A 115,343-nucleotide genomic window follows, 5' to 3' on the forward strand; every position below is an offset into this window, starting at 1 on the left:
GTGCCGCCGCTCGCGATGACGAAGGCGCTCCATGCCGGCATGACCGTCAAGCGGGTGCGGCATATCGACGTGGGCATGCTGAACAGGCCGCGGACGAAGCGCGAGCGTACAGGATCGCTCGAGCCGCTTATTATCGGGGATCATCTCGAGGCGATCGGCTGGTGGCTGAAGAGCGACGGAACCGCCGGGCAGCCGCCGCAAGAAACGACCCCGCGCGGAGGTGACGGCGCATGAGGAGAAGAACCGCTTTGAGAGGCGCCAGGCCCGCGCGAAAAAGAGTCTACCGACGTATAACCGCTGCGCGCGGACGTTTCTATAAAGGAGTCACCAAAGGAGTTGCCAAAGGAGTCACCAAAGGAGTTGCCAAAAGATTTCTCAAAAGAGTCGCCAAAAGAGTTGTCAAAAGAGGCGTCGCTTCCGCGGATATGACGGGCAAGGACGCCATGCACTGGCGGCACGAAGGCGCAGTCGACGGCGCCGCGTGGCGCTCGGCCCATCCGGACGGCACACTCGAGGCGCTAAGCGATTACGCGCAGCGAACATGGGCGGAAAAAGCGAACCGACATGCGGAGGCAGGAGCTGCGGGGCGAATGCGGTTCTATCGATACGGCCCGGCTTATGCCGCCGGCATCCGTCAGGGCACCGGCATGGCGATGCAGCGCGAGCTGCTGCCTCTGCAGGGTTCGGCTTCCGCCGTCTTATATGCCAATGGCAGGGCGGCGCCGCTGCAGGCGGTGCTGGCCGAGCTTGAACGGCTGCCGCTCCAAGAGATTGTTGTCGTGCTGGGAGCGGATGCCGAGCCGGTGCTGGAGACGCTGCTGTCGCATCCCCGTATCGTCGTGGTCCATTCGCCGGCGGGGTATGAAAGTCCGCATGCGGCCCGCGCGGCCGGCGCGAGGCTGACGGGCGCGGACACCGTGCTGTTCGCGGACGGCGCGAAACTCTGCCCGGCGAGACTGCTTGGCGCGCTGCTCGTGCGGACGGACGCAGGCACGGATGCGGCGCTCAGCGACAGAACGTCGCACGAGGGATCTTTCGACCGCAGAGGCGAAGCCTCCTGGCTGCGGGAGTTCCTCAACGTTTCTCTTGGCAGACCGGATCTTCGCGCCGACGCCATCGGCGGCGTACCCTTCGCCTTGTCGCGGCGGGCGATCGACGCGATCGGAACGGAAGCGCTCGGGATTCCCGCGAGAGCGCAGGCGGCCGCGCTTGTCCTGGGATTGCGCGTATCGGTGTGCGACGGCGTTCCCTTCTCGGGAGAGCGGGATGTGCCGGTGTCCGCCGGAAGCGATCATACGGCGGCTTGGCGGGACTGCTTGTCGATGCGGGGCGCGAGACTGGGCTTCCCGGATCATAAGCGCAACCGCCAGGCGATCGGAGGGGGAGGCCTTGTTACGGACGACAGTGGTTATCCCCAGCTTTAACCGTTCCGAGCGTCTGGCGGCGTGCATTCGTGCCGTCCGGCAGCATGCCGTGCGCGCGGTGGATATGATCGTGGTCGCTGTGGGACGTTCGCCGGAAACGGCAGCCTGGTGCGTAAGAAGCGGCATCGCTTATATTGCGCTGCCCGGCGCAATCGGGTTGGCCGAAGCCTGCAACAGAGGGCTGCGGCTCGCGGCGACGGACCGTATTGTTCTGCTCGCGGAAGATTGGATCGTCCTTCCCGGCTGGCTGTCTGCGGTCGAGGAGGCGCTCGGCGCAGGAGGTCGCGGAGGGGTAGCTATACTTCCGGGCTCGCCCGAGGATGCCTTTAACGGGACGAGCGCCCTCGAGGCGTACAACGGCGGGGCTTGCCTTGCGATGCGCAGGCAGGCAATGGAGCAGATCGGGCTGCTGGATACCCGGTTTCGCAGCGGGGCTTGGGCATTCGCGGATTATGCGCTGCGCGCAAGGCTGAACGGATGCGATCCGCAGCCTGTAAGCGGGCAGATCGTCCGCCGCTCCGACGGAGCCGATCACGGCGAAGGGGACGATTTTATCGGGGCTATGGCGCTGGACAGGCGGGCGTTTGCCGAGAAATGGAGTCTGGATTCGCTCGCGAAAATCTGAAGGAGGGGTGGCCTTGAAAGCCGTAATATTGGCAGGCGGCTCAGGAACGCGGCTGAAGCCGCTCACGTATTGGACGAACAAGCATTTGCTGCCCGTCGGCAGGTATCCGATGATCTGCTACGGCATCGCGCGGCTGCGCGAGGCCGGGGTCAGGGATATCGTGCTCGTGACGGGGCGCAGCTCGCTCGGCGGCTTCGTCGAGGTGCTGGGCAGCGGTCGGGACTGGGGCGTTTCGATCGTATACCGGGTGCAGGAGGAGGCGGGCGGCATCGCGCAAGCGCTGGAGCTGGCGCGCCCGATGCTGCATCCGGGCGAGAAGTTCGCGGTGCTGCTCGGGGACAATTTATTCTCTGAGTCGGTCGCGCCGTACTTCGACGATTTCCAGCGCCAGGCGGAAGGTGCGATGGTCCTTCTTTACCCGGTGGACGATCCGCGCCGCTACGGCGTTCCCGAGATGGATGAAGCGGGAGGCAAGATCCTGCACATTGAAGAAAAGCCGGAGCATCCCGCCTCCTCTTACTGCGTGACGGGCCTTTACATGTATCACAGTGACGTGTTCGACATCATCGACGGGATCAAGCCCTCGCAGCGCGGCGAGCTGGAGATCACGGACGTGAACAACGCCTACGCCCATGCGGGCAAGCTGACGTTCCGCGAGCTGTCGGGCTGGTGGAACGACGCGGGAACCTTCGAATCGCTCGAGGAAGCGAGCGGGAAGCTGAAGGGCGTCTTGCCTTGAAAAGGATCGCCCGCGGGCGCGGCGGAGCGGCCTTGAGGCGATCTAAAGCGGTATCCCGCAGGGGCAAATGGAGCGGCAGGCGAGGCGTAGGCGGTCCCGGGCGCAAGGGGCGGATGCGGCGCAGGAAGCTGCGGCCCTCGGTCCGAGCCGCTAACGAAACGCAGCAGCGGGAGTCCCCCGGCTATGACGAAGGCTACCGGGAGGGTCTTTACGATGGCGGCGAGCGCTTGCTCGAGGCCGCCTTGCCGGGCGACCGGATCGTGCCCGACATCTCGGTGGCCGAGGTTCTCGCAGCGGGAATTCCTCACGTGCTGACGCGAAGCATTCGATTGCTCGGTCCGCAGGAGCTATGCAACGAGCTGGAAGACGCACTCGCGAGCGGTCGGCCGTACAGTGTCGTCCGGCTGGGAGACGGGGAACTGCTCACGCTGGCCCAGGATACGTTAAAGCCGGCGGCGGAGATCGCTCGGGAAAGTCCTTTTCTCTCGTATGCAGGGGTAGCTGCGCCGGACAGCGCAGCCAGAGACGTACTCGCGGCAGCCATTCGCAGAGCGACGGTCGTCGGCGTGCCGCTGTCGCGCAGACCGAACTACCAGCCGCTGCTGTTCGAGGCGCTCCGGCGCAACGGCGTACCGCCGGAGTCGCTGCGCCTAACGAGTTCTATGGTCAATTATGCGCTGCACGAGTCGGGCCTTTTGATGAGGCTAGCCGCCGGCAAGCGGATCGTCATCGTCGGCAACAGCGCGGAGGCGCTGGCGCGCGCGCTGCGCGGCGCCGGTCTCGAGGTCGTCCATACGGTCGTGCCGGTGGACGGCGTCGCGGATTATGCCAGCGCCGTGGAACGGGCGGCCGCCGTGCCGTTCGATCTGGCGCTCGTGTCCGCGGGCGTCGCGGCGGTCCCGATCTGCGTCTTGCTGGCCGAGCGGACCGGCAAAGCCGCCTTCGACTTCGGCCATATGGCAGACAGGCTGGGCGGGACGGCAACGCCCGCGGGAGAATAGCGTCGGGACGACGCTTCAGTCTTCAGGAAAGGAGGCAGGCGCAGATGGTTAAAAATCGGGTCTCTCGCGGAGGCAGGCGCGCCATTCGGCCGCGATCCCGGCGCAGCGCAGCACGCGTCCGGGCCACTCCGGGCTATCAGGACGGTTACGGCAACGGATATCGCGAAGGCGTACAGGCGGGACTTGCGAGCTTCGACACGCTTTTCGACGGCACGAGTATTATCATTCCTACCTATAATCAACGGGAGCTGCTCGCGAAGTGCATGAACAGCATCGTGCGGCATACGGAGCCTTCCTACGAAATCATCGTCATCGACAACGGCTCGACCGACGGGACTGCCGAATATTTGGCGAGACTCGGCGGGGCCGTGCGGTACCGGGTTATGGAACGTAATTTGGGCTTTGCCGGCGCCTGCAATATCGGACTCATGATGGCAAAGGGACGGACGTTGATGCTGCTGAACAACGACACCCTCGTCACTGAAAACTGGCTGGATCAATTGCTCGCATGTCTGAACAGCGATCCTGGGATCGGCATGGTGGGGCCGGTGACGAACTTCATTAGCGGCGAACAACAGATTCCGGTTCCGTATACGGATATCGACGACATGCAGTCGTTCGCGTCAAACTTCAACCGTCTCGACCCCACTCGTTGGCAGGATACGGACCGGCTCGTCGGCTTCTGCGTGCTGATGCGGCGGGAGACGTTTCTGAAAATCGGCTATCTGGACGAAGGCTTCGAGCTCGGCAACTTCGAGGACGACGACTGGGACATTCGCGTGCGGCTGCTCGGCCAACGTCTCGTGATCGCGGGCGACACGTTCATCCACCACTTCGGAAGCGTCAGCATCCGGGCGCTGGGCGACGGGTTCCTCCGCATTCATACGGCAAACGAGCGCTACTATCTAGATAAATGGCGGGGCTGGCAGCAGTACGCGGGCATCGTCGCTTCCACGTCTGCAGCGGATGAGCGCGCGGAGGCGCTGGGGATCAGCGAGCTGTTTCCAAATGGCGTCGCCGTTCGGGCTGCGGATGCCGACGTCTATTGGGTGGAAGGCGGCTTGCGCAGGCTCGTCACGGGCGTACTGCCGTTCGAGGCCGTCAAGCTCTCGCGCATCGATATGCGCCGATGGCCCGTCGGGGACCCGATCGAAGCGGCGGAGGCGGCTTTCCGCTGGCACGGCAAGGACGCCGAGCCGGTAGACGGACGGGCGTGCGCCGTCGCGCTGCTGCCGGACGGGACCGCCTATCATCTGGAGGGCGATATGGCCCGGCGCGTGCTCGGTCCCGCCGCGCTCAAGAGCTGGAATCTTCACCTTAAGCCGATGGCGGAGGTATCGGAGGGCGCGCTTGCCGGATGGCGCAGAGGCGCGCCGATCATCGCGCTGCCGAAGCTGCTTCAAGCGTTGTAAACGACTGTGCGGATGAGTGCGTGCGGGAAGGTGACAGGGCGATTAAGCGCGCGTGGGAAAGTGACGGCGCGGATAAACGCGTACGGGAAAGTGGCGGGACGCATAAGCGCGTGCGGGAAGTGAAGGTGCGGATGAGCGCGTGCGGAAAGTGACGGTGCGGATGAGCGTGTGCGCAAAGTGACGGTGCGGATGAGCGTGTGCGCAAAGTGACGGTGCGGATGAGCGCGTGCGCAAAGTGACGGTGCGGATAAGCGATATGGCGGAATGCGAGGCGAGCCGAGGCGATCGGCTCGCTTTTTGGCTTTTAAGGCCTTATATGCGCTTGAAGATGGAAGTTTCGCCATGTCGCCTAGACTCCATTTTCCCATAAGCGAGAGGTCTTCGTGTGGCAAACGGGCAAGCGCCGCATAAGATGTTGGAGGCATGAAACAACGCCGAACGGCACGAATACGATGGGCACGTACACGATGGCAATGAGCGGAGGCGGGGAGGCGGAACCATGCAAGATTTGTTGACCGAAGTGGCGGTTCACCTGTCCCATTCCCACCAGCATATGGCACGCATTATGGATGCGAAACGTCAGGTCGCGGTCCGGATGTCGCAGATGGTCACGGCTATACCGGATATGCACCCCGAATTAAGCGGATTGGACGGACTGCTGGAGGGTTCGGCCGACGTCACCAAAAATATTATCGCTTATGTGGTCGGACTGGCCGATATGCACGACGCGCTGGCGGACAGCCTCGAGCAGATCGTGAAGGCGGCGAACATTCCCGACGAGGAATAACGGGCGGACTTCGCAGGGAGGAGATCGGCGATGACGAGAGAGGAAGCCTATTACAATACATTAAACGCGATCGCCAAAATGCAGTGGAACATGGCGATGATCCTGGAAGCGAAGGCCTTCGAGGCGGAGAAGGTGCGCAACTGGCTGTGCATGCACGTCACGACGGACTCGATCCCGGATCATGCGTCCAACCTGTCTACCTCTCTGAAAATTCACGAGCAGAACGTGGAGCTGCTTGAGAGTCTGACCAAGCTGTGCCAGGGCATGAACCGCAGCATGAAAACGATCCTCACGCCCGCCGGCGACGAAGAGGAAGGCGGTCTGACCGGACTGCTCGACGGCTTCGGAGGCAGCAACTCGGAAGGATGAGCCGGCTGAACGCGGAGTGGGAAGCCAAGCTCGCCATGCTGAAGGCGATCGCGAGGAGCCAGGAAGCGATGGCGCGCATGCTGGAGAGCGCGGCCGACATCAGCGCGGCGGGCATGCCGTCAGCCGCTGCGCTTCGCGAGCATGTGCGCGTGCTGACGGGTCTGCAGGCCGAGATGGCGAGAAGCGTGGCGGGCATTTCCTGGAAGCCGCCCAAGCAGGGGAGGCCGGCAGGTCCTTGGTTGAAGAAGGCGGCGGCCGTTCGGCTGACCGTTGTGCGAGATCGCTGAGGCGACGGCAGCCGGGCGGGCGCTAGTGCGCTCGCGATGCTGGCGGCAGACCGGGGGGAGACATTGAGTCTCTTCGGCAGGGAGGCAAGGTTGGTGCGTTTGGCGTTGGCATCGGCGTTGGCAAATAAGAGCTTAATCCGATCTTGGAGGGGAAGCGGCTATGGAGACGCTGGGGGTACACGCGCTGCGTAAAAAGAGTCGGGCGAAACCGGGACGAAGAGTCCGTCCGCTGCGGCGTAAAGCCGGTTTGGTCAAGCGAAGAAGCGGTCTGAAGAAACGCGCTGGCGCGGCCGTCGGCAAACGGCGGATCAGCCGTGTAAGAAGCCGGAGACGGAAAACGACGAACCCGGGTGCCAGCTTCAACCAGGCGTACAACGAAGGGTACAACGCCGGTTTTGCCAAAGGCTTCGAAGACGGACATCAGCTGGCGTACGATCAGCAGGTTTAAATGAACTATTGACGAAATTTGCCGATTGATTATATACTATCCAAAAATAGGATAAACAAATGCGAGGAAGCACCCGCAGAGAAGCCAGATATCTCTCGTGCTTCCTTTTTTATGCTTATTTAAGGGTCGCCGCATCGTCGCTATCCCGCCTCCATGTGCGATAAGTGTTAAAAGGCAGCTAATTTAACGTTCATGGTGGGAGGGCGACGAATAGTTGTCAAAAAGCATTTAATAGTTCCGAATAGGGTGCGGGAGGCGCGATATCCGGTAAATAGATGCCTTTTAACAACTGTCGGACCAGTTGCAGGGGGTTCGAGCAGGAATAGATGTCTTCTAACAACTAATTAGATTTTGCAAATCATCAATCATGAGAAACGGGGGATTCGTAATGTTGGGTATGGAACAATTCGAACGGATGAAGAAAAAGGGGCGCGCCTTGCGACTCATATTTATTTCCTTTATGTTGACGGCGGTACTCATGCACACGGCTGACGCATACGGCGCTTCGACGGCAAACCATCTGGCAGCTGGAATAACGTCTAATGGATCCGTACCGTTGAACGACATCGGCGGCCACTGGGCCAAGCAAGCGATCGAGACCGCAGTTAGCAAAGGCTACATTAAGGGATACCCGGATGGCACATTTAAGCCGAACAAAGAAGTTACGCGCGCGGAATTTGTGAAAATGGTCTCGGATTCGCTGCACCTTCCAGTTAAGCCCGCCGCTACAGGCGCGAAGTGGTACACGCCGTACGTATCGGCGCTGAAAGCAGCTGCGCTTTTGCAGGATAGTGACCTGGGCACGGCCTGGGACGGTCAGATGAACCGCACGGAAATGTCCAAGCTGCTTGTTCGCGGCACAGATGATTCCGTTCGCGGTAAGAAGGTAACGGATGGCGAAGCATTATTTAAATCGGCTTCGGCCGGGCTGATCGGCGGGATCGCGGACGGTACATTGAACGAGAAAGGAACGACGACACGGGCGGAGGCCGTGGCCGTGATCGAACGGCTTTCGACGGTTCGGGCGGGGGGCAAGTTGACGGCGGACAAGAATGCCGTGCAGAACGCGGCCATCATCTATAAAGGAACTAACCTGGAAGAAATTTGGGGCACAAAACCAGTCACCTTGCCGTACAAGTTAGATATCAAAACAAAAGTAGAAGTAACGCTCAATAAAATGATCATTGTAGATTTGGATGATCCTAAGTCGCCGTTGCGGAATAAATTCAAAAAACTTGTACGTTATCCGGACGTTAAAATCATCCAAAGCAAAGCTTACGTCGTGGCTTTGCATATTACGATAAAAAACCCTGCGGTGCAGGGGCATAATCTTTATTCTTTTAATACCGACAGCGTCATCCCTAATCAAAGCTGGGGATACCATCTTGTTTATGAGGACGAAAATATTAATGCCTTTCCTATCTTGAACGCTATGTGGTTGGACAAAATCGCTACACAAAGCGGATGGTACATGATGGTCATTGACAAATCTGTTATTGATCAACACCCAGAGAAGAAGGTTCCAATGCTAATTACTTTCAACGGATACAGATTGATGTTTGGAGAAACTGAGGTCCAGCAGTAATATGAGAAAACTTCTTTCATACATCCTTCTCATCTGTATAATTTCTTCTATTTGGACATTCAATCCGCTATTATCGGATGCTGCATCTACAGATACACAAACGCTAACTCTGAAATTCGGCGCAGCCGAAAATCAAATTATTGATGACATAGCTTATCTACCTACCACTACCGTCGACTCAAAGGTACCGACATATTCTGGACGGACCATCAAGAGCTATACCTTGACCGTTAACGGAACATCGAAAGTTGTTAACAGCCCCAATTCAACAATTATGAACGGGTATATTCAGCTAACTGGCGTGGCCGGAAAGGCAACCCCCCTCACAGGAATCGGATTATCAAACCCAGCTTTTACTGCTGATAGAACATCGGATGGGAAAAGGTGGAGAGCCGGCGCAACAAGACCAGGGTCAACTTCTGCCACTAAAATTGAATGGACGCCACAATCCGGATCAGGGTGTATGTCAGGCAGCATTTCATCGTGCCCAGGGACAATTCCATCGAGTGTAACCTATCTCGATGGAACCACAGGCCCAATAGATCATATGCGGTACTCTAACGGCGAGGCCGTAAGCAACTCGCCAAATGTTCCGCCAATCGATAGTATGACTTTATCATCTGGGAAAACCATTCCATGGTCCTCAATTGAAAAATGTAGCTTGGAAATAACTGGTGCTACCGCAGTAAGCAAAGGAGTATCTCTCATTAGTTTCGGAAAAGGCGCGACTTGCGGAACTGGAACTCTTGTAGGAAAGAGATCTTTAAACTATAGCGATGACAGAGCTGCCAGAGATTATACGGTTACAAGCACAGGATCTGGCCTGGCTGAACAAAGACAATGGAAGTATGTTTTTGATACCACATGGAAAGCCACAACCTACGCCTACAAAGGTAGCATCACAATTAACTACGAACCAAAAACGCAACCAACCAACGGCTTTGAAGGCGACTTCGATATCCTTCCAGACAGCACGCTTACATACGGAGACACCTTCAGACTGCATCCGAAAGATATCAAAATGATCGGCAGCTGCACTTTCCAATCGATCAAATTCCGAATTGAACGAAACAGCCAGGTCTATACCGGAAATGCGATAAACAGCATGACGACTGACGATGTATACGCGCTCGCCAAGTACCCTTATGTTATACTCGCCGGCGTATCGCACGACGTGTATATGCAGATCAATACGAGCTGCGGCAGCGATTGGGTCGGACCGAAGGAGCTCTACCTGATGGATCCGAATCCTGGCGGAGGAGGGCCTACACCGATACCAACGCCTAAGCCAGGCGAAAATCATCCGCCGGTAGCAACGATCTCCTGGGTAAAAGCTGGCACGACGACGCCGACCGGCATCGTTGCCCAAGGATCGAAGATCGATCTTATCATCACGAGCATGTCGGATCCGGACTATCCCGATGATTGGGTCGAAGTACAATCCTGGAACTTTACGGATAGCACTGATTGGCTCAAGACGGTACCGGACCAGTTTGGCGGAAATATCAAGCAGAACAGCTACAACAACATCACGGCCGCCGAGCTTGGGGCGCACAAGGTAGCGATGACGGTTGTCGACCTAAAGGGAGCAACCTACACCGCCTATGCGACGTTAAATGTCGCCGATTCGAAGCCGGTCGCCATTATAACGGCTCCGCTAAACGTCAAGGAAGGGCGGGCGCTGCCGTCCCCAATCCACGGTAATATGTCCTATAGCCCGATCGGTCTGCAGCTGGTCGAGTACGTTTGGACGAACAAACTGGACAAGTACATGACGCCCGGCGTGGAGACGGTAACGCTGAAGGTACGAGACGAGGAGAATCACTGGTCGGACTTGGCGACGAAGAACATTAACGTGCTGCCCGATAATCCACCGATCGATACACTCTCTGTACCGGAAGAAAGCACACGTCTGAATTCAGTCACGATTCTGAGCAATGCTTACAGCCCGGACTATGACACGATCATTTCGCACAAGATGGAAATGAAGTATGACGCAGCGAATGACGGTTTTGCAAATGATGCTTGGCAAACGGTCGTCAACGGGAACGGCGATGCCGACAGTTTCACTTTCACGCCTAGTCGGGTCGGCAAATATTTGTTCCAGGAGACGGTCTGCGAGGACTACGGGAAATGCGGTAACACGGACGGACAAGCTGTCGCCGAACGTACCTTGAACGTCGTGAACATTGCGCCGATCGCGGACGTCAAAGCAAATTCCGATCTTTCTGACCCACCTGAGTCTACACCGATATTGATGAGCGACTTGTTCAATACTGGCCGGTTTTTCAACCTCAACAACAGTGTTGTAGGCGATAAGTCCAGCTGGGAGATTCAGAACGGCATCCTGAAAACCAAAGTGCGCACGCCGCTGGGGAATATCTCTGAGGCTCACACGCCTATCATGCAGAAATATGAAGACAATGGCTCTCGAACTGGGATTTACTTCACAACAACGATGAATAACGGTAATATGTACGGCGTATTTGCCGGCACCACGTTTGGATTCGATAATCCAAACGCCATCCCGTTCCAGAGCGCTCAAAGCTCGTTAAGCACTTCTAAACTTGAAATGGGGCTGCCGGGCCGCATTATAAGCTGGACCGAGGATGAGAAGTATACGTATGTTCAGACCACGTTAAACTATGATCCGCAATGGGGAACGCCTATTGACTCTATGTTGTATGCGTACAATAAAGACTTCACCGTAAAGTGGTCAAAAAATATAGTCGGCACACCGTCTATGCACCTCACGAGTAATTATCAGGGTCATAATCATCCAGGCCAGGATAGTCGGATCTTAAGTCATCACGGCAGACTTTACTTCTGGACGAATAGTACGACTTCAGGGATGAATCCCAAACTTATCGCCTTGGATCGAGAAACGGGTACTCAGGCTGCTTCAGTTGATATTGCGAGCAGCGATGTCGCCTATTGGTCTGACATCGTTGCCGGTGTTTCCGATGGGATAATTGTTGGATTTAAAAAATATGATTTTGATTTAAATCCAAAAGGGGTCTGGTTTAATGCGAACATGAACTTAGATTACCACCCCGTCGCGTTCTCTCAGCGCGCAGGTACGGCGGTAATCGCATCCAACGGGAATACGAATGAGGGTTTAAGAGTTGTCAGAACGACCGACGGAGCTCTTGTTGGCGGACCTTATTCCGGCACTAGCTATGACACTCCACGTGGCGTCTTTGGATTTGACAACGCAGGAAATGTTTATAGTTCGGACTGGGGCAATCAAAACATTTGGCATTTCTATAAAATCTCTCTTAATGGCATCTCGACGCGGAGCCAGGACGTCAACGAGTATGCAAATCCGTTCCTGGGGATGGATTTGAAAAATCGGATATGGACCGGCGGCTTGAATTCCACAACTGACGTCTATACGAACAATTACGTAGTCAAGGTATTTAGTGCGGACGGCACTCTCGTAAAAAAGTTCGATCTAGACGTTAACACCTACAACATTTACGACTATATGTTTGTCGGCACAGATGGTCTCGTCACTTTATGGGGAATCGTTAGAAGAACAGACGGTTATCACGGTATTTATGCCGTCATCGATCCAGATACGTTTAGCACCGTAACAAAGGGAGAAACGGCTCTCATCCATAGGTACTACGTTCCAACGTATATCCACCCTCACGGTAACCAAAGCTTTGTCATTGAAGTTCGGGATGGATATTCCAACGAGAACGCGCAATTTCTTGTAAGCACAAACGGTGCCATGACAAAGCCAATGCTGCTGGAAGTCGGCGATTCAACGCCTGACCTCAATAGCGGACCGTCTGTAGCAGCCACCCAGACACTAAAAGCAAGCCTAAAAGCAGCTGCGCCGGATGGGAAAGGAACGGGCATTGCTTTCCGGATCCGCGACGATCGGAACTACTATAGTGTTGAGTGGGAAGCGAGCGAGCTGCGCGTCAAGAAGACGGTGAACAGCACCGCGAGCATCGTTTGGAGCAAAGCGTTTCCGATGGTTGCCAATCAGGTGTACGACGTTAAAATCGTACCAGGCAGCAACACATTCGATGTTTATGTGAACCGGCTCTTTCAAGCGACAATCAACGAATCCGTCTGGAAGGACGGCAAGTTCGGGATTATCAATCGATCTCAGCAGGACGTTTCGTTCCTTGGCGCATCCACCGAGACGACACCGGCCGGCTACGGACAGATCGACGGCATCGCGCTCGTCAGCCAACAGGTGAACTACACCTTGTCCTACGCCGACGAAGAAAGCGATCCGCAACTGACGGCAAGCAGCACATGGGTGTACACGCATAATCCGAACGCGCTGCTGCAGCCGCTGGGAACGGCATCCTTTAGCGGCCAGACGTTGAATGCGCCGGTTACGAGCTTCCCGTACCCAGGTGACTATACATTCACGTATAAAACAAAGGACGATCCGCATCCGTCGCATCGCTATCCGGACACTGCATTCAGCACCTATCGCCAGGAGTCCAACACGGTAACGGGCAAAATCCGGGTGCATCGCAGGCCGATCGCGGACTTTACGGCGACCTGGAATTCAAACGGTACGATCGCCTATGCCGACGCTTCCTACGACCCGGATCGTTACAATCCGGCGAATGGCTCGTTCTCCACGGAAAACACCGGCATCAACTACCAGGCGACGCGCGGCGTGCTCGAGTATCGGTACCGGTACCGCGCAGCCGGCAGCACGACCTATATCGAGCTGAAGCCGGCCAAGCTGTTCGGCGGCACATACATAATTGAACTGTCCGTCCGCGACGAATACAATGCCTGGTCCGATTGGGCCACGCAGACGATCGTCGCCGGCGGCTCCACGCCGCTGCCGCCGAATCCGGGCTTTACGATCGCGCCGACGACGCAGTATCGGTTCACGGCCGTGACGTTCAATTCGACGGCCAGCGATCCGCAGGACGGGGCCCGGGAAAACGTGGAGCATGCTTACTATATAAAGAATGTGACGACAGGCGGGCCGGAATCGCTGCAGAGCGACGTCAGAACAAGCTGGATGAAGGAATTCAGCTCGCTCGGCGTTTTTCAGGTGCGTCAGATCGTCATCAACAGCTTCGGTCTTTACGCCGAGGCTACGCGGAATGTATCGATCGTAAACCGCAAGCCTGCCGCCGATCTAACGGAACCGGCCAGCACGAACGCGGCCTCGCCGACGATATACGAGACGCTCCGGCCGGCGTTCAAATGGACGTACAGCGACGGGGACGGCGATCCGCAGACGCAGTATCAGCTTCATTTTTATAAGGCCGACGGTACGTTCTACCGGGATTCCGGAACGATCGGCGGGTCTGATCTCGCTTGGACGCCAGCGGCGGACTTCGCGGACAATGCGACCTATTATGCATACGTGCGCGTCATGGACGGCATGGATTGGTCGAACTGGAGCGCGCCGCACTACTTCCGGATTGCGACGAACAAGCCGCCGACGGCGGACTTGACCTGGACGCCGTCTCCCGTCTGGGAGGGCGATACGGTCAAGCTGCTGCCGACTCTGTCGGATCCGGACGGCGACCGGCTCGACGTGGTTTATGAGATCGAGTCGCCGTCCGGCGTGAAGCGCACGGTGAACGAACAGCGGATGCCGCCTTACGGCGGCGCGGGACCTACGTTCGTCGCGATAACGCCGGGCAACTGGAAGGTGCGGCTGACGGTCAGCGACGGCAAGGCGCCTGCGGTCGCAGTCGTCAAGACGATCCTGGTCGCGCCGCTGGGCGTAACGGGTCAGGTGCTGCATACTGCGGCGTGGGAGGACAATCGTCAGCGCTACAATGCGGACCATCCGGGCAAGGAGCGGCCGGCCCATTGGTTCTGGGCAGGCGAGCAATTCGTGCTGGAAGCGGCGACGACGGACACCGGCGCTTCGTCGACGAAGGCCGCGACCGTCACGGCCGAAGCGGGACCAAGGCTGAAGGCGGCGCTGCAAGCCGTCATACCGGGTAAGCCCATAGCATGGAAGGGCGAGCTCGGCAGCGAGCAATTCGGAGGGCCGCTCAAGGAACTGCCGGAAGGCGACTACGCGTTCGAATTCACGGCGGTGTACACGAACGGCGTCGTCAAAAAATCGTCGGTCGTCGTCCGCGTGACCGGCACGGTGGACGGCTTCGTGAACGTGCATCGCGTTCAATAAAAACAGTGAAAAACAGCTTCGGGAAGGGATAGCGCCTTTCCGGGGCTGTTTTTGCTTGCGCACGGACAATCGTCACGGGAAACAGGCGACTTGTCCGGGGCCGATCGCCCCGAATTGGCGCTTGCGGATGGATATGCGTCCACGTCCTGTCCGAGAGAGGCGCATATATTGTATCCGGGTGATGAACATGCCGTACAAGCGCGGACACAGAGGAAGACGCCTTCGCAGGCGCATACGGTCCGGTCAGCAAGCCGCGGCCGGGCGCAGGCAAGGTTGGCTGGAAGGCTGGAGACTGGGCGCCTGCCGTCGGATCGCGGACGAGACGCCGCCCCCCGCCGCGCCTCGCAGGCCTTGGCGCGTTATGTACGTGCCCCAAGGCTTCGACGCGATCGATCAAGGCGTCGTCGCCGCGCTTGGCGCGACGACGAACCTCATCGTCGCGCCGCAGGCGGAGATGCTGTCGTACGCGGAGATCTACCGGCCCGACGCGGTGCTGGTAATGAACGGCCTTCATACGTTTCCCGCCAATCAACGGGAGCAGGTCGAAGGAATCCGGCGTCTTGGCATCAAGACGGCGATCTGGTTCGTGGACGATCCGTACGTATCGGCCGATTCGGCCGAGATCGCACCCAGCTACGACTATGTGTTCACGCACGAGCGAAGCTGCGTGGCGCGGTACGCGGAGCTCGGATGCGCGCAGGCGTATCATTTGCCGCTCGCGGCCGATCAGGAGCTGTTCAAGCCGATGGCCGTCGAAGAGGCATACAGGACGGATATTTGTTTTATCGGCGTTGCCTTTCACAATCGCGTCGAGCTGTTCGACAGCATCGCAGATTTTCTGAAAGACAAGAAGGTGCTCATCGCGGGCAGCCATTGGGACCGGATGCGCCATTACGGCCAGCTGTCGAAGTTCGTCCGCAGCGGCTGGATCGAGGTGCCGGAGACGGTCAAGTACTACAACGGCGCCAAGATCGTCATCAACATGCATCGGACGACGGAGCCGCTGAGCGACAACAAAAACACGCGTCACTGGGAAGGGCACTCCATTAATCCCCGAACGTTCGAGATCGCGTCCTGCGGCACGCTGCAGCTGACGGACCTGCGTCCCGAGCTTCCCGAGTACTATCGGGTGGGGCAGGAGATGGCGTCCTTTTCCAATCCGCAAGAACTGAAGGAAATCATCGATTATTACTTGCGCAATGAAGAGGAGCGGCTGAAGGTAGCGGCCCGGGGCTATCGGCGGACGCGCGCCGAGCACACGTTCGTCGGCCGGGTGACGCGGCTGCTCGATACGATCGGGCTTGCTGATCCCGCGAAGCCGCCCGCAGGGGAGGGATGGACGGTTGGCTAAGATCGTCGGAGTACGCAGAAAAAAAGCGATCGCGGCGTCGAGAAAGAGACGCAGCCGCGCTACGGCCGGCGTCGACGCATTCGGCTTGGGCTGGCAGCACGGGTATTGGTACGGCCAATGCGAGTCGATCGTCCAGCGTACGATCGTGCCTTCCTATATCCGGGAGCTACACGTGCTCTTCATTACCTCGGGCAAAGGCTTCCCGTACAGTCCGCTGGACGAAGCGGTCGGACAGACGCTCATGCAGCTCGTGTCCCGGCTGTCCGTGCTGTCGCCGAAGGACGATATCGTCGGCTACGCTTCCCGCGAGATGCCGGCGCTGGCCATCGTGCTGGACGGACTGGATTTTCCCGTTTCCACGATCGACACGCTCCGCTCCCTGGGCATTCGCACCGCGATCTGGTTCACGGACGATCCTTACTACACCGAGGTGACGGCGGATCTGGCGCCGCACTACGACTTCGTGTTCACGCTGGAGCGCAATTGCGTGCCGTTCTACGAGCAGCGAGGCTGCGCCCGCGTTCACTACCTGCCGCTCGGCGTCCACACGTCCGACTTCAGGCCGCGCAATCCGCGGCACGAGATCCGCGGCGACATCTGCTTCATCGGCAGCGCCTACTGGAATCGGATCCGGCTGTTCGAGGAGCTGCTCCCGCGCATGGCGAGACGCAGCTTCAAGCTGTCCGGGCTATGGTGGGATCGGCTGTCGGACTACCCGCGCTGGCGGGATCGGATCGACCTCGGCAAATGGATGGGCCCGCTCGAGACCGCCGAGCAATACAATGCGCACAAGATCGTCATCAACGTCCACCGGGCGCACGACGACAGCACGTTTAACCGCAATCTCTACAATATCCCGGCGGTCTCGCCGAACCCGCGAACCTTCGAGATCGCCGCCTGCGGCACGCTGCTCATGAGCGACAACCGCGAAGACCTGGCCCAGTTTTATACGCCGGGCGTCGAGATCGTCACCTACGACTCGGCGCAGGACATGGCCGACAAGATGGATTATTACCTCGCGCACGAAGAAGAGCGTCGGCAGATCGCCCTTCGCGGACTGTACCGGACGCTGCGGGACCACACGTACGTGTCCCGTCTGTCGCAGCTGCTGGACTTGGCCACGATCCCGCTGGCGTAACATTTTTCCAAAGGAGATGAGGGGCTGTGGGCGGAAAGCCGAAGCTGCTTCTATTCTCCCATCTAAGCGGCGTCGACGTGATGACCGGAGCGGAAAAGCTCTTCCTGCTCTTCATCCGGGAGCTCGCGTCGCACTTCGAATGCAGGCTGGTCGTGCCGCAGGAGGGGGTGCTGGCCGCGCAGGCGCGCGCCGCCGGGATCGGGACGCTTGCCATGGAGCTGCCGCTTAGCCTGGCGCTGTTCAGCGCGCTGCCCCAGGTCGACGCCGAGGTCGGCGCGCTGCCGTCGCACCCGGCATGGGAGCCGCTCGTTTTCCTGCTGCTCCGCGAGTGTCCGGATTACGTCTGGACCAACACGACCGTGCACCCGATGCCGGCGATGGCCGCGACTTCCCTCGGCATTCCGACGATCTGGTCGGTGATGGAGACGATGCGGGCCACGCCGAACCGGCCGCAGGCGGCGGCGATCGTCAGCCTCTACAGCCAGCTGATCGTCGGCATCTCCGACAGCGTGCTGGAGCCGTACGTCGAGTCGGGCGCATCAGGCAAAACGGCCGTGCTGCGTCCCTACGTCGAGCCGGCGGCGCACGCCCCGGAGCGTTGGCCGGAGATCCGCGCGCGGCAGCGCGGCAGGCTCGGCTTCCGCGAAGAAGACTTCGTGGCCGGGTTTGTCGCCGCGACGATCTACCCGAACAAGGGGCTGCTCGAATTCGTGCATGCGATGATCCCGCTGATGAAGCAGCATCCGGGCGTACGCGCGATGATCGTCGGCAAATCGGTCGACGAACCGTACGTCCATCTGTGCAGGGATTTGATCTGGCGTCAGGACCTCAGCAGCCGCTTCGCCTGGATGGAGTTTCGCGAGCGGATCGAGGAGATTTACGCTCCAATGGACGCAGTGGTCGTTCCGAGCCTGGTGCCGGAGGGCTTCGGCATGACCGCGCTCGAGGGGATGATGTTCGGCAAGCCGGTCGTCGCCTTCGCGGCGGGCGGGCTGCGCGAGATTCTCGAGCAAGCGGAGGCCGGTGCCTGGCTTGTGCCGACAGGGCATGCGCAAGGGCTGACGGAGCGGCTGCACATGCTGATGCACAATCCGGCGCTGCGGCAGTCGCTTGGCGCGCACAACGCCAGCGTCGCTGCGGAGCGCTTCGGCGTCCGGCAATTCCGCGAGGCGCTGGGCGCCTGGCTGGTCCGACTGCCGCCGCCGGCGTCGCAGCAGCCGGAAGCTCCGCCGCCCGAGATTCCGCAGCACGGCCTCGTGCGCGGCGCGGGCAGCGGCACGGTCTACTTGATTCAGCACGGGCGCAAGCGTCCCTTCGCCTCTCCGAAGGCGCTGCGGGATCACGGCTTCCGCTTCGAGGACGTACGCAACGTCCCGGATCTGGTCCTTGACTTTATCCCGGACGGCGAGCCGCTGCTCGAAGCGCATGCGGGAAGGCGCCGGCCGCGGCGGGGGCGAGGCCGGGGACGCCGCAGGCTGAAAAAGCGCGGCCGTTCGCGGGTTCGCGGGACGCGCGTCCGCGCGTCCAGGCGAGGGGGGCGCAGCCGCAGGCGTGTCGCCGCGCGAAGCGCCGGACGCAAGAGAAGAAGATCCGCATCAGCGAGGAAAAGGAAAGGAAGATGATGGCATGCGAGTCGTCACGATCCTGGGCACGCGGCCGGAGGTTATCCGGCTCAGCCTGCTCACGCGCCTTCTGGACGATCTCTCAGGTCGTCACGTCATCGTGCATACCGGGCAAAATTTCTCGCCGCGGCTGAACGATATTTTCTACGAGGAAATGGAGCTCCGTCAGCCGGACGTTCAAATTACCGCACGCAAAGAAACGGTGGGCGCGCAGCTCTCCGCCACGTTCGCCGCGGTCGAAGAGGTGCTGCTGCGCGAGCGGCCGGACCGCGTGCTGCTGCTCGGCGATACGAACAGCGCGCTGTGCGCGGTGCTCGCAGAACGGCTCGGCTATCCGGTCGTGCATATGGAAGCGGGCAACCGCTGCTTCGACCTGGCCGTGCCGGAGGAGAAAAACCGCCGCATCATCGACGCTGTATCGACCGCCAACCTACCTTACACGGAGAACAGCAAGCAAAATCTGCTGCGCGAGGGCTTCCCCGTCGCGCGAATCTTCAAGACGGGCAATCCGATCTTCGAGGTGCTCGAGCACTACAAAGCGAAAATCGACGCAAGCGACGTGCTGGAACGGCTGAAGCTGCAGCCCGGCGGCTACCTGCTGGCTACGATCCACCGCGCGGAAAACGTCGACGATCCCTCGAGGCTGCGGGAGATCGTGACCGGTCTCGGCATGGTGGCGGAGCAGCAGGGGATGCGGCTTATCTGCAGCCTGCATCCGCGGACGCGCTCGCGCCTGACGACCGACATGGCGGAGCTGATCCACCCGCTGCTCGAGTTTCACGAACCGTTCGGCTTTTTCGATTTTGTCCAGCTCGAGCGCAGCACGCGCTGCGCGCTGACCGACAGCGGCACGGTGCAGGAGGAATGCTGCATCTTCCAGGTGCCGGCCGTCACGGTGCGGCGGACGACGGAGCGGCCGGAGACGGTCGATTGCGGGAGCAATATCGTGTCGGGCGTCGAGGCGCGCGCGATCGCGAGGTCCGCGGACGCGATGATCCGTCTCGGCACGGGCTGGCAGCTGCCGGAGGGCTATGGAGACCGTCAAGTATCTGCAAAGGTGGCCAAATACGTGCTTGGAGGGATTATGGATGTATGAAGGCAAACGCATCCTCGTAACCGGGGGAACCGGCTCATGGGGGCATGAGCTGGTTCGTCAGCTTTTGACGCTCGGACCGAAGGAAATCATCGTCTATTCGCGGAGCGAATCGAGCCAGGTGGCGATGAGCCGCGAATTCGAGGACGCGAGGCTGACCTTTTTCATCGGAGACGTGCGGGACCGCGAGGCGCTCTCCAAAGCTTGCCAGGGCGTGGATATTCTGTTCCACCTGGCGGCGCTGAAGCACGTGCCCGTATGCGAGATCCAGCCATACGAAGCGCTTAAGACGAACGTGCTCGGGACGCAAAACGTCATCGAGGCGGCAATCGAAAATAAAGTGGACCGCGTCATCAACATTTCGACCGACAAGGCGGCGAATCCGTCCAACTTTTACGGCATGACCAAGGCGATCGGCGAAAAACTCATCGTGTACGCGAACCTGCTGAAGTCCGACACGAAGTTCGTCTGCGTCCGCGGCGGCAACGTGCTGGGAACGAACGGCAGCGTCATTCACCTGTTCATGGACCATATCAAAAACCGCGGCCAGGTCAACCTGACGCACCGGGACATGACGCGCTTCTTCCTCACGCTGCAGGACGCGATCACGCTGTTGTTCAAGGCGGTGGAAGTCAGCGTCGGGGGCGAGATTTTCGTGATGAAAATGCCGACCTGCCGGATCATCGACCTCGCCGAAGTGCTGATGGACGCGATGGGCAAGTCTGCGGAAGTCGTGGAGACGGGCGTGCGTCCCGGCGAAAAGCTCGACGAAATTCTGCTCACCGAGTACGAAAGCCAGAGCACCATCGAGTACGACGATCAATACTTGGTCATCTTGCCGACGCTGGAGCTCGAAGGCCTGCAAGCCCATTACGATGCCTACCCGCGCGCGGAGCTCCACAGCTACAGCTCGGGGACGGGACTCATGAATCATGAAGAAATCCGCAGCATGCTGGTGCGTGGGGGGTTCCTTCAATGAAGGTGCTAGTGCTTGGCGGTAGCGGAATGGCGGGGCATGTCATCGCGGCTCATCTGCTGAAGCGCAGCGGGTACGAGGTGACGGTCACGGTGCGGACGGAGGGGGATATCCCGGTCGTGCGGAATGCCTGCGGCCTTGCGGCAAGCGCGGCGCCGACCGGGCCCGAGGACGAAGGCGTCGGAACGGCGCTGGCCGTCCGCGTACTGGACGTCCGGCGCTTCGAGCAGGTCGCGGATCTGGTCGCGGAGACGCGGCCGGATCTCATCGTCAATGCGGTCGGCGTGCTGAACCGGCAGGCCGAGGACCATCCGCTGGACGCCTACCTCGTGAACGGCCTCCTGCCGCATTGGCTGCGCCATCTGTGCAAACGCGGAGGCGGCAGGCTGATTCATATCAGCTCGGACTGCGTGTTTCTCGGAGACCGGGGCGGCTATACGGAAGAAGAGCGGCCGGACGGCGAGACGGTATACGCGCGCAGCAAGGCGCTCGGCGAGATTACGGACCCCGCATGCCTGACGATTCGCACTTCGATTATCGGGCCTGAGCTTCGCAGTCACGGAATCGGTCTGCTCAAGTGGTTTCTCGGCAGCTCGGGCAGCGTGTCGGGTTATGTCAACGTCCAATGGAACGGCGTGACGACGCTCGAGCTCGCCAAGGCGGTGGAGTGGGCGATGGAGCACCCGGACGTCGGCGGTCTCGTGCATCTGACGGCGCCGGAGGCGGTCAACAAGCATGATCTGCTCGGCCTGTTCGCCGAGACGTTCGGACGGACGGACGTGAAAATCGTGCCGGAAGCGGAGCCCTCGATCGACCGCACGCTGGCGCCGACGAAAAGCGGCTTCGACTACCGGCCTCCGGGGTACGCGCAGATGCTGGCGGAGCTGCGGCAGTGGATGGAGGGCGAGGCGGATTGATGCGGGTGCTGGTCACTGGCGCCGCGGGCTTCAGCGGCCGGCACGCGTGCGAACGGCTGGCGCGGGAGGGCATGGAGGTGACGGCCGTCGTGTCTCCGCGGTCTTCGGCGGCCGGCACGCGCCCGCCCGTATCGGGCGCGGCGGCCGAGCTCGCCTGCGATCTGACGGACCGCGCGTCCGTCCGGTCGCTGCTCGAGCAGGTACGGCCCGATGCCGTGCTCCATCTGGCCGGTCGCAACGCGGTGGACGAATCGTGGCGGTCGCCGGACGTCGTGCTGTCAGCCAACCTGCTGTCCACGGTCTACGTGCTGGAGGGCGTCCGCGCGCTTTCGGACTGCCGGACGCTTGTCGTCGGCTCGATGCTGAGCCCGCGGCCGGACGAAGATCTGACGCGCACGCTGCATCCGTACGGCTTCAGCAAGGCGCTGCAGGTCACGGCTGCATTGGCCTGGCACCACTGGTACGGCCAGCAGGTGATCGTCGCCGAGCCGTGCAACCTCATCGGGCCCGGCGGCAGCGCCGGCATCTGCGGCAAGATCGCGCGCTGGGCCGCGGCCTGCGAACGGGACGCGGGCGAGGGGCGCGAGACGGAGGCGTTCCGGTTGTCCTCGCTGGAGGAGCGCCGCGACTTCCTCGACGTGCGCGATGCCGCCGCGGCATACGCCGTGCTGCTGCAGGCCGGAACGCCCGGCATCCGCTACGCGCTGGAGTCGGGCACGCTGCGCAGCCTGGGCGAAGTGAAGGCGGCATTCGATCAGGCGAGCCGCGTGCCGCTGCGCTGGGAGATCGGATCGGCAGGCGGCCCTTCGCCGCTGGCGCGGCGCGCGGACGCCATCCGCGGGCTCGGCTGGCAGCCGTCCGTGCCGTTCGAGCGTTCGATCGCGGATACGCTGCAATCGGAGCGGGAACGACTGGCCGGACCGACTTGAGCGGCTTGAACGGCTTGAACGACTTGAACGACTTGAACGACTTGAACGACTTGAACGACTTGACGGCTTAAACGACTTGAACGGTTTGAATGCTTGAACGATCATTGACCGGACGCATCAGTCTCACCGGGGAGGGGGAACCGCGCATGAGCGGCACAGGTGCGGGCAAGAGCGGCAGCCCGGGCGGCGGTCAGGACGCCGCGCGGCCGAAGGTGACTGCCGTCATCCCCTTTTATAACGATCCGTATATCGGGGAAGCCGTCGAGAGCGTGCTGGCGCAGCGCTTCGAAGGGCTCGAGGTGATCGTCGTGGACGACGGCTCCACGCGCGAAGCGTGGCGGCTCGACCGGTATGCGGGCCGCGTCCACGTCCTCGGCAAAGCCAACGGCGGCACGGCGAGCGCGCTTAACCACGGCTTCCGCATGGCGCGGGGCGAGTACGTCGCCTGGCTCAGCTCGGACGACCGCTGGCTGCCGGGCAAGCTGGCGCGCCAGGTCGAGCATATGGAGCGGACCGGGTCGGCGCTCAGCCACACGGCCTTCCGCACGATCGACGCCGCCGGCGTGCCGAGTCCAAAGCCGGTGCGGCTCGCCTTTGAGAGCCGGTACGACTTCTACCGGTCGCTGCTGCGCTCGAACGCGATTAACGGCTGCACGGTCATGCTGCGCAAAGCGCTGTTCGAACAGTTGGGCGGATTCGACGAAAACGCGGTTTTTACGCACGATTACGATTTATGGGTCCGTGCGGTACTGGCCGGATATCCGCCGACCTACCTGAACGAGCCGTTGACGGAATATCGCAAGCACGCCGGGATGGGAACGGTTCTCCACAAAGGCGAAGCGGAGGCGGAATTCATGGCGACGGCGGCCAAGTACAGGGGAAGCCTGAGCCGGCTGCTCATCGCGCTGCGGCCGCCGGTAGGCAGGTAGAGATAAGGAAGGCTCGCGCAAATTTGAAACCGTTCAGCCGGGAAAGTACGGCTGGACGGCTTTTGCGTGCGGCGGGTGCGGCTCATTTTTAAGCGCAACATCAAAAAGACGCCCGGCTTTTGTCGCCGCGGCGTCTCTTTATCGCGCAATCATCCGCCCACGCGGGCGATCAGCCCGTTCAGGCTGTGAACGTACCAGTTGTGAACCATGGCGAACTCTGCATTGACCTGGTCCAGATGGCGGGAGGTGCCCGAGTTGGCATGCCACCGGTAGGCGGTGAGCGGCGAGTTGACGAAGTGAAAGTCGAAGCCCGTCAAAATCACCCGCATCCAATAGTCGTAATCCTGGGTGTAGCGCAGCGCCTCGTTAAACCACCCGATGCGGTCGACGACGCTGCGATGCATCATGACGGTGCAGCCGTTGATCGGACAAAAGGTGTGAAGTCCGCGCAAAAAAGCCCCGGCGCTCGCGAACTTCACGGCCAGCTGCGGCTTGAGCAGCTCGCCGCCGGCGCCGATCAGGTCGAAGTCCGTGCTGCTGATCAGCGCACCACGGGTCATCATATGGCCAAGCTGACCCGCTACCTTGTGCGGATAAAAGATATCGTCGGAGCTGAGCCATGCGATATATTCGCCATTGGACATGCGGATGCCGTGGTTCAGAGCGCTCGCCGTGCCGCCGTTCGCCTTGCCCAGGTAGTGAATCCGGGACCGGTACGGATCGAGCAGGTGCTGGTTCGCGGTCGATCCGTCGTCCACGACGATAATCTCGATATGCGGATAGGTCTGCGCCAGCGCGCTGGCGACCGCCTGATTGACGTAGCCGTCGTTATAAAAAGGGATGATAATGCTAACCAAGGGGCTCGACATCGCATGCCCTCCTTTCCCCGCCTCTTCTACATAACAGTCTATGTCCAAGAGGGAAAGGAAGGCACGACGCTTGACCGGGGGCAAGCGTCACGGATGGCCGATTGTTGGCGACAGGCTGCGGTTAAATCAGAATGCCCAGCGAAGCAGCAGGCCCGCCTGCGTCAGACCGCTGCCGAATCCATACAGCGCGACCGTCTGCCCCGCAGCGAGGCGGCCGTCTTTTACGGCGAGATCCAACGCCAGCGGGATCGACGCCGCCGACGTGTTGCCGTACTCTGCGGCGCTCGTCAGCGCGCGCTCGTAAGGCATATTGAGCCGTTCGCAGATCGCCTCGATCATGCGCAGGTTCGCGCTGTGAGGCACGACCCAGTCCAGCGCCTCAGCGGATAGTCCGCTGTCCTGCAGCAGGCTGCGCACGCCGTCCGGCACGGTGGAGAGCGCCCACTTGTATACCTCGCGGCCATTTTGAACGATGCGCCCGTCGCCGGCGAGCGGCTGGCCGTTCCAATCGCTCGACAGGCCCGAAGCGTACACGTGGATGCCGCCGCTGCCGTCCGTCATGGCGTGCGACGCCAGGAACTGCCCTTCCTCCGCGCGCTCGACGAGCACGGCGCCGGCGCCGTCGCCGAACAGGATGCAGGTGGACCGATCCGTGTAATCCGTGATCTTGCTCAGCGTCTCGGCGCCGATGACGAGGATCTTGCGATACATGCCGGTCAGGATCAAGCCGTTCGCCGTCTGAAGCGCGGAGACGAAGCCCGCGCACGCGGCGTTCAGGTCGAACGCCAGCGCGGCCTTGAAGCCGAACGCCTCCTGCACGCGCGATGCGACCGACGGGAACGGATTGTCGGGCGTCGTGGTGGCGACGAGGACGCCGTCGATGTCGTCGGTCGAGGTCGGGTATCTGCTTAGCAGATCGCGCACGGCGGCAATCGCGAGATGGCTCGTGAACTCGTCTTCGGCAGCGATGCGACGCTCGCTGATTCCCGTGCGGCGGACGATCCACTCGTCGTTCGTATCGACCATGTCGGACAGCTCTTCGTTGTTCAGAACGCGCTGCGGCACATGGCTGCCGATCGCGGTAATGGCGGAACGGGATTGGAGCGGCATGGCAGATTCCTCCTTAGGTTGGCGCCAGGTATTAGTACCAGGTTTTAATTTTATTTTACGCCTTTGAAAAGAAAGAGTCAATTGTGTGAAATTCCGTTATTAATTAGAATTGTTCCACATTAACCTAGAGTACTTATTCCTCAATAAAATAGAATGCACAGTTATACGACTAAATGAATAGAAAGTGGGTCAGACTCCATACAAGCTGGAGAGATCCTGCGAATAAGCGAGCATTCGTGAAAAAACTACATTTTAAAATACACTGCAAAATAAATGTGGTTTGAATCACACAAGGTATAAGCGGTTACTGTGCTTCATTTTGATTACTGAAGCAAGCGAAATTGTTAAAAACTGTTTGACAATTTAAATAGTATTTTGATGAATTTGGGACATCATACGTTCATCAAACAATGAGGAGGTAAGAGCATTGGCTTGTAGCATTGCAAAACCTGGTGATTGCTTGCCTAAAATTGGTGGCTCTCTTGGAGAATGGGCAGAAGATGCGAAAAACAGCTTAAGAAAATTAGAAATCAAGGACTTGAATGATTTTTTTAACAAAATTGGATCAGATATAACTCATTTTCCGAAAGATGTGCAAAAGGCAATTGATGATACCAATGCAGAGCTCAAGCGCTTCAATATTAATATAAATGATTTTTTAGATAACACGATGGATGCACTAAAGGATGCAACGAAATCATTTGCGACTCCTGAAACAATGGCTAAGAAAGCGGCAATTGGATTAGCCAATGCATTCAAATCAAATAACAACACGGCCACCATTGCAGCTTGTTCTGTTGCAATTGGCGGAGGATTGGTAGCGATTGGAACCTCTATTCAGGTTGCCTCTGCAGGGGTTCCAAATCCTTATGCTGATTATCTTATTGCCTACGGGCCAGCCGTGTCTACTTGGGCTTGCACTGAAGCATACAAACAATAATAAAGGAGCGAATTAATAATGGGCGGTTTGGGTAGTATTGGCAATATCGGACATATTAGAATTGGTGGAACACTTGGAGATTTGGGAAACCAAATGAAGAGAATGGCGGAAGATCCAAAAAAATATATGGAGGACCTCGGGGAAAAATTCAAGGCTCTCCCAGTAGAATTTGATCAAGCCAGAATTGCCGTAATGACAGGACTTGCGCCTAATGCACTTGTTAAATTGTACGAAAAAATGACTGAATCATCAAATAAAATCAGTATTGGTATGCAATATGAAGAGCAACTTCGAATTTTTATTCACGATACAACCATTGAATATAGGACAGTAAGCGGCGGGACAAATCCTGAATCATGTCCGACATTGGTTAGTTCCTTTGTCATGACGAAATTGGCTGGAGGATTGCCTCCTGACGATCCGTTTTTAGCTTATGTAAAGGACAATGCGAAGCGTATTGCTCAAGATGAATGTTCTAAAAATTACGTGCAATAAAAATGAAGAAAGCCGCACAGATCGCTTGTGCGGTTTTCAAAATAAAAGGAGTTAAATTAACATGTCAATTAATAATCCTGTAAGTCGCTGGGTAAGAGATCATAGCACTTTTCCTTATCCTCCTCAACATCCTCATTTTAAAAAACACCCTGATTTTAATGAGGACCCAGTAGCACATATGGAAAGTGTCGGAAAAGTATTCTCATCACTTCCTCCTGAATTTGCTAAGGCAAAGGATGATTTGCTACGACGCTTTTCTGCTGAAACGATTAAGGCAGTCCTTCGAAGGTTAGATGAGAGTTCGATAACTGGGAACCACCTAGAAGACGATATACGAAAATTGATATTAACAATACTACCAGAGTATCGAAAAGATCCAGCTTATAACTCCACATCATGTCCCATTGAAGTCAGTAATTGGATTCTCTTCTATATAGGGAAAATGAATACCATAGTGGTCGAAGACAAAGTAGTGGTTGAGAATCCAATTCTGTCATCGGTTCGTCAGCTTGCTGTTAAGCTTGCGCAAGAGGAGTGTGCGAAGTCATCTTAATTCAAGGTAGCAAGTATGAGGATTGATTGGTTCTTACATCCTGGACACGCTGTGGCAACTTTCGCGTGATCTGTATATGGGTGGGGCAACACTCGCAACAGGTGCAATTAAGACCGCTCGCACGAATGTAGTCGGAACGGGTATGTTGGTCACCATTAGCCCAATATTTCTTCGAGAAATTGGCTGGAACAGCCTTTAATTTTGATAGCATAATGGTTGATATGGTAGCTGAAAAGTTGAGAGTTTTACGGAACCAGTACTAAACATATCGCGTTGAACGTCACTCCTTGGAGTGGCGTTTTTGTGTTAAAATGTGGATTTTTATCCTTGTGAATGAGGTGTGTCTTTGAAAAACTTAATCGGAACAATTATATTCTTACTACCAGGACTGTTGCTTTATTTTTGGGTTCAGTACTTTGGTGTAAATCCAGTGGTGAAGCATACACCGGCTGAATTTTCCGCAATTACAGGACTGCTGTGGTTTCCCGTATCAACTTTAAGTATATATGTATTGAACTGGATATAGATGGAATCAATATCAGCATTTTTCCGATATAATTGAGAGAAACTTTACCGAAAGAAATATGGACTCTAAGACAGCTGCAAGCGGCCGCACAATATGTCCTATTATACGCTGCAAGGAACCAAAGGCTGTTACGAAGCGCCGCGCGGACTTGGCGATACGCACAAAATTTGGATAGAAGGGGAGCCACTGGGGCGGAGATTATTTAATCGTCGAAGATTTCGTCAATGCCGTAAGAGGGGCTAGCAAACCAGCTATTGACGTCTACGATGCCTGCGAGTGGACGGCGGTCGCCCTTCTGTCGTAGCTGTCGGCGATGAACGGCGGCAGAGCCATGGACATGCCGGACTTTCGCAACGCATCTACGGTCGCGGAGCAGGGCATCAAATTTTAGAAAATGAGCGACGGTTTGCGCAGCTTTGAATGAGATGGCGGGACATTTACTTTGCATTGTCAAAATCGTGCAACTGAAGAAGACGAATCGACGGCACGACAAGAAAAAATAAGCCTTCGAAATCGGTGAAAAAGTCCAAGACCTGCAAAGACGCCCATTCGTAAATGCAGTACGATACAACTAAGCAAAAGCAATCATGTATAGAAAACGGAGGGAATACGATGGGCGGTATTGGTGTATCCGGTATCATATTGCTTGTGTTGATCGCGTTGCTGTTATTCGGACCGAACAAGCTCCCTGAACTTGGCAAAGCATTCGGTCGTACGTTGCGCGAATTCAAGAAGGGCGCTAACGATTTATTAATCGATACGAAACCTGCAAGCAGTGTCGACATTTACCCGGAACAGCCTGAGCTGCTGAAAGCGGAACGGCGACTGCCGGAATAAGGCGATTGTGTAACGAACAAATTCCATGGGGCCGGCTTCTCGATGCGAAACGACTTTTCGCTATAGGGGCGGCCTCATTGTCGCGGGGGCGAAAAGTAATATATGGCCGATAACCAAAGCGCACAACGCAGTGACGAATGGATGCCGCTCACGGATCATCTGGGCGAATTGCGCAAACGGATTATTTTTTGCTTAACCGTATTCGTTATCGGCCTTATCGGGGGCCTGTTCGGTTCTCAGCCTGTATTCGATTATTTGGTGGAAGCGGCTCCGGTGAAGAACTTGAATCTGCACGCGTTTTCACCTTGGGATGCCATCGGGCTTTATATGAAATTTGCTTTTTTAATCTCATTCGTCGCGGCGATTCCATTCGCAATGTTCCAGCTGTGGTTATTTGCGAAACCGGCGTTAGGAGAAAAAGAGCAGAAGGCAACGCTCGTATACGTGCCTTGGGCGCTTGTCATGTTTCTCGTCGGCTTGGCATTCTCTTATTTTGTCGTTTTTCCGATGGCATTCTTGTTCACAGAGAAGGTTACTATAAATTTGGGGCTTGAGGAGACATACGGGGTGTCGCAATATTTTTCGTTCTTGATCAACATATTGCTGCCGATCTCTCTGCTGTTCGAACTTCCGCTCGTCATTTTGTTCCTGAGCCGTATCGGTATTCTAAGCCCTGCACTGCTTGTGAGAATAAGGAAAATTGCTTGGCTTATTTTGATCGCGATCGGCGTAATGGTTACGCCACCGGACGTTGTATCGGATTTACTTGTCGCACTACCGCTCGTGCTATTATATGAAGTCAGCGTAATCTTGTCCAAGCTTGCCTTTGGAAGAAGACAACGGACATTGGAGCGCCAAGAGGCGTTGCAAGAAGCGTAATCCGTTTTTTGTCGAATGACCATGATCCTATAACGCCGTAATGGAGAAGGTTTTGAACTTCAATGCAATGTTGAAGTTCAAGGCTTTTTTTTTAATATCAATTAGCCGTTCAGTCGATGGAGCCCGGGCGGAAGTCAGTTTTGTGCAAACGACATGTCGCAAACGCCGTCCGGATGCCTGAAGAAAGCCCTGCCATACGCGGCATAAACAACAAACTCTGCAAAGACGTGGCCGTGTTTTCACAGTAGGATAAGACTAATCGAAAGGCTATTCATCGAAATGGAAGCAGGGAGGAACAGCAATGAAAGCGTTGCAAATCGTCGGTGCCGGGCAATTCCGAATCGTGGATGAAGAAATGCCCGATCTTCAGGATCATCAGGTGCTGGTAGAAATCCAAATGGTGTCGACTTGCCCGCGCTGGGACATGAACATGATGGCCGGGCGAGATATGTTCAATTATGACGAAGCTCCGGAATATCCGCTGCCGATCGGTTTTCCGGGGCATGAGATGGCGGGCGTCGTCAAAGCCGTGGGGCCTGGCGTATACCGCTTCGCCGTTGGAGATCGCGTCGCGGCCCTGGAGCATATCGTCCCCAAAGGAGCCTATGCACAGTTCGCCGCTTACCGCGAAGAAGAGCTGATCAAGCTTCCCGATAGCATAACGCTTAAGCAAGCGGTGTCGTTCGAGCTGTTGAAGTGCGTGGTCATCGGGTTAATGCAGCTCGGCGATCTCAGAGGAAAGTCGCTGCTGGTGTCGGGTCTCGGACCTGCCGGCATTCTGGCGGTACAGGTGGCTCGCCTGTGGGGAGCTTCCCGGGTCGTCGGTATCGATCTAAGCGAGAGCAGGATTCAATACGTTCGAAATCTGGGCATTGGTACGGTCATGCACGCGAACGAATTGCAGGATCTGCGATTTGAGCTCGGGTACGACTGCGTAGGCGCAGCCTCTTCGATTCAAAATGTACTCTCTCATGTGAACGAGCATGTCGTCATCTTCGGGGTGCTGCGCGGAGACATTACTTATCATGAAAACTTGTGGGCGCGGGGTACCAAGCTGGAATCGTATAAATACAGGCCCGTAGGTCCGCGGGATCATCAACTTCTAATCGATCTTGTCGTGAACAAGGGGCTAAACACCGAATGCCTCCAAACCCATCACGCGTCATTCGCGGATTATGGCCAAGCCGTTGAGCTGTTGAACCGGCAGGAAGCGATAAAAGTGTTCTTCTGTCCGCAGACCGATTTTCTATCGGCTGGCGATCATCCAGGACAATCCGCCGCGGCTGCCGCCAAGGAAGATCCAGCATGAAGGGCAAGGGCGTAGTCTTTACCGGCAGATTAAAGGTCTCTTATCAGGATGTGGACATTCCCGAACCGCTAGCCGATGAAGTCGTTATCGATGTCGAGCATTCCTGGATCAGTATCGGCACGGAATCGTCCTTTCTCCGGTGCGACCGAATCGCGGGTGAGACTCCCTACAGGGAAGGCGACCCTGAGCCTTTTCCCCAGATTAACGGCTATCAAAAGGTCGGCGTCATCGTCGCTGCAGGCGCTCAGGTGCAGGAATTCAAACCGGGCGATCGGGTATTCGCGACCATGGGCCGCGTGAACGGCATGGCATTTCCGAGCGGCGGCCATGTCTCTCCGGCGGTTACCCACGTCAGCCAGGTATGGAAGCTTCCCCAAAACGTCAATGCGGAAGCGTACTCCGGGATGGTATTGGCTCAAGTCGGATATAACTGCGGATCGAGACCGGACATTGGTGCCGGAGATTGCGCAGTCGTAATCGGGGACGGACTTGTCGGGCAATGGGCAGCCCATACGCTGCTTCATAGAGGCGCGCGGGTGACGGTGCTTGGCAGGCACGATGAACGGTTGAACCTGCTGCCGGATCAGGTTGCCAAGGTCAATACTCGCAGAACGCGAGCCGCCGACGCGCTTCATGAGGACAGCGGAGCAATTGCCGTCGTTGTAGATACGGTTGGCTCACTGGATTCGGTTAAGGAGCTTCAACCGCTGATGAAGCATAACAGTCACCTTGTATCTGCAGGCTTCCTGGGCAATGAAGGGATGATTGATATCCAATCGCTGCGTGCCCAAGAGATTACGCTGCATAGTCCTTCCGGCTGGGACCGGGAACGAATGGATGCCACGCTGCAGGGCATTACGGAAGGCTGGCTTCCGACAGAGCCGCTTATTACGCACCGGTACCCGGTGGAACGTGCCGAAGAAGCCTGGGCGCTTATTCTCGATCAGAGACAATTCTGTCTTGGCGTAGTGCTGAATTGGAAGTCGTAACTACGCCGCCGCACAGGAAAAGGGCTGGAACCATCCGAGTTGCGAGGAGGAAGCATAGGTTGAGCAAGAAGGCGAATCATGCGCATTTTCGTTCAGCCAGACCCATTTGGCCGAAGGATAGAGAGCTGGACAGAAATCTGACCGCCGGGTTCAGGGGCGTGGCAGCCAAACGCAAGAACGACAGATTAACGCTCCACATTGCCGCATCGACCCTGTATCGCTGCTATTTGAACGGCCAGTTCGTGGGGCACGGTCCCGCCCGCGGTCCACATGGACATTACCGGGTCGATGTCTGGGACCTGAGCGAACATGCGAACGAGGGCGACAACATCGTGGCGATAGAAGTCGCGGGCTACAATATCAACAGCTATTATGTACTCGATCAGCCTTCTTTTGTGCAAGCGGAAGTTCGGGCCGGCACGGAAGTCCTTCTCGCTACGACGGCCGAGAGCGGATTTGAGGCGGCTCTGTTAAAGGAACGCATACAGAAGGTGCAGCGATTCAGCTTTCAGCGAACTTTTGTCGAGGCATACGCGCTCCAATCGGGTTTTGACCGCTGGCGCTCGGACATGAGCGCGCCATTCGATAGCGTCATCTGCGCGGAGACAAACGAAAAGCTGCTTATTTCAAGGGATGTACCCTTGGCTGCGTTCACCGTGCGCCATCCGATTGCGCTATACGCAAGAGGTGAGGTTGCCCGCCGCAAATCGCAAGGCGTATATTGGCGCGACCGATCTCTCACAGATATAGGACCTCTCCTCGGAGGTTATGAAATGGAACAACTGGCCTTCATTCTATCGGATGAGTTGACCGACCTGCCGGCTCATAGCCTTCGTGTCATTCGGCAGCCGCTTTCGCAAGGCAGCTCGCTGAAGCTCAATCCCAACGAGTTCGGGATTGTGGATATGGGGATTAACAGGACCGGGTTCATCGGCGGTACTGTTCGATGCCGCACTCGTACATTGCTGTACATTACGTTCGACGAGGTGCTGCGAGAGGACGACGTTGATTTTTTGCGGTTCGGTTGCGTTAATGCCTTGCGATATGAGCTTGAGCCGGGAATCTACAGGCTGGAATCGTTCGAGCCGTATACGCTGCGTTATATGAAGTGGATCGCAGCCGAAGGGGCGTGCGAGGTATCCGAGGTTTACATGAGGGAGTACGCCAACGCTGCTGCCGGGAAAGCGCAGTTTGAATCCGACGACGAACGGCTCAATAAAATCTTCGAAGCAGGAAGGGAAACTTTCCGCCAGAACGTTGTCGATCTGTTCATGGATTGCCCTTCAAGGGAACGTGCCGGATGGCTCTGCGACAGCTACTTCATGGGACGGGCGGCGTTCAGCCTGACAGGTCAGACGAAGGTGGAGCGAGCCTTCTTCGAGAATTACCTCTTGCCCGATCGCTTTCCGCATTTACCTGAAGGCATGCTCCCGATGTGCTACCCCGCGGACCATTATGATGGCAATTTTATTCCGAATTGGTCGCTATGGTTCGTGATCCAGCTGGAGGAATATCTGGAACGGAGCGGAGACCGGCAGTTGATCGAAGCGATGCGGGCGAGAGTCCTTGAATTATTCGATTACTTCGAACGTTTCAAGAACGAAGACAAACTGCTGGAGCGCCTTGAAGGCTGGGTATTCCTGGAGTGGTCCAAGGCGAACGAATTCGTGCAGGACGTCAATTATCCTAGCAATATGCTTTATGCCGCTTCGCTTGCCGCCGCTGGACGACTCTATCATTTGCCGCATCTCCTGCAAGAGGCCGAGCGGGTAAATCAGGCTATTCGTGAGCAGTCCTTCAACGGAAGCTTTTTCATAGACCATGCAGTAAGAGAGGATGGCCGGTTAGTCCAAACTCAAAATAAGAGCGAGATTTGTCAGTATTATGCGTTCTATTTCGGCACAGCCGATCCCGAGAGAGATCCCGAGCTGTGGCATACGCTGCTCACCCGGTTTGGGCCATCCAGGAAGCGGACGAATGCCTATCCGGATGTTCATGAAGCGAATGCTTTTATCGGGAATTACTTACGCCTCGAATTGCTGGCTCGCTACGGATACGTACAGCAGTCGCTGGATGAATCTGCGGATTACCTGCTGTATATGGCGGAACGAACCGGGACGCTCTGGGAGAATGACGGGGATTACGCCAGCTGCAATCACGGTTTCGCTTCGCATGTCGTACACAGCCTGATACGCGATGTGCTAGGCGTCTATCAAATTGACCCGATCGCCAGAAGCATTACGCTGAGATTGAGCGATCTGGAGAATTCATGCTGTAAGGGGGTGCTGCCGTTAGAGGGCGGAGCGATCCGCGTAGCGTGGACCAAGGCAAGCGGGCGCGTGGAATATCGGATTGACGCTCCTCCGGGCTACAAGGTGAAAGTCGAGAATCGGACCGGTTTATCGCTGCATAGCAGGATGGATGAGACAAGCTGAATCTATACATCCAAGGAGGAATGATTAAATGTCGAATAACGACCGGCCTTCTGTTGATGAATTGAATAGCGCTTCGGAGCCGCTTAGCAGATTAGACAAAGCGCTCATGTCGCCCATCAGCCGCAGGAAAATGATGACGGTTCTAGGATTGACCGGGCTCTCCTTGATGACAGGCGCCAAGCTTTCTTACGCTAGCTCTACAGCGCTTACAACGAACATGAAGCTCAAGAAGACTGACCCGCTGGACGTCACCGATGTCAACGCTAACTTCGACCTCATTGATCAGGAATTTAGCCGCCGTGCCGTTACGCCCGATTTCTACAAGGTCGATACCGACCCCGACGACACCTTGGCTGTTCAAGCCGCTTTCGACTCCGGTCTTACGGTCGTCTTTACGCGGAACTACTATGTCAAGTCGGTAGAGATGAAAGGCGATACACAGACGATTAACTTTAACGGGTATTGGCTGATCGGAGTCACGGGAAGCGGAGACTCCGCGGCAGACAAGGATGCGATACTGAAAATTACAGGCATCTACCTGGAGCTGTACGATATCAAAATCAATGGACAATTCAACCGCAATTACCGTGCAGCGATTCATTGGTATTCGCGTCCCAATTTCCCCCAAGCCGGCTTTATTAATATTTACGGCATGTACATCAGAGATATCCTCGTAGGCATTCAATACGGGGCATGGCTGGATGATCCGAGTCCCCACGATGCGCCGCAGAGCGAGAATTACTTGTACGGCTTTCGCTGCCGGAGCCTGCAGAACTGCATTATTAGCAATCAGCCGAACGGATTCCTCAAGATATCCGGAAGCACGATCGATTGTCATCAGAGGGAATGGGTATTTCAAGCGGGCAACCCGTTCAGCATTCCGGATTCAACCCTCATTACTTGCAAGATCGGCCAGATCTCCGTTGAAGACAGCGAACTGTTGAAAGTTGAATACTTGGAGGGATGCGGGCTTCTGGGCCGCAATCTCGTCGTATCGAACTGCGTCATGGAGATGCCCTGCACATGGGTAAAAGCCGAGGGAGACGTGACGCTTGATGTCGTTCACGGCGGATTTATGGGCGGCAACTCCGGATTGCCCATGTTCCAGGTTGTGTCGGGATCGACGGGCTCTCTACGAATTCAGAATGTTCGGATGTCTCGCAGCGCCGGAGTCGGAGACTACTTGACGAATTACATCATATCCGGACTGGGGAACGCTCCGAACTACCATGTCAGCATAGCGCGCTGCGATCTAGGCGAATGGGCGCCTTACTACATTGCTTTATCAAAGGAAAGAAGCCGCGTATTCGTTCAGGATACCCACTTCACCTATACGGCGGGAGGCTCCATGCAGAGCCAAACGATCCACGACAAAAAAGATTATGTCAATTTGATTGCCTCTGTCGATACGACCGGCGAGAATATGGCGACAAGCGCCAACACGGCGAATAAATCCGGCTGGGTATGGACGAATGTGTATGGCGCGGGAGCCGTCTATTTCCGTAAAACCACCTCTAATATTCCGTCGGGCTATGCGAGCGCCATTGAGATCGTTGCGACAGGCGAATCGTTTATTACTTCTCAGCCGTTCACGGTAACCCCGAATGCGCTGGCCGTATTCCGGATGAAGGCCAAAAGGATTGGCGGCGGCGGTCATGCCGGGATTAAGCTTCTCTGGTTCAAGGCGAACGGCACGGCTTCGGCTACGACTGAAACCTATTTATTCGGGACTGTGGACATCGACGTCAATTGGACGGATTTAATGGTGACGGCGGCCATTCCGGGCGATGCCGCTTACGCCAAAATCAAGTTGACCGCCGAGGTCGGCTCCCTCTTCGCAACCGGTATGGCGTTCAGCACGGTGGTCGACAGCAATTATCATAACTCTTTCATTAATGAGTTGAATCGGTCGCTGGACGTGGCTGGCGAGGGCTTTATTCTGAAGGCGCCGAACGGCACGCGCTATAAAGTCACGGTAGATAATAGCGGAACGCTTGCGGCAGCCCCTTATTAGCCATTTCAACAGAAAAACGGGAGGGTCTAACGATGAACAAAAGAACGGCTGGTATTTCGTTGTTACTGTGTACGGCACTCATGGCTGCAGGATGCTCCAATACCGCCAATACGAAGGAAACGCAGCATGCAAGCAACGCTTCCGGCTCACAGGCTCCGGCAGCGAGCGGGCAGGCATCCGAGGAAGCGGCCAACTATGAGAACGGACTCCCAAAAAACGAAAAAGTGACGTTAAAGGTCGGCTTGCTCGAATCCGGCTATGGAAGAGAGTGGTTCGACCTTGCCGTCAAGCGCTTCACGGAAAAATATCCGAACGTGCAATTCGATATTACGGCTTCGCCGAAAATCGGCGATCTCATTTCGACCAAGGCTTCGGCCGGCAACGATAACGATATGTTCGATTTTTTCTACGGAGCCACCTGGACGGAATATGTAAACGCCAACAAGCTGGAGCCCGTAACGGATATTTTCGAGATGTCGCCTGACGACGCGCCGGGCCGGAAGCTGAACGATTTAATTGTCCCGGGCTTCAACGATCCCGAGAAGTATTATAAAGACAATGCGTGGGTGTTCCCGATCGCAAACTATGTAGGCGGCATGTTCTTCGATCAGAAGCTGTTCGACGAGAACGGCTGGAACAAGAATCCCAAGACCTATGACGAGTTTATCCAGCTTTGCGAAGCGATCAAGAGCAAGGGCATCGACCCGATCGTATATGCGGGCTTATACAATTACGCGCAGTTCGCCTTTGATACGAAGATATTCGAGATTGCCGATGAGCGAGGCAATAAACAATTTCGCAACGATTTCGAGTATTATAACGGTCCGCAGTATACGTCGCCGGAGAGCATCGAAGTATACAAGCGGCTGCACGATATGGGGAAGAAGGGGTATATCAGCAAGAAAAGCGTTGGCATGAATCATACGCAGTCGCAAATGCTCGTCCTTCAGCATAAAGCGGCAATGGTGCCTTCAGGCGACTGGATCGAGAACGAGATGAAGGAAACCGCTCCCGACGGCTTCCAATGGGGTTATATGGCGGTTCCTTTCACTAACAATCCGAACGGTCCCATCTATGTGACGAACGGATTGAGCTATTCCTTTGAGATATGGGCAGCCAAGCCCGACTTGAACAAGAAATGGGCAAAACAGTTCCTCCTCTCGCTCATGTCGAATGAGATCCAGCAGGTACTGGTCGAGAAGGGCGGCGCGCTTCCTCTCCGCAAGGATTACCTGGATGTCCAGACGCGGGCGGATCATATGAAGCCGCTGCAGAAATCGATCGCCACGTACCTGAAGGATAATCCGGTCGTACTCGAACTGAAGAATCGCAAGATCGAACTCACGGATCCCGATAATATGGCGTCGCTCAAGGTCATCGTGGACAACATGGCGCTCGTGTTGACGGGACAGGAAGATCCGGAACCGATCTTGGAGGACGCGGAGAAGCTGCTGCAGAACGCCATTACCAAAGACAAAAAGGCCCAGAACAAAGAGTAAGCGGATTACTTAGCGGTCGAGAGGCAGTCATCCGGACTGCCTTTCAATCGTGATATTCGGGGGAGAAAACCACTATGCATATGTTAAAAAACGCACGGCTTCAAAAAGCGATTTTTCTCTTCATTGTCGTAGCTCCAGCGTTTGCGGCCTATGTCTTATTCACGCTCTATCCGAATGCCCTCTCGATCTACTATTCCTTCTTGGAATGGGACGGCATAGGCGCCAAGACATTCGTAGGATGGGACAATTATGTCCGGCTGTTTCACGATCCTTTCATCTTGCGGGCCTTAGGGCACAATCTGATTTTGCTCGTTACGGTCATTCCTATTACGCTTGTCATCTCGTTGGTATTGGCCGATCTTCTCATAAACCGGGCATTTAAGGAGAATTCGTTCTACAAGGTACTCTATTTTTTTCCGAACGTTTTGTCTCTGGTCGTCATTGCGCTCGTCTGGTCATTTATTTATGACGGCACATTCGGCTTGCTGAACGGAATTCTTCGCGTGCTCGGCCTGGGGGGAGAACATAATTGGCTTGGCAGCAAAGGAACGGCGTTGCTCTCCATGATTCCGCTATACGTGTGGTGTTATGCAGGGTTCTACGTCGTCATATTCATGAACGCCATGCGAGGCATCCCGAAGTCTCTGTATGAATCCGCCACTTTGGACGGTATCACGCATATGCAGCGTTTTTCGAAGATTACGCTTCCTTTGTTATCCGGCGTCATTCGCGTCGGGGTTATTTTCCTGATGCTGTCCGTGATCAAAGGCTTTGAATATATGTTTATTATGACGCAAGGCGGTCCGGGCGGCGCGACGGATGTCATCTCCCTGTATATGTTCAACTTTGCCTTTGGCAGCCTGAATCTCGGCCAGCATATATACGGTTATGCATCCACGATCGGTATGATGATCTTTGTCTTGCTCGTCGGTTTAAAGCTGATATTAGACAAATTCTTCGCCAAAGACAGCATCGAATACTGAAAGGAGGGGTTCCATGAGAACCGGGATTTCTTCATGGTTATGGCGCATGGTGCTGTTCCTCTGGGCGCTTACCATCCTGCTGCCGCTGTTCTGGATATTCTACCAATCTCTCAAAACGAATCAAGCGTTTTTCGCCGATATATGGGCCTTCCCCGAGCATCTGGAGTGGAGCAATTACGAGAAGGCTTGGACAAGTCTCGGTATCGGTCAATCGGTGGTCAACACGCTATACTATGTCGGCCTGAGCCTGCTGATCAGTTTGTTTGTTTCCACGGTGAATGCCTACGCCTTTACGCGGATTGAGTGGAGACTGCGATCTTTGCTGTGGAGCATCATCATGCTTTCTTTGTTCCTGCCGGGCATCAACATCCTCGTATCCCAGTACACGTTGATGCGCGCACTGAATCTGACTGACAGCCTGAACGGACTCGTCCTGCTTGCGAGTCTGCCGGTCGGCGCCTTCGAACTGCTCTTGCTCGGGAGCTTCATGCGCAGCTTGCCGAAGGAACTGGACGAAAGCGCGTTTATTGACGGAGCCACGTTATTTCAGGTTTTTCGCAAAATCATCCTGCCTCTATCTATGCCAGGCATCGTCACGATCGGCATCTTCAAGTTCGTGGGCCTGTACAACGATTTCCTGGGTCCCTTTATTCTTATCAGCGATCCGGCCAAGTACCCGATTAGCGTGAACATGTATAATGCCAATGCCATGATGGAATACAAGGCGGACTGGGTGACGCTGCTCGCAGGTCTTGTCATCACGATCATACCTACCGTTATCGTTTACGTGTTGTTTCAGAGAAGGATCATAGAAGGCGCCACCATGGGTGGGGTCAAAGGCTAAATGGAGAATCGGGAGGGAAACGCATGATCAAAGTAGGGGTTATCGGGTACGGTCATCAAGTGAAAAGACTGCTGGGCATGATGCAGGAGATGGATCGCAGTTGCCGAATTACAGCGATCGCCGACGTTCGCCACGATGAAATCCGGGAGCGGATGAAGGCGGACGGTGGCGACCCTTCGGCGATTTCATTTTACGGGGACGCGGATGACATGCTGAACAACGAGGAGCTGGACGGCGTATTCGTCGGAACGCGCTGCTCCCTTCATACCCCCATGGCCTTAAAAGTGTTGCCCAGACAGATTCCGCTTTATTTGGAGAAACCGGTTGCGACAACGATGGAAGACCTGGTAAAGCTGCGGGATGCGGATGCCTTATACGGCAGCAAGACGGTCGTGTCGTTCCCGCTGCGGGTTACGCATCATGTGCAGCTGGTCAAGGAAATTATCGATTCAGGAAAAATCGGAACAGTGGAGCATGTACAGGCCGTAAATAACGTGAATTACGGCAATATTTATTATCATGGTTGGTTCCGCGACGAGACGGAGACGCAAGGTCTGTTCGTACAAAAAGCGACGCATGATTTTGATTATATTAATCATATTCTGGGGCTGAAGCCCGTGACTGTATGCGCGATGACGTCGAAACAAATCTTCAAGGGGAACAAGCGGGCAGGGCTGCAATGCAAGGACTGCGAAGAGACGAGCACGTGTCCGGAAAGCCCGGATAATCTTCGGAAACTTGCATTCGAGGAACCGTTGGGCCCGTATTGCTGCTTCGCGGAGGATACCGGCAACGAGGATTCGGGCAGTGCATTAGTCGCTTATGAATCGGGCATGCACGTATCCTATTCGCAAAACTTTTTTGTCAGAAAAAAAGCGGCCGCAAGAGGCGCACGGTTTCTCGGGTACAAAGGGACGGTCGAATTCGATTGGGCGACGAACCGCATTCAAGTATTTATGCACCACACGCCTCGAGTCGAATCGTACGAGATCGATGACGCAGCCACGGCAGTCGGCCATGCAGGGGGCGACTCTACGCTGCTCGACAATTTTATCTCGCTCATGCAGGGGAAGACGCAAACATCCGTGTCTACGCTGAAGGATGGCTTGAACAGCACGTTATTGTGCCTGAAAGCCAAGGAGTCCGCGGAGACCGGCACCTTCCGCGATGTTAGGTGGCCAGACTGAAATTCGGCCGATCGGGGGAGTGGTTAGTCCGAGACCGAAGTCGTCTTCTTATGCTCGCTCCTCCAATGAGCGGGGCTTTTGCCGTATTTCTGCTTGAACAGGCGGCTGAAATAATGGATGGACTGAAAACCCGTGGCGTGCGCGATATCCTGAACGCTCATCATGCTTTCCAGCAAGTACTTCTCGGCAGCGCTCATTCGAAGGTTATTAAGAAATTGCAAGGGGGAAACGCCTTTGGAGGCTTTGAAGGTGCGGATCATGTAGGAGGGATTCAAATGGGCATATTCGCACAGCTTCTCCAAGGTGAAATTCTCCCAGTAGCTGGATTCCATCCAACGGACAAGAATCTCGATGGTTTCCATCGTTGAAGCAATCCGATTGTCCGGCAGTTGACTCGACTTTCCGTAGCGCTTCGTATCCGGCTTGGCCACAGAACGAATAATAGCCAGGATGGCTTGGATGTCGGAATAACTGATTTGCCGCGCCAGATCGGGTTGGTTGCGCATCCACTCTGCGATCAGGACCTGGTGAAGCGCGTGAATACGTTCATAGACCAATCGAACGGCAGGCAAGCTTCCGTCCGGCTCAGCCTGAAGGCGGTTCCATGCCTCGCAGTCAGCAGGGACAGGAAAGGATTCGTAAGCGTCGTCTTGCAGTTCCCAGTAGGCATAACGATACTTCAGGGAAAGGAATTGCAAATGGTGGGAGGTATTCAAAGGGATAAGGAGGACGGCGGGACCCGTCATCCGATAGGTTACGTTGTTAATCGTAATTTTCAGGGTTCCTTCGATAATATAGAGTAATTCATGATGCTGAGGGTGAAGACCGCCGATTCTCGACTCCAAAGGGAAGAGAGAAAGGTTCTCATGTACAGGCTTAGACGTGTCAAGAGAATTATCGTAACCGAAGGCGCGAATCTGCATGCGATTCTCTCCCTTGCGTCAAGATGATGGGCTGATCTGGCAGGCTCATTTTAACATGTGAAAAGGATTATAGTAAACGGATACATGCGAACAAAATCAGGAGAGGCAAGGAGAAATGACGTGGACGATAACAAATTCGAACGCTTGCGCAACCGGTTGAAGGAGAAGGCGGACGATCCTAAGGCACGTGCCGTAACTTTCGTTGCCTTGGGCGATAGTGTCACCCAGGGGTGTATGGGTTATGGCGTCGTCGAATACGAATCCGTCTTCCATCAAGCGCTGAAAAGAAGAATGGAGCGAAGATTTCCGGGCACGGTGGTGAACGCGATCAATTCGGGGGTTGAGGGAGACAGCGCTGACGAATCGCGAGTTAGATGGGATCGAGATGTGTTCCTGTATCAACCCGATCTGGTCACGATCGGTTTTGGTCTAAATGACGCGCATGCCGGCCCTGCAGGCTTGGAAAGGTTCATACGCGCGATTCGCGATCTGGTTGTGCGCTTGCGAACGGAGACGGATGCCGATCTCTTGCTATTCATCCCCGGCATGATGATGAAGCGGGATAACGAGCGCATTCATCAAGCGCATCGGGCTGCCGTTCCAGGATTCATCCAGGCAGAGGAAGCGGGTTATCTCACCTTGTACATTGATGCGCTAAGAAAACTGGTTCTGGAAATGGATCTGCCTTGTGTGGATTCCTATCGTATCTGGGAGCAGATGGAGAATGACGGGGTCGATATCCACACGCGCCTGGCCAATGGTATTAATCATCCAGATCCGGCTTTCCACGAAGAGCTGGCCTTACACTTTGAGAATATTATTTTTGGAGAGTAGATCACTTCTAATGGAACGCAATCATATTCAATCAGATACACATTCTATCGCTGGCAGCAATGATGTCAGGGTTCGGTCCTCCTTGGCTCCACCAAATGCAAACTTCAGACACGCCGATGAGGCGTGTTTTTTTCACTAATAAGCCGGCGGGCAGCAACGTTGAAATATATGTTACTATTTTATTGACCATGGAACTAAGGGAATGAGCCTTCATATAAAGGAGAGGCGTATGACGATGAATTGTAACGAAGCGAGAAACATGATTAAAAGTTATATTGAAGCATACAATTCATTCGAAATTGAAAAAATGGTCGAATTGTTACATAAAGACATTGTATTCAGAAATATTTCCAACGGAGAAACCACCGCGGAGACCAGCGGAATACAAGCATTTAAAGAGCTGGCCGAACAGTCGTCAACGATGTTCTCCAGCAGAAGCCAAACAATTACAGAATACCGCATTATAGACGACAAGGTAGAAGTTGATATCGATTACGAAGGAATTGTTGCCGCCGATTTTCCGAATGGCTTAAAGCGCAGGGATAAGCTGCAATTAAAAGGAAAGTCGACATTCAAGATGAAGGAAGGAAAAATCTCGTTAATCGAAGATTACAGTTGAGTACGCTGCGTTTATTTGTGCCTACGGGAAACGGATCGTTCGAACAGCGACAGTCTAGGACTTGATTCCACCGTCCTTGGCTGTTGTTTTCTATTTTCAGGCAGCATCTATCGCTACCAAAGCTTCTTAAAACGGATGATTCCTATCCATCATGTCATCGGTCTCTCTTTGTCTGTCTCACCCGTCGAAAATGAGGGCTTGCCCGCGACGGTCCGGGACAGCAGATTACCGGCCTCGAGCGGCTGGCGGACGGAAGCGACAGCTCCCCATTAGGCAGACAGGCTCAACTATAAGAGCCGGTTGCCTCGTGGGGGCTTTTTTGTCCTTCGCGCACCTTTTCGTATGTGAGAGACGTTCTGCGATCATGTTTAGATTAAGTTTAGTGGAACGTGATAGGATGCGATAAATAGGAAAAAGAACAGCGATGCGGAGGGAAAGGCGATTATGTTGAAATTTATTCAAACGAACAAGAAGACTAAGGCCTTGTTCATGGCATTGGTCATGCTAGCGACGTTGTTCGTGCCTGTCGGCACGATCGGAAAGGCAAAAGCCGCGACGGATAATAGCAAGGTGGTGATTAGCCAGGTGTTCGGGGGAGGAGGCCAAGGCGGTAGCAGCGCAGTATATAATAGCGATTTCGTAGAATTGTATAATCCGACAGCAAATCCGATTGACATGAGCGGGTGGACGATTCGGTATGCCTCTGCTACAGGGACTACTTTTTCATCATCGGTGACACTAAACCTAAACGCGACCATTCCTGCTCATAGTTATTTTTTAGTCAAAGCAAACGGCTCCTTGATGTATGGGGCTGCTCTCCCTGATCCCGATGCGATTGCAAGCTTTGATATAAGTTCTAGCCCTACCGCTGGCGGGAGAGTGATTCTGGTCTCCAATTCAGATCCTGTGTCACCTAGCAGTGTTGCCACTAACCCTAGTGTTGTAGATTTTGTTGGCTGGGGTACCGCTGCTAGTTGGGAGGGCACTGGGGCGGCCCCTTCGGTTTCTAACGTTCTGGCACTTGTCCGCAAAGATGGGATCAACGGCGTATTTTCCACTTACGCTTCAAGCCTGGATACCGATAACAATTCAACGGACTTTGTGGCGATTACGCCATCTCCTCGTAATTCATCGACTTCGCAGCTGCCATATGCGCCGCCGAGCTACACGATCTCTCCGTTGTCGGATGTAACGCCGGCCGAGCTGACAGCAGGCTACATATCAGGAACGCAGGAGACCAAGACAGTAACGGTGACGCGCACGGGAACCGGGAATCTGGCCAACTTGACGACCGCGCTAAGCGGAACGGACGCGAGCAGCTTTACGATTACGCAGCCGGTGTTGACGACGCTTAATACCGGAACGCCGTCGACGTCCTTCACGGTAAAAGCAAAAGACGGACTCACCGCAGGTACTTATGCGGCCACGGTAACGGTGACGGCTGACAACATGGCACCGGTAACTTTTACGGTCACGCAGGTGGTGAAGGCCCCGCTGACGTACACGATCTCCGCGTTATCGGATGAAACACCGGCCGAGCTGACATCAGGCTACATATCAGGAACGCAGGAGACCAAGATAGTAACGGTGACGCGCACGGGAACCGGGGACCTGGCGAGCTTGACGACCGCACTGAGCGGAGCGAACGCAAGCAGCTTTACGATTACGCAGCCGGTGTTGACGACGCTTAATACCGGAGCGCCATCGACGACCTTTACAGTAAAAGCGAAAGACGGACTCGTAGCAGGAACCTATACGGCGACGGTAACGGTGACGGCGGACAATATGTCGCCGGTGACCTTTACGGTCACACAGGTGGTGAATGCCCCGCTGACGTACACTATTTCCGCGTTGTCGGATGTAACGCCAACTGCGCTGACGGCGGGCTATGCATCGGACACGCAGGAAACGAAGACGGTAACGGTGACGCGAACGGGAACTGGGGACCTGGCGAACTTGACGACCGCACTAAGCGGAACGAACGCCAGCAGCTTTACGATTACGCAGCCGGTGTTGACGACGCTTAATACCGGAGCGCCATCGACGACCTTTACATTAAAAGCGAAAGACGGACTCGCAGCAGGAACCTATACGGCGACGGTAACGGTAACGGCGGACAACCTGACGCCGGTAACCTTTACGGTTACGCAAGTGGTGAACGTCCCGCTGACGTACACAATTTCCGCGTTGTCGGATATAACGCCAGCTGCGCTAACAGCGGGCTATGCATCGGGTACGCAGGAAACGAAGACGGTCACGGTAACGCGCACGGGAACCGGCGACCTGACGAACATGGCGACAGGGCTGAGCGGAACGAACGCGAGCAGCTTCACGATAACGCAACCAGCGGTGACGACGCTTAATACCGGAGCGCCATCGACGACCTTTACAGTAAAAGCGAAAGACGGACTCGTAGCAGGAACCTATACGGCGACGGTAACGGTAACGGCGGACAACCTGACGCCGGTAACCTTTACGGTTACGCAAGTGGTGAATGCCCCGCTGACATACACAATCTCCCCGTTGTCGGATGTAACGCCAACTGCGCTGACGGCGGGCTATGCATCGGGCACTCAGGAAACGAAGACGGTCACGGTAACGCGAACGGGAACCGGCGACCTGACGAACATGGCGACAGGGCTGAGCGGAACGAACGCCAGCAGCTTTACGATAACGCAGCCGGTGTTGACGACGCTTAATACCGGAGCGCCATCGACGACCTTTACAGTAAAAGCGAAAGACGGACTCGTAGCAGGAACCTATACGGCGACGGTAACGGTGACGGCGGACAACATGTCGCCGGTGACCTTTACGGTCACACAGGTGGTGAATGCCCCGCTGACGTACACTATTTCCGCGTTGTCGGATGTAACGCCAGCTGCGCTGACGGCGGGCTATGCATCGGACACGCAGGAAACGAAGACGGTCACGGTAACGCGAACGGGAACCGGCGACCTGACGAACATGGCGACAGGGCTGAGCGGAACGAACGCGAGCAGCTTCACGATAACGCAACCAGCGGTGACGACGCTTAACAGCGGGACGTCGTCGACGACCTTCACGGTGAAAGCGAAAGATGGACTCGCCGCAGGAACTTATACGGCCACGGTGACGGTGTCAGCGGTCAACATGACACCGGTGACTTTTACGGTCACGCAAGTGGTGAACGTTCCGCTGACGTACAAGATCTCCTCGCTGTCGGATGTAACGCCAGCTGCGCTGACGGCGGGCTATGCATCGGGTACGCAGGAAACGAAGACGGTGACGGTGACGCGCACGGGAACTGGGGACCTGGCAAACTTGACGACCGCACTGAGTGGAACGAATGCGAGCAGCTTTACGCTTACGCAGCCAACGGTGACGACGCTTAATAACGGAATCCCATCGACGACCTTCACGGTGAAGGCCAAAGACGGACTTGCCGCAGGAACCTATACGGCGACGGTAACGGTGACGGCGGACAACATGTCGCCTGTAACCTTTACGGTCACGCAAGTGGTGAACGTCCCGCTGACGTACACAATTTCCGCGTTGTCGGATATAACGCCAGCTGCGCTGACAGCGGGCTATGCATCGGGTACGCAGGAAACGAAGACGGTAACGGTAACGCGCACGGGAACCGGCGACCTGACGAACATGGCGACAGGGCTGAGCGGAACGAACGCGAGCAGCTTCACGATAACGCAACCAGCGGTGACGACGCTTAACAGCGGGACGCCATCGACGACTTTTACGGTAAAAGCGAAAGACGGACTCGTAGCAGGAACCTATACGGCGACGGTAACGGTGACGGCGGACAACATGTCGCCAGTGACCTTTACAGTCACGCAAGTGGTGAACGTCCCGCTGACGTATACGATCTCCCCGTTGTCGGATGTAACGCCGGCCGAGTTGACGGCAGGTTATTCATCGGGCACGCAGGAGACGAAGACGGTAACGGTGACGCGAACGGGAACTGGGGACCTGGCGAGCTTGACGACCGCACTGAGCGGAACGAACGCCAGCAGCTTTACGATAACGCAGCCAGCGTTGACGACGCTTAATACCGGAGCGCCATCGACGACCTTTACATTAAAAGCGAAAGACGGACTCGCCGCAGGAACCTATACGGCGACGGTAACGGTGACGGCGGACAACATGTCGCCAGTGACCTTTACGGTCACGCAAGTGGTGAACGTCCCGCTGACGTACACAATTTCCGCGTTGTCGGATATAACGCCAGCTGCGCTGACAGCGGGCTATGCATCGGGCACGCAGGAAACGAAGACGGTAACGGTAACGCGCACGGGAACCGGCGACCTGACGAACATGGCGACAGGGCTGAGCGGAACGAACGCGAGCAGCTTCACGATAACGCAACCAGCGGTGACGACGCTTAACAGCGGGACGCCATCGACGACTTTTACGGTAAAAGCGAAAGACGGACTCGTAGCAGGAACCTATACGGCGACGGTAACGGTGACGGCGGACAACATGTCGCCAGTGACCTTTACAGTCACGCAAGTGGTGAACGTCCCGCTGACGTACACAATTTCCGCGTTGTCGGATGTAACGCCAGTTGCGCTGACGGCGGGTTATGCGTCGGGAACGCAGGAGACGAAGACGGTAACGGTGACGCGAACGGGAACCGGCGACTTGATGGGATTGACGACAGCACTGAGCGGAGCGAACGCAAGCAGCTTTACGATTACGCAGCCGGTGTTGACGACGCTTAACAGCGGGACGCCATCGACGACCTTTACAGTAAAAGCGAAAGAGGGACTCGCCGCAGGAACCTATACGGCGACGGTAACGGTGACGGCGGACAACCTGACGCCGGTAACCTTTACGGTCACGCAGGTGGTGAACGTCCCGCTGACGTACACAATTTCCGCGTTGTCCGATATAACGCCAGCAGCGCTGACGACGGGCTATGCATCGGACACGCAGGAGACGAAGACGGTAACGGTAACGCGCACGGGAACCGGCGATATGACGAACATGGCGACAGGGCTGAGCGGAACGAACGCGAGCAGCTTCACGATAACGCAACCAGCGGTGACGACGCTTAATAACGAAACGTCGTCGACGACCTTTACAGTAAAAGCGAAAGACGGACTCGCCGCAGGAACTTATACGGCCACGGTAACAGTGACGGCCGACAACATGGCGCCGGTGACCTTTACAGTCACACAGGTGGTGAACGCCTTAATGTCGTATGAAGTGCCGTCGTCACCTACACCTACGCCTGCACAGGATCCGGTTCAACCTCCTGTGGCTCCATCGGATACGCATCCTGTTTTGAAGTCGAGATTGGTTCCTAACCAGGTTGATTTCGTGGAAAGGATCAGTCAAACAATGACGAACGTTTCTCCGATTAGCTTTCCGGACGTTAATCCTACAAGTTGGGGTGCGTATTATATATCCCTTGCATCGCAACTCAGTATTGTTACGGGCAATCCGGACGGCAACTTCCGCGGGACTTCGAACGTAACGCGCTCAGAATTCGCGGCAATGGTCGTAAGAGCGCTGCATCTCGATACTTCCGACTCATCGGGGAGCGGTACGTTCTTGGATACGAAAGGTCATTGGGCAGAGGACGCGATCATTACGCTGGAAAAGGCAGGCGTAATAATGGGGACGGGCAACGGTTATTTCAAACCTGACAAACCGATTTCCCGCGCCGAGATTTCCGCGATTCTTGCTCGGATAATGGATATGAGTACCGCAACGACGAACTATTTCTCGGATACGACTAACTATTGGGCACAGCAATACATCGAGCAGCTGCACAATGCGGGCATCGTTTATGGCAAGAGCGGCAACATGTTCGGCCCTAAAGAAAATGCAAGCCGCGAAGAGTCAGTCGCAATGATTATTCGAATGTTAAATGTAACGCTTGATCTTGGATTGGATGTATAAAACTGCGCATGCCGTCCTGCGGAGCCGGGAGACGCTGCGGTCGTCGGGGCGGAGGATGGGGCTGGCGGCGAATTTCGCTGTATCGCGCTGGCGACGAGCCGCGCGCTCGGCGACGGACGCCCATGAGCGGCAGCGCGGAGTGATCGAAAAGCGGACAGAGTTCGAAATGAATATGCGGCCGGCGCCACGTGCGCCGGCCGCTTTTTTAGTATAGCGACGATGCAAGTTCCGCTCGTCCGATACAGGTCAAAATAATGCACATAAAGGAGTCGCAAGGCTGTACCGTATTCCCCGAAGCCTCTTGCTACAATGAATTCATCTTAGAATGTCAGGCGACGCCAAGTACGATGACCGCCTGGAAAGAGAGGCTAACATGGATATGTATACGTTGGAGGTAAACGCGAATGAATGATCAGATGATTGCCGGAGATTCGGTCGCGGGTGCCAATCAAAAAACATATTGGACGCGTAAAAGACGAGAGCAATGGGCCGGATGGATCTTTATCGCGCCGGAAGTCGTCGGTCTGATCGTACTCTCTCTATTTCCGTTGATCTCGAGCCTCGTGCTCAGCTTTACGGAGTGGAACCTGGTAGGCGGGTTGTCGGCGATCCGGTTTATCGGACTGGACAACTTCGTACAGTTGTTCAAGGACGATCATTTTATCCTTGCTTTGAAGAACAATGTTTGGTTTACGGTCGGCACAGTACCGCTCACGATGTTGATCGGCATCGTGCTGGCTGCGCTCATTCATAAAAAGCTGTATGCGAAGACGTATTTTAAAGTGGCCTTCTTTATTCCGTATATTTGCTCGACCGTCGCGATTGCCGCCGTATGGCAGGCGCTTTATCACCCGTCCAAGGGACCGCTCAATCAAATGCTGATGGATATGGGGATGTCTAACCCGCCGCGTTGGCTGGTCGATACGAGCTTCTCGCTGATCGCGATTATGGTCATATATATCTGGCAGGTTCTCGGCTATCAGATCATTATTTTTCTGGCCGGGATGTCTAACATCCCGGAGGAATTGTACGAAGCCGCCAGAATCGACGGCGCGACCGGCATTCAGCAGTTCAGGCGCATTACCGTTCCGCTGCTGGGGCCGACGATTTTTTTTCTGGCGATTACGAGCACCATTTCATCCTTTAAGGTGTTTGATCTGATCAAGTTTTTGACGAACGGGGGCCCGAACTACGCGAGCACGGTCATTGTGTACCAGATTTACGAGGAAGGGTTCGAGCGCTTTAAGATGGGTTATGCTTCAGCCATGTCGTGGGCGCTGTTTCTGATGATTCTGCTCGTAACGTCGATTACCTGGATCTCGCAAAACCGGAAAGTCCATTACTAGTGCCATAAGATCCATTAATAGCGCCACATGAAAGGAAACCCATGCGATGATACTGACTAGGATAAAGACAAGCAAGCTGATTTTGACCGTTTTCTTCGCGGCATTATCCGTATTCTTCTTGCTGCCGCTGTTCTGGATGCTGTCCGCCGCCGCTAAGACGGAACGGGATGTATGGACGTTCCCGATTCAATGGATTCCGAAAGAATGGAATTTGGTTGAAAACTTCAAAGCCGTATGGCTGGGCGACGTCTCCTTCGGCTTGTTCTACATGAACTCGATCAAGATTGCGGCGATCTCCACGCTGGCGACGATTCTGATCTCATCCATGGCCGGATACGCGCTATCCAAGCTGGAATTCAAAGGCCGTGGATTCGTGTTCAGCCTGATGCTCGCGTTCATGATGATCCCGGAGCAGGCTACTTTAGTTCCTCGTTATATTATGATTAAGGAAATCGGGCTGTACGACACGCACACCGCACTGATTTTGATGGGGATATTCTCCAGCTATATCTCATTCCTTCTGCGCCAATTCATGGCGGGCATCCATAACGATTTGCTCGAAGCGGCGGAATTGGACGGCGCGGGATTCTTCCGCGTATTCTGGAACGTCATGCTCCCCTTAAGCAAGCCGATATTGGCGACGGTGGGCATCATCAAATTCATCTGGACCTGGAACGATTATCAAGGGCCGCTTATCATGCTGAATTCGACGAAGCTATTCACGATTCCGCTGGGCATGCAATTTTTTCAGGAGGAGTTCGGCACGCGAATCGCGGTGATGATGATGGCTTCCGTTGCGGCGATCGTACCGCTCATCGTGCTGTTCCTCCTGCTGCAAAAACAGGTCATAAACGGAATTGCGATCGGCGGGGTCAAAGGATGATCGGCACTTGGTAGGTCAAAAATGTATACGCAAACAACTCAATTCTGTAGACGGTATAGGCAGTGGCAGGGGCTGTATAATGAGCTTGCAGCATCCACTAAAGGGGGAAATGATTTTGAAGAAAACAGCATTGTGGGCAACGAGTCTGCTCGTGGTTCTCTCCATGGCCGCATGCGGAAGCAACAACGGCAATAACGCTTCCGGGACGAAGGCATCCGGGACAAATGCATCCGGGACGAATGCATCCACGGCAAGCGGGCAGGCGGCCGGCAAAGAACAGATCAAATTTTACACGTTTAAAGCGAACAATCCGGATGAGCCGACGTACAAGGCCGTTCAGGCGTACAATGAATCGCAGGACAAGGTGGAAGTGGAATACGTCTCCCTCGTACAAAACAGCAACAGTACGGATTTTGTGAAGAAATTGGACATTATGATCGGAAGCGGCGAAGTCATTGACGTGTTCATGACCGGCAACGAAGACGAAGTGCTTGAACGGGCTTCGAGGGGCGTCGTGGAGCCGCTGAACGCGTATTTTGACAAAGAAAATGTGAAGCCGGAAGACGAATATACCAAGCTGGTTAAGTTCGACAATCAAATTTACGGTCTCTTGACGAGCTCGACACAATGGCTCACCGTATTCAATCGCGAGCATCTGGACAAGGCGGGTCTAAAGCTTCCCGAGATGGGATGGACGTGGGACGACTTCCGCGAGTATGCCAAGAAGCTGACGGTGGACGGACATTACGGGACGTACTTCCACACTTGGGGCGAATACGCCAATGTCATCGCTTATACCGAACGCCCGAATCCGCAGCTGGATGCCGACTTGAACCCGATCTTCGACGATCCTTCCTTCAAGTACTTCTTCGAACTGCGTCGCGACATGGAAGAGAAGGACAAGAGCGTGGAGCCGTATGCGGATGTGCTGGCCTCCAACTACCATGTCCTGCAGCAGTTTTTTGCCGGCAATGCCAGCATGCTGGCGGTGCCTAGCTATGTCGTACGAGCAGGTCTGAACCTGCAGAAGTTCCCGCACGACTTCCAGATGGTATACGCGCCGATTCCGCGCTCCATCGATTCGCAAGAAGTCGGCATGACCAATATTTCCGGCGCTCCGCTTGCGATCGGCGCAAAATCGAAGCATAAGGAAGCGGCCTACGACTTCGTGAGATGGATGTCGAAGGAATCTTCCAAGTACACGAACGAAGTTCCCGCCTACAAAGGTGCCGACGGAGCCGCGCTGATCAAAGATTTTTACAAAGACAATCAAAATCTGATCGACACCGAATCGTTGACCAAGACGCTGTTCGATCCGCGCATCAAAGTGCCGAATGCGTTCAGCGTGCCTTATGGATCAGAATTGAAAACGATCGTGGAGAACGGCTTCTCCAGCTATATGCTGAACCACCTCGGCTTCGATGAGGTGAAGACGACGATGACAAATGAAGTGAAAAAAGTGGTTGATGCGAACAAATAAAGCGGTTAACGGACGGAGAGCCGGCACGGGATAAGCTATAATAAAGCGTATTATGGGATTTCGGGTGGTCGATCGATATCATGGAATGGTTAAGCCGATTTTCGTTTCACCGCAAAATGCAGTTCTCGTTCCTGATGCTTATCCTCTTGCCGTTTATCGCCGTAACCTTTTGGGCCTATTCTTCGGTCAAGCAGAACGTAAGCGACAAACTCGCTCGTTCCAACGAAGAAACGCTGACGGTCATTGCGAACCAACTGGATAAGACGATCGACAGCATCTCCTTCGCATCGGTTTATTTTTCCCAAACGTACAATCCGGATATTTTGGAGAGCTTTCGGCATCTGAAGGATGCCGAAAGCTTTGCCGATTTCGCGACTTTTCAATCTTACACGCGGCTCGATTCCGTAGCCGATCTGTTGTTGATGCAATCGGCGGATGCTAACTTGAAGATGATGATTGTAAATAAGAAAAATCGATTGATCCTGGGCGATAAATCCGTTCCCTTATTTTCTGCGCTGCCGCCATCCTTTTTGCGGGAGAGCAGTCGACTGGATGAGAAGGAAACGACTTCCCTGCAATGGTTTGCTTCCGGCGAGGCTGACGTCGCTCCGGACTACTATTATGCAGCCCGCCTCATCGTCGATCCGCGCAATCGCGAGAAGCTGGCGACCATGTTCGTCGGGATCCCCCAATCGTATTTCCACAGCTTGCTGGACACCGGCAATCCCGACATGAGCTTCACGCTCGCCGACCGGTCGGGCGAGACCATTGCTGTTAAAGGCAAGCCTGTGCCCGCGGATTCCGGCGGCATGCTGACGACAAGGGTTTCCATACCGAAGACGGGCTGGGAACTCACCAGCATGATGCCTCGAACGTTTATCGACAGCCAGATTAACCGGGAGTTTTTGGTGTCCCTATCGCTCGTGGGCTTGTTTTTCTTCGCGTTCCTCATCCTGTCCCTGTTCTGGGCGGGTCATATCAACAGACCGATCAGCATGCTGCGTCTCAGTGTCAAGCAGTACGTTGGGGGCAAGCGCGATGTCCGTATTCCCGTGAAAGGCAAAGACGAGGTGGCCGTTCTGTCCGCCGCGTTTAACCAGATGCTGGACGACATTAACGGACTGCTGTTAAAGGTGGAAAGCGAGCAGGAGGAGAAAAGCCTGCTGGAGCTTAAAGCGTTGGCCGCGCAGATTCGTCCGCATTTTCTCCTGAACACGCTCAATTCGATCAAAGTCAGCTTGCTGCTGAGCGGCGACGAGCCGCACGGAACGATGATGGACGCCTTGATGAAGCTGCTGCGGGCCTACGTTCATATCGACGAACCGCTTAAGCTGGCCGAAGAGTGCAAGGTGCTGGGAAGTTATGTGCAGGTCATGCAAATTCGCAACCGGATGCGCATTGCGTTCGATTACGAGCTGGGAGAAGGAACAGAGTCGATCGAGCTGCCGAGGCTGCTACTGCAGCCGATCGTCGAGAACGCGATCCAACACGGGTTGTCTGCCAGGCCGGAAAATCCGACCATCGATCTGAGCGCCGCGATTCATGACCGCATGCTGGTGATTGCGATCGGAGACAACGGCAAGGGGCTCAGCGAGGAGAACCTCGCCCGTTTGAACCGACGGATGCTCGGGATGGCGGACGAGCTGCCGTCGCAGCCAGAGAAAGGCGTAGGCCTGGTCAACACGGCACGCCGACTGCAAGTGCTGTACGGGGATCAGGCGCGGCTGAAGGCAGCGGCTCGCGAAGGCGGCGGTACGATCTTTACCTTTTACATCCCGATCGCGATCGGAAAGGAGACGGACAATGATGATGAAGGTCATGCTGATCGATGACGATGTCCCGATGCTGGAGTATGTGGCGTATTTGCTGGAATCTCTCGATATCGAGCTGAAGCTCGTGGCTTCGGCTTCCAGCAGCGACCGGGCGCTGGAGGATTTTCATGAGACGCTGCCGGATGTCGTCATCGTCGACATCGGTCTGCCGGGCATGGACGGATTCGAGCTCGCCGAAGCGTTCCGGATGGCCAAGCCGGAGGTCCGGCTCGTATTCCTGACCTGTTATGAAGACTTCCAATATTCCAAACGAGCGTTCCAGCTCGAAGCCGACGATTATTTGATCAAGGATGAGTTATCGATCGAGCAGCTCAAGACAAGTCTGCGTAAAGCGGAAAATCGACTTCGCAACAGAGAGGAGCTGCTGGAACAATATTCGCTCCGGCAGACGGTCGAACGCAACAAAGAGGTGCTGCTGCAAAGCTTGCTGGCGCAATTGCTGTCACCGGGCATCGACGCCGCGCAGACGCTCGCATTAGGCGAACGCCTTGGCATCTCATGGAGGCTTCCGTACTTCCGCCAAGGCTTCCTTCATGTCGACGCCGCTTCCTTGATCGAGCGCTACGGCTACGCGGATGTACGCCTCATTCATTTCGCTGTGAACAATATTGCCATGGAATTATCCGCAGCGCACGGGGCGATTACGCCGATTTTAACGCAGGAATCGGGACTTTATCTCGTTTGGAATGTGACGGGCCCTGATGATTCCTATCAACCGTTGATCGATTTTATGGAATCGGTTCGCGCAAAAGTCGCGTACTATTTGAAAATCAGGGTCAGAGGGTTTTATGCGGAGCAGACCGTGCCGCTGCAGAAATTCGATACCGGTTATAAATCGCTGAGCGAACGCCGGGACAACCTTTTCTACGATAGCAATCCGGAAACCACGGCCATCACCGCCGTGGGACAATCCGGAGGATTCCGGCAAATGCCGGAGCGGGGCTGGGAAAAAGAACGGAGCATGCTGTCGCTGGCGCTCGAGGAAGGCAATGCCGCATGGATCGATATGGCCATTAATCCCTGGATTCAGCAGGTCGTCGCCGAGAGGCTCCTGCCACGGGTCGTCAAAGAAATTTGCGGCGATCTCGTCCGTCACATGGTGTTCGAATCGAAGGGCATCGCCGAGAGCCGCTTTTTCATTCTGCTGGGTCAGGCCGTACACGTCGAGGAAGCCGCGCAATTAACCAAGCGGGAACTGCGGAATCTGTGGAGACAGCATACGCTGGCGCCGGTATCCGGTCAGGAAAAAGAGATTCGACTGCAGGAGATCGACCGGTTCCTCGACGAACATATCGACCGTATGGTCTCCTCTTTGGAAATGGCGAATCACCTGCATCTGAATGCCAGCTATTTCTCGCGCTATTTTAAAAAGATGACAGGCGTCAATTTTACCGATTACGTCAACCAATACAAGATGCATATGGCCATTACGATGCTCAGCCAGCCGAACGAAACGGTGGAAAACGTGGCGTACACCCTCGGTTTCTCCAATCGCGCCTATTTTTCCAAAGTATTCAAAAAATACAGCGGCAATAGCCCAAGCGAATATAAGTTCCAGAATCATAGCAGCAGAGAGCAGGAGGAATAAAGTCAAAACTTTGCACCTGAACAGGCAATGAGATTGTACGCGCTCGTCAAGCGTTTCCATTTATGATGAAGCTACGGGAGGTGGACTAAACACACCCGTAAAAAGGAGGAACGATGGCGAATGGTGAGACGAAGAAAAGCGGTACTGCCTTTGCTCGTGTTGGTTAGTCTGCTGCTGGCAAGTCTGATGCCGGCTGCATCGCCGGTAGCCATGGCGGCGGGCACGACGTATTACGTGGACGCCGCGCAGGGGGACGACAACGCTTCGGGAACGAGCGCAACGTCGGCGTGGAAGACGCTCGCCAAGGTGAACGCGGTAACTTTCGCACCGGGAGACCGCATTTTGCTTAAAGCCGGAGGCGTGTGGAGCAATCAATATTTAGACTTGAAGGGCTCGGGAGTCAGCGGAAGTCCCATTGTCGTGGACCGTTATGGAAGCGGTTCCAAACCGATGATCCATTTCGGCAATACGAGCGTAAACGGAGAAGGATTCGGCGTTCGCCTGCGCAACGTATCCTACTGGGAGATCAATAATCTGGAGATCACGAGCGGAGAGCAGCCGACCGACATGAGGCGAAGCGGCGTTCTTGTCGTAGGAGAGGGGACCGGAGCCGGGAGTTTCAAACATATTTACATCAGGAACATCGACATTCATGACGTGTTTGGCACAGATCGCCGTACGGGAGGCATCAACTTCCATGCAAGAGGAACGAATACGTCGGTCGAGAGCACGTGGGACGACATCCTGATCGAGAATAATACGGTCGTCAACGTGGCGGATACGGGCATTCAGACGATGACGGATGCGTTCTCGAACAGCGGTTGGGCGCATAAGTACGACGCCTTCAAAAATGTTGTCATCCGCGGCAACTATGTGGAGAAAATTCACCGTGACGGTATTCTCGTTCGGGCTGCCGTGGCGCCCCTCATTGAGTACAATACAACCAATGCAATCGGCAACGCTTGCAACGTGAACACCGGCATCGTGAACTATTTAGACCACATTGCCGTAGTCGCGGCACAGTGGGCGTATTATACGACGGGAGCGGTGTTTCAGTACAACGAGGCATTCGATACCCGCAAGCTGGAAGGCGACGGTCAACCGTGGGATTTTGACATTCAGGTAACGGGAAGCGTATACCAATACAACTACAGCCACAACAATCAGGGCGGCACGCTGCTCGTGATGAACAATACGAACGACAACACGTTCCGCTACAACATCAGCCAGAATGACCTCGACGGCAACGGCGCATTTAACCTGGTTAACGGCGGAGGCAATCTTTACGTTTACAACAACGTTATTTATCGCTCCGGAACGCAGAACCGAGCGCTGACGCATGCCAGCGACACCGGGATGGCTTATTATACGAACAATATTTTCTATAACGGAGCAAGCGGACAATATACCAACAGCCCGAGAATGACCTACGATCATAACAGCTTCTACGGCTTGAACGCCAGCGTGCCAAGCGATCCGAACAAAATCGTTGGCAATCCGCAATTCGTAAGTCCGAATACCGCGACTGGCCGCGCCACGGCGGACGGGTACAAGCTTCTGTCGACGTCTCCTCTGATCAATGCGGGAGCGGCGGTTGCCAATAACGGCGGCAAGGACTTTTATGGAAACGCCCTGTACAATGGAGCACCTGACATTGGGGCATTTGAATACGCTGGTTCGATTACGCCGCCGGTGACGCTTTTGTCCGACGACTTTGAAGACAATGATATCAGCGATTGGACGGTCTCAGGCGGCTCCTGGGGGACGGCGACGGATGGAAGTGTGACGCTATCGCAAAATACGTCCGCCGGTGAAGCGGTGGCTTATAAGGGCAATGGGATCTGGAGCGATTATACGTATTCGGCGCGAGTCAAGCTGCTTACGTCTTTCGGCAACGCTGGGCTGCTATTCCGGTACGCAGACAATGCCAATTACTATTTGTTCCGCTTGAACGATAGTGGGGACAAGGCTGAGCTGTACAAGAAAAGCGGAGGCACCATGACGCTCGTGAGCAGTGCCGGCTGCACGGTCAACCCCGGCCAATGGGCGGCGATGAAGGTGAAAGTCGTCGGTTCTTCCATAACCGGCTACGTAGATGGCGTTCAGCTTGTCCAATGGACGGATTCATCGGCGCTGGCGGCCGGCAAAATCGGCATTCGGATGGTGTCCAGTACAGCCCGAATCGACGACGTAAACGTCGTACAGTAAGGCGAATGCAAGGAGGGGAAGCGGCGATGGTCAGGACCGATCGGAAAAGACGTTATGGATTTCTGATAGCGGGATTAATCGCAGCGCTCGCGCTGGCGTGCTTGGCTTCAGGGGCATTCGGATCGTTCGGACCGTTCGGATCATTCGGATTGTTCGGATCGTTGCCCGCTTCCTCTCCAAACAGGACCGCAGGGCATGCTGAGCCAACGAATGGCGATGAGGTGGTGACGCTGGTGAACGGCGATGCCGTGACGCTGAAGGAGTTTAAAGCCCGGATGCCGAGGCTGCGCGGGGAGATCATGATGTACTGCCAGCAGAACTACGGCCTGGATCCCAACGAATCGACATTTTGGAGCGCATCCTGCGGCGGGAAATCATCGCTTGAGAGGCTGAAGGAAGCGACGCTGCGTCTCCTGGAGGAAGATCGGATTCGCGAACAAGCAGCCGTTAAGGCGGGACTTCATGCTGCAATCGGTTATGACGCCTTTCTCCAAGGGTGGGAGACGGAGAACCGGGAACGCGCCAGGCGGGTTGCCGCCGGCCAGGTCATCTTCGGTCCTCGCGAATTCAGCGAATCGGCTTATTACCAATATGTCGTCGCCAACACGGTTCTCGCCCTCAAGCAGTGGCTGCAGGAGCAAAAGGGCGAAACGAATTATGAGAGATGGATCGACGAGCAGCTTGAGCAGGCAACGATAGAGCTGAACCGGCAGCTGTATGAGAAAATCGCGCTGTGAAGGCCGGCTTGCACGATCTCATTCGGCAGGAGCCTCCAACACCGTCGACCCTCTGTGGAATCCCCCTTGGAGCCGGATATGCTCATACGGAAGATTCGGATTGGACAGTCTCCACAGCATGCGATCCGCGCCGCGAACGCCAACTTCCTTGATGGGCAGCTCAGGCCTGGTCAAATCGGGCAGGTGCGCATTCGGCGCATGCTCCAGACCGATCAGGGAATAGTCGCTTGGAATGTGGCGGCCCAGCAGGCTGCATCCGTAATACACCCAGGCCAGATCCTGCTCCAGGCCGGAGAGAATGGCGGTCGGCTTTTCTCGTATGAGCAGATCCGACAGCATGGCGGTATACCATTCCTTCGATCCGGCCCGGGTCAGATGGCGGTCTTCCTCCGCAGACAATCCGGCCGAATTCATCGCTTCCTGAAATGCCTGCCAACGCAGGCGAAAGCCTCGATGCAAACGGATGTCTCCGATATACAGAATCCGCCGGTGTCCCCGATCCAGCAGGTACCGCACGGATTGATGAACGGCGGAGGAGACGTCCCAGATCAAGCTGTCCACTTGGGCGGCGGGCGGCGGATAGTTGAGCAATATTTTGGTTACAGGCAAGCGCAGCAATTGTTCTTCGATTTTTGCGGCGATCATCGGGGTCAGAAAAAGACCGTCTGTATAATGCAGGCCATTTGTATCCGCCCAATCATCGAATGCCGCCTCGGATCCTTGGTCCGGCGGCGCAAACAGCATCTCGAGCTTATGACCGAACGCCGCCAGCCTCGATTGGACCCCTTCATATAACTTTTGATGAATAACGACAAGTCCCTCATGCGGGACGATAAACGCGAATCTCCGCGGCTTCGAGGAATAAATCGGAATTCGCTCCACCGCCATGCCCCGCTCTTGTTCCTTCGTCCGGTATCCCAACCGGCCGGCCAGTCCGATCACTTCGCTGCGCGTCTCTTCGGACATGCCCGGCAAGCCGCGAAGCGCCTTGGATACGGTATGGACGGTCAGTCCCAATTGATCGGCTATCGTTTGCAGCGTGATCTTCTTCTTATTCGGCATGATGAATTCCTCGCATTCGCATCTTCTGTTTACATTATAGGGAAAAGTGAAACAAAAATAAAACTAAAAATGAAGCTTTGATGGCGGTACAATGAAAACAAATTGTTGGAGGTGTTCTCATTGACCGATCCCGTACAAACGCTGCTCTTGCCGGCGCGCGAACTATCCGTCTACGCGAATGTGGATGTCGTCGTGGCCGGAGGGGGTCCGGCCGGCGTCGGCGCCGCGCTCGCCGCTGCCAGGAACGGAGCATCCGTGCTGCTCATCGAGCAAAGAGGGTATCTGGGCGGCATGGCGACGGTGTCGCAGGTTCCCGCCTTTTGCCCGTACACCGATCATGTCAAACCGGTGATCCGAGGCATAGGCCTTGAGATCCTCGACGATATGAAGCAGAAGATGGAGGCTTCGTTCCAGGAGGAGTGGCGGGATGAGCTCGATTGGGTGCCGATTGACGCGGAAGTGTTAAAACGCTTGCTGGACCATAAAGTGGCGGAGGCCGGCGTCAAAGTGCTGTACCATACGTTCGTCGGACACGTTGTTCAACAAGGCGGCACGATCGAGGCCGTCGTCATTCACAACAAATCCGGGACGCAGGCGGTGAAGGCTGCGCTCTTCATCGACGCGACGAGCGATGCCGACCTTACGCATCTGGCCGGAGGGCGGTTGGTCAAAGGCGGGGACGACGGCGAGCTCCAGCCGGGCACGATGTGCTTCGTCCTCAACAATCTGGACCGGCAAAAGTTTCTCGCCGGCGCCGACACCCACGGCAGCGACCTGAAGCATGCGATCAACAAGGCGAAAAGCGAAGGGCGGCTGCGCGTCGCCAGAGATTGGGCCGGCATCTCATGGCTGAACGATCATACGGCGGGCTTTAACTTCGGGCACGTCTTCGGAATCGACGGCTCGAACGCGGACGACCTCACGCGCGGCGCGATTGAAGGCCGCGCGCTCGTAGAGCACATCACGGCATGGCTCCGGGAATCGATTCCGGGCTTCGAGCATGCCTTCCTTGCGCTGACGGGAGAGCAGATCGGCATCCGGGAGACCCGCCGGATCGTCGGCGATTATATCGTCACGGCAGACGATTTTCTCAAATGTCGTTCATTCCCGGACGATATCGCGCGCAACGCCTACTTCATCGATATTCATATGGCGAAGCCGACGAGCGGCATGACGATGGTCCATCTGCCGCCGGGAGAATCGCACGGCATCCCTTATCGTGCGCTGCTGCCCGTCGGCATCGACAATGTCATCGTAGCGGGCAGGGCGATCTCGACCGACCGGGCGACGCAAGGCTCCACACGGGTCATGCCGAATTGCTTCGCTATGGGCGAAGCCGCCGGCACTGCAGCGGCGATTCTGGCCGAACAAGGCTTGCGCGAGACGCGCGCCGTCGATATCGAGACCTTGCAGCGCAGGCTTGTCCGTCAGGGAGCCTGGCTGGGAGATGCGATCAACGAACGCTACGGCTGAAGATAGGCGATGAATGCCGTTCTGTACTGAAATTCGATTATAACGGAGGTATCTTCATTTGGTGGCGATTCAGAAATTGGAGCCTGACATTTTAGTAGCCGGGGGAGGAATCTCGGGCGTGTCGGCAGCGGTCGCAGCCGCCCGCAACGGCGCAAAGGTCGTGCTCTGCCAAGATCGGCCTGTGCTGGGGGGGAACGCTTCTTCCGAAATACGGATGCATATCGTCGGGGCGGCTAACTCCAAACGGAGAAAGGAGCTGGAAACGGAAGCGCGCGAAGGCGGAATGATTGAGGAAATTCTGCTGGAAAACGCTGTTCGCAATCCCCAGCGGAGCGCCTCGATGTTCGACTTGATCCTTTACGAGAAATGCAGGGCCGAGCCGAATCTGACGTTATTGCTGAACACAACGGTGATTGAAGCGGATGTGAAGGAGGGAAGGATTGCATCCGTTCTGGCGGTTAGAGAGAGCACGGAGCATCGGTTCCGGATCCATGCTAAATTGTATATGGATTGCACAGGGGACGGACGGCTTGGCATGGAAGCGGGCGCTTTATATAAGACAGGGCGCGAGGCGGCCAGCGAGTATGGGGAGACACTCGCGAGCGAGAACGGGGACCCGTATCGACAGGGATCGTCGCTGTTGTTCACGACCCGGGATACCGGGAGGCCTATGCGTTTCATACCGCCCGCTTGGGCGCGCAAATTTTCGGAAGACGATCTGAAGTTTCGAAGCCACGATACCTGGGAATACGGCTATTGGTGGGTCGAATTCGGGGGCATGATGGACACGATCGCCGAAAACGAGACGATTCGGGACGAACTGCTGGCGATTATGCTGGGCGTCTGGGATCATATCAAAAATAGCGGCAATCATCCGGAATCGGAAAATTGGGCGCTGGATTGGTTCGGATTTGTGCCGGGAAAAAGGGAGTCGCGCCGTTTTATCGGAAAATACTTGCTTACGCAGGCCGATCTGGAACAAGCGCGTCACTTTGACGATGTCATCGCATACGGCGGATGGCCGATGGACACGCATCCGCCGGAAGGCATCGATGCGACCGAGCTGAATCCGGCCCATCAACCGTTCAGCCCGTATGTGTACGGCATCCCGCTCAGAGCGCTCATCAGCGCCAACGTGGAAAACCTCATGTTCGCCGGACGAAACATCTCGGCAACGCATATCGCTTTCTCCAGTACGCGTGTGATGGGGACCTGCGCCGCGATGGGACAAGGCGCGGGCACGGCTGCCGCTTTAATCGTTCAATCCGGGATAACGCTGAACGATGCGCTTTCCGACATGGCGTTCATTCAGAACGTTCAACGGCAGCTTTTGAGGCAGGATGTCTATCTACCCGGTATCGCGCCGGCAAAGGATAACTTGGCGTCAAGTGCGGTCATTCGCGCTTCTTCCGAACAGCCGGAAGGCCAAGCTGCCAACGTAACCGACGGCTATACCCGATCGATGCATGGACCGGGCGGCGCCAGACCGGAATTGACCGTCCCCGGAACGCATCGCTGGATGTCGCAGCCCGGCGATCCGGCGCCCTGGATCGAACTGGAGTGGCCGGCGCCAGTGTCGATCAGCGAGATCGTGTTCGTCTTCGACACAGGCATGCATCGCAGACTGACCCTGACCCATTCCGATGAAGTATTGAACACGATGGAATGGGGGCCGCAGCCGGAGACGATCAAGGACTTCCGTGTGACGGTAGGGTACGCCGACCCGGAATCTCAAGATCAGCTGTTGTTTTCAGTCCAGAATAACTACCTCCGGCAAATCGTCCGAAAAGTGAACGAGGAGAATGTAAAAAAACTGCGTGTAGATATCGACGGCACGAATGGGCTGGACCATGCCCGATTATTCGAAATTCGCTGTTATGAATAAAGAAGGGCATAAAATCAATGGATAAATTTATAAATTGTCGTTTTGCGGTATAATGGGGCTATCTTACATACGGGAGGCTCACAATGACGATCCGCATCGGCAATTTGACGGACAACGCCAACGTGGTGATCCGGGAGCAACTGGGCTGTTTTAGCGTGCTCGAGTACAAAGAGGATTTGAGCTGCACGTCGGTGTCGGAGGCCGAGGCGAACTATTATATGAGAGAGAGCAACGTTCGGAAAAGGCAGGTCAAGATCGATTTGCAAGGCAACGAGGTGTCGATGAGCGCGGGCGCCATGCAGTACATGGCCGGCAATGTCGAGATGACGACTGGAATCAAAGGTGTCGGCGGACTGTTCCGCAACATGGTATCGGGCGCCGTATCCGGCGAAAGCGCGATCAAGCCGTTGTACAAAGGGTTCGGCACGGTTGTGCTCGAGCCGACGTACAAATTCATCTGGCTGATCGACGTCGACAACGATCATATTTCGATCGACGACGGCATGTTCCTGGCGTGCGACACGTCGTTGGAGCTTAAAGTGGTCTCGCGTAAATCGCTGTCGTCCGCCGCGCTCGGCGGAGAGGGACTGTTCAATCTGAGCGCCCGGGGCAAAGGGGTGTTGGCGCTGGAAGCGCCGATTCCGACGGAAGAAGCGGTCGTTGTCGAACTGGAGAACGATGTGCTTAAGGTGGACGGCAATTTCGCACTCATGTGGTCGCACTCGCTCGATTTTACCGTTGAACGGTCGAGCAAGACGCTGATCGGTTCCGCCGCCTCGGGCGAAGGGCTGGTCAACGTCTACCGCGGCACCGGAACCGTCTGGCTGGCGCCGCTGATGAACTATCGCCCGGGGATCGGAGCCGTGTGATTGAAGATTGCCGCGCGCCGTTCAGTCAGCCCTTCAGTTGTAAAGGTGCGGGCACGACCTTCAGCGCCGACCGAAACTGTCACGACATAAAAAACTGCCAATCTCCAGCTACTAAAATCAGGAGAATTGGCGATTTTTTTTAGGCAACACGTTTCCGTCCCGTTACCGAACGTTTCTCAATTATACGTGATAACAGGATCCCATTCCGTAGAGTCGTAAGAAACGGTGTTGTTGGCATTGACGATAAACAAAATGGTATCGCTCGCCGTCAACCGGGGTACTGATATTTACGCTGTAGCCGGTTGTGTCGTTATAAGCAATGCTTCTCCTGCCGCTGGCCGGCCAGATTTGAGTGCCGTTTTTCATGATTTTTACGTTGACGCCATCCGCCGGACGTATCCTTTTTCTTGACGGTGCCGGTAATCGTGATGCTGCCCGTCAACGGCGCCGGCATCCGAATGCTGCTGTCGGTCTGGCGGCTCGATAGCCCGGAAAGCGATCAGGAGCTGCCGCTGGGCCATTATTTGCAGGCAAGCAGGCGGAGGTGCGGCAGCTGTATCCAAGCGACGATTCGGATGCAAGATTTTATTACGAATCCTCCAGCGGCACACTGACCGTTCATCTGCCAAAGCGGTATCAAGCGCGGTATTTTGAAGTTACCGCCTAGCCAAAGCCAGTATTTCATCCGCAACGAGATCTGGGCGATATTGATGAATATAATGCTCGGAATCCTGGATCACAATTTGCTTCGCTTGCGAGGACCAGGAGGTAAATTCTTTTTCGTATCGCGCCCATACGTCATCGGTAACGCCCGAATAATCGGATGTCAGCACGGTGAGCGCAAGGTGGCGGTCAGATCGATCCGCTTCAGCTCGTCCGGTACGAACTTCAAGCCGTTGTGGCTTGCGCGAGAGCTGTCAATGACAGCTTGCGAGTGAAAAAGCAGCCGAATGACGCCGGTTTTGATGAGCAGCTTATTCAAAAAGCCGCCTGCGGAATCGATCGTATCGTTGTAGTAAAATTCCGGACTGCCGGCATCGAGCATCACGATGCCCTTCACTTCGTTCGGGTATTTCTGCGCAAACCGGAGCGTCTCCAGCGAGCCCAGCGAATGCGCGGCCAACACGTAAGGGGGCTTTTGGCCGGCTGCCTGCAGCGCTTCGTGTATTTCTTCCGTTACCGTATCGATGTCGCGCTTCTGGTCCGTCGTTTCACTGTATCCATAGCCGAACCGGTCGTATACCGCGAATTTGACATGCGGCGCCAGCTTCTCGTACAGGGGGGGGGGGAATCGACATACGGATTGGCCGTGCCCCAGCCGGAAGCCAATACAACCGTTACATCCCCTTGACCGCCCGCATACACATGCATATTTTCTCCGTGAACTTTGTATAGCTTGCCGCTTGGGGTATACGTTTTTAAATCCTTCCGGACGCTCGCTTGTTCATATATCGCACCAGATCCCAATATCGCCGCAACAACCAAAACGCCGACAGTTGCTGCGGGTTCAGACCGTTCTCCCAATGGATTCGAATGGATTTTCCTTGAAATAGGTTTGGGCTATCGGACACTTGGAAGTGCAGATGCGCTTCGCTGGAGTTGCCGGAATTTCCGCAAAGGCCGAGCAACTCGCCTCTCTTCACAGCGTCGCCGACGCCGACCACGACAGAGCCTTTTTTCAAATGGGCCAGAAAGCTGTACTCCCGCCGCCGTGGTCCAGGACGACGACATTGCCGATCGGTTGATCCGCATTCATCGTGCCGACCGGTTCGTTATCCGCGATGTCATTTACGACTTGCACAATGGTGCCGTCTCTCGGTGCTATCATTGCTTGACCGAACTCTAGTAACTTTCGTTTTCGGCCGGGTTCCCGCTATAGGAGCGGCCTTCCTTAGCTTGAATGAAATCGTAGGCATAACGCTGTACCTCGTAATCGTAGTGGTAGTTCGTCAGCGCATGTTCTCCTCCCCAGAATACGAACTACTCGTTTGCGAACGGCAGCGTATATTTCTGCTTCGTTTTGACAGCGTCCGTGTCAGGGAACCTTTCCAGTTGAACGATCTGGAGCAGAACAATCTCATGATCGGGCAAGCTGCCCAGCTTTAAGCCGACGCTGCCGGACTGATTCATCCAGGTGTTGTACTTGAAATCATTCAAATTCATCGTGGAGGTCCCCGTCCAAGCCGTCACATCCTTCAACAGCTCGCTCCCGGTGCCCATCATGGGCGTCATCTTCAGGCGTTTGCTCAGAACTTTTATTTTATTTATTGAGCTGCAATTTGTCGTATACTGTATTACAAAAAAAAGGAGGACGGATCAACTTTGAGGGGGACAATGCGAAGGATCTATAACATTCCGATTTTTCCAAAGCTTATTATTACTTTTTTGATTATTACGATGCCCTTATTTACGTTAAGCCTTGTTATGAATGAACTTGGCAAGCAAGAGGTGAAAAGTCAAATATCCAATTCGATTACGATGAATATCCATTATTATTTCATTTCGCTCGAGAAGGAACTGGAGCGTATTATTCGAACGCAGCAACAATTCATTAACGACGAAGATCTTTTGCAATTGAGTAACTCTTTATCGATAATGACGGATTACCAACGTGCGAAAGCGATCAACGATCTGAAGAATAAATTGACTACATTAAAAGATTCCAGCGCTTATATTAAAGACATCAGCTTATTCGTGACTTCGCTTAACGACACGATTTCGACCTCTAGCGGGGGAGAAGCGCCACGCTCCTTGGAAGAGGCGGAGCAAATAGCGAAGGCGACGTATTCGAGCGGAATACCGATCACCTTCTGGCAGGGGCGTCTTTTTTTGAATTTAACCTATCCGAACAACCAGATGAAGCAAGATAAGTCTCCGTTATTTATTCAAAATATCGAATTCTCTATGGAAGCGCTAACAAACGCGCTGAATTCGTTCCCTCAAGATGGAGGAGCTATTTTTTTCAACGACAACTGGGTTATTGCCAATAATAAATATCCCGAGCGGCTAGCCGACATCCGAGCAAAAATAGTAGAGCCCACGCAGCAATCGGCGTTATTTACGAAGCAAGTCTCCGTCGGCAAAGAAAATTACATGGTCATTTACGAAAAATCAATGTTTTTGCAAGCATCGCTTCTCTTTTATTTTCCGGAGAACATCATTATAGGTCAGTTAAAAACATATGGCGTTTGGTTCCGGATGCTTGTCATCAGTTCGTTTATCATCGTTATTCTTTTCTCCTACGGGATTTACTTATTGATTCATCGCCCCCTTCAGTCACTGGTAAGAAGATTCAGAAGCGTTGAAGGAGGCAATCTTGCAACGGTTCTTACATCGAATCGGGGAGATGAGTTCGGATATATCATTAATCGGTTCGAAAGAACCGTATTGAGCCTGAAGACGCTGATCGACGAGCTTTACGTACAGAAGATCAGGCTGCAGCAGTCGGAATTAAAGCAGCTGCAGATGCAAATTACCCCCCATTTCCTCTACAATAGTTTCTTTATTCTTCACCGCCTCATTAAGCATGGCGAGAATGAAACAGCGGAGTTGGTATCTAAAAATCTTGGGGATTATTTTCACTATATTACGAGAAACGGACTGGAGGAGGTTCCTTTCGAACATGAAGTAAACCATGTCCGGTCGTATGTTGAAATTCAAAATATCCGGTTTTCCAATCGAATCATCGTGGAGTTTGAACCGTTTCCCGAGAGCTTTCGGGGGATTATGATTCCACGCTTGATTTTGCAGCCTTTAGTCGAAAACGCGTACGAGCATGGACTCAGCGATATCATGTCGGAAGGAAGGCTGCAAATTCGATTCGCAACGGATTCGGATCGGTACTATTTTTCGGTTGAGGATAGCGGCGCGAGTTTGACGGAAGAGCGAATGGCGGAAATGATCGCAAAGCTAAGTTTGGAAAATGAAATAGAGACGACGGGGCTTATTAACATACATCGCCGCCTAAAGCTGAAATATGGCGAACGCGGTGGGCTTGAAATGATGCATAGCGCTTTGGGAGGCTTGTTGGTTCGGATATATATTCCAAATGAAAAGGAGAATTCAGATGTATCGCCTATTAATCGTCGATGATGAACCTCTTATCGTTAACAGCATGGATCTTATGATTCGTGAAGCTACGCATCTGGAACTTGAGACTTATCGCGCGTACAACGTCAACGAAGCGCTGGATTTTCTAAAGAAAGTTCGAATCGATATTGTGCTTTCGGATATTCGCATGCCGGGAATGAGCGGGATTGAGCTACATAAGCAAATCATTAAAAGCTGGCCAAGGTGTAAAATAATTTTTCTTACCGGATACAACGACTTCGAATACGCTCGTCATGCCATACGCACAGGCGGCGTAGTAGATTATGTGCTGAAAAACGAAGATGACAACGTCATTCTGGCGGCCGTGGAAAAAGCGCTCGCGGAAGTGGATCAGGTAGAAAACGGTGCCGACTATATCCTGAGCGCCAGAAAGAAGCTTCAGCTGGCTATTCCCGCGTTGCAACGAAATACGCTATTCGACCTGATGCGCGATTCCTCGATTTCTCCCAAGGATATCGAAAAAAGGTTTGAGGAGTCGGAAATCCCCTTGTTATCAAGCTCACGGGTGTTTCTTGTGACGGGCAGAGTAGACGGGGGGAAGGAGGAGGCCAGCGAAACCGACCGTATGCTGGTTCTCAATGCCTGTCAGAACATAGCGGAGGAATATTTAGCCCCGACGATCGTTCTTGTATCCGTTGCGTTCGAATCGAATAAGTTGATTTGGTTTCTGCAGCCCAGGGAATTTCTAACGAGAGACAGTTGGGATAAGGATCAGGAACAACGGGCATGGGAACAGATGAAAACAAGAGTATACAGCATTTTGGAGGCTGTGCAACAGACTTGCAAAAAGTTGCTGAAAATATCGCTCTCTCTCGTCATCGGTCGGGATCCTGTCGAATGGCTCGGCCTCGGTGCTCAATTTTACTATTTGAAGACTTTGCTCGGCCATGACGCCAATAACGGGCAAGAGTTGCTAATCCAAGACCGTGAACAGTTCGGACTGAATATGGATCAGGAGAGGCGCAGTTACTTCCCTGAGTCTCAACATATTAAAAACCAGTTAGAGTTGCTTGAGCAATACTTAGCTCGTGGAGAAAAAGAGAAGTTCAGCAAACTTTATGATGAGCTGATGAGCTTAGATGAATTGTCCGGATATAAATTTCAGCTGGAGATGTTTTACAGGGTATCTCTCAGCTTCATTTCCTATGCGATCCGGCTTGATTTGTTCGATGAGCTATTCAGCAAGGTGGATCTTGGGAAAACTACGCAGTATGATGCGCACGGATCATGGAGCGACGCCGTTTCATATTTAGCCATGGTTGCCGAATATCTGCTCGAACGATACGAATCCATTCCCGAGGAACAAAACCAAAGGCTGATTACCTCTATCCATCAATATGTCCAAGTCCATCTCGGGGGAGATCTATCCCTAACCAAGTTATCTACGTTAGTTCATCGCAGTCCGACGTATTTATCCCGTTTGTACAAGCGGATGACGGGCAAAATGCTATCGGACTATATCACCGAAGAAAGGATGAAGAATGCGCAAACGCAGCTGGCACATTCGACTATGAAAATTCAAGAAATAGCGCTTCGCGCAGGTTACGAGGCAGCGCCTCAATTTAACCGCTCGTTCAAAAAAATGTTCAAAATGACTCCACAGGAATATAGGGATCAGTTTCATGCAACAAACGAGTAGTACCGTACGGCGCAAAAGATGCCAAGGTAAAAGCAAGATTGGCAAATAGCTTCGGCTTTTTTAGTATTTTATACTTACGATGCAGGTACAAAGAAGGGGGATACGACATGAATCGTAAGTCGGCAAAATGGATTGCGTTCACGGTATTGGCGTGTTCGTTAGCGCTCACGTCTGCTTGCACCAACAACAACGGAAATAACGCAAGTTCTTCCGGTTCGCCAAAAGCAAGTTCGCAGGAAAGCGCCGCTAATAGCGGAAGCGAGTCTGCGCCGGATCCGATGGGGAAAATTGATCCGCCTATTGAGGTTACCGCGATCCGCACCTTGGATTCGACGACGAAATTTGAAAATGGAGAAACCATTGAGAATAATGCTTGGACTAAATTATACGAGAACGAATTCGGAATTAAATTGAAGTACTTATGGATTTCCGATCCGACGCAATACGAGCAAAAGTTCAATGTTGCCATGGCATCCGGACAATTAGCGGATATTATGCCCGTCAATGGCATTCAATTTAACCAACTGGTCGAATCTAATCAATTAGCTGATTTAACGGAGGTGCTTGAAAAGTACGGTACGCCTCTCGCCAAAGAGATGCTAAAGAAGGATGGCGGAGTTGGTCTTGAGTCCGCAACCTTTAACGGGAAATTGTTGGGGTTGCCGGTAAACCCGGGTTCATTCGATTTCGCTTCTCTGCTCTGGATCCGTACAGATTGGTTGGAAAAGCTGAATCTGCCCGAGCCGAAAACGATGGAGGATGTATTTAAGATCGCGGAAGCTTTCGTCAATCAAGATCCGGATGGAAACAATAAGAAGGATACGCAGGGATTGGGAGCGACTAAAGATTTCTACGGTTTGGAGCCGGGCCTGGATGGATTGTTTAACGGATATCATGCTTATCCGAAGAGCTGGGTCGAGGATGCTTCAGGGAATCTGGTGTACGGAAGCATTCAACCAGAGATGAAGCAAGCACTTGAAAAACTCCAGCAGTTATATAAAGACGGGTACATTGATCGCGAGTTCGCAGTCAAAGACAAGGAAAAATTCATACAAACTGTTAATGCCGGTAAACTGGGCATGTTCTATGGCGCCGATTGGTCGCCGCTGCTGTTCTTGGACGGCAAAGCACTGGATGAAAAGATGGAATGGAAGCCGTTCCAATTACCCTCGATTGATGACAACAAGGCTAAACCGCAAACCCCTTATAACGTAAATCAATTTTTCGTCGTTCGCAAAGGGATGGCGCATCCCGAGGCAGTCGTGAAGATGCTGAATGCCGCAAGTTACCAATGGGACAGAACGAAGTACCCCCTGACGGACATGAATCAGAATGGGGATGTCGCCAAATGGCAATATGCGTTAGTCCAAGCTTCCAATCCAATTCAGAATGTCGAACTGTACGAAGATGTGAAGAAGGCGCTGGAGAAGCAGGACGAATCTCTATTGAACATTGCCAGCAACCCGGGGCAAGCCAACTTCTATAAAGGCATTAATGATTTTAAGAACGGCAATATGTCCGGCTGGGGGTATACCCGCTTTTATGACGCGATCTCATTGTTGTACGACTATCATACGAACGACGGATTTAAAATGACGGAATTTATCTCGGGCCCTACGCCAACGATGGTGGAGAAACAATCAACGCTGCTTAAGATGGAGCTAGAAACATTCACCAAAATCGTGATGGGCGAGTCTTCGATCGATGCCTTCGATGAATTCGTGAGCAATTGGAAAAAGCTTGGCGGAGATACCATTACGAAAGAAGTAGCGGATTGGAAAGCTAGCAAATAATTCTTAAAGACATCGGAAGCCCATATTTCTCTAAGCTATAAAGCATATGCGGCTTCCGGTCGTACTTGAAAGGAATAGACACAAGCAAGCGGGAGGCGACAGCAATGTCCGTTATGACCGTAACGGGAAAGGTACGATCCGATAGTCTGGGCTGGGTATTGCCCCACGAGCATGCCTTTATCGATTTGCGCAGGCTGGTGCCTGCCGTTAGTGAAATCTCGCGGAAAAGGTTGGCGCAGGAGCAGGTCAGCCTCGCGAATTTCGGAAAGCTCATGCGTAATCCCTACGCGGTTCTGGACAATGCAGTCATCGATGACGAAAAAATTGTAAGAGATGAGTTGCTGAAATTTAAGAAAGCCGGAGGAACGACCTTCGTCGATCTGACGTTGCGCGACATCGGCAGGGACCCTGCGCTGCTAGCCGGATTGTCGAGAGAGTTGGATATTAAGATCGTAGCAGGCTGCGGTTACTATATTAACAAATCCCATCCTGGCGACATGAACCGCAAAACAGTAGAAAATATTGCAGAAGAACTTTTGAATGAAATCCGTCATGGCATGGATGGTACGGACATAAAAGCAGGCGTCATAGGCGAGATTGGAACAAGCGAGATCATCTATCCGAATGAAAAAAAGACGCTAATCGCATCGGCGATCGTTCAAAAGGAAACCGGCTTAGGGTTGCACGTGCATACGGACCTTTATGCGACGAACGGCTACGAAGTCATTTCTATTCTGACCGAGCACGGTGCGGCAGCTGAAAAAATATGCATCAATCACATCGATGTCGACCTCAAAATGGATTATATCAAGGACCTTCTTAACCTGGGAGCCTATGTGGAATTCGATAACTTCGGCAAGGAATTTTATGCCGACAGGCGGGATCGAAGCGTTTTAAGAGGACCCTTTTGCAGAGACATCGAGCGAGTGAGAGCCATCAAGCAGCTCATCGATTGGGGCTTCCTTTCAAAAATATTATTGTCCAACGATGTCTGCCTGAAAACTTGCTTGCACAGCTATGGCGGTTGGGGCTATGACCACGTTCTAACGAATATTATTCCGATGATGAAGGACGAAGGAATAACCGCCGAGCAGATTCAAACGATCATGTGCAGCAATCCTGCCGAATTTCTCGACGATGGAAAAGATTGAAGCTTTGCATCTCGTGAGGCCGCTCGCGACAAAGGAACGACAACAGCCTCGCCATAATTATTTGAAAATTCAGATAAATATTAAAGTACAGGGAGATAACCGCTCATGATCAAAATACCAAAAGCAGAATTCGCCGCAAGGATCGAAAAGCTAAAAGCGTTGATGAGAGAAAACGACATGCAAGCTTGCTTGATCTACGGGGACGAATATCGGAAAGAAAACCTCCGTTATATGAGCAACTATTGGCCCTTATTCGAAAGGGGAGCCGTCATGGTTTCGATGACAGGCGAGCCTTTTGTCATTGCAGCGCCGGAAGGCGAGATGTTTTGCCGCGAGATGAGCGCATGGCCGGACGTTCGGCTGCTTCCGGAATTCGCATGCGTGACGGTACCCGATAAAATCGAATATCCTCAGGCGCATTATACGAGCCTGACGGAGATTTGCAAAGGGCTGCAAGAAAGCGGACCGTTGCAAAGATTAGGCATTGTAGGCATCGATGCGATGCCCGAACCGTTAATGAAAATCATCGGCGACAGCTTCGCTGGCATTGAACTCGTCGATGCGGGCGAATTATTATTCCAACTTCGAATGACCAAAACGGCTAACGAAGTCGCCTGTCTGCAAGAAGCGGCAAGGATCGCCGACGCGGGATACAAGTTAATGATCGAACAAGTCAAGCCTGGCATGACGGAGCTTGAACTGGCCTCTTTAGCCTACGGGGAATGCATCAGGCAAGGCGCGGAAAATGTTCCGTTCTGCCTCTTAACGAGCGGAGATAGGGTCAATACGATCATCGGCAGAGCTTCCGGAAAAGTGATCGAGGACGGGGATATGATTATGGCCGCCATTGCCGTTCAAGTCGAGGGTTACGTGGCTACGCTCAATTTCCCATTCGTCGCCGGCCAAATGCGCGAGGAACAGAAAAAGTTTATCGATATTCTCGTCGAAGCGGAGGACGCCGCTTTAAGCCGGATCAAGGCGGGCGCGGGCCAGAGCGAAGTCGTACGCGCGGTTAAAGCGTGCTTCAAGGATAGGAACGTCACCGAATATGACCTTTATCCCCCGCTTCACGGCTGTGGGTTGGCGGAAGCCGAATCTCCTTACCCGGACGAGAATACCGAAGCGAAATTCGTGGCGGGAATGACTGTGAATACGGATGTTAGTTTATTCGGTCACCCGCACGGTTCAAATCGGATCGAGGAAAGCTTGCTCGTCACCGAAGACGGTTACGAATCGATGTCAAAGCTCGTTAGGCATTTGAGCAGGACTTGGAAAGAAACGGCGACGATATCGGTCGATTAAGGAGGACATCGCGTGAGCAAAGAGGGAGCAAAAAACTGGTATATCGTCGACGGTTATTTACCGTACAAGGGCAAAGTCGAAGGAGAAATTTTCGAAGGCCATGAAGCCGTGATGATATTGAATTGCCAGGACGAGGATGCGGAGATCTTCATGGACATCTACTACGAAGATCGAGACCCGGATGAGAACATCCGAGTGTTGGCCAAGGCGAAGCGCGTCAAATGTATCCGCATGGATCGTCCCGACGATATCGGCGGCATCCGGCTAGATCGCCAGCTCCAATATTCGTTGAGGTTCAGAAGCAATATCGAAGTCATTATTCAGTACGGCAGAATGGACATTGCCCAACCCAATCTGGCCTATATCGGTATGATGGGATACTCGGAATAAGGGAATGAACGGAATGAATATAAAAAAGACCAAGCGCGAGATGCCGTTACATCTGATGCTGGTGCCCGGCGTAGTCATACTGTTGATCTACTGCTACTATCCGATGTTAGGATTCGCAATCGCCTTTCAGAAGTTTATTCCGATCAACGGATTGTTCGGCTCGAATTGGATCGGACTCGGCAATTTCCGGTACGTGCTGCAGATGCCGGACATATGGAAGGTGCTTGGCAATACCGTATTCATCGCCACCATGAAAATTCTGTTCGGGCTGATCGTTCCGATCGTCGTTGCGATTCTTATCAATGAATTGAAGGTCATGCTGATTAAACGGGGCGTCCAGACGCTCATTTATTTACCGCATTTTCTGTCCTGGGTTATTCTTGGCGGCGTGCTCGTCGATATTTTATCGCCTTCGGAAGGCATCGTTAACCAGCTGTTAAATGCGGTCGGTTTGGATTCCGTATTTTTTCTGGGCAGCAATCATTGGTTTCCGTCCGTGCTCATCTTCTCGGATGTGTGGAAGGAATTCGGCTTCAGCACCATCGTGTTTCTGGCTGCGATTACGGGAATCAATCCTGCCTTGTACGAGGCGGCGATCGTGGATGGGGCCAGTCACACGAGACAGATGTGGCATATTACATTGCCGGGCATGGTACCGATTATCGTGTTGATGGCGACATTGAGTTTGGGCAATGTGCTTAATGCCGGTTTTGATCAAGTATTTAACTTATACAGTCCGAGCGTATATGAAAGCGGGGATATTCTGGATACGTTGATCTATCGGATCGGCCTGCTGGATGCGCAATTCGGCGTAGCGACGGCGATCGGGCTGTTCAAGTCCATCGTTTCCTTCGTACTCATTGCCGTCTCCTACTTCATGGCTTATCGGTTGGTCAATTATCGCATTTTTTAAGGAAAGGAATGTTTCACGTGCAGCACCGGGCGTCCTTAAGCCGAAGAGCTTTCGTTGTAGGCAACTATACGTTTCTCGTCGCGCTTTCCTTGCTTTGCCTGCTTCCGCTAGTTCAGGTGTTGTCCATTTCCTTTAGCTCCAGCGCCGCCGCTTCAGCCGGGCTGGTCAAGCTGTTTCCCGTCGATTTCACTCTAGCCTCTTACTCGTATATTTTGCAGAAGCAAGAATTTATAAATTCCTTCGGCATTACGTTGCAGCGGCTTATTCTTGGTTTTGTCACTAACATGGGATTGTCGCTGCTTTGCGCGTATCCATTATCCAAGGAAAGAAAGGATCTGCGAATTCGCAGCTGGTACGCCTGGTTTTTCGTATTCACCATTCTGTTCAGCGGGGGTCTTATTCCTACGTACATGGTGATCAGTATGACCGGTTTGATCGACACGCTATGGGCGCTCATTATTCCGAGTGCCGTATCGGTGTTCAATGTCATCCTGCTGCTGAATTTTTTTCGGGGATTGCCGCAAGAAGTAGAGGAATCGGCCTTCCTGGATGGCGCGGGACATTGGACCGTATTGTGGAAAATGTATGTCCCGATGTCTTACCCGGTGTTGGCTACGGTAGCCTTGTTCACGATGGTGTTTCATTGGAACTCGTGGTTCGACGGGTTGATTTATATGAATTTTCCGAAGAACTATCCGTTGTCCACGTATTTGCAGCTATTGGTCATCAACAGTAATCCAATGAAGATGGATCCCCGGAATCTGGCGGGAATTCTGGAAATATCCGAGCGAACGACTAGAGCGGCGCAGATCTTCTTGGGCGCGCTGCCGATTCTCATCGTGTATCCGTTTCTACAGCGGTTCTTCGTGAAGGGAATCGTGCTTGGAAGCGTTAAAGGATAAGTTTATTCCATGACGGAGAGGTGCAGGATGGAAGCCGCGAGTTCAAGTTATGAAAAATGGATATGGATTGAGTTAATCGGATTCGACAATCGCGAGAGCGACTTCGGCGTCACAGCCTATTTGGAAACCGTAGGATTCATTCCGCAAAGTATTTTCCTTTTGTTGTATACGCCGGACTTTATACACGCTCACAAAGGAATGGAGAGCGAGTGGCGGCTGCCGATGGAGTCATGCTCTTACGGAGCGCGTCCATACGGCAAGCTGCACGACAGGCAGGATTGGACCAACCTCCAGCTTCGCGGTCTGGTCAAGGAATTGCAAAAGCACGGCATCGACGTCTATTGCAGCTTTTTTGATATTTATCAGTTTCATGTCGGCGATTCGCTCCAAGCAGGCGCATGGTGTGCCGCTCATCCGGAGCTCTATGAAATGCGGAAGACGGGCGAGGCATTTCCGGCGATCAATCCGCTGAAGCGCTTGAAGGACGGAAGCTGGTACGAAGACTTGTTCGTCCAAGATTTAATACGCGTTATTCAGGACTACGGCTTTAATGGTTACCATGGCGCCGACGGCTATACAAGCCCGAGGCTGAGCCTGGCGGTGACCGATTACTCGGATGATATGGTCGGGCAATTCATCGCGGCTGCCGCAGTGCCGTTCGATACAGAATTCGCGGCGCGCTGCGATGACAATCCGCCGGAGATGGAGCGGAGAGCCGATTGGATCTGGCATCATAAGCGGCTGGAATGGATTCAATTTCATGTCGAACGCTGGGGCCGGCTATGGGACAAAATCATGCTAGCCATTCGCAAGGCAGGGAAGAAAGCTTATATCAATACCGCTTGGACCAGAGATCCGTTTGAAGCTTTGTACCGATTCGGCGTCGATTATCGCCGGCTTGCGGCGTCCGGGGTCGACGGCTTCGTCGTCGAAACGGTCGGCGCTTCTCTCTCCGCGGGAGCCGGGGAAACGGAATACGAGCCGGACGCGGAATTTATGGCGATGCTGCTGACGATAAAGGCCTACGTGCCGGACACGAAGCTGATATGCCTCAATGCGATTCAGGATACGAATGAGCAGTGGGATGCGTTAAGTCATGCGCCGACGGTGCTCGAGCGCGATATCTACGCGCTGTCCAACCTGTACATCCAAAAAGCTGCAGGATTAAGCCGCTGCTCGGGAGGCTTCATGGCTTGTCTGGGGGATGGCATTATCCGCGACGGATGGAATTGGATCGCCAAGCGATGGGACGGAGGGTTCGATGGAGCGCCCGAGCGGGTCGTCGGCATCACGATGGTATGGTCCGACCGGCTGCTCGATCGTTCATTGGCGGACTACGCCGTATCCCGCCAATGGCCTGTTCACAAATATATGACTGAATTCATCTCGCGCGGCGTACCCTTGCATTCCATCATAAATGTGAAGGATGTTCCGCAAGCCAACGGGCCAATTCTAGTTACTTTGCTGCACTTGTTGCCGGACGATGAATTGCAGCGGGTACTCGATTATCGGCATGCGTCTTCGGTTCTGATCGGCGTGATGACGGAGCGCATGGCCCGAATCCCCGTTATCGCGGAATGGCAAATCGGCTGCAAGATCAACGAGCTGTTTTGCGTAATCAGGAATCGCGATGGCTCCGTGCTAAGCGTCTTTACGATGAAGGGCTATGCGGAACCTGATCATCAGGAAGAACAACGGATGGCCAAGTTTAAGGAGGGGATGTCCTGGCTGGAGAGCCTTCATTTCAAACCGGTCGATGAAGCGTTTTTGAGCAGCTGCGTCGAAGGAATCATGGCGCATACGGATGTACCGATAGTATTGAGAAATAAAGCATTTATTCGTACTGCGGTATTTGAGATGGCGCCTCAACGCTGGCGGATTCTGATCTCCAATCTGCATCTCAATTACAAGTCGGCGCATCTGGACGTAGGCTGTCCCATCGAACAAGTCACGGTCTTAACCGATTTTCCGGGAATCCCGGTCACTCCGCGAGGCTCGGAGATCAATTTGTACGTTCCTGGACGAGGCGTCGTCATGATTGAACTTACTTTGCAGGCGAAGTAATGACGCAGCTGAGAATGTAAGCGGTTTATAATTCGGGTTGAGGGGTTGAGCGAGTGGAAACGGCAATGCTAAAACGTACGGGATTTCTCATGTTGATCGTGTGTTTGCTTGTCACGATGGTTACGCCCTACCGGGCAGCGGCAGCGAATAACGCGAGCGACAGCGAACAGGCAGGGACGATCGTTGAAAATCACTGGGCGAAAGAAGTATTGAACAAATGGATCATGCTTGGTTTGCTCCAGGGGGATCAAGATCAAAACTATCGTCCGGACCAACCGATCACCCGAGCTGAGTTCGCGGCATTGATCGATCGGGTATTTAACTTGCCAGAAGCGTTGGCAAGCACGAATCCGTTTGCGGATGTAAGCAATGAAGCCTGGTATGCCAAAGACATCATCAAGCTGTATTCCGCCGGCATGATTAAGGGAACAAGCGCCGATCAGTTTGAGCCCAACAAGCCGATTGCCCGCCAGGATGCCGCCGTTATCGTCGCCCGCGCCTTCCAAGTAAAGGCGGTTGAAAACCAAACGAATGGAAGTTTTTCCGATGCTTCATCCATATCCTCGTATGCGCTTGCCGAAGTGATGGCACTAAAGGCCAAGGGCTACGTTAAAGGGAACGGAAACAATCAGTTCAAGCCCAAACAATCGACGACCCGCGCTGAAGTCGTTCAGATGATCGACAACGTCATGGGGACGCTCGTCATGACAAAGAGTGTCTATGAGTCCGATGTTGAAGGAAATCTAGTCGTGAATACGGACGGAAGCTCGCTGAAAAATATAGTCGTATCGGGAGACTTGTATATCACGCAAGGCGTGGAAGAAGGAGAAGTCTTGCTCGATGGCGTAACGGTTAAAGGATCGACTTACGTACTGGGCGGGGGAAAAAATAGCGTGATCGTTCGAGATTCCAATCTGACGGGCACGTTAATCGTCGATAAATGGGATTCGCAGATTCGTATCGTAGCCGAAGGAACGACGGTCGTTCATGACGTTCAAATGCGATCCGGAGGCATTCTGAAAGAAGAGAATTTGCAAGGCATCGGATTCGTAAAAGTAAGCATTGACGTTCCAAGCGGCCAAACCAATCCATTGATCGTTCTGGACGGGGAATTCGATGAGGTGGACCATAGAGCCGGAACGGCAAGCTATGAGTTAACCAAAGCTGCCAAGGTTCTGCTCATGATTTTTAACGCTCCGGCGAGCGTAACCGGAGACGGCGTGATCCAGACCGCTACGCTAAATGTCGGCGGCGTTAAGATGAACAAGTGGCCGATCAAGATTAATTTCTCGACCGGAATAACGGTTACGATCGGGAACGAGGTTTTTTCGGCAGATCATCGAAATACGACATCAAATTCGGGAGGAACCGGAACACAACCGACACCGACGCCTTCGTCGGAACCAACAACCTCACCGACACCGACGCCATCTTCGGAACCAACAACTTCACCTACACCGACGCCTTCGTCGGGGCCTGCTTTGACGATTGCGGAATCAGGAGCAGCAAAGGCCGACATTTTCGTCGATGCTTCGGCGCAAGACATGATCGGCTTAGCCGCCAAAGAGCTTCAAGATACGATTAAGATGGTGAGCGGCGCCGTACTGCCGATCTATAGGTGGAACTCGGAAGCCACCGTAAGCGCGGTTCTTTCGGTCGATGAATTGAAGATCAACAGAGCGGGGCAGTACCCGGTTCAGATCCATCTCGTCAATAACGAGGATGCTTCGTCAATCGTTCATTTTCAGTCCGATAATGACGATTCGATAACCGTCGATTTACCTGAGCAAGTCGAGTTAGGAAGCCATGAGAAAAAAGTCATTAATGGTTCTGTTAAAATTTCGGCAGCTTTGCTCAGCGGCGAATATAAAATCGATGTTCAGGCCAGCGTATCGGGAACCCCTCTAAACCCGATGACGTTGACCATTCAGTACGAACCGAACCTGATCATGAATCCCGGTTTCGAAATCGCCAATGGAAGCGTACCGGACGGGTGGTTCTCGCCTTCCGGTATCAGGCTCGCCGGGGAGTCGTACAGCGGCGACTATGCGATGAGATTGGATTTAGGAAGCTCGGAATATATGTTTGCGCAATCGACTCAAAACCTTAAGCTAGAGCCCGGTAAGCAGTATAAACTAAGTGCGATGGTTAAAGGCAGCGCAGCCGGCGTCATGAATATGGAAATTCATGAAGTAACGAACGGGGGCAGTCCCGTCATCCATCGGACGGAACTCGCCTTAAGCGATCAATGGAAACCGGTGGAATTGGTTTACTCCCCGGCCGCAAACGCAACATTCGACTACAATTCGATTTACTTCTTTATGTCGGGAACGGCATCGATGTGGATCGACGACGTTTCGCTTGTGGAGATCGTGAAGGCTTCTCCAAACCTGATTACGAATAACGGATTCGAAGCGCCTAATCTGGCTGGCTGGTGGGGATTTTCCGGCTATGTTTTCGATGACGGCGAAGTATCCCATAGCGGCGAACATTCGATGCGGATCGAATTAAAGGGCGAGAGCTATATGTACGCCCAACAAGATTTAAACCTTCAACCGGGCAAAAGGTATAAATTGCGCGCATGGGTTAAAGCGGCATCGGCCGGAAAGCTGAGTATGACGATTCATGAAATTCAGTCTGGCGGCGGGTCTAACGCGGCTGCCAACGTGGATGCTACCGTAGGAGCGGATGAAGCTTGGCAGCTGGTGGAAATGGAGTATGCGCCGGCCAAGGAGACGCAATTCGATTCCAATCGCCTTTACATTTTCGTGTCCGAAACCAATGCTGTATGGGTCGACGACGTGTCGTTGACTGAAATGAACGAAGTTGTCGGCCAAGATGGCAGCGGCGAGACAAACGGAGAGACCAGCGATAACGGCGTTCGCTTCCTTTTGGCGACACCCGATTCTCACCCTGGCTTGACGGCGCTTTTCCCGGAAGACATCGCTTATTTGCAGCAATCCGACGGCTTTGCCGTTCGGCAAGTCGGGAATCTGATTTATATTATCGGAACGGAACCAAAAGGCGTACTTAACGGCGTCTATGATTTTATCGAGAAAAACGCAGGCGTGTTATGGACGCGTTCGCAAGAGCTTGGCACCTTGTACGATCCGCAGCCAACGATCCAAGCCTTGCATGTGAATTATAGGGAGAAGTCCCCGTTCCAAATACGCGGGTGGCATCTTACCGGGTCCGGGGCTCAAGGTCAGTTTCACTCGGATCCCGCTAGCGAAGTCATGATCTCACGCAATAAGCTGAATGCCAAGCTGGCGGAATTCGGGAACGTATCGCTCTGGGACGATCATGAGCGCGTGGGCATTAAGGCTTTTAATATCGGGCATGACCTTGTCTATTGGCTGCCGAGCGAAGAGTACTTCGCTACGCATCCGGAATACTTCAATACGGACGGAGCGGGGAATTACATTCCGGGTACGGGCGAGACGCAAATCAACTTCTATAATCCGGAAGTCGCGGACGTGATCGCCGGCCGGGTGAAGGCGTTTTTGAAAAACAACCCAAGAGAATACGTGGGAATGGGCATTAACGACACTCATTATTGGATGCAAGGGGATTTGAGCAACTCCCCGTTTGAATTGCCGGACGGCACGAAGATTTATCCGAATGAAGCGGATTATAAATCGACCGTTTTCTATTCATTCTTGAATCGGATTGCAGCTGAAGTGAAAAAGACTTATCCGGACGTCAAGATTAATACATTTGCTTACTTTTTTGCGGAGGTTCCTCCCAGAATTGAACTTGAGGACAACATTGTCATCGTCCTTGCTCCGGCTTCGGGGGATGATCGGGTGCCTATCAATACGAGCGAAGTCAGCGCCAACAACCAATATGTGGTCAAGCTGCAGGGTTGGCTGAAGAAAACCAAAAACATCGTCATGTATAACTATTACGGTTCTTTCCCTTCGGCGACCTACGAGAGACCGATTGCCGAAAAGGTACAGGCGGACATGAAATATTACAGAGATTTGGGGCTTATGGGCGTTCTCCCCGAAAATATCGTGGATGCGTCAACGGCGAGCTGGGGCGTGAATGCCCTGCAGTTTTGGCTGATGCAAAAGCTGTTCTGGAATCCGGATGCCGATCTCGAAGCATTAAAAAGCGAATTTATTCAAAAAGCGTATGGAGCGGCAGCCGAGCCGATGAAGCGGTATTACGATCTGATCGCGCAAGGCTGGAATTACGATCAACAGCCGGTCAGCTACATTACGAACACAAAAGCGTATATCCGGTCTTATATTATCGATGCCGGAATTAAGGACGAAGCGCAGCAGGCATTGAATGAAGCATGGTCATTAGCGGATCAGAAGGCGAGACAGCGGATCGAACCGATCAAAACGACCTTTGAGACGATGGTGTTCAAGTACGGGGAACAGTCCGACTTGAGCGCAAAAGCAACTAAAACGACGGCCAGCAAAGAAGAAATCGTCAGTGGGCTGGATTTTAGCCAAGGTCCATGGGCAGATGCGGAGCCGACTTCACAATTCTTTTATATGGGAACGACAGATAAGGCTCCCGTGGAAACAAAGGTACGGTTGCTTTGGGACGAGGAAAATCTCTATGTCGCCTACGAGAATTTTGACGATGACGTATCGAAGATCGTGGCAAGCGATAACGCCCCGGGCGATTGGTGGGCCAGCGGGGGAGACGACGACGTTGAGACCTACGTGACCGGCGATTTAACCGGAGGCGCCTATTATGTCTTCTTCGCCAACCCCAAGGCAGTCAAGTTCGAATACAGCGGTCCCGCTCAAAACAGCGCCTTTAGTACGCAATGGGAGGTGCATACCGAGGTTGCTTCTGACCGTTGGAAAGCGATTAAAGTCATTCCGTTCGCCAGTATTAACGTAGATCCAAACGTGAGTAAAACACTTAAGGGATTCTTCTTTAGAGAGTATCACGGCAAGGAAGGGTTTTTCGGATGGGGAGGCGGAAGCGTCTGGAGTTGGGCCGACTTCAAAACGATTACGCTTGAGGATTAATATCGTTTGCGAATTCTGTTTTAAGGCTCATCGCGTATTCCCCCTGTTGATTCAGGGGGATACGCTTTTGCGGGAAAGAGAGTGATCTTCAAGCCTATCGTACTATAGCTTATAAGGAGTGATTTCTAATGAAAAATAAGTATAAAGTCGTTTCGCTCTTGTTTTCGTTGACCTTGCTGCTTATTGTTTTAAATCCTCCGCAAACGGCATCGGCTTCGACCTCCGGTTCTACCAGCGACGGAACGCTATTGGTCGATGGGCAGCCCTTTTTCCCGTTCGGTTTTTATGAAGTGGCATGGGGGAAAATCGCATGGCAGTCCAATGATTATACCGTTGAATCTGATGTAGAGAGTTTCACTAGAGTTACAAACATAAAAGGCGTCAGGTTAAAAATACTTGAGGCCAATATGGTTCAGAACTATTTCGGCATCGTGGAAATAGAGGTGAACGACGGATCAGGACCGAACCTGGCACCATCTGCCGTCGCGAGCGCAACAAGCGTGCATCCCGACCCGAATCATCCTCCGGCTCACTTGAACGACGGCAACTTGCTCAATGATTATGCGAGCGCTACATCTCCGACGATGCCGGCGTACGTAACCCTGACATGGGGCACCGCAAAATCCTTCGATAAAATTACGCTTAAGGCATGGCTTTGCCAGACGATTGCGCCTACGCATTATGAAGTGGAAGTATCGGCGGACGGGGTAACGGGCTGGACAAAAGTGGCCAGCTCGTACAAGATGCCCGCGGGCAAGCTTTCCGCGGATATGAACCAACTCGCCGCAGACGGCTTTAATGTCATGCACCCTTCTGCCGAATTAGGGAACGGATTCGATGCGAGCTTCGTCGACGACGCCGGCGTTAAAGGAATAAAGCTCATACCCGAAAATATCGCGACGCTCGTTAATTATCATTTTTTGACGCAATTTAAAGATAAGACGGCGATTCTAGGCTGGAGCATTTGCGACGATTGCGATCCCTACAATGCGCCTTCTACGGTTCAGAGCTATCAGGATACGGTCAGGGCCATCGATACCAATCATATTACGTACGGGGCCGGTGCGCATTATACGTACGAGTCGGGATACAACGTCGGGAGTTACGTGAATATTCTCGATTCGATGGGGCGGGAGATGTATCCGATCGGTACCAGCATCCCTATGAATACCGTTTACGCCGCCATGAAGGATACTGCCGATGCCTACAGAGCCGTCGGAAAACCGGCGTTCGGAATCGTCCAAACCTTCAGTTGGTACCAGATCGCGCCGTCGCTGCAGCCGGACCCCGTATTAGGCCGCGCGCCTGATGCAAGCGAAGTAAGAAATATGACGTACCAGTCGCTTGCCGCGGGCGCAAAAGGGATTATATTTTTCCCCTACTATTACGCGCCGAATAAAACGACGATTCCGTCCAACCTCTACGCCGAGACGAAAGCGATGGTTCCGGAGATCAATGCCTTGAAGCCGGCGCTAATGCTCGGCAAGAAGACGGAAGTGGCGACTGGCAATTCCGATTTGAGAGTCACTTATTGGGAGTACGAAGGAAAAGTATATGTCATCGTAGTCAATACAAGCTATGATTCAACAGCAAATGTTCCTTACTATCAAGCAGGGGGACCCGGTACGCCCGTTAACATCAATGCGTCTATTCCTTTGCCTGCAGGCTATCAGAACGCAGTGGCTAAGAGCATGTTTGCGAGGCTTCCCGCTACGCTCTCGATCGGCGTCGATGGGAAACTGTCGGGAACAGTCGGTGCCGAGCAGGTGCAAGTATACGAATTGACCCCGGTTGGAAAGTATGACCCGCTAGTGACAGGAAAGACGCTGGGATCCTTGCAGAACAGCTTTACGGGGGAAGCCGGCTTTAATTTTACGACGGCAAATGCAGCCCGCACCGTAACCTCGTTAGGAAGATACTTCGTGAACGGAAATAACAAGACGCATACCGTATCTTTGTATAAGGAAAGCGATAAATCGTTAGTGGCATCCTGCACGGTGAACATGGCAGCTGGTACGGCGGACGCTTCGGGGTTTAAGTATTGCACCTTGCCGGCTTCGGTTACGCTCGCGGCGAATACTTCGTACAATCTCGTATCTAGCGAAACGAGCGGCGGAGATCAATATTATCACGATAATACAACGGTAACATTGGGATCTGGCACGGCTAATTTTGCGATATTTAAATGGAACGGCGCCTGGTATTACGATGGTTCGGCTTCTCAAAGCTTTGGCCCGGTTAACTTGTTATTCAAGGACAATTCGGACTTCTCCATGCTTACGGGAAAAACATTGGGAACGCCGCAAAACAGCTTTACCGGGGAAGCCGGCTTCAATTTTACGACGCCGGGAACCGCCCGTACCGTCACAGCGCTAGGCAGGTTTTTTGCCGGCGGGAACGGCGGCTCGCATACCGTATCTCTGTACAAGGAAAGCGATAAATCGTTAGTCGCGTCTTGTACGATTAACTTAGCGACAGGCAGAGCGGACGGACTCGGGTTCAAGTACTGCAATTTATCGGCGCCGGTTACGCTGTCCGCCAATACGTCTTACAATCTCGTATCGAGCGAAACGAGCGGCGGAGATCAATATTATCATGATAATACGTTAGTAACTATAGGAGCGGGGACTGCAAACTTTGCTATCTTTAAGATGAACGGCACCTGGTATTATGATGGTTCGGCTAATAATAGCTTTGGACCTGTTAACCTGTTGTATCATTAAATAGGTAATCGCATGGGGATTTATTAGGGCCGTCATCGAAGTCATGAAAATGACCGAGGGACGGCTTCTTTCTTCTAAAAAAAATAGCGCGTGAACCAACTGATCGGTTTGACACCTTATGAGAACCGTGTTACATTTTTTTGTGTAACATGTTACACAATTATGTTTAAGGGGCATACAAATGTCGAGTATTTATCAGGTCGCAGAGATGGCTGGCGTGTCCGTCGCGACGGTATCCCGCGTCATCAACGAACGGGGATACGTGAGCGAGAAAACCCGTCTAAAAGTGCAGGAAGCCATCAATATTCTTCATTACACCCCGAATCAGGCGGCGCAGAGTCTCACCACGTCCAGCACCAAGCTCATCGGGCTGCTCGTGCCCGATATCAACAATCCCGTATTTCTCGAGCAATCCAAGGGGATTAACGATTACCTCAAGGATAAAGGCTACATTCTCATGTACGCGGAATCAGGGGAAGACGACGAGGAAATGTCGAATATGGTGCGGAGATTTCTCAGCAACCGGGTGGACGGCATGATCCTGTGCTCGCGCGACTTCACGCAATTCGGCGATATGGATGCGATCATCGAGCCGGCCTTGAAAAATAACGTGCATGTCGTACTGAACGGCTACGTGGACAGTAAATTCGAGATTGACCGTGTGGGGTTCGACAATGTCAGAGGCGCCTATCTGGCGACCGAGCATTTGCTTAAGATGGGGCATTCCTCCATTGCGCTCATCGCCGGTACGGACAGCACGATTTCCGAGGAACGTTACAGAGGCTACAGAGAGGCGCATATCGACAACCATGTCTCTCTAAATCCGGCACTCGTCGTTAAGGGCGACTTTCGCCAGCATTCCGGTTACGAAGCGATGCTGAAAATCCTGCAGATGAATCCGCGGCCGACCGCCGTTTTTGCGATGAACGACGTGATGGCGATCGGTGCCATGATGGCGCTCGAGGACCATAAGGTTTCCGTTCCGGACGAGATCGCCGTCGCAGGCTTTGACGATATTATCTGGTGCTCGTTGATCCGCCCTCGCCTAACCTCGGTCGTGCAGCCCAAATACGAAATCGGCAAAAAGCTGGCCGAGTTTTTACTGTCGCGTATGAATGATAGTTACTCGGGGCCGGGCAGGCATGAGATATTCGGATCTAGACTCGCCGTACGGCAAAGCACGGTTAAATCGGAGCAGCAATGATGTTGCTCCGATTCTTTTTACGTCGAAAGAAAGCGTTGACATTCCATGAAAATGAATTTATCATACAGATGTAACTAGTTACATATTTGTGTAATGCGTTTCAATAAAAAGGGGAGGTAAGATCATTGAAGAAACTGCAGCTCACCACGTTGTTCCTCGCCACGACGCTCGTCGCATCCGCCTGCGGCAATTCGAACGGCAATAACGAAACTGCCGGATCATCGGCAAGCAGCACCGCTTCGGCCGCAACAACGCCGGCGTCAAGCTCGGCGGCGGCCACCGGCGCATCCGGCTCAGAGCCCTTTACCCTAAAGGTCTCTTATTGGGCAGATAACAAAAACGGCTATTACGAAGAGGTAGCCAAACGCTTCAAGGAAAAATACCCGAACGGAACGGTGGAATTCAATCAGCACCCCGGGGACAAATACAATGAGCTGATGAATACACGTCTCGCGGCTGGGGAAGCGGACGACGTGCTGTTCAATATGAATATGACCGCCTACGCCAAAGCGGGCTATTTGATGGATCTGTCGGGCCAGCCATGGATCGAGCGGATGAACGATTCCGCCAAGACGGCCGCGCAGTTCGAAGGGAAAACATACGGCGCCTTCCTCGAGGTCAATACCTTCGGCGTTTTCTACAATAAGAAAATTTTCGGTGAACAGCAGCTTGTTCCGCCGACAACCTGGGACGAATTCATCGCGCTGAACGAGAAGCTGAAGACGCAGAAGATTACGCCGATCGTCGAGGGCTTCAAGGATATCTGGACGCTGCAGGCCGCTTATATCCCGATTGCAATCAGCACTTATTTCGGATCCAATCCCAATTTCGAGCGCGACGTATACGACGGCAAAGCCAGCGTGAACGGCCCCGAAGTAACGGGCGCCCTGGCGCAGTTCGCGGAGTTGGCGGACAAGGGCTACTTCAACAAGAACAGCCTAAGCATCGGCAACGACCAGGCGCTGCAGGACTTTATCGACGGCAAAGCGGCGATGCACATGATGGGCAGCTGGACGCCCGGCGTCATCGACGGCAAAACGCAAAACTTCCCGCTCGGCTTCTTCATCATTCCGGCCAAGGACGGCAACACCGTCATGTCCGCGGGCACGGACAAGGGCCTGTCCATCAATGCCGCAACCAAGCATCCGGAAGAGGCCATCGCGCTGGTGCAGCTCATGCTGGAACCCGATATGCTTGAACTTTACGGCAAAGACAATGCGCTGAGCGCGTTTAATGACGTGAATCCCGTATTCGCCAATCCGGCGATGTCCGAGATCCAGACGGCGCTGCAGGCACACCCGGGGCATCGCAATCCCGGCGATTACTTCCCACCTTCCGTCCAGGATGCCCTGAACACGGCCCTGACCAAGATTCTGGCCGGCGGCGGCGTGGGCGATACGGCTGCGGAGCTGGCCAAGCTATACGAAAAGGACAAATCGAAAGTCAATTTCTAAGGCAATACCCATTCCTATTCATCCTCGGCAAGGGCGGCGTAAGGTCCGCCCTTCGCCAGGATCAGTCAGGTGAGTGATACCGCATGAGATCGAGCAGAAGCTTTTACCGGTTAAAGGTTTTCTTCGTACTGCCCGCCTTGCTGCTGTACGGCATTTTTACGCTGTACCCCTTTCTCAGCAGCCTGCTTTATTCCTTTACGAATTGGGACGGCTTGCAATCCCCCGACTATGTGGGCCTGGCCAATTACCAGGCGCTGTTCCACGACAAAGCGATCGTGCAAGCCGCTAAAAATACGCTTTACGTCCTCGCCGTCATGGTGCTGATCGGCAATCCGTTATCTCTGATTCTGGCGCTGCTGCTCAATCTGCCCTTGCGGAGCCGCGGGCTGCTCAGGACGCTTTTCTTTCTTCCCGCGCTGATGAGTCTGATGGTCATCTCGATCAGCTGGGGCTTTATCCTGCAATACGACGGCCTGCTCAACGCGATCCTGACGCTTTTCGGATTCGAAAACGGGATTCAGGACTGGCTCGGGACGATGGATTACGCGCTGCCGGCCGTTATCCTGATCTTGCTGTGGCAAGGGACCGGCTTCGGAGCGGTCATTTACCTGGCCGGGCTGCAATCCGTGCCCAGGGAGCTTCAGGAATCCGCGCAGATCGACGGGGCCACGGGCTTGCAACGAATCTATCACATCACCATTCCGCTGATCATGCCGTTTATTACGATCAATACGTTTCTCGGCATCGCGGGCAGCCTGAAGCTGTTCGACGTGCCGTTCGTTCTGACCAACGGCGGTCCGGGCACGGCGACGACGACGCTCGGGCTATTGATCTACAAGTACGCCTTCGTACATGAGTCCTACGGTTATGCGACTGCTGCGGGGATGTTGTTCATGGTATTGATCGCCGTCGTAACTTTCTTGCAACTGAGCATCACGCGCAGAAGAGAGGTGGAGATGTGAGGAAGATTCGGCTCAGCCTCGGCATTGCGGAGCTGGTTATGCTGCTCGCGGCTTGTCTTTTTCTGGTCCCTTTCTTGAATGTGCTCCTTGCCAGCTTCAAGCCTTCAAGCGAAGTGTTCGACGCGCTCCATTTCCCTTCAAGCTGGGAATTCGCGCATTACGGGGCGATTTTGGGCGAGGGCCGGTTTGCGCAGTCGTTGTTCAATACCGTCGTCATCACTTCTTTAAGTCTGGGGCTGGTCGTGCTTTTCACTTCCATGGCCGGGTATGCGATCGGGCGTTCCGGCAGGGGCTTGTTCCAGATCGTGTTCTTTATTCTGATCTCGGGCATGATCATTCCGCTGCAATCGACGATCATCCCGATTTTTAAGCTCGCAACGGCGATTTCCTTGATCAATACGCGCACGCTCATGATTTTGCTGTACACGGCCGGCGCGATCCCGTTTGCCACGATTATCTACACGGGCTTCGTCAAAGGCATCCCTTCCGAGATGGAAGAGGCCGCCGCCATGGAGGGCTGCGGGAAGACGCGCACGTTTTTTACGATTATTTTCCCGCTCCTGCTGCCTGCCACCGGCACCGTCATCGTGACGAACGTCTTTACGATCTGGAACGATTTTTTCGGACCGCTCATTTACTTGTACAGCCCAGGCAAACAAACGCTGATGACGCTCATTTATCAGTTCAAGCAGGAACGGACGACCGATTGGGGTCCGATATTCGCCTTGAGCGTTATTGCTACGATTCCGCTGATTTTATTGTTTTTCTTCGTGCAGGATAAGTTTCTAAAAGGCTTGACGGCCGGCGCGGTCAAGGGTTGAAACAAGATTACGGCATGCTGGGACAGAGACGACAAGCTGAGAACAAGCGAAGGAGAAATGAAACGATGATCATCGAGCGCTCGGCCTATACGATCGAACTGGATTCGGCGAACGGATCTTTGCTGGCATTTACGGATAAGCGATCCGGGAAAAACATGATTCATGGCGGGAGCGCAGCCAGGCCGATCTTTACGCTTCGGCTGCGGGACGACGCCGGACAAGCGCTGGACGTCACGGCGCTGCAGGCGGCGTCCGTCACGCTGGAGCCGACTTCGGAAGCGGCGGACGGTGCGACGCAGGTCCGTTTCATATATACGAAGCTGCAAAACCTGGATCTGGATGCCGTTGTTGAGGTGGATATGCCGCACGATTCCAACCTGACAGACTGGCGCATTTCCTTCGACAATCGGACGTCATACCTCGTGGAGTGGATCGACTTCCCGGACGTCGTCGTGCCGAACGATCTTGTCGCAGCAGGGGGCACGGCACGGATCCTGTGGCCGGCCCACGAGGGCGTGCTGATCGAAGATATCGGCAGGCGGGAGAAGACATGGTTGAAATACCAGGAAACCGGATATCCCAGCAAAGGCTGGGACGGAACCTACCCCGGCCCCGCACCGACGCAGTTCATGGCTTATTACGATGACGACTGCGGCTTGTACGTCGGCGCGCACGATGCGCGGCATCAAGTAAAATCGATCGAATTTCTTCCGTTCGACGGGGGCGTGAGGCTCCAGTATCGCATTTTCGTCGAGGGTGCCGGCCAAGGTTCCTATCAAATGGAATTTAATATGGTGCTGGGCGTCTTCCATGGCGATTGGCATCAGGCTGCCGAGCTCTACCGACATTGGTTTGAGCAGGGAAGCACGCCGCCGCGCATCGCGGACAATCGGGACTTGCCCGCCTGGTACCAGGAATCGCCCGTCGTCGTGACGTATCCCGTGCGGGGCGTTAAGGATACGGGCAACATGGATCCCAACGAATATTATCCTTACGTGAATGCGATCCCGCATCTGGAGCGGCTGTCCGAGCGCTTCGACAGCAAGGTGATGGCGCTGCTTATGCACTGGGAAGGATCCGCGCCGTGGGCGCCGCCTTATATCTGGCCCCCTTACGGAGGAGAAGAAGGCATGCGGCAGTTCGCCGACGAGCTGCATGCGCGCGGCCATCTGCTCGGTTTGTACGCGAGCGGCATCGCCTGGACGCAGATGAGCCTGCTCGATCCCGATTACAACCGGGAAGCGGACTTCGAACGCCTGGAGCTGGAGAAGGTCATGTGCGTGTCGCCTGAGGGCGAGCTGCCGTACTCCCTGATCTGCAACGGTGCGCAGCGCTGGGGGTACGATATGTGTCCGTCGCAGCCGTTCGTGACGGAGACGGTGCTTGAGGAGATCAGGGGCGTCGCGAATAGCGGCTGCGATTACATGCAGTATTTCGACCAGAACCTGGGCGGACTGTCTTACCTGTGCTACAGCAAGGAGCACGACCATCCGCCGGGACCCGGGCGCTGGCAGACGGAAGCGATGAAGACGTTGTTCCGCAAGATTCGGCAGGAGTGGAAGGCAATGGGCAAAGACATCGTGCTCGGCTGCGAAGCGGCTGCCGCGGAGCCGTTCTTAAGCGAGCTTCCTTTTAACGACCTGCGCTTCAATATCGGTTTGTTCACCGGAGAGCCGGTGCCCGTCTATCAGTATGTGTACCACGAATATATCAATAACTTCATGGGCAACCAGAACTCTAGCGGCCAGAGCATCGACCTGCTCAAGTCGCCGGACAATCTGCTCTGGCGGACCGCCTATTCCTTCGCGGCGGGAGACATGCTCACGGTCGTGCTCGGACGCGGAGGCGCGATCAACTGGGATTGGGGGACGGAATGGGATTATCCGGCGCCGGATCAAGAGGCGATCGGCACGCTGATCCGCAATCTCAACGCCTGGCGTAACGGCGCCGGCAAGCCGTATCTCGTGACGGGCAGGATGCTCGCGCCGGAGCGGCTGGCCAATGTGTCCGCGCAATCGATTCACATGCGGGACGGCAGCGTGCTGAAGCAGCCTTCCATTCTTAAGACGAAGTGGCAGTCTGCGGAGGGCCGGGTCGCGCAGTTCCTGGTGAATTACACGACGGAGCCGCAATCTTATGACTGGCATCGGCCGCAGGACGGGGCAACCGGCCCAGTGCTGGCCTACGAGCAGCCCGACGGCGAGGGGCTCGAGCTCGCCGCGCGTGCCGAAGGAGGGACGTACCGGGGTACGGTCGCGCCGCTATCCTGCATCATGCTGGCGTGGACGCCGTCGACACAGGCGGCGAAGTAATCGGTAATGCGGGGGAGAAGGCGTCAATCTTCTCTCCCTGCCTTAGTCCGTTTTAAGCCAAATTCCTAAACAAGGAGAAATGATAATGAAATGGATGGTTCGCAGCGCAGGTCTTTTCATGTTTATGATCGCATGTGTCTTGCTGTTAACGCCGGGCCGGCAAGTTGCCGCCTCCGACGGGGTGCCCTTTGGCACGCATACCGTGCCGGGAACCATTCAGGCGGAGGATTTCAATTCCGGCAGCATCCGTGACGCATACTTCGCGCAAGCTTCTTCTCAGGTCATTCGCGAAACCGCTTACAGAGACGTGGCGAACGTCGACCTATATTCGGATGGATCGAATCGTTATGTCGTGAGCTCGAACGATCAGGCGGCGGGTTCGTCGACCGCCGGCTATATTAGCGAGTATTTGAAATATACATTCACGGTCGGCGCGTCCGACGCGGGCTGGTACGACATCGTTTACAGGGCGAAGGCCGGGACGTCGGGACAAAAAGGCAGCATTTCGACATTGATCGATAACGTGCAAAAAGGAGCGACGAACAAAATCGATTCGACCGTGCTCCAGACGTATACGCTGCCCATGCCGGTCTATCTCGAGGCCGGTACCCACGTGCTGACGACGGAGTACAGCGGGCCGGACCCGGGCACCTATGTAGACTGGATCCGCTTCGACAAGCGCACGGCGGCTCCGGCTTTTCCGGCGCCCCAACGGATCACGGGCCTGATCGACAATAGCGAGACGGTCGTCGCGAATGTCGTAGTGACGGCAGACCCCACAGGAGCGGCGGACGCGACCGGCGCGATACAGTCCGCCTTGGATCTGGCGCGTCAAATGGGCGGCGGCGTGGTGTATTTGCCGGCAGGTACGTATCGCCTGGATTCGGGCTTGACCGTTCCCGCCAACGTCGTGCTTCGCGGCAATTGGGGCAATCCGCTGCAGGAGACGCCGCAAAACGGCACGATTCTCGCGGTTTATTCCACTACAAAAAGCGCCGTAACGCTCTCGGGCGCGAATGCGACCGTACGCGACCTAAGCTTCTGGTATCCGAACCAAGGCGCTTATTCGGCAGGCGGGTTCGCGCCGACGAGCTACCCGTATACCGTCTATTCCGAGGCCTCCTCGGTCAATGCCTACAGGCTCACGTTCTACAATTCGTTTCAAGGCATTTATTTCGACAAGGGCAGCGCGGTTAACATTCAGGACATCTACGGAACCTTCCTGTTCCAGGGCATTACGCTGGACGGCAATTACGAATACTCCTATCTGACCAATCTGTTCATGGACGGCGCGATCTGGGCGAATGCGCCGTCCGCGGTGACGGGCAAGCCGAACGCCGCCCAGCGGGCGCAGATTGCCGCATATACGAAAAGCTATTTGTACGGCATCAAGCTGTGGAAAAACGACGGCTTGACGATGTACGGCATTAGTATCAACGAGGCTAATGACGGCATCTTGATCGAGCAGGGGCCGCCTGCCTCCAACGGCGCTTACGGCGCGATGGCCAAGATCAACGCGAATGTCCGAACGGATTATGTACGTGCGGAGGTCGGGGAGTTCATCAACACGGACAAGGTATGGCAGGCGCGTCCGTTGTTCTATGCCTTTGCGCCCGTGCGCAAACCGGCGAACGAAAGCAATCTGATCAATGTGAAGGATGCGCCTTACAATGCCAAGGGGAATGGCGTCGCGGACGACGGCCCGGCGATCCAAAGCGCCTTGACGGCAGCGGGGAATGCGGGAGGCGGTACCGTGTTCCTGCCGCCGGGCTCGTATAAGGTGTCCGGATCGCTGCAAGTGCCGACGGGCGTGGAGCTGACGGGCAGCCACGGCTACGTCCATGCCCACAACAATTTGGATACGACCGTTCTGCTCGCCTACAGCGGCAAAGATACGGCAGCGCCGGATTCCGCGACGGCCTTTCTGACGCTCAGCCAGGGTGCCGGAATCAAGGGCTTCAGCGTGTATTATCCGGAGCAAGGCTTCGCCGACGGCGGCGATCCGGGCGTCCCGGCCGACATCCGTTCGCTCTATCCGGTCAAGAAGTATCCGTATACCGTGCGCGCGGCCGGAACGGATACATGGGTCAAATACGTAGAGATCGAGAACGGCTACAACGGCATCGATTACGGGACGACGGCGGCAGACCGGTTCGTCGTATCCGGAACGTGGATCAATGCCGCCAACGTGGCGGTCAACGTGGGCGCGAATACGAACGGGGGCTGGGTAGAACAAGTCGTCGTCACCTACGGGACCTTCTTCCAGTCGAAGCATGCCAACAGTCCGCACACCTACGGCTTCGACGCGGCAAAAAACTATACGCTCGCCCATACGGACGCTTTCGTCTTCGGCAACAGTACGAATGTCGCTTCTTTTGCCGCAGACTCGTTTGCCGTAAAAACGGGCCTCCATACCGCAGCGCCATCGGGCGGGACGGGGCCTCAGAATCTGACGCTGTTCCTGCCCTCCGTCGATACGTCGTCGGGCCCCAACGTACTGATTGAAAAGGGCGGCAGCATCCACATGGTCGGACTTCAGGCAGGGGTGATGCCGGGACAGCCTTACACAAAGACAGGCGCGGGCTTTACGGGCACGATGAACATTTACGATTCGCTGCTATGGGGAGATACGACGACGACCGTCCAGCAGCTGGGCGGCACGGTGAACGTTTATGACAAGGACGAAGGCGTGTACGCGGCCATCCCGATCACGCAGGGGAGGCCGGCTACGGCCAGCGCTTCCGCTGGAAGCAACGGACCCGAACGCGCGGTCGACGGCATGCGCACGTCCAAGTGGGTGTCCACGACCGGAACGACCCATTGGCTCGCCGTCGATCTCGGCTCGGTGCAGAGCCTGACCCGCTGGGTAGTGAAGCATGCTTCTTACAATGGGGAGAGTCCTGCATTCAACACGCGCGACTTCAAGCTGCAGAAGAGCGTGGACGGCGTAACCTGGACCGATCTGGAGAGCATTACCGGAAATACGGCCGGCTTGACCGATCGCTCGATCTCTGCGGACGCCAGGTACGTGCGTCTGTATATTACCCAAGGTACGCAGATTGGCTCGGACGGGTATGCGCGCATCTACGATTTCGAAGTTTATGGCAGCACGAACATCAGCCTTAACCGGTGGGCTTCCGCCAATGCCTACAACCTGGCGAGCGAGACCCCGCAAAAGGCGTTGGACGGAGACTTGAATTCGAAATGGGTCGCGATTACGAAGACGCCGAACAACGATTATTGGCTGCAGGCGGATCTGTTCGCTCCGGTTACCGTCAAGCGTTGGGTCGTCATCCATCCGGGCGCCGTCTCGTCGAGCTATGACATATACAATGCCCGGGCATACAAGCTCCAGGCGAGCGCGGACGGGACGACCTGGACCGACATCGACAGCGTCAGCGGCAATGCGAGCGCCATGACCGACCGTACGATCCCGGCCGTGACGGCGAGATATTTTAGACTCGTGATTACCGAAGGCACCCAGAGCGGATACGACGGCTATGCCCGCATTCAGGAGTTCCAGCTGTACAATTGACTTATAAGCGATATAGCTGCATTGACGTAAAAAGAAGACCGGAAGCGCACGATTGGATGTCGCGCTTCCGGTCTTTTTGGTCTTCGGTTCGCCTTATTTCTTGCCGAATACCGATTGAATCGCTTCCAGATACCCCATGCCGTTCACGGTGTCCGGCTCGATATAGCTGCCTTCCGTCCATTCGTTCCAGGAGTTGATGGTCAAGATGGGAGGGACCGTATCGCTAGACGCTTTAATGAATGCCTTGGCGGCTGCGAGCGACTCGCGGAACGCTTCGGGCGTATTGCCGACAAGAACCGGCGTGAACGGATACCCGATATTGGCGTGCACGTCGGATTGTACGGTACGCGGACTCGAGTCCCAGCCCATGGACACGTTAGGGTAGTAGGGGATGCCGTAATCGCCGAACTGCTTGCGGAACTTGCCCCAATCCGCTTCGGACTTCTTGGCGTATGCCGGATAGTCGACGGTCGGGTACGAATCCAGCGCGATATGGTGAATCCAGACGTACGAAGTGACGCTGTCGAAGCCAAGCTCCTGCACGCGTTCGCCCGGATTCTCGAGCGTGCGCTCTCCCGGCAAATTTTGAATGCCCCAGACGACGGCGTTCAGATGCAGCTCGCCGAGTCCCGCGTTCCGCACCTTGGCCCGGAATCCGTCGAGCGCCGTTTTCGTCCGTTCGATGCCTCCCAGGCTTTGAATCAGGCTCATCAATTCATAGACGGAGAAGTACAGACCGCCTTCCACGCGCCAATACGACGGATGGCCGAAGTACTTTTCGATCATATAGTCGCACGCCGCTTCGAACGCTTGCAGCGACACTTGTCCGCTGTGAAGCAGGGTATGGTCCATTCCGCGCTTGTACGGAAAAATGTTGATCCAGTCGTGATTCGCCCACATCAGGGAAAATTTCAACCGGTCATTGTTGGACGCTTGCATGAAGCCGTTCTCGAGCGCCTTATTCAGGAAGGCGCCGTCTTCGTACCAATACCAGTCGTAAATGAAGGCATCGATGCCGTGATCGGCCGCGGCGGCAATCTGTTTTTCCGCAGTCTCGGGTTTGGATTCGTCCAGATAGCCCCACAGCGGCACCTTGGGCTGCTCGTGTCCGGGGAAGCGCGGCGTCGCGCGGCGCACAAGCTCCCATTCGTTCCAGCCCGCGCCATGCGTCGCTTCGTTGCGGGGGTCGACATGATAGTTCGGAAAATAATAGACGGCGACTTCCGGTTTGTGCTTGTCGGTCATATACGCACCTTCGTTCCTTGAAATGTGATGTTGCTGACTTCAGTTTACGAGAAGTGGAAGGTGCACGTATTTGGATAAAACGACGGGGTTGTTGGACGATTCAACTGAACCTCGATCGCAGCGACTGCGCGTATTGCATCGGCGACAAGCCTTCGCAGCGCTTGAACAGCCGGCTGAAATAATGGAGGTCCGGATAACCGACTTCATCGGCGATCTGGCCGACCGTAAGGGAAGAATGAAGCAGCAGCTCCTTGGCCTTGTCCATGCGCAGAGAGACGAGCATCTCCATGGGGGATTGGCCGGTCGCTTCTTTAAACAAGGCGCGGAACCGGCTTGGCGACAAATGCACGGATGCCGCGATATCGCCCAGCTGCAGCTGGGAACGGTAATGCTCGCGCATCCATTGAACGGCTTGTCCGATCCGTTCGCTCTGCGGGTGGCGAATGCTGATCCCGGCCGGCGTCGACAACTCCAGGACGAGAAGGGCGAATAGATGAAGCAGATCGCCGCGCAAGCGCAGCTCCTTGCCGTATTCGCCGCCCTCGAACGTCGCATGCATGGAACGAAGCAGCGCTTCGTATGCGCCGGGATTAGATGTCTGAACGACGCACGGAAAATCGATATCGGACAAAAAGACGACGGGCCGCTCCGTCAGTTCCGGGTCGTCCGGAATGAACGGCGAGTGCTCGTAATCTTGGCTTAGATAGACGTCGTCGACCGAAAAGTTGTAGGCGTCCCCCATGTAGATTAAATCGAAGTGCGCGGCGAAATAGCGGAAAGTCTCGCTTGGCGGGACCGCGCAGGAATGCCGCACCATCGGCTGCAGAATGACCATATCGCCCGGACCGATGGCGTAATGGACGCCTTCGATCACATAATCGCAGCGGCCTTCGAGCACGAACTTGAACTCGTAATCATAGATGATGCGTGGAGGCAGCCGGTAGCGATCGTCGCCGTTGATATGTTGAACGAGGCGTACATAAGGCGCCAACTCCCGGAACCCGATGCCTTGCCGCGCCTCTTTTTTCTGTTCCATTGGGATCGTCTCCTTGATGGCCTTTGCATTCATTTTACATCGTCCGTGGCAAAGACCGAATACGGACAACAAAAAATAGCGCCAATATCAAATTTTTGACGCTATACGCCGATGTCGGAATGGCCCGATACTAAGGCTGTAAGAAGGATTCCTGGCCAAGCGGAAAGTCGCATTACGAATTGTAAGCGCAACCAAATTCAGGCAGGAGGAAAACAAATGAAAAGAATATCCCGGTTGGCGGCATGGATCATCGGCGTTGTCGGCGTCATCGCGTTCGGGCTTGCAGCCCATGCGGATCAGGCGGATGCCGCGGTCTACTACGTGAACAACCAGAGCGGCGCCGGCTGCAGCAACGCGTCGGCAGGCACGTCGACGACGGCGCCCTGGTGCGACTTTACCCCGGTCAACGCCCGGACGTTCGCTGCCGGAGACCAGGTGCTGCTCAGGAGCGGCGCGACCTGGACCGGACAGACGCTGACGCTTAAGGGCAGCGGAACGGCGACCAATCCCATCGTGTTATCCGCCTACGGCACGGGCGCGAAGCCGATCATCGCACCCGGCACGACGGATGCCGTCGCCGTGCTCATTGACGGTTATGCGGGGTGGAAGATAACGGGCCTGGAGCTGAAGAACGCCTGGGAAGGCATACGGCTCCAGTACGATCATGCGTACAACCGGGACTACATCTGGATCGAAAATATGACGATCCGCGATATGACGGCCGCATACAATAGCGCGCCGGCGACTTACAACCATACGTCCGCCGGCATCAGCGTCAAGACGATGGCCGACGCCGTGTCTCCCGCGTATACCGACAAGGTCAATGCGCCGGGCAGACTGACGGCGCTTACGAATTTAACGATCAAAAACGTGGCGTTCTACAATTGCGACACCGCCACCTGGTTCGGGGCGCCCGTGTCAGGCTTTAATCCGAACGAGCATTTATGGACGAAGCATGTCGTCATGGACAATCTGACGATCGACGGGGGCGGCATGTGGGGCTTCAACGTTCTCTTCGTGGATGGGGGGACGCTCACCAACCTGACGGCCAAAAACATCGGCGCCGTCTCCAATCCGTTCGGCTCGGCCGGCATGGTGGTCGCTTATTCAAAGAACGTGGAGGTGATCGGCGGCGAGATCGCGAACGTGGCCAGACACCCCGATCAAAATTACGACGGCGTCGGCTTCGACTTCGAAGGTGTCGGCAAGAACATTTCGCTGCGCGGGATGAACATTCACGATACGGCCGGAGCGGGCATATTCCACTTCAACAATTCGAGTCTGCCGGACGTCGATTCGGTCATTGAAAACAACGTCGTCAGCCATTACGGCACGAATCCGGGCAACAGCAGCGAAGGAATCCAGTTTGCCGGCGGCACCGGGATCGTAACGAACAATGTGTTCAACAACAGCCGCGGCCGCAGTACGTACGGCGGAACCTACGGCGGATTCTACTTTGCGGCGAATACGGTGAATACCGTGTCGACAGGTTACGTTCCGACGGCGCCGTCCGCCCTGCCTTCCCCGGCCGGGACCGGACTGGTCGCTTCGCAGACGCTGGGCACGCTGCGCAACGATTCCAACGGCGAAGTCGGCTTCAAGTTCACGACCGGCGCCGGCGTTGTCAGCGTGAACGGGCTGGGAAGGCGATTCACTGCAGGCAATGAAAAGTCGCATACGCTCAAGCTGTATCGCGACAGCGACAAGGCGATGCTCGGCGCATGCAGCGTCCGGACGTCCGCGGGAACGCCGGATTCGCTCGGTTATCAATATTGCAAGCTGGCGGAAAGCGTGACGCTTCTACCGGGCACCGCCTACCTGCTCGTGACGACCGAGGATAATGGCGGCGATCAGTGGTACAGCGACAATACGACGATCACGCTTGGCTTCGGGACGGTTGGCGGCTCGGTCTACAACAACGGAACCGGATGGAGTACCGGGATATCGGGCAACCGCGCCTATGGTCCCGTGACGCTGCTGTACCAGGTCAACCTGGCCTACGGCGGCACCGCATCAGCGTCGTCGACGGATACCGCCAACGGCTATTCGGCGGCAAAGGTGAACGACGGAACGGCCACCACCGACTTTAACGGCTGGGCCAGCGCTTCGCCGGTTATGCCGCAGTGGGTGCAAATCGACTTCGGCGCGAATCGGACCTTCGGCCGGGTGGAGCTGTTTACGACGAGCGGGTACGAGCTGCGGAACTACCAGCTGCAGGTATGGAACGGCACGTCCTGGGTCGATTGCGTCCCGGCCGTGACAGGTAATACGCAGGCGCATCGTACGCATATTTTTACGGCCGTCACCGGCTCCAAGATCCGGGTATACGCGACGCTCGGCGATGCCGCCAGCAGCTACGCGCGCGTCAACGAAATTCAAGTATTCAGCAGCTGACGCCGCGGTGACGTCACCGAACACATCAAAAGAAGCCCAACCGGTCCGCTTATGGACCGGAGAGGCTTCTTCGTATTATGAGGTCAGCCAGCGTTTTCTGGTTGGCTTTTTGTGCTTTAGGCTCGAGTCATCGGCCGAGTGCTTTCCTATGAAAGCACATCGCAAGATCGGAGACGCGTTACCGGCGAAGTGCTGCTCTAGGAAAGCACTTCGCACTAGCGGCGTCCGCGACCCACCTAGAGCTTTCCTATGAAAGCACATCGCACGATCGGAGTTGGGGTACCGGTGAAGTGCTGCTCTAGGAAAGCACTTCGAACCATGCGGCGATCGGCACCAACCTAGTGCTTTCCTATGAAAGCACATCGCAAGATCGGGGGCGCGTTACCGGCGAAGTGCTGCTCTAGGAAAGCACTTCGCACTATGCGGCGTCCGCGCCCCACCCAGTGCTTTCCTATGAAAACGTCATGCGTCATGCGCCACGGGCCACGGCCCATCGCCGCAGCCGTCACGACCGCCAGTCACCGCCCGCCGCATCCCCGTCACCACCGCTCGCAGTCACCGCCCGCCGCATCCCCGTCACCACCGCTCGCAGTCACCGCCCGCCGCATCCCCGTCACCACCGCTCGCAATCACCGCCCGCGCATCCCCGTCACCACCGCTCGCAGTCACCGCCCGCCGCGTCCCCGTCACCACCGCTCGCAGTCACCGCCCGCCGCGTCCCCGTCACCACCGCGCGCAGTCACCGCCCGCCGCATCCCCGTCACCACCGCGCGCAGTCACCGCTCGCCGCATCTCCGTCACCGCCGCCCGCCGTCCACTACCCGTCCATCACCGCCTGCCGCCCATCGTCGCCGTCACCACCGCCCGTCGCCGCCCGCTACCCGCCGCACCCCGACCGCACCACTGCGGCCTTCACAACGTGCGGAACTTAAACTCGCTTGGCGTAAACCCGGTCGCTTTTTTGAACACTTTGGAAAAGTATTTTTCATTTTGAAAGCCGACGAGATTCGCAATCTCGTAAGTCCGGTACCGGCCTTCGCGGATGTAAAACTTGGCTTTCTCCATGCGCAGCCTCAGCAGGAAGTCGGTGAAGTTTTCGCCGAGCTCTTTTTTAAACTCCCGGCTGAGATATTCCGGGCTGATCTGCAGGTGGTCCGCCACCAGCTCCAGGCTGATGGCCTCGTGAAAGTGCTCGGCAATATAATCGCGCGCCTTTCCCATGAGCTTCTTGGTCGACCGGGTCGACTTTTCCTGAATATGCGCGAAGGCGTCCATGCACCGCTGCCGGAACCAGGCGACCATTTCCTCCACGCTTTGCAGCGTGTTGACCTGCGTATACAAATGATACTCGTCGCCGAGCGCTTCGTCGGCGTCGAAGCCAAGCTGCTTCAGAATGGTGACGAGCAGCACGATCAGCTCATAATTCAGCTTGGCCACGTCCGCGATCTCGAACGAGCAGGGGATGCGGAACGGCGCGTATCGCTCCGCAAGGAACGCAGAAGCCTCGTCCTGACGGTGCGCTTCGAACAGGGCCAGCAGCTCCCGTTCCGCCGCAAGGTCGAGCGATATGCTCTCGGGAGCCGAATCTCGCACCGCTCTGCACGCATACACGCGACCTCCGCCATGGATCAGCTTCTGCGCGTAGGCGCGACGCGCGGAGGCGAACGAAGCCGGCGTCTCGTCGAGCCGTCCGGCAGCGTGTCCGACGCCCGCCGTTATAGACAGCTTCAGCACGTCGAGCGCGAGTCCGGATGCCCGCTCCGACAGCGCCGCAATCTTCCCAAGCCCGTTCTGCCCATCCGCATTCTGCCCATCCGCGTTCTGTCCATCCGCGTTCTGCCCATCCGCGATCTGTCCATCCGCGTTCTGCCCATCCGCGTTCTGTCCATCCGCGTTCTGCCCATCCGCGCTCTGCCCATCTGCGCTCTGCCCATCCTCGCCGTTCCCATTCAGCAGCAGGCCGATCCCGTCGTCCCAGCGAAACGGTTCTGCGACAAGCCCGCCTTCCCGAAAGACCTCGAGACAAAGATTTTCAAGTCCGTACTTCAACAGCTCGACATCGGAACGCGGCATCGCTTGCGCGATGCGAACCGCCTCGTCCATGCCGGCCAGCCATACAAAATGGAAGGGATACGGGAATCGGATGCCGTACTCTTCGCATTTGCGCGCCTGCCTGCCGGACGCTTCCTTGCCCTCGACGATCTCGGACAAGTAACGGCGGCGCAGCTCCGAGGTGCCGGCATTCAATTTGATCTGAAGCCGCAGCTCGTCATCGCGCAGGTCCCGCTTCTGCATCAATTCCTGCAGCGCGCGACGGACGACGTCCTCGAGTTCGGCTTCGGCGACGGGCTTCAGCAGATAGGCGTAGGCGCCGAATTTCAACGCTTTCTGCGCGTATTCGAACAAGTCGTAGCCGCTCAGCACGATGAACGGCACGTCGCCATGACGCTCGCGAACGCGCTCCAGCAGGGCGATGCCGTCCATTTCGGGCATTCGAATATCGGACAGGATCAGATCGGCACGCCGCTCCTCCAGCAGCGCGAGCGCCTCCGAGCCGTTGCCGGCGATCCGGATATCTTCGATGCCGAACCGGCGGAGGGTATTCTCCAGCGAGCTCCTAATTTGCGTCTCGTCTTCGACAATCAGGATGTTCATGTCAGACCGCCTCCTCTCCAAGCCTGTCGTGCAGCGGGAGCTTGATTCTTACCGTCGTGAAGGCGCCCGCCTTGCCGCTTATTTTGATGCCGAATGCCGGGCCGAAGTGCAGCCTGATGCGCGCATGCACGTTGCGAATGCCGAGCCCGCTTCCTTTGCCTTCGTCCGCGGGCGATTCGTGCACGACGGACTTGGGCAAGCCGGCTGCTGCTTCGGACGACAATTGAGCGAACCAGCCGTTCAGTCGCGATATTTCTTCTTCGGACATGCCCGAACCGTTATCGTAGATATAGATGAGCCAGTGATCGCCGGCCGGTTTGGCCGTAATGCGCAGCTCGCCGCCGATCGTCTTGTTCGCGAGTCCGTGCTGGAACGCGTTCTCGACCAACGGCTGAAGCGTCAATCTCGGCACGGGCTTTTCCCACAGCGCGTCATCGATCTCGAAAACGGTCGAGAACCTTCCGGCAAAGCGGATATCGTGAAGATAAATGTATTTCCGGATGTGATCGATCTCTTCGCGCAGCGTGACGGCGCTGCTGCCCTGATGCAGGCTGTACCGGAAAATGCCCGACAGATTCTGCACCATGGCGGAAGCGCGTTCATAATCGTGGCGGTCGATGACCGACTTGGTCGCATACAGCGTGTTGTATAAGAAGTGAGGATTGATCTGCGACTGCAGCGCATTGAGCTCCGCCTGGTTGCGAAGCAGGTTCGCTTCATACTTCTGAACGATCAGCGATTCGATGTTCCCGACCATGGTGTTGAACGCCTGGCTGATGCGGGCCAGCTCGTCGTTGCCCTTGACCGGAACCCGCGTGGAGAAGTTCCCCATCTCCAATTGCTTGAACGAGGGCATGAGCCGGCGAAGCGGCTTGACGATGAGGTACGAAACGACGATGGAGATGATCAGCACGATTCCCGAGACGACGATCAGCATGAGAGCCGTAATGCTCCGGAGAAAGCCGCTTTTCTTTTGCAGCTCGGACATCGGGAGCAGGGACACGACCTGGAATCCGTACTGGGACGGCGCGCTGGCGATGACAAGCATGCTCCGTCCCCCGATGTCGGTCTTGACCTGCCCGCGGCCAAGTCCCTTGGCGACGGACAGCAGTTTGGCGCTCTCCTGTTCCCCCCATTGGACATTGCTGTAGATGAGCTTGCCTGTCCGGCTGATGATGGCGGTCTGCTCGCCCTCCTGCAAATTGATATTGGCGATGTCGCCGAAGAACTGCTCGGTGTTCTGATCGACAAGCAAGACGCCGGCCGGTCCTTCCGCGTTATAGTCGGTGATGGACTGCGCGACCGAGATGACGACGGGCTTGGGGGCGCTGACGGGATTAAAAAGAAAATCGTTCGTGTGCGGATCGAGAAAATGGGGCGCGCCGTTAAGCGCCATCGTCTCCTTGAACCAGGGCTCGTCCAGCACGGAGCCGGCGACGGAGTTGCGGCCCTGAACGTTAATGGCGTACTTGATCTCGCCGTGCGTGTCGATCAGGGTGATGCCGTTCAGTTTGTCGTTCATCTGAATAAGGGCGAGAAAATAGCGGTCGAGTCGCTCCTTGTAGTCGAAGTAGGCATCGCTCGTGTCGCCTGGCCCGGAGCCGAGCATATAGGTAATTTCTTTGCTGATCAAAAAGAGGGATGCCGATTGCTTCTGCAGGATCAGCACGTTTTCGTCGATGTTGCGCATGATCTGGTCGGAGATGGCCGCTTTATTGCGGATATAGTTGTTCTCTACGTTGCGCGCGGACAGGGTGTAGGAGACGGCGCCGTAAAGGAAGACGGGCACCGATATCGCGAGCAGGTAGATCACGAACAGCCGATACGCGATCGAGTTGTTTGCCGGGAAGCGCCATTTACGCATCGAGCTCCACTCCAGGTTGTTAGTGTGCTTTAGGTTGCTCCTATCATAGCATGGCGCCAGAGCGCGTTCTATGGGATGATCAAGAAATTGCACCCGATGTCAAGATGTTGATTCTATTCGACGCCGCGGCGCCCGGCTTACAATGAGCATGCGGGACAGTGCCGCATGGTCTGTTCATCATAGGAGGGGTTCTCAATGAATAACGTATGGACACGAAAAAAAGTACAGACATTGATTCCGGCCAGTATCCTTGCGCTCGGCTTGCTGTCGGCATGCGGATCGAACTCGGACGCGGGCGGGAATGGCGCTGCTGCAAGCACGAATACGGGCAGCGGTACGGAAAATACCGCTGCATCAGGCACGGCAAGCAGCGGAGCGACGGCGAGCGATGCGCCGGCTGCGAGCAATGAGCCGACGCAGGATACGGAAGCGTTTACGATCAGCGTGGCGAGCTGGAACCTCGGAGACGAGCCGCTCGGAATCGTGAAGGCTTATCGCGAAGCGTTCGAGAAGGCTTACAAGGTCAAATATCCGAACGCCACGATCGAATACAAGAATACGCCGGGCGAAGCCTACTTCGATCTGCTCAAAGCGCAGATGGCTTCGGCGTCGGCGGCCGACGTCGTCCAGTTCCAGAGCGCGCAGCTCCCGCTGTTCGCGAAGGCGGGCTATATCGCCGACCTGTCGGACATGCCGTTCGTCGCGAATATCGACGGCGCGCCCAAGACGCAGAGCTCCTACGGCGGCAAAGTGTACGCCGCGCCGTTCGACCTGAACAGCAACGGCGTCTGGTATAACCGCAAGCTGTTCGAAGACAACGGCATCCAGGTGCCGAAGACGTGGGACGAGCTGGTGCAGACGGCGGAGACGCTGAAGAGCAAGGGCATCACGCCATTTGCCGGCGGCTTCAAGGACGCCTGGGTGGCGAGCATGACCGTCAGCGTATTCCTCCCTAACGAGTACGGCAGCGATACGTTCGAGAAGGACGTATACAACGGCACCAAGAAGCTGAACGGCCCGGAAATCCAGGCGGCATTCGGCAAGCTCCAGCAGTTCGTGGACAAAGGTTATTTCGGAAGCAACGCGCTCAGCAACGGCTGGGACCTGCAGCGCAAGGATTTCGAGGACGGCAAAGCGGCCATGATTATCCACGGCCCGTACATCGGCGGTCTCGTGAACAGCGAAATGAAGGACAGCGGCGGCATGGAAACCGGATTTTTCGCCCTGCCGAGCGACAAGGGCGAACCGCTGCTCAGCGTATCCGTCGGCGTATTGACGGGCGTCAACGCGCATACGAAAAACCTGCAGCGGGCCAAAGACCTGGTGACGGCGATGCACGATACGGATGCCATCATCATCCGCGACAAGGATGCGGGCGTATTCCCGGCCATCAAAGGAATCGACATCGATTACAAGGAAGTGGGCAACAAGGACTTCCTGAGCGTGCTCGGCTCCACCAAGAGCATGATCCAGGGGCAGTTCATGCCGGCGTCCGTCGGCGACATCTACGCCAAGCTGTTCACCAAGATGTTGGCCGGCAAAGCGTTCAGCCCATCCTGGCTGGACGAAGCGGACAGCGCCTTCGTTCGCGACAAGGGGCTCGTGGCTGCTCCCGAACAGTAAGATTCTTTAACAGCAACTGGCCGGTGGGCCGAGAAGGGATGCCGCGGATCGAGCTTCGCCGCCGTATCCCTTCTTCTTTCCAACGAACAACCGAAAGCAGGGAAGCGTATGAAATCGGGTTTTAGAAATGCATGGGTCGAACTCTCTTTTGCGGCGCCCGCATTGATTTTGTTCCTTATCATCGTCGTCTGGCCGTTCGTCAGTTCGTTCTATTACGCCTTGACGCAGTGGGACGGATTTTCCAAGCCGGTCTTTATCGGTTTCGACAACTTCGTCAACTTGTTCAAGGAACCCGGCTTTCGGATTGCGCTTCGCAATACGCTGCTTTTCGCGCTGGCCGGCCTTTTCCTGAGCAACGCGCTGAGCCTTGCGCTCGCGCTGGCGCTGAACAGGGCGGGACGCTCGCAGACGGTGCTGCGCACGATCTTTTATTTGCCGGGCGTCGTCAGCTTCGTCACGATGTCGATCGTCTGGACGATGATCTACCACAACGACGGCGCGCTGAACCAGCTGCTGCGGTCGATCGGACTCGGTTCGGCGGGACGGGAGTGGCTCGGCACGTACGATTCGGTCATGCCCGCACTGATCGTCATTATGGTGTGGGGCGGCGTCGGTTTTGGCGTCATCGTCTTTCTTGCCGGTCTCAGCTCGATTCCCGCCGAGCTTTACGAGGCGGCCAATCTGGACGGCGCAGGCCCGTTATCCGTTTTTCGCTACATCACCTTCCCGCTGCTCATGCCGTCGATCACGGTCGTGACTTTCCTCGGGCTGACGACGACGCTGCGGATGTTCGATCTGCCTTTTATCATGACGAACGGCGGTCCGGGCGACGCTTCGAACACGATCTCCCTGATCATTTACAAGCATGCGTTCAGCTACAGCAATTACGGGTATGCGACGGCCGGGGGCATCATTCTCTTTCTGTTCGTCGGCATCGTATCACTGCTTCAGCTCAGGCTGACGAGAAGCAAGGAGGTGCAGATCTAAGATGAGCGCACTTCAGACTTCGGCCCGGGCCAAACGGCAGGTCGATCGCGCCAATCGGGTGCCGGCGGGGGCAACCTCATCGCGGTCGTCGCTTCACGTCGTGTCCCAAGCCGCCACATGGCTCATGGGCGCGCTGTTCCTTGCTCCGTTTCTGCTGTTCTTCCTGAATACGTTCAAGGATAAAGCGCATATTTTCGACGCCTTTTACATGCCGGATCTCACGGACTTGAGCAACTACAGAACGATGCTGCGGAATACGGATTTCTTCGCTTCTCTGTCGCTAACGGTCGTCATCTGCGCCGTTACCCTGTTTTTTATCGTCCTGCTGTCCTCGATGGCCGGCTACATCATCAGCCGTTCCGAGCGCAAATGGATCAAATGGATGTACGCGCTGTTCGCGGCAGGCCAGATCATTCCCGCCCAGTCGAGCATGCTGCCGCTCTATAAGCTCGGGGTGGCGACGCATCTGATCAACACGCCCGTTTTTCTGATCATCATCTACGTGGCGGGGGGCACGGCATTTGCATCGCTGTTCTTCGCGGCCTTCACCAGAACGATCCCGCAGGCGCTGGAAGAATCGGCATTCATCGACGGCTGCGGACGGTACCAGACGTTTTTTCGCATCATCCTGCCGCTGCTGAAGCCGGCGACGGCCACGATCGTCACGACGACCGTGTACTGGTACTGGAACGATTTTCAAGGCCCGCTCATCTATCTGAATGCCGGCAAGGTCGCGCCGCTCATGATGTCCGTTTACAAATTCATGGGCGCCAACGCCACGGTGGATTGGGGACCGGTGTACGCGCTTTGCTTCCTGTCCGCCATTCCGATGATCTTGTTCTTCCTGTTTACGCAAAAGTATTTGCTGAAGGGCCTTGTCGTCGGCTCGGTGAAAGGCTAGGTTGCGAGGGCAGGCGAACGGGGAGGGTTTTTGACGATGCACGACAAGAACGAAGTGAACGACGCGGACGATGCAAACGTCGCGAACGGCGGCGGAGAAAATGCGTTCCAAACGCCTCCGCTGCGCTATCGGCCGTATCAGATCGTCCATGAATGGGGGGACGATCCGCGAACGAAGCTGGAGCGCCTGGCATCGCTCGGGATCGGCGGCATCGTGACGAACGTGCCCTGGGACGATCGTTATCTGCAGGCTGAGCGCGCATTCCGAGAGCTTGCTGCGCATATGGAAGCGGCAAGGGAAATGGGACTCGGCATCTGGCTGTACGACGAAAAAGGCTATCCCAGCGGCTCGGCGGACGGCCTCACGCTGTCAGGCCATCCGGAGCTGCAGGCGCGGGGATTGTACCGGATTTCGGTGACAGGCAGCGGACTTGCGCCGGTGGTCGTGACGCTGCCGGAAGACGGCATTCGCTTCTATTCCGCATCGCTGCACTCGCTAGAGGAAGCTGCGAATGGAACTGGGGCGCAATGCGCGGAAACGGCGGATGACGGATCGGCGGTGAGGACGAACGGCATCGAAGGCGAATGGGTGCTGCACGCTTACGTGGAGAAGTACTTGTACGAAGGCACCCATGCCCAGCGGAACGGCTGGTCGCCGCGGCGTTATCCCAATCTGTTGGACAGCCGGGCGGTTCGGCGGTTTATCGAGACGACGTACGAACCGTATGCGGCGCATATCGGCCAGGGACGAATCGGCGAAGCGGTGTCCGCCTTTTTTACCGACGAGCCAAGCCTGATGGCAGCTTATCAAAATACGGAAGAAACGTACGCGCGCGCCGTCGTGCCGTGGACGGAGGCGCTGCCCGGCCGTTTTGAGCGGGAGCATGGCTATGCGCTCGCGCCTTGCCTGCATGCGCTGTTCGAAGCCGACGGCGTAGCGGAGCGAACCGTTCGCGTGCAGTTTTACCGTACCGTCGCCGGCTTGCTTGCCGAGAGTTATTTTCGTCAGCTTGCGGATTGGTGCGGGTCGCGGGGCATTCGCTTTTCCGGCCATGCCCTGCTGGAAGAGAGCATGGTGTATCACGTCGCTTATTACGGCAGCCTCATGCGCGTGCTGCGGGAGATGCCGTTTCCCGGCGTCGACATGCTGACGACAAGGCCGCAGCGTTACCTCGACGATCCCTTCGGCTATCTGCTCGCGCCGAAGTTCGTCAGCTCCGCTGCGCGGGCCGCTGGGCGCCGGGACGTGATGGCCGAGATCTGCCCGGTTCACTTCGATCCGTCCGGCGCATTTACATACGACGGCGATGCGTCGCTAAGCGACATGACGGGAACCGCCAATCTGCTATATATGGGCGGTGTGACGCACATCAATTCCTATTACGGCGCCTTGGATATGGAGGAGGAGCGCTACCGGCGCTACTGCGCGCATGTCGGCAGGCTCGGCGTCATGCTGGAGGGCGCGGCGCATCTGCCCGATGTCGGCGTCTACTACGGCATCGAGACCTATCAGGCGGACTATAAACCGATTCGCCAGGCCGTACGCCACCAGCCGGGGCCGATGTGGGAGCGCCACGAATCGCTGCTGGCGACGGCTCGCGAGCTGCTGTCGGCAGGGCTGGATTTTAACTTCCTCGACGATCAGGCCATTTCGGATGCCAAGCTTAAGGATGGGGCGCTTGAAGTCGGCGGCATTTCTTATCGCGTTTTGCTTATGCAGGGCGTAGAGGTCATTCCGCTCGCCGTGCTGGAGAAGCTTCAGCGCTTCGAAGCGTCGGGCGGGCGGGTCGTCTGGACCGGAAAGCTGCCGGCAAGCGGCATTTACGCCGGAGAGCATGCCGAAGTCGTCCGGCGGATGCGACCGTGCGAGCTTGTCGAAAGGGGGGAAGCCGCAGTAAGGATACGGGCCGCCTGCTCCGAATCGATAGCTGAGCCTGTGCTTCGGATCGCGGGCGTCGAAGGCGGCGAACGTCTGCTCATGAGCCGTTACCGCAAGGACGGCGAGGAATTGCTGATGCTGTTCCATGCCGGCGACGGCATCGCGGAAGCGGTGCTGGAAGCGTGGCCGGAAGGCATACGAGGCGCCATCGTTTCCGACCCGGCGACGGGAAGCCAGTCCCGCGTGACTCTGCCTTTCCGGCTGCAGCTGCAGCCACACGGATGCCTGTTCTTACAGACGATGAGCGAAGGGGTTCGCCAACCATGTGGCTGATTCCCCCTTTTTTACAGGTTGATTTGAAAGCGAATTCATTTGAAGAAGGAGACGATCATCCATGATATATTCGCGTTTAAGGTTGAGGCCGGCCCTCATGACCATCTTTGCCCTGATGCTTGTCGTACAGCTTGTCGGCTTTGTGTTCTCGCCGGCAGTCGCGAATGCGGCGGCTTCGGTCGTTTATTACGTCAGCCAATCCGGGGGAGACGACGCCGCGGACGGCTTATCGGAGGCGACCGCCTGGAAGACGTTGACGCAGGTGTCGGAGAAGACTTTTCAGCCCGGAGACCGCATCCTGCTCAAGGCCGGCGACCGATGGACAGGAGAAACGCTGACCTTGCACGGCAGCGGCACGCCGGAACTTCCGATCGAGCTGTCGTCCTACGGGACGGGTGACAAGCCGCTTATTTCTCCGCAGTTGACGGACGCGTCGGCTATCACGCTCCATAATGAGGAAGGCTGGCGCATCGACGGCATCGCGATGGAAAAGGCGATGATGGGCATCAACGCGGAGTTCGACGGCGTCTACGACAAGCGGTCGCTCGCGTTCGAAAACCTCGACATCCGCGACATGGACGATACGTTCAACAGCAAGCCGAATCTGTACAATCACTTTTCGACGGGGATCGCCCTGAAGGGGAACGGAAATTCGTCGACGTACCATCTTCGCGGACTTACGATGAAGTCGATCGTGTTCGACAACGTGAATACGCCGCTTTTTCAAGGCGCCATTTCCCAATATACGAACACGGCCGGGTTCGGTACGAACGCCAGGTTCAAGGACGTTACGATCGACGGTCTGACCGCGACGAACGCCAAGCAATGGGGCTTCAACTTCCTGTTTATGGTGGATGCGGCCATCACGAATATCAGCGCGGAAAACGTAGGCGTGCTCGGCGGCACGCATGACGGCGTTAATCCCTACGGCATCGGCGGCGTTGTCGTCGCCAATTCGAAAAACGTCGTGTTTGACGGGGTTGAGCTTCGCAACATCGGCAAAGGCTCGCAGGGCTACGACGGCGTAGGCTTCGATTTTGAAGGCGGTACCGACGCTTCCAATGTAACGCTGCGCAACGCCGTCATAGACGGCATCGACGGCGCCGGCATTATGATCTTCGACAACGGCGGCGTGGGCGGCACCGACGGCGCCCATGTCGACGGCGCGACCGTTCGCAATTTTGGCAGAAGCCCCGGGAATTCCAGCGGCGGCATCAAGTTTTTCCCGAATAACAAGACGACGGGCACCATCCGGAACGTGACCATCGATCGAGGCGACGCGTTGGTTCCGTTCCTCGAAGGGACCGCCGACGGGTTCGCGCTGACGAACATGACCTACCTGCCGGAGGCCCTGCAGGCTGAATTCGTCGAGCTCGATACGACAACCTCGGGCGATTGGCGCAGCCGCTTCGGACGTGAAGGATATAAGCTGGAAAAATTCGAGTCGAAGCTTCCCGACTATGCCGTGCTGAACGAGACAAGCGGCGCGAGCGCGGTAGCCTGGCAGGCGTCGACCTCCGATCGCAGGGCGCTGACCAATGCGCAAGGCACGGCGCGTTCGGCAGGCGCGATGGTCTCGGCGGATAAGGGAGGCGCGCTTGTCTACGATCTGGATATGAAGGACGGCTTGACGCACCGGATCGCCTTTTATATGGCGGATTGGAATCGCGAGGGACTGAAGCAGTCCGTTACGGTCGAAGACGAAGCCGGAAATGTCCTGATCGAACCGCGGGAAATCAAGGATTTCGGAGACGGCGTTTATTTCGTATTCGATGCGGCGGGCCATGTCGTCGTCAAGGTGGCGGGGGCTGCGGACAGCAAGGCGGTCGTCGGCGGGATCTTTTTCGGCGATGCCAAGGCAACGCCGGTTCTGACCTTGAGCAAAGCGGCGGCCAAGCCCAGCATCGACGGCGATATTACGGATGCGGAGTGGCAGTCGGCCGAAAGCGTGGAAATGAGCGACGACGCGCAAGTGGTGCATGGGGAAGGCAGCCTGATTGGCGCGACCGAGACGGATCTGACAGGCAACGTTCGCTTGATGTGGGACGCCTTCGGCCTCTATCTGGCGGGAACCGTTCATGACAACGAGTATTTCAACCCTTATGGCCAGGGCGATCCGCTCAATAACAATGATGTCATCCAACTGACGGTCGACCCGATGAACCGCAAAACGCCGGGTACAGGCGATGCCTATATATTCGATTTCGTGCCGACGTCCGGCAGCGACCATAGCGGGCCGGCAGCGTGGTACGAGCATTGGAAATGGGGCGGCGCCGATTACCGGGCGGGCGTGAAGGTGGCCGGCAAAATAACGGCGGACGGTTATGCGCTGGAAGCGTTCGTGCCTTGGAGCGCGCTGCGCAAAAACGGGGAGTCTTTTATGCCGGGACCGAACATGAAGCTGGGCTTAGGGGTGATGATCGGCGATTTCCGCGCAAACGGCCAGCTGAAGGGGATCCTGACGAACTTCGGCCAAGGCGAAAATACGATCGGCGATGCCGCTTCGTACCGCACAGTTCTGCTCACCGAGCGCGCGACGGCCAGCGCGGCCGTATCCCGGGGCAAGCCGGTTACGGCTACCAGCAATAACGCGCCAAGCTCCGATCCCGCCATGGCGGTTGACGGAGACGAAGCGACGGCCTGGGTGGCGGCTAACGGCGATCTGCCCCAATCGCTCCAGGTGGATCTGGGCCGGTCTTATCGGCTTAACAAGATCGAACTGCTGTACCTGACGAACGACCCATGGAAATATACGCTCGAAGGCTCGAACGACGGGTCCGACTGGACCATGCTTGCCGATCGGTCGTCCAATACGGTGCAAGGTCCTGCCTTTGCGGACGACGTCGCGGGCAGCTATCGCTACGTGCGAGTCAACATGATCGCGGGCTGGGGCAACTGGGCGACGATGAAGGAGTTCAAGGTGTATACGGACGAATCGCTGCTTGCTTCGGCCGCGTACGCGATCGACGATTCCGCCCGTACGATCGCCGGCGTTCGCAGCGGAGAGTCGGTCGATACGTTCCTGAGTCAGCTCGCCTCGGTCAATTCTACGATCGGCCTGTTCCGTGCGGACGGGACGACGCCTGTGTCAGGCGGTACGATCGAGGACGGCATGAAGGTCATTCTGCAATCGACCAAGGGGCAGCAGCCTGTCGTCTACACGGTGAAGTCTGAGCCGCCGTTTACGATATCGAGCTCGTTCAAGGTCGGCAGCAGCGAGCATCCGGAAGGACTGGCGCCGGGCGAATTGCTCACGGGCATGCTGCAAGTGACGA

The 115,343-nt window shown here is 55.3% G+C and carries 82 protein-coding genes and 2 pseudogenes (2 of these 84 only partly in view); 72 read left to right on the forward strand and 12 right to left on the reverse strand.

Annotated elements, in window-relative coordinates:
• The 20 genes from KB449_RS05405 to KB449_RS05500 form a co-directional block, all read left to right on the forward strand.
• A protein-coding gene (locus KB449_RS05405) for a glycosyltransferase family 2 protein (protein ID WP_282907391.1) crosses the window boundary here: on the forward strand, nt 1-234 show its 3' end. Its footprint begins 693 nt before the window's first position; 234 of the gene's 927 nt are visible here — the last part of the coding sequence; the start codon falls outside the window, past its left edge; it ends in the stop codon at nt 232-234.
• Between the two features lie 191 nt (nt 235-425).
• The gene (locus KB449_RS05410) at nt 426-1,424 is read left to right on the forward strand and encodes a hypothetical protein (protein ID WP_282907392.1); all 999 of its coding nucleotides are present in this window, start codon (nt 426-428) and stop codon (nt 1,422-1,424) included.
• Nucleotides 1,390-2,049, forward strand: coding sequence for a glycosyltransferase family 2 protein (locus tag KB449_RS05415; RefSeq protein WP_282907393.1), 660 nt, complete (start codon nt 1,390-1,392; stop codon nt 2,047-2,049). The genes KB449_RS05410 and KB449_RS05415 overlap by 35 nt, the downstream gene beginning before the upstream one ends.
• Nucleotides 2,050-2,062: 13 nt before the next feature.
• Nucleotides 2,063-2,788, forward strand: a complete 726-nt coding sequence (locus tag KB449_RS05420; protein ID WP_282907394.1) for a sugar phosphate nucleotidyltransferase — start codon at nt 2,063-2,065, stop codon at nt 2,786-2,788.
• 32 nt (nt 2,789-2,820) lie between these two features.
• A complete protein-coding gene (locus KB449_RS05425) occupies nt 2,821-3,789 on the forward strand; it encodes a GT-D fold domain-containing protein (protein ID WP_282907395.1) in 969 nt (322 codons plus the stop codon).
• Nucleotides 3,790-3,833: 44 nt separating this feature from the next.
• Nucleotides 3,834-5,201, forward strand: coding sequence for a glycosyltransferase family 2 protein (locus KB449_RS05430; protein WP_282907396.1), 1,368 nt, complete (start codon nt 3,834-3,836; stop codon nt 5,199-5,201).
• Between the two features lie 499 nt (nt 5,202-5,700).
• Nucleotides 5,701-5,988, forward strand: coding sequence for a nucleoside-diphosphate sugar epimerase (locus KB449_RS05435; RefSeq protein WP_282907397.1), 288 nt, complete (start codon nt 5,701-5,703; stop codon nt 5,986-5,988).
• A 30-nt stretch (nt 5,989-6,018) separates the two neighbouring features.
• The gene (locus tag KB449_RS05440) at nt 6,019-6,357 is read left to right on the forward strand and encodes an alpha-helical endospore appendage domain-containing protein (RefSeq protein WP_282907398.1); all 339 of its coding nucleotides are present in this window, start codon (nt 6,019-6,021) and stop codon (nt 6,355-6,357) included.
• Complete coding sequence (locus tag KB449_RS05445) at nt 6,354-6,644, forward strand: hypothetical protein (protein WP_282907399.1); 291 nt, start codon at nt 6,354-6,356, stop codon at nt 6,642-6,644. Before KB449_RS05440 ends, KB449_RS05445 begins: the two co-directional genes overlap by 4 nt.
• A gap of 160 nt (nt 6,645-6,804) precedes the next feature.
• Entirely contained in the window at nt 6,805-7,092 is a 288-nt protein-coding gene (locus tag KB449_RS05450) for a hypothetical protein (protein WP_282907400.1), read from the forward strand.
• Nucleotides 7,093-7,480: 388 nt separating this feature from the next.
• Nucleotides 7,481-8,677 carry an S-layer homology domain-containing protein gene (locus KB449_RS05455; protein WP_282907401.1) on the forward strand — a complete coding sequence of 399 codons (1,197 nt, stop codon included), beginning with the start codon at nt 7,481-7,483 and terminating at the stop codon, nt 8,675-8,677.
• Between the two features lie 1,105 nt (nt 8,678-9,782).
• On the forward strand, nt 9,783-14,816 hold the full coding sequence (locus tag KB449_RS05460; protein WP_282907402.1) for a glycoside hydrolase family 78 protein: 5,034 nt from the start codon (nt 9,783-9,785) through the stop codon (nt 14,814-14,816).
• A 187-nt stretch (nt 14,817-15,003) separates the two neighbouring features.
• Nucleotides 15,004-16,167, forward strand: coding sequence for a CgeB family protein (locus KB449_RS05465; protein WP_282907403.1), 1,164 nt, complete (start codon nt 15,004-15,006; stop codon nt 16,165-16,167).
• A complete protein-coding gene (locus tag KB449_RS05470) occupies nt 16,160-17,305 on the forward strand; it encodes a CgeB family protein (protein WP_282907404.1) in 1,146 nt (381 codons plus the stop codon). Before KB449_RS05465 ends, KB449_RS05470 begins: the two co-directional genes overlap by 8 nt.
• Before the next feature lie 26 nt (nt 17,306-17,331).
• On the forward strand, nt 17,332-18,927 hold the full coding sequence (locus KB449_RS05475) for a glycosyltransferase family 4 protein (RefSeq protein WP_282907405.1): 1,596 nt from the start codon (nt 17,332-17,334) through the stop codon (nt 18,925-18,927).
• A gap of 4 nt (nt 18,928-18,931) precedes the next feature.
• Complete coding sequence (gene wecB / locus KB449_RS05480; protein WP_282907406.1) at nt 18,932-20,023, forward strand: non-hydrolyzing UDP-N-acetylglucosamine 2-epimerase; 1,092 nt, start codon at nt 18,932-18,934, stop codon at nt 20,021-20,023.
• A complete protein-coding gene (locus tag KB449_RS05485) occupies nt 20,016-20,999 on the forward strand; it encodes an SDR family NAD(P)-dependent oxidoreductase (protein ID WP_282907407.1) in 984 nt (327 codons plus the stop codon). Before wecB ends, KB449_RS05485 begins: the two co-directional genes overlap by 8 nt.
• Nucleotides 20,996-21,913, forward strand: a complete 918-nt coding sequence (locus tag KB449_RS05490; protein WP_282907408.1) for a dTDP-4-dehydrorhamnose reductase family protein — start codon at nt 20,996-20,998, stop codon at nt 21,911-21,913. The genes KB449_RS05485 and KB449_RS05490 overlap by 4 nt, the downstream gene beginning before the upstream one ends.
• Nucleotides 21,889-22,842, forward strand: a complete 954-nt coding sequence (locus tag KB449_RS05495; protein ID WP_282907409.1) for an NAD-dependent epimerase/dehydratase family protein — start codon at nt 21,889-21,891, stop codon at nt 22,840-22,842. Before KB449_RS05490 ends, KB449_RS05495 begins: the two co-directional genes overlap by 25 nt.
• A 146-nt stretch (nt 22,843-22,988) precedes the next feature.
• Nucleotides 22,989-23,771, forward strand: a complete 783-nt coding sequence (locus KB449_RS05500; protein WP_282907410.1) for a glycosyltransferase family 2 protein — start codon at nt 22,989-22,991, stop codon at nt 23,769-23,771.
• 149 nt (nt 23,772-23,920) lie between these two features.
• On the opposite strand, the gene KB449_RS05505 is transcribed toward KB449_RS05500, so the two are convergent.
• On the reverse strand, nt 23,921-24,640 hold the full coding sequence (locus tag KB449_RS05505) for a glycosyltransferase (RefSeq protein ID WP_282907411.1): 720 nt from the start codon (nt 24,638-24,640) through the stop codon (nt 23,921-23,923).
• 126 nt (nt 24,641-24,766) lie between these two features.
• Entirely contained in the window at nt 24,767-25,750 is a 984-nt protein-coding gene (locus KB449_RS05510) for a ketoacyl-ACP synthase III (RefSeq protein WP_282907412.1), read from the reverse strand.
• Nucleotides 25,751-26,177: 427 nt separating this feature from the next.
• Between KB449_RS05510 and KB449_RS05515 the strand changes: the two genes are divergently transcribed.
• From KB449_RS05515 to KB449_RS05575, 14 genes and pseudogenes are all read left to right on the forward strand, one after another.
• Nucleotides 26,178-26,690, forward strand: coding sequence for a hypothetical protein (locus KB449_RS05515; protein WP_282907413.1), 513 nt, complete (start codon nt 26,178-26,180; stop codon nt 26,688-26,690).
• Nucleotides 26,691-26,708: 18 nt separating this feature from the next.
• Nucleotides 26,709-27,185: a hypothetical protein gene (locus KB449_RS05520; protein ID WP_282907414.1), complete on the forward strand. Its 477-nt coding sequence runs from the start codon at nt 26,709-26,711 to the stop codon at nt 27,183-27,185.
• Between the two features lie 61 nt (nt 27,186-27,246).
• Nucleotides 27,247-27,738: a hypothetical protein gene (locus KB449_RS05525; RefSeq protein ID WP_282907415.1), complete on the forward strand. Its 492-nt coding sequence runs from the start codon at nt 27,247-27,249 to the stop codon at nt 27,736-27,738.
• Nucleotides 27,739-28,454: 716 nt separating this feature from the next.
• Nucleotides 28,455-28,568: pseudogene (locus KB449_RS36750) on the forward strand (hypothetical protein); the annotation flags it as partial.
• A 308-nt stretch (nt 28,569-28,876) separates the two neighbouring features.
• Complete coding sequence (gene tatA / locus KB449_RS05530; protein ID WP_282907416.1) at nt 28,877-29,101, forward strand: twin-arginine translocase TatA/TatE family subunit; 225 nt, start codon at nt 28,877-28,879, stop codon at nt 29,099-29,101.
• A 102-nt stretch (nt 29,102-29,203) separates the two neighbouring features.
• Nucleotides 29,204-29,980: a twin-arginine translocase subunit TatC gene (tatC, locus tag KB449_RS05535; RefSeq protein WP_282907417.1), complete on the forward strand. Its 777-nt coding sequence runs from the start codon at nt 29,204-29,206 to the stop codon at nt 29,978-29,980.
• A gap of 301 nt (nt 29,981-30,281) precedes the next feature.
• Complete coding sequence (locus tag KB449_RS05540; protein WP_282907418.1) at nt 30,282-31,289, forward strand: zinc-dependent alcohol dehydrogenase; 1,008 nt, start codon at nt 30,282-30,284, stop codon at nt 31,287-31,289.
• The gene (locus KB449_RS05545; protein WP_282907419.1) at nt 31,286-32,278 is read left to right on the forward strand and encodes an alcohol dehydrogenase catalytic domain-containing protein; all 993 of its coding nucleotides are present in this window, start codon (nt 31,286-31,288) and stop codon (nt 32,276-32,278) included. The genes KB449_RS05540 and KB449_RS05545 overlap by 4 nt, the downstream gene beginning before the upstream one ends.
• 59 nt (nt 32,279-32,337) lie before the next feature.
• Nucleotides 32,338-34,713 carry an alpha-L-rhamnosidase-related protein gene (locus KB449_RS05550; RefSeq protein ID WP_282907420.1) on the forward strand — a complete coding sequence of 792 codons (2,376 nt, stop codon included), beginning with the start codon at nt 32,338-32,340 and terminating at the stop codon, nt 34,711-34,713.
• A gap of 28 nt (nt 34,714-34,741) precedes the next feature.
• Nucleotides 34,742-36,727: a hypothetical protein gene (locus tag KB449_RS05555; protein WP_282907421.1), complete on the forward strand. Its 1,986-nt coding sequence runs from the start codon at nt 34,742-34,744 to the stop codon at nt 36,725-36,727.
• 32 nt (nt 36,728-36,759) lie between these two features.
• Entirely contained in the window at nt 36,760-38,226 is a 1,467-nt protein-coding gene (locus tag KB449_RS05560) for an extracellular solute-binding protein (protein ID WP_282907422.1), read from the forward strand.
• Nucleotides 38,227-38,300: 74 nt separating this feature from the next.
• Nucleotides 38,301-39,209 (forward strand): carbohydrate ABC transporter permease, encoded by a 909-nt coding sequence (locus tag KB449_RS05565; protein WP_282907423.1) that lies wholly within the window; start codon nt 38,301-38,303, stop codon nt 39,207-39,209.
• Nucleotides 39,210-39,222: 13 nt separating this feature from the next.
• Nucleotides 39,223-40,053, forward strand: a complete 831-nt coding sequence (locus KB449_RS05570) for a carbohydrate ABC transporter permease (protein WP_282907424.1) — start codon at nt 39,223-39,225, stop codon at nt 40,051-40,053.
• A 23-nt stretch (nt 40,054-40,076) separates the two neighbouring features.
• Nucleotides 40,077-41,240: a Gfo/Idh/MocA family protein gene (locus tag KB449_RS05575; protein WP_282907425.1), complete on the forward strand. Its 1,164-nt coding sequence runs from the start codon at nt 40,077-40,079 to the stop codon at nt 41,238-41,240.
• A 23-nt stretch (nt 41,241-41,263) separates the two neighbouring features.
• On the opposite strand, the gene KB449_RS05580 is transcribed toward KB449_RS05575, so the two are convergent.
• Complete coding sequence (locus tag KB449_RS05580; protein WP_282907426.1) at nt 41,264-42,163, reverse strand: AraC family transcriptional regulator; 900 nt, start codon at nt 42,161-42,163, stop codon at nt 41,264-41,266.
• 120 nt (nt 42,164-42,283) lie between these two features.
• Between KB449_RS05580 and KB449_RS05585 the strand changes: the two genes are divergently transcribed.
• The 11 genes and pseudogenes from KB449_RS05585 to KB449_RS05630 all read left to right on the forward strand — a co-directional run bounded on the left by KB449_RS05585 (nt 42,284) and on the right by KB449_RS05630 (nt 59,591).
• The gene (locus KB449_RS05585; RefSeq protein WP_282907427.1) at nt 42,284-42,997 is read left to right on the forward strand and encodes an SGNH/GDSL hydrolase family protein; all 714 of its coding nucleotides are present in this window, start codon (nt 42,284-42,286) and stop codon (nt 42,995-42,997) included.
• Nucleotides 42,998-43,232: 235 nt separating this feature from the next.
• Nucleotides 43,233-43,616 carry a nuclear transport factor 2 family protein gene (locus KB449_RS05590; protein ID WP_282907428.1) on the forward strand — a complete coding sequence of 128 codons (384 nt, stop codon included), beginning with the start codon at nt 43,233-43,235 and terminating at the stop codon, nt 43,614-43,616.
• Between the two features lie 501 nt (nt 43,617-44,117).
• A pseudogene (locus KB449_RS36425) lies at nt 44,118-44,402 on the forward strand (lamin tail domain-containing protein); the annotation flags it as partial.
• A 393-nt stretch (nt 44,403-44,795) separates the two neighbouring features.
• Complete coding sequence (locus tag KB449_RS05595) at nt 44,796-49,517, forward strand: choice-of-anchor D domain-containing protein (protein ID WP_282907429.1); 4,722 nt, start codon at nt 44,796-44,798, stop codon at nt 49,515-49,517.
• A 404-nt stretch (nt 49,518-49,921) separates the two neighbouring features.
• Nucleotides 49,922-50,863: a carbohydrate ABC transporter permease gene (locus KB449_RS05600; protein WP_282907430.1), complete on the forward strand. Its 942-nt coding sequence runs from the start codon at nt 49,922-49,924 to the stop codon at nt 50,861-50,863.
• 46 nt (nt 50,864-50,909) lie between these two features.
• Nucleotides 50,910-51,746, forward strand: coding sequence for a carbohydrate ABC transporter permease (locus tag KB449_RS05605; protein ID WP_282907431.1), 837 nt, complete (start codon nt 50,910-50,912; stop codon nt 51,744-51,746).
• A gap of 115 nt (nt 51,747-51,861) precedes the next feature.
• Nucleotides 51,862-53,226 carry an ABC transporter substrate-binding protein gene (locus KB449_RS05610; protein WP_282907432.1) on the forward strand — a complete coding sequence of 455 codons (1,365 nt, stop codon included), beginning with the start codon at nt 51,862-51,864 and terminating at the stop codon, nt 53,224-53,226.
• Between the two features lie 80 nt (nt 53,227-53,306).
• On the forward strand, nt 53,307-55,058 hold the full coding sequence (locus KB449_RS05615; protein WP_282907433.1) for a sensor histidine kinase: 1,752 nt from the start codon (nt 53,307-53,309) through the stop codon (nt 55,056-55,058).
• A complete protein-coding gene (locus KB449_RS05620; RefSeq protein ID WP_282907434.1) occupies nt 55,033-56,646 on the forward strand; it encodes a response regulator transcription factor in 1,614 nt (537 codons plus the stop codon). Before KB449_RS05615 ends, KB449_RS05620 begins: the two co-directional genes overlap by 26 nt.
• A gap of 120 nt (nt 56,647-56,766) precedes the next feature.
• Entirely contained in the window at nt 56,767-58,854 is a 2,088-nt protein-coding gene (locus tag KB449_RS05625; protein ID WP_282907435.1) for a 3-keto-alpha-glucoside-1,2-lyase-like domain-containing protein, read from the forward strand.
• 26 nt (nt 58,855-58,880) lie between these two features.
• The gene (locus tag KB449_RS05630; protein WP_282907436.1) at nt 58,881-59,591 is read left to right on the forward strand and encodes a hypothetical protein; all 711 of its coding nucleotides are present in this window, start codon (nt 58,881-58,883) and stop codon (nt 59,589-59,591) included.
• 18 nt (nt 59,592-59,609) lie between these two features.
• On the opposite strand, the gene KB449_RS05635 is transcribed toward KB449_RS05630, so the two are convergent.
• Nucleotides 59,610-60,653 carry a LacI family DNA-binding transcriptional regulator gene (locus tag KB449_RS05635; RefSeq protein ID WP_282907437.1) on the reverse strand — a complete coding sequence of 348 codons (1,044 nt, stop codon included), beginning with the start codon at nt 60,651-60,653 and terminating at the stop codon, nt 59,610-59,612.
• A gap of 120 nt (nt 60,654-60,773) precedes the next feature.
• On the opposite strand from KB449_RS05635, the gene KB449_RS05640 reads away from it, so the two are divergent.
• The 4 genes from KB449_RS05640 (at nt 60,774) to KB449_RS05655 (ending at nt 65,494) form a co-directional block, all read left to right on the forward strand.
• On the forward strand, nt 60,774-62,126 hold the full coding sequence (locus KB449_RS05640; protein ID WP_282907438.1) for an FAD-dependent oxidoreductase: 1,353 nt from the start codon (nt 60,774-60,776) through the stop codon (nt 62,124-62,126).
• Nucleotides 62,127-62,187: 61 nt separating this feature from the next.
• On the forward strand, nt 62,188-64,011 hold the full coding sequence (locus KB449_RS05645) for an FAD-dependent oxidoreductase (RefSeq protein ID WP_282907439.1): 1,824 nt from the start codon (nt 62,188-62,190) through the stop codon (nt 64,009-64,011).
• An 83-nt stretch (nt 64,012-64,094) separates the two neighbouring features.
• Entirely contained in the window at nt 64,095-64,880 is a 786-nt protein-coding gene (locus KB449_RS05650; protein ID WP_282907440.1) for an AIM24 family protein, read from the forward strand.
• A 407-nt stretch (nt 64,881-65,287) separates the two neighbouring features.
• Nucleotides 65,288-65,494, forward strand: coding sequence for a hypothetical protein (locus KB449_RS05655; RefSeq protein WP_282907441.1), 207 nt, complete (start codon nt 65,288-65,290; stop codon nt 65,492-65,494).
• 212 nt (nt 65,495-65,706) lie between these two features.
• Here the strand turns inward: KB449_RS05655 and KB449_RS05660 are convergent, their stop codons facing one another.
• The 4 genes from KB449_RS05660 to KB449_RS05675 form a co-directional block, all read right to left on the reverse strand.
• The gene (locus KB449_RS05660; protein WP_350356267.1) at nt 65,707-66,273 is read right to left on the reverse strand and encodes an alpha/beta fold hydrolase; all 567 of its coding nucleotides are present in this window, start codon (nt 66,271-66,273) and stop codon (nt 65,707-65,709) included.
• A gap of 25 nt (nt 66,274-66,298) precedes the next feature.
• Nucleotides 66,299-66,544, reverse strand: a complete 246-nt coding sequence (locus KB449_RS05665; protein WP_350356211.1) for a M23 family metallopeptidase — start codon at nt 66,542-66,544, stop codon at nt 66,299-66,301.
• A 14-nt stretch (nt 66,545-66,558) separates the two neighbouring features.
• On the reverse strand, nt 66,559-66,708 hold the full coding sequence (locus tag KB449_RS05670) for a hypothetical protein (RefSeq protein ID WP_282907442.1): 150 nt from the start codon (nt 66,706-66,708) through the stop codon (nt 66,559-66,561).
• Between the two features lie 152 nt (nt 66,709-66,860).
• Nucleotides 66,861-67,103 carry a hypothetical protein gene (locus tag KB449_RS05675; protein ID WP_282907443.1) on the reverse strand — a complete coding sequence of 81 codons (243 nt, stop codon included), beginning with the start codon at nt 67,101-67,103 and terminating at the stop codon, nt 66,861-66,863.
• Between the two features lie 99 nt (nt 67,104-67,202).
• Here KB449_RS05675 and KB449_RS05680 point away from each other — a divergent pair, with 99 nt between their 5' ends.
• The 17 genes from KB449_RS05680 to KB449_RS05760 all read left to right on the forward strand — a co-directional run bounded on the left by KB449_RS05680 (nt 67,203) and on the right by KB449_RS05760 (nt 97,152).
• Nucleotides 67,203-68,972 (forward strand): sensor histidine kinase, encoded by a 1,770-nt coding sequence (locus KB449_RS05680; protein WP_282907444.1) that lies wholly within the window; start codon nt 67,203-67,205, stop codon nt 68,970-68,972.
• A complete protein-coding gene (locus KB449_RS05685; protein ID WP_282907445.1) occupies nt 68,947-70,629 on the forward strand; it encodes a response regulator in 1,683 nt (560 codons plus the stop codon). The genes KB449_RS05680 and KB449_RS05685 overlap by 26 nt, the downstream gene beginning before the upstream one ends.
• A 107-nt stretch (nt 70,630-70,736) precedes the next feature.
• Nucleotides 70,737-72,422 carry an extracellular solute-binding protein gene (locus tag KB449_RS05690; RefSeq protein ID WP_282907446.1) on the forward strand — a complete coding sequence of 562 codons (1,686 nt, stop codon included), beginning with the start codon at nt 70,737-70,739 and terminating at the stop codon, nt 72,420-72,422.
• Nucleotides 72,423-72,526: 104 nt separating this feature from the next.
• On the forward strand, nt 72,527-73,573 hold the full coding sequence (locus KB449_RS05695) for a phosphotriesterase family protein (RefSeq protein WP_282907447.1): 1,047 nt from the start codon (nt 72,527-72,529) through the stop codon (nt 73,571-73,573).
• 105 nt (nt 73,574-73,678) lie between these two features.
• Nucleotides 73,679-74,875 carry a M24 family metallopeptidase gene (locus tag KB449_RS05700; protein ID WP_282907448.1) on the forward strand — a complete coding sequence of 399 codons (1,197 nt, stop codon included), beginning with the start codon at nt 73,679-73,681 and terminating at the stop codon, nt 74,873-74,875.
• A 12-nt stretch (nt 74,876-74,887) separates the two neighbouring features.
• On the forward strand, nt 74,888-75,265 hold the full coding sequence (locus KB449_RS05705) for a sensory rhodopsin transducer (protein WP_282907449.1): 378 nt from the start codon (nt 74,888-74,890) through the stop codon (nt 75,263-75,265).
• Nucleotides 75,266-75,278: 13 nt separating this feature from the next.
• Complete coding sequence (locus KB449_RS05710) at nt 75,279-76,178, forward strand: ABC transporter permease (RefSeq protein ID WP_282907450.1); 900 nt, start codon at nt 75,279-75,281, stop codon at nt 76,176-76,178.
• 8 nt (nt 76,179-76,186) lie between these two features.
• On the forward strand, nt 76,187-77,080 hold the full coding sequence (locus KB449_RS05715) for a carbohydrate ABC transporter permease (protein ID WP_282907451.1): 894 nt from the start codon (nt 76,187-76,189) through the stop codon (nt 77,078-77,080).
• 27 nt (nt 77,081-77,107) lie between these two features.
• Nucleotides 77,108-79,144, forward strand: coding sequence for a hypothetical protein (locus KB449_RS05720; protein WP_282907452.1), 2,037 nt, complete (start codon nt 77,108-77,110; stop codon nt 79,142-79,144).
• A gap of 53 nt (nt 79,145-79,197) precedes the next feature.
• Nucleotides 79,198-84,141, forward strand: coding sequence for a DUF4838 domain-containing protein (locus KB449_RS05725; protein WP_282907453.1), 4,944 nt, complete (start codon nt 79,198-79,200; stop codon nt 84,139-84,141).
• 407 nt (nt 84,142-84,548) lie between these two features.
• Entirely contained in the window at nt 84,549-86,864 is a 2,316-nt protein-coding gene (locus KB449_RS05730) for a hypothetical protein (RefSeq protein WP_282907454.1), read from the forward strand.
• 181 nt (nt 86,865-87,045) lie between these two features.
• On the forward strand, nt 87,046-88,068 hold the full coding sequence (locus KB449_RS05735; RefSeq protein WP_282907455.1) for a LacI family DNA-binding transcriptional regulator: 1,023 nt from the start codon (nt 87,046-87,048) through the stop codon (nt 88,066-88,068).
• Nucleotides 88,069-88,193: 125 nt separating this feature from the next.
• Nucleotides 88,194-89,522, forward strand: a complete 1,329-nt coding sequence (locus tag KB449_RS05740) for an ABC transporter substrate-binding protein (protein WP_282907456.1) — start codon at nt 88,194-88,196, stop codon at nt 89,520-89,522.
• A gap of 83 nt (nt 89,523-89,605) precedes the next feature.
• On the forward strand, nt 89,606-90,484 hold the full coding sequence (locus tag KB449_RS05745) for a carbohydrate ABC transporter permease (RefSeq protein ID WP_282907457.1): 879 nt from the start codon (nt 89,606-89,608) through the stop codon (nt 90,482-90,484).
• Nucleotides 90,481-91,305, forward strand: a complete 825-nt coding sequence (locus KB449_RS05750) for a carbohydrate ABC transporter permease (protein WP_282907458.1) — start codon at nt 90,481-90,483, stop codon at nt 91,303-91,305. Before KB449_RS05745 ends, KB449_RS05750 begins: the two co-directional genes overlap by 4 nt.
• Nucleotides 91,306-91,370: 65 nt before the next feature.
• Nucleotides 91,371-93,617 carry a DUF6259 domain-containing protein gene (locus KB449_RS05755; RefSeq protein ID WP_282907459.1) on the forward strand — a complete coding sequence of 749 codons (2,247 nt, stop codon included), beginning with the start codon at nt 91,371-91,373 and terminating at the stop codon, nt 93,615-93,617.
• Nucleotides 93,618-93,702: 85 nt separating this feature from the next.
• Entirely contained in the window at nt 93,703-97,152 is a 3,450-nt protein-coding gene (locus KB449_RS05760; RefSeq protein ID WP_282907460.1) for a discoidin domain-containing protein, read from the forward strand.
• 93 nt (nt 97,153-97,245) lie between these two features.
• Here KB449_RS05760 and KB449_RS05765 read toward each other — a convergent pair whose 3' ends face one another.
• Together KB449_RS05765 and KB449_RS05770 are read right to left on the reverse strand one after the other, a co-directional pair.
• Entirely contained in the window at nt 97,246-98,397 is a 1,152-nt protein-coding gene (locus KB449_RS05765) for a glycosyltransferase WbsX family protein (protein ID WP_282907461.1), read from the reverse strand.
• A gap of 100 nt (nt 98,398-98,497) precedes the next feature.
• The gene (locus tag KB449_RS05770; RefSeq protein WP_282907462.1) at nt 98,498-99,433 is read right to left on the reverse strand and encodes an AraC family transcriptional regulator; all 936 of its coding nucleotides are present in this window, start codon (nt 99,431-99,433) and stop codon (nt 98,498-98,500) included.
• A 216-nt stretch (nt 99,434-99,649) separates the two neighbouring features.
• Here KB449_RS05770 and KB449_RS05775 point away from each other — a divergent pair, with 216 nt between their 5' ends.
• Nucleotides 99,650-101,827 (forward strand): discoidin domain-containing protein, encoded by a 2,178-nt coding sequence (locus KB449_RS05775; RefSeq protein WP_282907463.1) that lies wholly within the window; start codon nt 99,650-99,652, stop codon nt 101,825-101,827.
• A 912-nt stretch (nt 101,828-102,739) separates the two neighbouring features.
• Here KB449_RS05775 and KB449_RS05780 read toward each other — a convergent pair.
• Nucleotides 102,740-104,482, reverse strand: coding sequence for a response regulator (locus tag KB449_RS05780; RefSeq protein WP_282907464.1), 1,743 nt, complete (start codon nt 104,480-104,482; stop codon nt 102,740-102,742).
• Between the two features lies 1 nt (nt 104,483).
• Nucleotides 104,484-106,346 (reverse strand): cache domain-containing sensor histidine kinase, encoded by a 1,863-nt coding sequence (locus KB449_RS05785; protein WP_282907465.1) that lies wholly within the window; start codon nt 106,344-106,346, stop codon nt 104,484-104,486.
• A gap of 195 nt (nt 106,347-106,541) precedes the next feature.
• Between KB449_RS05785 and KB449_RS05790 the strand changes: the two genes are divergently transcribed.
• The 5 genes from KB449_RS05790 to KB449_RS05810 all read left to right on the forward strand — a co-directional run.
• Nucleotides 106,542-107,969 (forward strand): ABC transporter substrate-binding protein, encoded by a 1,428-nt coding sequence (locus KB449_RS05790; RefSeq protein WP_282907466.1) that lies wholly within the window; start codon nt 106,542-106,544, stop codon nt 107,967-107,969.
• A 108-nt stretch (nt 107,970-108,077) separates the two neighbouring features.
• Nucleotides 108,078-108,956 (forward strand): carbohydrate ABC transporter permease, encoded by an 879-nt coding sequence (locus KB449_RS05795; RefSeq protein WP_282907467.1) that lies wholly within the window; start codon nt 108,078-108,080, stop codon nt 108,954-108,956.
• A gap of 1 nt (nt 108,957) precedes the next feature.
• Nucleotides 108,958-109,857, forward strand: a complete 900-nt coding sequence (locus tag KB449_RS05800; protein WP_282907468.1) for a carbohydrate ABC transporter permease — start codon at nt 108,958-108,960, stop codon at nt 109,855-109,857.
• A gap of 36 nt (nt 109,858-109,893) precedes the next feature.
• Complete coding sequence (locus KB449_RS05805; protein WP_282907469.1) at nt 109,894-112,068, forward strand: glycosyl hydrolase family 2 protein; 2,175 nt, start codon at nt 109,894-109,896, stop codon at nt 112,066-112,068.
• Between the two features lie 97 nt (nt 112,069-112,165).
• Nucleotides 112,166-115,343, forward strand: the 5' portion of a protein-coding gene (locus KB449_RS05810) for a discoidin domain-containing protein (protein ID WP_282907470.1). Its footprint extends 254 nt past the window's final position; 3,178 of the gene's 3,432 nt are visible here — the first part of the coding sequence; it begins with the start codon at nt 112,166-112,168; its stop codon lies beyond the right edge, outside the window.

Origin of the sequence: Cohnella hashimotonis (assembly GCF_030014955.1) — a bacterium.
Taxonomy (GTDB): domain Bacteria; phylum Bacillota; class Bacilli; order Paenibacillales; family Paenibacillaceae; genus Cohnella; species Cohnella hashimotonis.

Bases quoted from the DNA above. Each gene is read 5' to 3' on its own strand.
- KB449_RS05410 (WP_282907392.1), top strand. From the start codon at position 426: ATGACGGGCAAGGACGCCATGCACTGGCGGCACGAAGGCGCAGTCGAC.
- KB449_RS05430 (WP_282907396.1), top strand. From the start codon at position 3,834: ATGGTTAAAAATCGGGTCTCTCGCGGAGGCAGGCGCGCCATTCGGCCG.
- KB449_RS05435 (WP_282907397.1), top strand. From the start codon at position 5,701: ATGCAAGATTTGTTGACCGAAGTGGCGGTTCACCTGTCCCATTCCCAC.
- KB449_RS05440 (WP_282907398.1), top strand. From the start codon at position 6,019: ATGACGAGAGAGGAAGCCTATTACAATACATTAAACGCGATCGCCAAA.
- KB449_RS05445 (WP_282907399.1), top strand. From the start codon at position 6,354: ATGAGCCGGCTGAACGCGGAGTGGGAAGCCAAGCTCGCCATGCTGAAG.
- KB449_RS05450 (WP_282907400.1), top strand. From the start codon at position 6,805: ATGGAGACGCTGGGGGTACACGCGCTGCGTAAAAAGAGTCGGGCGAAA.
- KB449_RS05455 (WP_282907401.1), top strand. From the start codon at position 7,481: ATGTTGGGTATGGAACAATTCGAACGGATGAAGAAAAAGGGGCGCGCC.
- KB449_RS05460 (WP_282907402.1), top strand. From the start codon at position 9,783: ATGACGACTGACGATGTATACGCGCTCGCCAAGTACCCTTATGTTATA.
- KB449_RS05465 (WP_282907403.1), top strand. From the start codon at position 15,004: ATGCCGTACAAGCGCGGACACAGAGGAAGACGCCTTCGCAGGCGCATA.
- wecB (WP_282907406.1), top strand. From the start codon at position 18,932: ATGCGAGTCGTCACGATCCTGGGCACGCGGCCGGAGGTTATCCGGCTC.
- KB449_RS05485 (WP_282907407.1), top strand. From the start codon at position 20,016: ATGTATGAAGGCAAACGCATCCTCGTAACCGGGGGAACCGGCTCATGG.
- KB449_RS05490 (WP_282907408.1), top strand. From the start codon at position 20,996: ATGAAGGTGCTAGTGCTTGGCGGTAGCGGAATGGCGGGGCATGTCATC.
- KB449_RS05500 (WP_282907410.1), top strand. From the start codon at position 22,989: ATGAGCGGCACAGGTGCGGGCAAGAGCGGCAGCCCGGGCGGCGGTCAG.
- KB449_RS05505 (WP_282907411.1), bottom strand. From the start codon at position 24,640: ATGTCGAGCCCCTTGGTTAGCATTATCATCCCTTTTTATAACGACGGC.
- KB449_RS05510 (WP_282907412.1), bottom strand. From the start codon at position 25,750: ATGCCGCTCCAATCCCGTTCCGCCATTACCGCGATCGGCAGCCATGTG.
- KB449_RS05520 (WP_282907414.1), top strand. From the start codon at position 26,709: ATGGGCGGTTTGGGTAGTATTGGCAATATCGGACATATTAGAATTGGT.
- KB449_RS05525 (WP_282907415.1), top strand. From the start codon at position 27,247: ATGTCAATTAATAATCCTGTAAGTCGCTGGGTAAGAGATCATAGCACT.
- tatA (WP_282907416.1), top strand. From the start codon at position 28,877: ATGGGCGGTATTGGTGTATCCGGTATCATATTGCTTGTGTTGATCGCG.
- tatC (WP_282907417.1), top strand. From the start codon at position 29,204: ATGGCCGATAACCAAAGCGCACAACGCAGTGACGAATGGATGCCGCTC.
- KB449_RS05540 (WP_282907418.1), top strand. From the start codon at position 30,282: ATGAAAGCGTTGCAAATCGTCGGTGCCGGGCAATTCCGAATCGTGGAT.
- KB449_RS05545 (WP_282907419.1), top strand. From the start codon at position 31,286: ATGAAGGGCAAGGGCGTAGTCTTTACCGGCAGATTAAAGGTCTCTTAT.
- KB449_RS05555 (WP_282907421.1), top strand. From the start codon at position 34,742: ATGTCGAATAACGACCGGCCTTCTGTTGATGAATTGAATAGCGCTTCG.
- KB449_RS05560 (WP_282907422.1), top strand. From the start codon at position 36,760: ATGAACAAAAGAACGGCTGGTATTTCGTTGTTACTGTGTACGGCACTC.
- KB449_RS05565 (WP_282907423.1), top strand. From the start codon at position 38,301: ATGCATATGTTAAAAAACGCACGGCTTCAAAAAGCGATTTTTCTCTTC.
- KB449_RS05570 (WP_282907424.1), top strand. From the start codon at position 39,223: ATGAGAACCGGGATTTCTTCATGGTTATGGCGCATGGTGCTGTTCCTC.
- KB449_RS05575 (WP_282907425.1), top strand. From the start codon at position 40,077: ATGATCAAAGTAGGGGTTATCGGGTACGGTCATCAAGTGAAAAGACTG.
- KB449_RS05580 (WP_282907426.1), bottom strand. From the start codon at position 42,163: ATGCAGATTCGCGCCTTCGGTTACGATAATTCTCTTGACACGTCTAAG.
- KB449_RS05590 (WP_282907428.1), top strand. From the start codon at position 43,233: ATGAATTGTAACGAAGCGAGAAACATGATTAAAAGTTATATTGAAGCA.
- KB449_RS05600 (WP_282907430.1), top strand. From the start codon at position 49,922: ATGAATGATCAGATGATTGCCGGAGATTCGGTCGCGGGTGCCAATCAA.
- KB449_RS05605 (WP_282907431.1), top strand. From the start codon at position 50,910: ATGATACTGACTAGGATAAAGACAAGCAAGCTGATTTTGACCGTTTTC.
- KB449_RS05615 (WP_282907433.1), top strand. From the start codon at position 53,307: ATGGAATGGTTAAGCCGATTTTCGTTTCACCGCAAAATGCAGTTCTCG.
- KB449_RS05620 (WP_282907434.1), top strand. From the start codon at position 55,033: ATGATGAAGGTCATGCTGATCGATGACGATGTCCCGATGCTGGAGTAT.
- KB449_RS05625 (WP_282907435.1), top strand. From the start codon at position 56,767: ATGGTGAGACGAAGAAAAGCGGTACTGCCTTTGCTCGTGTTGGTTAGT.
- KB449_RS05630 (WP_282907436.1), top strand. From the start codon at position 58,881: ATGGTCAGGACCGATCGGAAAAGACGTTATGGATTTCTGATAGCGGGA.
- KB449_RS05635 (WP_282907437.1), bottom strand. From the start codon at position 60,653: ATGCCGAATAAGAAGAAGATCACGCTGCAAACGATAGCCGATCAATTG.
- KB449_RS05650 (WP_282907440.1), top strand. From the start codon at position 64,095: ATGACGATCCGCATCGGCAATTTGACGGACAACGCCAACGTGGTGATC.
- KB449_RS05670 (WP_282907442.1), bottom strand. From the start codon at position 66,708: ATGATAGCACCGAGAGACGGCACCATTGTGCAAGTCGTAAATGACATC.
- KB449_RS05675 (WP_282907443.1), bottom strand. From the start codon at position 67,103: ATGATGGGCACCGGGAGCGAGCTGTTGAAGGATGTGACGGCTTGGACG.
- KB449_RS05685 (WP_282907445.1), top strand. From the start codon at position 68,947: ATGTATCGCCTATTAATCGTCGATGATGAACCTCTTATCGTTAACAGC.
- KB449_RS05690 (WP_282907446.1), top strand. From the start codon at position 70,737: ATGAATCGTAAGTCGGCAAAATGGATTGCGTTCACGGTATTGGCGTGT.
- KB449_RS05695 (WP_282907447.1), top strand. From the start codon at position 72,527: ATGTCCGTTATGACCGTAACGGGAAAGGTACGATCCGATAGTCTGGGC.
- KB449_RS05700 (WP_282907448.1), top strand. From the start codon at position 73,679: ATGATCAAAATACCAAAAGCAGAATTCGCCGCAAGGATCGAAAAGCTA.
- KB449_RS05710 (WP_282907450.1), top strand. From the start codon at position 75,279: ATGAATATAAAAAAGACCAAGCGCGAGATGCCGTTACATCTGATGCTG.
- KB449_RS05715 (WP_282907451.1), top strand. From the start codon at position 76,187: ATGTTTCACGTGCAGCACCGGGCGTCCTTAAGCCGAAGAGCTTTCGTT.
- KB449_RS05720 (WP_282907452.1), top strand. From the start codon at position 77,108: ATGGAAGCCGCGAGTTCAAGTTATGAAAAATGGATATGGATTGAGTTA.
- KB449_RS05730 (WP_282907454.1), top strand. From the start codon at position 84,549: ATGGTTCAGAACTATTTCGGCATCGTGGAAATAGAGGTGAACGACGGA.
- KB449_RS05735 (WP_282907455.1), top strand. From the start codon at position 87,046: ATGTCGAGTATTTATCAGGTCGCAGAGATGGCTGGCGTGTCCGTCGCG.
- KB449_RS05745 (WP_282907457.1), top strand. From the start codon at position 89,606: ATGAGATCGAGCAGAAGCTTTTACCGGTTAAAGGTTTTCTTCGTACTG.
- KB449_RS05755 (WP_282907459.1), top strand. From the start codon at position 91,371: ATGATCATCGAGCGCTCGGCCTATACGATCGAACTGGATTCGGCGAAC.
- KB449_RS05760 (WP_282907460.1), top strand. From the start codon at position 93,703: ATGAAATGGATGGTTCGCAGCGCAGGTCTTTTCATGTTTATGATCGCA.
- KB449_RS05765 (WP_282907461.1), bottom strand. From the start codon at position 98,397: ATGACCGACAAGCACAAACCGGAAGTCGCCGTCTATTATTTTCCGAAC.
- KB449_RS05770 (WP_282907462.1), bottom strand. From the start codon at position 99,433: ATGGAACAGAAAAAAGAGGCGCGGCAAGGCATCGGGTTCCGGGAGTTG.
- KB449_RS05775 (WP_282907463.1), top strand. From the start codon at position 99,650: ATGAAAAGAATATCCCGGTTGGCGGCATGGATCATCGGCGTTGTCGGC.
- KB449_RS05780 (WP_282907464.1), bottom strand. From the start codon at position 104,482: ATGAACATCCTGATTGTCGAAGACGAGACGCAAATTAGGAGCTCGCTG.
- KB449_RS05785 (WP_282907465.1), bottom strand. From the start codon at position 106,346: ATGCGTAAATGGCGCTTCCCGGCAAACAACTCGATCGCGTATCGGCTG.
- KB449_RS05790 (WP_282907466.1), top strand. From the start codon at position 106,542: ATGAATAACGTATGGACACGAAAAAAAGTACAGACATTGATTCCGGCC.
- KB449_RS05795 (WP_282907467.1), top strand. From the start codon at position 108,078: ATGAAATCGGGTTTTAGAAATGCATGGGTCGAACTCTCTTTTGCGGCG.
- KB449_RS05800 (WP_282907468.1), top strand. From the start codon at position 108,958: ATGAGCGCACTTCAGACTTCGGCCCGGGCCAAACGGCAGGTCGATCGC.
- KB449_RS05805 (WP_282907469.1), top strand. From the start codon at position 109,894: ATGCACGACAAGAACGAAGTGAACGACGCGGACGATGCAAACGTCGCG.